Origin of the sequence: Paenibacillus flagellatus (assembly GCF_003217775.1) — a bacterium.
Taxonomy (GTDB): Bacteria; Bacillota; Bacilli; order Paenibacillales; family NBRC-103111; genus Paenibacillus_AB; species Paenibacillus_AB flagellatus.
In genome coordinates this window covers 1-115,343 of sequence record NZ_QJVJ01000008.1, presented here as the reverse complement: position 1 = coordinate 115,343, position 115,343 = coordinate 1, and the positions used below count along the sequence as shown (strand labels likewise).

Here is a 115,343-nt window from a genome sequence, read left to right as displayed (position 1 = left end):
ACGTGGCCGCTGCCAACTGCAACGACTTTGCCTTCTTGCGGCTTTTCTTTTGCCGTGTCCGGCAATACGATGCCGCTAGCCGTAGTCTCCTCCTTGGCAATAGGTTCAATGACTACGCGATCACCCAACGGTTTGATCATGAGAAAACTGCCTCCTTTGAATAGTGATTGGTTTGTAGAGGGTTTGTTAGCACTCGAATGTGGTTAGTGCTAATAACAATTATTATCATAATCATTTCGCCCCCGGTTTGCAAGTGGTTTTGCGCCGATTCATAAAAATTTTAACCGCTGCCTCTCTTTTCCACGCCTCCTCTATCGTATCCATCGGCGGCTTTGCGTATGCGGAATGAAGACTTTTAGAAACGAAAGGCCATGCGCTTCTGCCTGCGGCCCGCGTCCCTGCAAAAATAACATTACACGGAGAGGCGCTGGTCAACCCCATCCGGAATCGAAGGGAAGCGATGTCCGTAAGCAGGTTCGGCCTGGCCATAAAAATAGACTCCGCATCTAACCGACACGGAGCCTGTTTCGTCTGCTTATGAAGTTCCGGCGTCGTTCGCCAGCTCCCCGAGCCACTGCTTCTCGTATTCCTGCTGCTTGCGATAGACTCGCGCCGAGAGCATGATGCTGATCTCGTACAACAGGATCATCGGGATCGCGACCAGAATGTCGGAGATGAAGTCCGGCGGCGTCACGAACGTCGCGACGATGACGAGCACCAGATAAGCGTACCGGCGAAGCTTTTTCAGCCGGAGCGGGTTCAAAATCCGCAGCTTCGTCAAAAACATGACGACGACCGGAAGCTCGAACAGCAGCGCCATCGGAAGCAAAATGTTGAACATGAACGAGAAATATTGGGCCGCTCCGTACGTTTCGGTCAAATCGAGACTTTGAGTGACGGAGGACGTGAAGTAGAAGGCCATCGGGAAAATGACGAAGTAAGCGAACGCCAGCCCGAGCAAAAACAGAAACACCGCCCCCGGAATATAGCGAAGCGTCGCCTTCTGCTCGTGCTCCAGAAGCCCCGGCTTGACGAACAGCCAAATCTGGGTGAGGGCGAACGGCAGCGTGACGACCAGCCCGATCGCGAAGGCAAACTGCATGTACAGCCGGATCGCATCCCACGGCGAGAACGTATTCAACGAAACGATGCTGGAAGCCGGCTCGGTATTCATCAAATAAACGATAATCGGCTTGGCCGCAAAAAATCCCCCGATCATGGCCAGCGCCAGCACGACGATTATCCAGATGAGACGTTTGCGCAGCTCGGTCAAATGCTCGACCAAGGAAGCCGCTTCTTCCTGCATCCTGTTCACCAACCTTACCGTTTAAAAATGCGGATTCGCGAATGCGCCCCGATACCGGGGTGCCGCGCTCATTCCGGCAGACGTTTGTCGGCGGCAGGAGCCGTTTGCGGTGCCGAAGGCTGCGCAGCCTGCGCGACCGGCGCGCCTTCCGCGGAAGCGCGGTATTCCGGCTTGCCGGCGTCCAGCTTCTGCGATTCCGTCGCACGCTGCACTTCCTTGCGGTCGGAGTCGTCCTCCATAATTTCTTTGGCCCCGTTCTTGAATTCGCGGAGCGTGCGGCCGAAGGCGCGGCCGAGCTCCGGCAGCTTGCTCGGTCCGAACAGCAGAAGCGCGACCAAAATGATCAAAATAAACCCCGTTGCACCGATATTGGGCATAATCGGTTCCTCCTTCAATATGGTTGTTCCGCTTGCGTTACCCCCGGTCGGCGAACAAGCCGCCGTAGCCGAGCTCGGTTATATCCGACCGCTCGATCGCGATGCCGGCGCACAGGCGCGGCAGCAGCACGTCGAACACCGTAAACGGATCGTGCATGACGCTTCCCGGCAATCCGAGAATCGGAACGTCACCCAAATAAGCGACGAGAAGCATGGAGCCCGGAAGCATCGGCGTGCCGTGGCTGACGATGCGGGCGCCGGCTTGCTTGATCGCTCCGGGCGTGCGATCGTCGGGATCGACGGACATGCCGCCCGTCACCAGAATAAGATCGACCCCGCTTGCCAAAAAATAGTCGATCTCCCGGACGATGTCGCCGCTGTCGTCCTTGCAAAACCGCTGCTCGGCGACGGAGGAACCGAGCGCCTCCAGCTTCGCCCGGACGACGGGGCCGAACTTGTCCTCGACCAACCCATTATACACCTCGCTGCCGGTCGTGATGACCCCCGCGTGCAGTGTTCGAAAAGGTGTCACGGATATGGGGCCTTCTCCCATATGCGCGTCGCGCCACCGTTCGGCCGCCCGCTCGACCGCTTCGACTTTGCTCTTCGCGACCAACAGCGGGATGACGCGGGTTCCGGCCAGCGATTGACCGGGAGAGACGACCGTATTCGTCGGCAGCGTCGCCATCGCGAGCTGCTCGATACCGTTCAGCTCGTCGACGAACGACTTGTCGACCCGGGCCAAGCCGCGGATCGCCGACTTCAGCATCACTTTTCCTTCGCTCGGCTCGGTCGTCGTCACATTGGAGCCGCACGCCGCGCGGGCCATCCGGATGGCGGCGTCGTTCTCGTGCAAATCGTCTTCGCCGAGCTCGAGCACATAGATGTGCTCTTTGCCGATCCGCTTCAGCTCGGAGATATCTTCCTCGCGGATGACGTGTCCTTTGCGGAACAGCCTCCCCTTGAACTCGCCCGGGACGATCCGGGTCAAATCGTGGGCGAGCGCGAGTCCGACCGCCTCCTCGACCTTCACTTCGCGAAGTACGCTGGTACGGCTCATGGCGAACCGCCTCCGCCTTTGCCCCGCAGCATCGTCAGCGCCACCGGCAGCTGGTCCATGACGGCGGCCAAGCATTCGTGCACGCCCTTCGGATCGCCGGGCAAATTGAGCAGCAGCGTCTGGCCGCGAATGCCGCTTACGCCGCGGGTCAGCATGCCGAGCCCGGTTCGCTGCATCAGGGCCGCCCGCATCGCCTCGGCGAAGCCGGGCGCCTGACGGTCGATCACTTCGAGCGTCGCTTCCGGCGTCACGTCCCGCGGGCCCATCCCGATGCCCCCGGTCGTCAAGATCAGATCGGCTTTGTAATAATCGGTCATTTCGATAAGCGAAGCCATAATTTCGTCCGTCTCGTCGGGCACGATCCGGTATTCGACGATATCTCCCTGCAGCTCTTCCTCCACGAGTTCGCGAATCACCTGTGCACTGGTGTCTTCCCGTTCGCCGCGAGAGCCTAGATCGCTTGCCGTTAAGAGGCCAACTTTCCAGCGCATCAGCTTATCCCCTCCTTGTCTCGAATCGGAAGCTCGGCTTACGGCCGGTCGGCGCGGCGCGTGTAGTCGCCGCTCTTGCCGCCCGTCTTGGACAGGAGCTCGGTCGGCCCGATGCTCATCCCTTTCTCAAGCGCCTTGCACATGTCGTACACGGTCAGCGCCGCCGCCGATACGGCCGTGAGCGCCTCCATCTCAACGCCGGTCGGTCCGGTCGTCTTGACGGTCGCTTCGATGTACAGCTCCCCCTCGCCGTCGTCGGAAAACCGGATATCGACGCCCGACAGCGGCAGCGGATGGCACATCGGAATCCATTCCGACGTCTTCTTGGCCGCCATAATGCCGGCGACCTGCGCCACGGCGAGCACGTCGCCCTTGCCCATGCGGCCTTCCTTGATGGCGGCCAGCGTCGTCGGGAGCATCGAGACGGTCGTCCGGGCGACCGCTTCGCGTTTCGTCTCCGCTTTTCCGGTCACGTCCACCATGCGGGCGCGGCCTTCCGTGTTGAAGTGGGTGAGTCCGGAATGCTCGTTCATCAGGTCCCTCCTCCCGTCCGTCGTTAGGAATATCGCGGCGCCGGTTCGCTTCTGCGGGCGATTGCGCCGAACGGCTCCGCGCCGTCGTCATGCGGATAGTTCTTGTTCTTTTCGACGCGCGGGCGGGGATGTCCTTTTTTGGAACGGCAAAAAGGTTGTTAAAAAGATGTGAACTGCCGGCGGTCGGTCACGACGGCGTCAATCCGGAAATCGTGGTCGTCCATCGGCACGTCCGGCACGATCTGCGCGTCGAATGCGACGGCCAGCTTGAAAGGCTCCCGCTCGCCGGCCGCCCGGCATCGGCGGACGAAGGCGTCGTAGTAGCCTCCGCCGTATCCGAGCCGTCCGCCTTTCGCATCGAAGGCGAGTCCCGGCACGAGCATGGCGTCGAGCTCCGACAGCCGCTCGAGCGCCGGCGCCGACATGGACGGCTCGCGGATGCCCCAGGCGCCCGCCTCCAAGTCGTCCAAGCTTTGTATAAGATGAAGCGACATCCACTTCCGGTCGCGGATCGTTTTGGGGACGACGACGCGTCCTCCGCACTCCCAGCACCATCGCATGACCGGCGTGACGTCGGCTTCGGTTCGAAAAGGCACGTAGCTGAACAGCGTAAACGGGCGGTCCCCGGCCTCGGCCCTCATCCGCTCGAGCATTCGGATCGCCGCCCTGCACGCGCTTCGCGACATCGCCGCCCGCTCCTCCGCGGGAATCGACGACCGGATCGCTTCCATCCGTTTGCGCAAGTCCGTCTTGCTCGCGTGTACAGTCATTCTTTCGTCCATCCTTCCGTTTCACCCCCAGTGTACCATACAATCCGCGGGAATAAAAAGAAGAAAGGGCGCGGTTCGGACCGTATGGTTTCAAGGAAACTGTCATTTTACAAAGTCGCGCCCCATCGGTAAACTGGACTTGAACGAACGAACTTACCGGAGGAAGACAACGATGCTTCTGCAAGTGAACGGACTGACCAAACATTACGGCACGACGACGGTGCTGTCGAATATATCGCTGCAAATTCAGGAACGCGACCGGATCGGGCTCGTCGGCGTGAACGGCGCAGGCAAATCGACGCTGCTCAAAATCATAGCGGACGAAATGTCCGCCGACGCGGGCGACATTTACCGGGCGAAGGAAACGCGCATCGGCTATCTTGCGCAAAACAGCGGACTCCAATCGGAACGCTCCATCTGGGACGAAATGATGGGCGTATTCGCGCATCTTCTGGAGACGGAGCAAGAGCTGCGGGAGCTGGAGGCGCGCATGGCCGACCCGTCCCTCGCGGAGGATGCGAAGGCGTACGAGGACGTCCTGCACCGCTATGCCGTCAAATCCGACGCGTTCCGCGAGCAGGGCGGCTACGGAATCGAGGCGCGCGTGCGCAGCATTCTCCACGGCATGGGCTTCGGCGCGTTCGACCCGGCCACCGCGATCCGCACGCTGAGCGGCGGCCAAAAGACGCGGCTCGCGCTCGCGAAGCTGCTGCTGCAGGAGCCCGATCTGCTCATGCTCGACGAGCCGACCAACTATCTCGACATCCAGACGCTGACGTGGCTGGAAGATTATTTGCGGGGCTATTCGGGCGCCGTGCTGGTCGTCTCCCACGACCGGTATTTTCTCGATGCGATGGCGAACGTCATCTACGAAATCGAACGGACGCGCTGCAAGCGCTATACCGGCAACTACTCGCGCTACATGGAGCTGAAAGCCGCCGAGTACGAAATCGAGCTGAAGCACTACGAGAAGCAGCAGGAGGAGATCGCGCGGATGGAGGATTTCGTCCGGCGCAACATCGTCCGCGCTTCGACGACGAAGCGGGCGCAAAGCCGGCGCAAGGCGCTAGAGAAGATGGACCGGCTGGATAAGCCGTCTGGCGAGCTAAAGAAGGCGGCGTTCCGCTTCGAGACGGAGCGGCAAACCGGCAAGGACGTGCTGAGCGCGCGGCATCTTGCAGCGTCGTACGACGGAACGCGCAAGCTGTTCCAAGGCGTCTCCTTCGAGCTGAAGCGAGGCGACATGGCCGCCCTGATCGGCCCGAACGGCATCGGCAAATCGACGCTGCTCAAAATATTGACCGGCCAAAAGCAGCCGGACGCCGGCACGTTCGAATGGGGCTCGAACGTCGTCATCGGCTATTACGACCAGGAGCAGCAAGGACTGAATCCGAACCATACGGTTCTGGAGGAGCTGTGGAACGATTACCCGCATCTCGAGGAGGTGCGCATCCGCACCGTGCTCGGCAGCTTCCTGTTCAGCGGCGAGGACGTGCTGAAGAAGGTCGGGTCGCTCAGCGGCGGCGAAAAAGCCCGCGTCTCGCTGGCCAAGCTGATGCTGAAGCAGGCGAACGTGCTTATTTTGGACGAGCCGACGAACCACCTGGACTTGTTCAGCAAGGAAGTGCTCGAGGCGGCGCTGCTCGACTACGAAGGGACGCTGCTGTTCATTTCCCACGACCGGTATTTCCTGAACAAGATGGCCGACCGGATGCTGGAGCTGCACCCCGGCGGCATCGACGATTACCTCGGCAACTACGACGACTATCTCGAGAAAAAACGCGAGCTCGCCGCCTTCGAGGAGGAGCGGCTTGCGGAAGCCGCAGCCGGCGGCAGGCCGGTCAAGGCGGGCGGCGCAAGCTCCGGAGCGGCTCCGGCCGGCGCGTCCGGCCCGCCGGGTGCGGCTTCATCGGCCGCTGAGCCGGAAGGCGGCGGCAAGCCGCGGGATTACGAGGCGGAGAAGCAGCAAAAGCGCGAGGAGCGCAACCGCCAGCGCAAGCTCGAGCAGGTGGAGCAGGCGATCTCCGCGCTGGAAACCGAAACGGCCGCGCTCGAGGCCGAGCTGATCAAGCCCGAAATATTCAACGACTACGTCGCCGTCCAGAAAGTGAACGCCGACATCGAGCGCAAGAAGGCCGAGCTTGAGACGCTTTACGAGCAATGGGAGGAGCTGTCCTCCTGAATGCGCAGGAGCAGCATCGGCACGGCCGCGTACACGATCATCGTCGCCGCGGCGACGATGCCGGAGTCGTTGAAGGCAAGCGCCGCGACGGCGCCGACGGCGATGGCGATGAAGCCGCTCATGTAGTGCGGGTACCGCTTCTCCCATCGCCGGAACACGCCCCGCGGACGGACGACGGCGAACGCCATGACGAGCAGCCCCGCGGCGAGCACCTTCGTCCAGGCGGACACGCCGATCAAGTGCAGGTTCATCTGCAGCTTGCGGACGATCATCGCTGCGATCAGGTCGGAACGGCCGCCGGCGAGCAGCGACATGGCGCGGCCGATGTGGCTCGTGCCGGCGGAGCCGGCCGGGACGGCGGCGTTCAGCAGCCACAGCGCGCCGAAGGCGGCGGCGACGAGCGCCGCGCTTAGCAGCGCGAGCCGTGCCGGGCCGCGCCCGCGGAAGGCGCCCGGGGCGAAGCTGCGCAGCCACGCGAGCCCGAAGGCGACGGCCGCCGTGACGGCGCCGCCCGCGTTCGTGCCGAGCCGCGGCGCGGCGAGGTACAGCGCGGCGGCGACGAACGCGGCGGCGGCCAGCGCGGCCGCGAGCCGCGACGAGCGGCGGCGGCGCCCGTACGCCGCCACGCGCGAGAGCGGCGGCCCTGCCGCCGGCTCGGGCGCCGGCCCCGGCGGGGCCCCGCCGTCGGCGGGCGCGCCGCCGGCCGCGGCGCGGGCCGGGCGCCGGGCGCGCTCGAGCGCGGCGGCGAGCGCGAACGTGGCTGCGCCGACGAGGACGCCCATATATTCGTTGCCCATTCCGTAATAACGGGCACCGATAATGGGGTCGTACCCGAGCGCCGACCGCTTCATTCCTTCGCCGCCGAACGCCCCGTCCGCCAGCAGCGCGAGCGCCGTCGCGCCGCTCAGCAGCCCGGCCGCGGCCAGCGCGGACCGGTCGTACGAGAATATCGCCGCGATGAGCGCCGCACCCGCGACGAACAGCAGCGCCTGCCCTTCCCCGGGCAGCGGCCGCACCGCATTGAGCCAGCCTACCGCAAGCAGCGCGGCGGGAGCGGCCAGCAGCGCCAGCAGCGGCGCTTCGATCCACCGCAGCGCCCTCCGATGCCATCCTCCCCACACGGCCAGCAAGGCCACGAGCAAAGCGAACGCTTCCGCCGATACGAACGGAATCAGGATGCGCGGACGGATCCGGTACACCTCCCGGATCGTACCCAGCTCGCGCCGCAAGTACTCCCATGCATCGGCGCGGCTCTCGACCGCGAGCGGACGCCCGATCATCTCGTCAGGCGCCGGGATGCCGAAGGCGTCCAGCAGCGTAGGCGCGAAGTCGGACGCGGTGACGATTCCGTCCCGCCGCGTGCTCGGCGACAGAAGCAGCCCGCCTCCGCCGCCGGCCGTCGCCGGGCCGGTATAGACGATCGGCGCGAGCGGCATCTTCCGGCTCGCCGCCTCCGATCCGGCGTACGGGGACAGCAGCCAGAGGGCGTCCTCCCCGCGCCTGCGCTCCAGCAGCATGCCGAGCAGCTCGTCCAGTTCGCCCAGCGTCCGCCGCTTCATCCGTTCCGCCTGCGAGGCCTCATAGCGGGGCTTTTCGGTCTGCAGCCGGTACAAATCGCCCCACTCCAGCAGCACCACCGACGTCCCCGAGGCAACGGCCTCCTCCCAGGAACGGATCATGTCGCCGATATTCGTCTTGACAGCCGAAGGCTTCGAGGGGTCGGCGATGAGCAAGCCGTCGCCGACGCGTCCGCGCGGCACCCGGCCTTCGGCGTCCATCAGCATAAGCGGCGCAAACCGCTTGCGGTCGTCCGCCGTATCGCTGTTGCCGTACACGCCGGCGGCGATGCCGGCCTGACGCAGCCGTTCGCCGAGCAGCCCCGGCTGCGCCCGGAACGCGCGGTTCGCGTTGCGCCTCGCGATCGCCGCGATATCCGGCACGAGGACATCGGCTCCGCCCGGCTCCCGTCCCGTCCGATTCCGATACAGGTCGGCGGCCGATACGCCCGTCTTCCCGTCGGTTTCCCCGGCGTCGCGCGCGACGTAGTCCGAGCCGCTGATGGCCGGCGCCCCCGCTCCCAGCGTGACGTAGCCGTCCTCGAGCCCCTTCTCCGGCGTACGGACGTTCATCGCCCCGATCGCGCCTTCCCGCAGCAGCCGCCGCAAGTGCGGCATGACGTCCAGCGTCTCCTCGCTCCAATCCAAAAACGACCACCCCGGGACGGAGACGATCGTGACACGCCCTTCGCTCGCATTCGACCGTTTTGAACGGTTTTGTGTCGTCAACGCATACTCGCCGGGATCGGAGGAACAAACGTTCGCCAACCCGACCGCCGCTATCCCGATCGCTACCCCGAGACATACAATGCGCCGCAGCAAGGCGGCACGCTTGGAGAACTTCACTGTGATGGCCTCCGTCTTGAAAAAAACCTGCTTCGGATAGGATGGCCAATCTTGTCGTTTTTTACCGCGGTTGTTGATACATTCGGGGATATCCACAACCTTATCCACAGTGGTCGCAAGAGCGAAACGGCGAACCGGCGTGAATCTTGTCGAACCTCGACACCGTTATTCACATTATCCACAGCACCCTTCCGATGCTTATTCCGGAAGTCGGATACGCCATCCGACACGTCTGCGACCGGTTTCGTCGAGCGGACAAGCGACGTTATTCATCGGGGAATCGGCCACCGCTGCCAACCGGCAATGGGCGTGCCCTCACCGATCGAACCGCCTGCGGACCGCCAACCGATATCCACAGCGTTATCCACAATCCACAAACGGATAAAACGGCGCCGCAACGCTATCCACAGCTTATTCCCGCTTTGTTATCCACATTACCCACAGATCGTTCTGGAAAACTTATTCGACTTTCACCTTTTCCGCACATCCGCCCGGGGCTTGCTTTCGGGAACGTTGTACACAATATGCACAGGGGGTGTGGATAAGAATATCCACACCCCCCGTTTCACCACTCAGCCGGCACTTTCCCGGTTTTCCACATTCTCGTTCGAAGCGGCATCCGCCGCCTCGTCGGACGCGCGTCCTTCCCGCACCGACTGGTTGCAAGCCGCCATGCACGCTCTCGCAACGGCGACGACGACGTCGCGGTCGATCGCGGTCCCTTGGAACAACTTTCCGCCCACCTCGATTTCCACCGCCGCTTCGGCGTTCGCCTGCTCGCCGTGCGCCATCGACTGCAGCTCCAAATCGACGAATTCCAGCTCGAACGGCATCGCCTGCTTGATACAGCGGATAAGCGCCTCGATCGAGCCCTCCGCAATCGCCGAGTACGCCGCCTCTTTGCCGGTTTCGTGATCCTTCACCGTCACCGATGCGACCCGGTTTTTCAAGCTGCTGACGACCACCTGCACGTCGACGAGCGTAAACCGCTCCAGCGACCGGTTCACCGTGCTGCCGACCAGACGGATCAGCTGCTCGTCGGTAACCCGTTTCTGCTCGTCGGCCGTCTCCTTGAACCGGACGAACAGCTCCTCCAGCTGCTGCTCGGTCAGCTCGATGCCCAATTCGCCGACGCGGTGCTTGATCGCATGGCGTCCCGAGTGCTTGCCCAAAATGATCATGTTGCGCGGAATCCCCATCTGCTCGGGGTCCATAATTTCGAACGTGCTGCGGTTTTTCAGCATGCCGTCCTGATGAATGCCCGACTCGTGCTGAAACGCGTTGCGCCCGACGATCGGCTTGTTGTAGGCGATCGGAAAATGCATATGGCGGCTCATCATCCGCGACGTTTCGTAAATATGCCCGATGTTGACGGACGTCTCCACGCCGAGCGACTGCTTGCGCGTCTCGATCGCCATGACGAGCTCCTCGAGCGAGCAGTTGCCGGCCCGCTCGCCGACGCCGTTGATCGTGACCTCGACCTGAGTCGCGCCCGCCTGGACGGCGGCCAAGCTGTTCGCCACGGCCATGCCCAAATCGTTATGGCAGTGCGTGCTGTATTCGACGGTATCGCCGCCGCGCACCTGCTCGCGCACCCGCTTGAACAGTCTTCCGTACTCCTCCGGCAGCGCGTAGCCGAGCGTATCCGGAATGTTGATCACCGTGGCGCCTTCGGCGATGACCGCTTCCACCAGCTCGAACAGAAACTCCTCGCCCGTCCGGGACGCGTCCATCGGAGAAAATTCGATCCGGTCGACGAAACGCTTGCCGTAGGCGACCATTTCGCGGGCGATCTGGATGACCTGCTCGCGCGATTTGCGCAGCTGATGCTCGAGCAAAATTTGCGACGACGAGATGAAAATGTGCAGCCGGCGCAGCTCCGCATCGCGGGTCGCCTGTACGGCCGCGTCGATGTCCGCTTTCATCGCCCGGGCGAAGCCGACGATTTCGACGCCGGTGCCGTGCAGGTCGCGGGATATTTGCTGCACCGCGGCGAAATCGCCGGGGCTCGAGATCGGGAAGCCCGGCTCCAGCACGTCGACGCCCAGCTTCGCCAGCTGGCGCGCCAGTACGATTTTTTGCTCCGGCTGCAGCGTGGCCCCGGGGGACTGCTCGCCGTCGCGCAGCGTCGTGTCGAAAATTTTGATTTTTTTCCTATCGGATATCGTCATGGGAAATCCCTCCGTCAAATGGTATGTTGGTCGGCGCTTCGATACGCCTTCGATTGCGGGGGACGCCAAAAAGCCCGTCGTCCCCCCATGCAGGAGACGACGGGCTTCGATCCCCGTCGCGGTACCACTCCGCTTGGTCCGGCTTGCGCCGAACCCACCTCGTGCGCGCCACCGCAAGCGCCGCGATCCGCAATGCCTGCCGGCTTACATGCCGGTCGGGCTTGACTGTTGGATGCGACGGCTCTGGAATGCCGCGCGGCCCTATATCGGGGGCCATTCCGGCGGACGTACGGTTCAAGCGTGCATGCGGCGCTTGCTTTCCGTCCCGCTGCTCCCGGGCGAGTTCGGTTCCGTCTTCGGCTGCGTCGCACCTACCCGCAGCTCTCTGTCATCGAAGGTTCGGACTCCTACTACTCCCGTTCATGGCGTTCATATCGTATAAGGTTGTTCTCGGAACGATACCGGACCGGAAATACAAAAGCCCGTCGTCTCGTAAGAGACGACGGGCTGATCCGTCGCGGTACCACTCTCGTTGGTTCGGCCGTCTTGCGACGGACGTCGAACCCGCTCCACCATGCGAGGAAACCGATTGGCCGCCGTCGCATGAACCCGATGACGGGGGTTACCCGTCGAAACGTAAGGCTTGCCGCCGAATCGGCACCGGCGCCTTTCGGCCGATGGTTCGGGCAAACGTTCCGTTCCGCCGCTCCCGGGCGAGCTTCAGGATGACATTCGGCTGCGTCGCACCAACCCGCAGCTCTCTGGTCGAATGGTTCTCCCTACTGTTCCCGTTCGTCGCGTTTTTCAGATATTGGTTACGATTATAGTATGCGGAAGCCGCATTGTCAATGCACGGATTCGAAAAACGGATCCTTCACCGACCAGCCTCCGAGCGAGAGCAGCGGCTCCGCCTTCAGATCGAGCGGCGACGTCTCGCCCCTGTCCCACTTCAGAAAGGCGGCGGCCGCGATCATCGCCGCATTGTCGGTGCATAGCGACAACGGCGGCGCGAGCAGCGGCAGCCCTTCGCGTCCGCACCGGTCGGCGAGCGCCTCGCGCAAGCCTTTATTGGCCGCGACGCCGCCGGCCAGCAGTAGCTGCTTCGCGCCGAATTCCTTCGACGCGCGGATCGCCTTCTCGACAAGCACCTCCACGACGGAGTCCTGGAATCCTTTGGAGATGCGCACCGGATGGATGACGTCCCCGCGCATTTTCGCCTGGTTCAGGATGGCCAGCACCGCCGACTTCAAGCCGCTGAAGCTGAAGTCGTATGAATCCGGCTCCAGCCAGACGCGCGGCATCGGCACGCCTTCGTCCGCCTCGTGCGCCAGCCGGTCGACGTGCGGCCCGCCCGGATACGGCAGCCCCATCGCGCGGGCGACTTTGTCGTACGCCTCGCCGGCGGCGTCGTCCCGCGTCTGGCCGATGACGCGGAACACGCCCGGAGCCGGCACATGCACGAGCTCGGTATGCCCGCCCGAGACGACGAGCGCCATCAGCGGATAGTCGAGCTCGTGGACGAGCCGGTTCGCGTAAATGTGTCCGGCGATATGATGGACGCCGATCAGCGGAATTTGCAGCGAGCAGGCGAGCGCCTTCGCCGCCACGACGCCGACGAGCAGCGAGCCGACGAGCCCCGGCCCTTGCGTGACCGCAATCGCGGACAGGTCGGACAGCCGGACGTTCGCCGCGCGTACCGCCTCGTCGAGAATGAGCGTGATGCTCTCCACGTGTTTGCGCGAGGCGATCTCGGGGACGACGCCGCCGAACCGCTTGTGCGTCTCGATCTGGCTCGAGACGACGTTCGACCGGATGATCGTCCCGTTCTCCACGACCGCCGCCGACGTCTCGTCGCAGCTCGTCTCCACGGCCAGGATCAGCCCCGGCCGCGATGGTGTCTTTTCGTTACGTTGCGTCGGCATTCGTCTCCCGCTCTCCTTCCTCGGCGATGCGGCGCAAATGCGCCCACATGATGATCGCGTCTTCCCCGTTGTCCGTATAATACCCCTTGCGCAGCCCGGCCGGGATAAAGCCGAGCTTCGCGTACAGCCGCTGCGCGACGACGTTCGACACGCGCACCTCGAGCGTCATCCGCTCCGCCCCGAGGAACATGGCGGCCGACTGCATCTGCACGAGCAGCCGCTCGCCCAGCTTCCTGCCGCGGTACGGCGCTCTCACCGCGATATTCGTAATATGCGCCTCGTCCATGATGAGCCACATGCCGGCATAACCGGCGATTTCCCCGTCCAGCTCCATGACGAGGTAATGGGCGAAATGGTTGTTCGTCAGCTCGTTCTGAAACGCTCCGGCCGACCATGGCGTCGGGAACGCCTCCCGCTCGATCTCGCATATCGTCTCGATGTCGTCGAGACGCATGGAGCGGAACTGCGGCGCCTCGCCCCCGACCCGCTCAGCATGCTCCAAACGGCTCGCCTCCCCGCTGTTCCTTTTGCAGCAGCTTCACTTCCGCCTCGGCCAGCTGCGTATAGTTCGGCACGATGCCGTGCGGATCGTCATGCTCGCCCCGATCCAGCCGCCGCCACGCCAGCTCGGCGATTTGCGCCGCACGGATCTCGCCCTCGCGCACGTCGGCCGCCCCGGCAAGCTCCGGATGGCGGGCGAGCCACGCCCGGATCGTATCGCCGAAGCCGGCCGTCTCGCCGACGAACGCGATCCGGTCGGGCCCGCGGCCGTCTCGTCGTCCGCTCTCCGCCTTGGCGCTCAGCTCCTCGAGCCAGTCCGCCGCGAGACGGATGCCGTCCGGCTCGATCGTCCGCCAGCCGTCCCGCTCCGAGGCGTACACGCCGCAAAACGCCTGACCGCGGCGCGCGTCCAGCAAGGGAACGAACCAGCGGGAGGCGGACGTATCCGCCCCCTCGGTCGCGTTGCGCTCCGCGTCGCCGAGCGCAAGCGCCTCCAGCCCGGACACCCCGACGACCGGGATGCCGAGCGACCAGGCGAACGTTTTCGCCACGGTGACTCCGATGCGCACCCCGGTATACGAGCCCGGGCCGGTGCCGACGGCGACGGCGTCGAGATCGGACGGCGCGACGCCCGCCTCCTTCAGCATCGCCTCGATTTCCGGCAGCAGCTTGATCGAATGATTGCGCTCCGCCCGGGAGCTCCGCTCGGCGACGATGCGTCCGCCCGACGCCAGCGCCACGGTCAGCGCGGCCGTCGACGTATCGATCGCGAGCAGCCTGCCGGTCCGCGCGTTCCGTTCCTCGTTTGTTTCCCGTTGTTCCGTCGTCATGATAGCGTCCCGTTCTCCTTCAATTGCGCGCACCACCGCTCGTAGAGGCCGCCGTGCGGCGTCAGCTCGAATCGCCGTACCCGCTCCCCCGCATGTCCGATCCGGATTTCGAGATGATCCGGCGGCAGAAGGGTCCGAATGCGCTCGGCCCACTCCACGATCGTCACCCCGTCGCCGAAAAAGTAATCGTCGAGCCCGAGCTCGTCCGCTTCCTCCTCCGACAGGCGGTACACGTCCATATGATAAAAAGGGAGACGTTCTCCCTCGTACTCCTTAATGATCGTGAACGTCGGGCTGTTCACGACGCCGGGCACGCCGAGCGCCCGCGCGACGGACTGCGAAAACCGCGTCTTGCCGGCTCCGAGGTCGCCGTCCAGGGCGACGACCGTGCCCGCTTCCATCCGGACGGCCAGCGCTTCCGCCAGCCTCGCCGTATCGTCTTCTCCGTTCGAAACGTACGTGTAGGATCGTACCGTGGCCGCCTCCCCCTTTCACGCAAAATGATTGTAGCCGTTCTTCGCGAGCGGTACCTCCGCTCCCCCGGGCTCGCGGACAATCGTCACGGCGGCGCCGTCCTCGGCCGCTGCGGCCGAAACTTGGCCGACGAACCAGATGCGCCTGCCGGCCCGCTCGAACGCTGCGGCCAGCTCCTCCGCACGATCCCGCCGCACCGTGCCGACGAGCTCGAAGTCCTCGCCGCCGTACAGCGCCCATTCGAGCGGATCGGCGCCGACCGACGCGGCGTACTCGCTCAGCTCGTCCGCCAGCGGGATGCTCGCGCCGTCGAGCGCGATCCGGACGCCGGACGCCTCGGCGATTTCGCGCGCCTCGCTCGCCAGCCCGTCGCTGACGTCGTTCAGCGCGCCGCAGACGCCGGGCTCGGCCGCGGCCAGCAGCCGCGCCGCGTCGAAGCGCGGCTCCGGGCGCCGGTGGGCGCGGACGAGCGGCTGCAGCGGCTCGGGCAGCCGCTCGATCGGCCCGGCGCGTTCGCCGCGCGCGAGCAGCGCGTGCAGGCCGGCGGCCGACCCGCCGAGCGGGCCGGTGACGAACACCGCGTCGCCGGGCTCGGCCGCGGAGCGCAGCAGCGAACGGCCGTCCGCCGCTTCGCCGATGACCGTGACGGTCACGGTCAAGCCGGCCGGCGACGATGTCGTATCGCCGCCGACGACGGCGACGCCGTATCGGTCCGCGCACGCGTACAAGCCGTCATACAGCTCTCGCAGCTCGTCGGCCGTCCACGACTGCGGCGGCACGGTCAGCGCGACGAGCGCCCACCGAGGCTCCGCGCCCATCGCCGCGAGATCGCTCAGCGCCGCCGCCATCGCCTTGTAGCCGATGTCGTCGCTTCGCATCGTCTCCGGCTTGAAATGGACCGTCTCGACCATCGTGTCGCACGAGACGACGAGCTCCCGGCCGGAGGACGGCCGCAGAACGGCGGCATCGTCGCCGATGCCCATCTTGACGCCGGAGGCGGCCGGCGCCGCGCCCCGGTCCGAACGGGGACGGTTGAGCCTTCGGATCAGCGCGAATTCGTCCATGCCGATGCCTTTCACGTATTCCGCCTCCCCTTTCAACTTGTCCTTATTATATCGGTCCCGCCGGAGCACCGCAACAACGGGGTCTGCCGCATGTCGCGCCGGTCTTACGCGCGCTCCGTTATTTTTCGAAATGCCGGGCCGAACCGTCATTTGACAATGCCAAGGTCGTCAAATTGCGATAAAATACGAGTGAAAGAGAAACGAAACGGCAGCTTTTGTCGTATCGTATGGTAGAGACAGGCAGGACAAGCCGTGCGCGAAAGGAGGCCGAGAAGACGATGGCTATTCGGAAAGAAACGGATCGGTTTCATAAGGGGACAAGGTCGGCCGTGTCTCTGCGCGCGGCCGGATATACGATTGCGGCCGCCGTCCTGCTGCTCGGAGCGGATCCGGACGAGGCTCATGCCGGCGTGGTGGACCGGGTGAAAAGCTTCATCGAGCTTCCCGGCCAAGTGGACGAGCTGAAGGAGCAGTACGATACGACGAAACGGCAGCTGGAGGACGCGACGAAGCAGCTCGAGGACGTCTCCCGGCAATCCCGGGACACGATCGAGCAGTACCGTCAGACCGAGCAGCGGCTGCGGGAGGAGAACGAGCGGCTAGCCCGGCAAAACGAACAGCTGGCGCAGGCGGTGAACGGCCTGCAGGATGCGGAGAAGCAGCGCGCGGCCCGATCGCGCCGCACGTGGCTGCTCGTCTGGACGGCCGCCGGCCTCGTCGGGCTTTATTTCGTGACGGCCCGGCTGTTCCGGCTGGCGCTTCGCAGCAAAAGCCACCACACCTCGAGGGGGCGCTGACCAAGATGGATATCCGTACCGATTCCGCAGCAGGCGGAGGCGCCCTTTCCTCCACGGCGGAGCTGCATTTGGCGGAGGGAGAAGCCGTTCACGTGCTGCATCCGCAGCAAATTGCGGCATTCCGCGGGGAATCGGCGCGGCGGGAAGACAAGCTGATGAACCTGCAAGGCATGTACCGCAAAAAGAAGCTGATCCGCTCGAAGCTGTCCGGGCCGTCCTCCGTGCTGCTTTCGCTCCCCGGAGGCTATACGCTCCACAGCCTGAAGCTCGGCGGCAACGAGGATTTGCTGTTCGAATTCCGCCACCTGCTGTACTATACGGAGGGCGTTCGGATGCAAAGCGTCATGCAAAGCTTCAAAAACGTCATCGCGACGAAGGACGTCATGCGGATGAAATTTGCCGGGGACGGCGCGATCGGCCTGATCGCCGCCGGTCCGCTGTACGAGTGGAAGCTCGATCCCGTCACGCCCTCCTACATCGACGCGCGGGCGCTGATCGCCTATCCGCACAACGCCAGGCTGGAGCTGAGCGTGTACGGCAACCATTTGGCCAGCCAGCATATGAATTACCAGTGGAAAATGACCGGGGAAGGCAGCGCGCTGCTGCAGACGGGACGGCCGGACGCCCGGCTCGAGCAGTTCGTCGGGCAGGACGGCTTGCTGAAGCGGCTGCTGCGCGAAATCGTGCCGTTCGGCGGCGTTTGGTTCAAATAAGGATAAACAACGAAAGCCCCGGACTCCGGCACGCGGAGACGCGGGGCTTTTTGTCGTTTTCCGTTTACGGCTGCTTGGCCGGACAAGCCGGGGCTACTCCGTCGCAATGCCCGAGGCTTGCTCCTGCAGCTCGGTAATGGGCACGTTTTTGGATACGCGCGGATCGTTCTCGGGGTGAATCGTCGCCACTCCGCTGTACTTGTCCACGCTGTCGATCCAAACCGATTCGCCCTGCCATTTCACTTCGATTTTGTCCTTCGACAACAAAATATGCTGTGCACGATCGTAATCCATTTTTCCGCATCGCTCCTCTCTATTGCGTTCTCGATGTACTTGAGGGGACCGTCACGACAAGTTCGATTCGTCGTCGCCCATCGTATCCACCGTCGTCTCCTCGATCAAACCGTTATGCATCGTAACGGTACCGCCTCCGAGCCCTTCGTTGATCATCCGGTCGATGTCCATGAAGTAATCGTCCCGGCCCTCGTGGTCGGGTTCGTTGTGCATCCGCTCGACCAATCCGCTCCCTCCTTTCGTCCGATCTTTCGTTTAGCGTGCCCAATTCGAAAGGGCGCATACGACAAGCCCGCCGGGCATAGGCTAGAAGAATGGCGCCTGCAGGTGTAGAACGGCGGCGATTGGACCACACTGGAACGTAAGAACGCAGCTTGCCGCTCCCGCTTGCAGGCCATTTCGATTCGTCGGACCCGGTACGCTTCCGAGCCGTGCCGCGTCGATCGTCAAAGGAGGAAACCAAGGCGATGCATACCGTATGGAAAGGCGCCATCAGCTTCGGCCTCGTGCACGTGCCCGTAAAAATGTTCTCCGCCACCGAAGACAAGGACATCTCGATGAAGTATATCCACAAAGCTTGCGGGACGCCGCTGTCTTACGTCCGCACGTGCCAGCATTGCGAGCAGTCGGTGGAATGGGAGCAGATCGCGCGCGGCTACGAGTACGAGCCCGGCCGGTTCGTCCTGTTCGAGAAGGAGGAGCTCGACTCGCTGTCGGAGGCGAACAAGGAGATCAAGATTTTGGACTTCGTCGACTTGACCGAGATCGATCCGATTTATTTTCAGAAAACGTACTATCTGTCCCCCGGCGAAACCGGCTCCAACGCCTACAGCCTGCTGCTCGAGGCGATGCGCCAGACGGGCAAGATCGGCATCGCCAAAGTGTCGATCCGCTCCAAAAGCAGCTTGGCCGCCATCCGCATCATCGGGGACTGCATCGCGATGGAGACGATTTTTTACCCGGACGAAATCCGCTCGATCTCGCAGGTTCCGAACCTGCCCGAAAATCCGCAAGTGAACGACAAGGAGCTGACGATGGCGAAAATGCTCATCGAGCAGCTGTCGACGCCGTTCGAGCCGGGCAAATACAAGGACGATTACCGCGACAAGGTGATGGACATGATCCAGCACAAAATCGCGGGCGAAGACGTCAAGGTGGCGCCGGAGGCGCCGAAGGCGAACGTCATCGACTTGATGGCCGCCCTGCAGGCGAGCCTCGAGGCGGCGAAGCCGGCGAGCGTCCCGACGGAAGCGGCCGAACCCGCGGCGGCCCCGAAGGCGAAGGGCAAGAAAAAAGCGAAAGAAACGGTGTCATGATCGGCGGCTTCGCGCCGCATGGTCCGATCGCGGCCTCCTCCCGCCGGGAAGAGGCTTTTTTGCGCTATCGGAGGAAATCCGTTACGTACGTTTTGCCGAAACCGGGGAATACTGTTGATTGGGAAGCAACTATTCGATTGGGGCGGGTGGCGGCGTGGAGTTGAAACCGATCGTTCCGTTCGAGCCGGTCCGCGCGGAGCAGGCGCCGACGGGGCCGAATTGGGTGGCGCAAATCAAATGGGACGGCGTCCGGATGCTGGCATACGGCGACGGACCGGAGACCCGCCTATGGAACCGGAGAGGGAACGAGCGTACGATGCAGTATCCGGAATTCGCGGACGTCCGCCGGTACTGCAACGCGTCGTCGGTCATCCTCGACGGGGAGATGATCGCCCTCGACAGCGCCGGAAAACCGTCGTTTCACGAAATCATGAAGCGGGACCGGCTGCGCACCGAAAGCAAAATCGCTCAGGCGATCTCCCGGGTGCCGGTAACGTATATGATCTTCGACGTCGTCTATTGCAACGGGGAGTGGGCTACCGGGATGCCGCTCGGCGAGCGCCAACGGCTGCTGGAACGGATCGTCGTCCCCGGCGAACGGGTACAGCTCGTGCGCAACGTAACCGATCCGAACGCGCTGCTCGGCGTCATGCGAAGCCACCGGATGGAGGGCATCGTGTGCAAAGATTTGACGAGCGGCTACGCTCTGGACGGCAAAGACGACCGGTGGCGGAAAATCAAGCTGTTTCGCGACATGTACGCGGTCGTCGGCGGCGTCACGTACCGGGACAAACTCGTCAATGCGCTGCTGCTCGGCTTGTACGACCCCGGCGGCACGCTGTACTATATCGGCCACGCCGGTACGGGGAAGTTGACGCAGGCCGACTGGAGGCGCCTGACGGAGCGCGTGCAGCCGATGCGCATCGGCGACCGGCCGTTCGCCAACGTCCCCGAGCGGAACAAGGACGCGGTCTGGATTCGGCCGGAACTGGTCGTGAAGGTGCAATTTCTGGAATGGACGCCGGACGGCATCATGCGTCATCCGAGCATCCAGACTTTCGCGGAAGGCGCCGATCCGGTGCAAGTGTGCACGTTCGGTCAAGATTGACGAAGGAGGAACCGTTATGGCGACCGCCGTGAAAGGCTCGGTGACCGTGGACGGCCACGAGATTACGATTACGAATCCGGAGAAGGTGCTGTGGCCGGAGCGGAACATTACGAAGCTGACGTATCTCGAAAAGCTGCTCGGGCTCGCCCCGTATTTGCTGAAATATTGCCGCGACCGCCACTTGACGACGATCCGGTTTCCGAACGGCGTTCACGGCAAATCGTTTTATCAAAAAAACGCCCCCGAGCCGCTTCCCCCTTTCGTCCGGGTCGCTCCGCTCGACGGCGTCAATTACGTGCACCTCGACTCGATTCCGACGCTGCTCTGGCTCGGCAATCTCGCCTGCCTGGAGTTCCACCCTTCGTTCCACCGGATCGGCTCGACGCTCCCGGCCGAATGGCTGATCGACATCGATCCGTCGCTCGAGGTGGAGCCGCGCATCATGAAGGCGGTTCATCTGATCGGCGAAGCGCTGGACCGGATGAACATCCGCGCCGTCCCGAAAACGTCCGGCGCCACGGGCGTGCAGCTGTACGTCCCGCTGGCGAAGCCGTATACGTTCGAGCAGCTGCGCAAAATCGGTCATTTCCTGGGCCGGTACTTGACCCAGCAATACCCGAAGCTGTTCACGATCGAACGGCTGAAGAAAAACCGCGGCGATTTGATCTACGTCGATTATTTGCAGCATTGGTACGGCAAGACGCTGTCGAGCCCGTACACGCCGCGCGCCCGAGAGGCCGCGTCCGTGTCGGCGCCGCTCGAATGGAGCGAGGTCGAAGCGAACGTCGACCCGCGCGACTTCAACCTGCTCAACATGGAGGAGCGGCTGCGCGCGAAGGGCGATTTGATCGAGCGGACGCCTCCGCAGTCGCTCGATCACGTCCTGTCTTTTATCGGCGGGGCGTAAGCGCCTCGCCTCCTTCGGATTTTCGGTTGCCCTGCGAACAGGTGTGCGCTATATTGAAAATATAGCCATTTTCCCCCGGCAGGAGGGAACCGGCATCATCAAGCGCCACCGGATCGAAGGCCCTCCCGACCTAGTCGTCGAAATTTTGTCGCCCAGCACGAGCCGCAACGATAAAGTGTGCAAAAAACGCAACTACGAACGGTTCGGCGTACCCGAGTATTGGGTGGTCGATCCGGTTCACCGGTTCATCGACCAATTCGACGCCGAGGACGGCAAATACGCGTTATACGGCACGTACAGCGCCGGCGGCTTGCTGAACTCTCCCCGTTTCTCCTGCATGAACGTTCATATGGACGAGCTGTTCGCCCGCTTGCTTCCCGACGACTGATCCCGTACCGTCCCAAGCAAGTTCCAATCGCGCTGCCGCCAGGCAGCCAGCTGTGCAAAAAGGGCAGCCCTTCGGCCGTTTTGCGACCTTTAGGACAGCCCCCGCCGGCGTATGGGCGGACTAAGCTCAGTCCGCCGTCTTCTTCAAGCTTTCCAGCTCCGCCGTCACCCGCTCGATCATCAAGACGAACGACGACAATTCCTTCGAGCTCGTCGCCTGCGTCCGGGCATGCGCGGCCGTCTGCTCCGACTCGGTGCGGACCCGATCCAGCATCGAGCCGATCGTCTTCAGCCTGCCCTCGATCTGGACAAGCGCCTCCTTCGAGCGGGACGCCAGCTTGCGCACCTCGTTCGCCACCACCCCGAAGCCCCGCCCGTGCTCGCCGGCCCTCGCCGCCTCGATCGCCGCGTTCAGCCCGAGCAAGTGCGTCTGGTCGGAAAGCTCCTCCATCAGCTCGCCCATATCGTGGATATGCGCGATTTCGCCGGTCAGCTGCTGGACGAGCTCGTTGGCGTGTTCCTGCGATTTGGCGGTACGGTCCGCCGTCTCCGCGACCGCTTGGCTGCTCTCCCCGAGCTCGACCATCATCGAAGCGAGCTCTTGGACGGCCGTGGCGACCGACGCCAGCAGCCGGTTCTGCTCGTCGACGAGCCGCTCGACCTTCGCCTTTTCGTCCCGCTCGTACGCCTCGAGCACGAGCTGGGAATCGAGATTGAACATTTTCGATACGGCCGAGACGATGTTCGGCCATCGGTCCGGTACGACCCGTTCAAAGTGGGCGGACGCCAAATCCAAATAATGCATATACGTCCCCAAATACCAATCGGTCGTCAAGCCGATCCGCGAATGGACTTCGCCCACCACGATCCGCCGGCGAATGTATTCCTCGTCCAGCGTTCCGGACGCGAGCGAGACGAAATACCACCGCTGCGTCTCCTTGAGCCGTTCCAGCGTGCTGTACTTGCGAATGATGGCAAGCAGCTCCGGCTGCTCCGTAATCCGTTCGTACAATTCGTCGACCAGCACGTCGACGATCTGCTCGAACTGCGGCTTGTACGCGTGCAGCAGCTCGACGTCCTTATCGGTCAGCCCGATATAATCCACTTGTTTCCGGCGTTCCCCGTCCAATCGAATCATAAGATGCTCCCCCCAGAAGACCGGTATTGTCGTTTGACTCGCCCGGCAATGCGACATAATTCGACAAACATCCAACAAATCCTGTCCGTACGGACGAACGGCCGCACCCCCCGCCGGCTCCTCTCAAAACAAAGGCGCCAGCAGCCGCGCGGCCGCTTCCTTCACCCGCTGGAGCTTCGACCGCCGTTCGAATTCGGCCAAATCGATCTCCTTGCTATTCTTCATATCCGTCACGAAATCCTGCTCCACCCGCTGGATCGTATCGCGGTCGAACAGAACGGCCATAATCTCGAAATTGCTGAAAAAGCTTCGCATATCCATATTCGCGGTGCCGACCGTCGCCAGCATCTTATCGATGATAAGCGTCTTCGCGTGAATGAATCCTTTCTGGTATTGGAAAAAGCGGACCCCCGCCTGCATAAGCTCCTGCACGTACGACATCGACGCCCAATGGACGATTCTCGCGTCCGGGACGCCGGGCAAAATGATCCGGACGTCCACGCCGCTCAGCGCGGCCGTCTTGAGCGCCATGGCGATGCTCGGATCGGGAATGAAGTAGGGTGTCGTAATGAATATGCGGCTGTGGGCCACGGCCATCGCCCCGAAGAACACTTCCTGTACCGAGTCCCACGGCGCGTCGGGTCCGCTCGCGATCAGCTGCACCGTCTCCTCGCCCTCGCATTCGTGCTCCGGAAAGTAGACCGAGTCGACGAGCGGCTTGCCGCTCGAAAACGCCCAATCCGTCGCGAACGTATGCTGCAGGAAATAGACGCTGTCGCCTTCAAGCCGAATATGCGTATCGCGCCAATAGCCGAGCTTCGGGTCGGACCCCAAATATTCGTCGCCCACGTTAATGCCGCCCAAAAAGCCGATCTTGCCGTCGACGACGACGATTTTGCGATGGTTGCGGTAATTGATCCGCTTGTCGAACAGCGCGATCAACGGCGGCAGAAAGACGTGCACCTCGACGCCGGCCCGCTTCAGCTCGTCCACGTACGCCCGGCCGAGCTTGTAGCTGCCGACGCCGTCGTACAGCAGCCGCACCTCCACGCCTTCCCGCGCCTTGCGCATCATCGTCCGCTGAAACCGTTTGCCGATCTCGTCGTCGCGAATGATGTAATATTCGACGTGAATGAACCGGCTCGCCTGCTCCATCGCCTCGAGAATGGCCTCGTACGTCGACTCGGCGTCGTTATAGACGTTCACCCGGTTGCAGGGCATCATCGGCGCCCCCGGCATGTTGCTCAGCAGCCCGATCAGCCGGTGCTCCCGGTAAATGTCGCACCGGTGGATCGCGTCGCCGGGATCGGCCTTGCTCGCCTTCATCCGGAGAGCGCGGCGGATTTCCTCGACGACCCGCCGGTTTTTGCGCCGCATTTTTTTTCGCTGCGTATATTCTTTAGCCAAAAAATAGTACATGATGAAGCCGATAATCGGAAGAACGAACAAGATCGAAAGCCACGCCACCGCCTTGGCCGGGTTGCGGAATTCCAGCACCAAGATCGTGGCGGTTTGAAAAACGAACAGCCCGAGCACCAGCCCTAGCCACAACATGGGGTCACCTCCTCGGACATCCGCGCTTGAAGCGGCCGACGACGCGCGTCGCCGCACTTTCTAGCATGCGCCGACGCGTTTGCCGCTATTCGCCAAACGGACCAAGACGTTCCGCGCGCCCCCTTCTCCCGCGCTCGCGGATCCGCCACATGCCGATCGCCATGACGGCCGTTGCGATCAGGCTGCCTTCCGCGCCGAATTGGCCTCCCGACCAAAGCGCGGGGCCGGACGTCTCCAGCTCGAGCAGCGAGGCGACCGGCGTGCCGGACACCTCGAAGCCGAACACGTTGCCCTGCACGAAGTTCCACGTCCAATGCAGGCCGATCGGAAACCAGAGCGAGCCCGTCGTTTCCCGGCATAGGCCGAGCAGCAGCCCCGCGGCGAAAATATTGAGGAGCGGCAGCGGATGCGCCAGTGCGCCGGGATTCGCCGCATGAAGCAGCGCGAAGAAGAGCGACGAGCAGACGACCGCGGCGGCCGGCCCGAACCGGTGCCGGATAACGCCTTGCACGTAGCCGCGGCTGAACAGCTCCTCGTTCAGCGCGACGAGCGCGAACAAACCGAGGAAGGCGGCGAGGTCGCCCCAGACCGCCGCATCGAGCCGGACGGCTCGCACCTCCGCCGCGCCGGTCGCCAGCATGACGAGAAAAATCGCCGTCATCAAGACGATGCCGAAGCCGGCTCCCTTCAGCAGCTCGCGCACCGCGTTCCGATCGCTCCAGCCGACGGACCAACGCGCTTTCCGCTCGAACAGGGCGTAGAGGAGCGGCACCGCGCCGATAAAGCCGATCGCCTGCGCGACCATCGAGCCGTAGACGAAGATCGGATCGTTCAGCAGTCGATCGAGCGAAGTCAAGTCGTAGCCGTCTCCGGCCCGCACGAGCCCGGCGATCGCGACGACCGGAATCATCGCTGCCAGCGTCAGGACGAAGGCCAGCACGAAGGCCAGCGCGATTTTGCCCGCCGCCCCCAGCGCCCGTTTCGTCATGTTCATCGCGTCCGCCCCCTTTCTTTTCCAAACCTTTTCCCATTGTACACATTCGCCGCCGGGCACGCTACCGCCGCACGAAAAAGCTCCTCCCCGGCCGGGAAGGAGCTTGATGGCGCCCGCGGTCCGTCAGGCGGCCACGTCGCGCTTGTTGAAGATGAGCCACGAGCAGACGTTGAACGCGACGAAGTAGACGAGCAGGACGCCGATCGAGAACGGCAGCGTCATCCCTTCCATCATCGCTTGCCCCTCGATATAGGGTGTCAGGTTCGTGTTCGCGAACAAAAAATATTTCCCCCAGCTGAACCGGCTCAGCATCATGGCGATCCCCGAGCCGGCGAACATCAGGAACATCGAGATGCCGATCGACAGCGAGCTGCTGCGGAACACCGTCGAGATCATGAACGCGAGCGTCACCGTCATGATCAGCTCGACGCATTGCAGCCCGAACGTGCCGAGCACGTGCAGCAGCATGCTCGATTCGACGACCGCACCCGACGCGTCCACGTACAGGTACGGGTGTCCCACGCCGCCGAAGCCGTAGAGGAAGGCGTTCGCCGCGAACGCGCTGCCGAACAGGAAGACGAGCAGCAGCAGCGAGAACAGGAGCGTCGCGACGTATTTGGACAGCAATATTTTGGAACGGCTGGCCGGCCGGATGAGCAGCAGCTTGATCGTCCCCCACGTGAACTCGCCGGCGACAATCTCCCCTGCGACAATAACCGTGAAAATGGTGACGAGCGCAATCAGGCTCGAGGCGTTCAGAACGCCGCTCCACAACGTCCGATCCCCGGGCGGGATGTCGTGCGCCAGCCGGTATTCCTGCAGCTGAATGCGCTTCTCCATCTCCCGCTTGACGGAATCCATTCCGACGTCCGCCATGCTCTGCTTGTCCTGCTCGATCGATTGGGCGACCTCCGCCCGCCAATCGGCGCCCGGTTGAGGCTTGGCCCCCAGCTTGTACACCAGGATCGCGGCGGTGACGGATATGCCGACGAGCAGCGCGACGAGTATCCATGTCCGGAGGCGCCGGTATATTTTCATATTTTCGTTGGTGATCAAGTTAAGCAATGGAATCCCTCCCCGTCATCTCCAGGAATTGATCCTCCAGCGTCTTCGTGCTGGCGCGGATGCCGTAGACGGCGACGCCCGCCTGCACGAGCCCGGCGTTGACCCGCGCGATCGTTGCCCGGTCCATCGGCGCTTCGACCGCTCCCGACAGCGCGACCGCTTCGCCGTCGACAAGGCCGGCCACGACGTCCCGCGCCGTTTCCGGATCGTTCACTTCGAAGCGGACGGTTTGCCGCTCGTCGCCGGCGACGATATCCTTGAGCGTGCGGACGTCGACCAGCTTGCCGTTCTGGATAATGGCGACCCGGTCGCACATCAGCTCCATCTCGGACAGCAGATGGCTCGACACGATGACCGCGATGCCTTCCTCCGCGGCCAGCCGGCGCAAATAATCGCGCAGCTCGCGAATGCCGGCGGGATCGAGGCCGTTCGTCGGCTCGTCCAGGATGAGCAGCTTCGGCGAATGAAGCAGCGCCTGCGCCACGCCGAGCCGCTGTCGCATGCCGAGCGAGTACGTGCGCACTTTGTCGCGGATCCGCTTCTCGAGTCCGACGAGCTCGATGACGTCCCGGATCCGGTGCTTCGTCACCCCCGGCACCATTCGCGCGTAATGGACGAGATTGTCGTAGCCGGACAAAAATTTGTACATCTCCGGATTTTCCACGATCGCGCCGACGTGGCGGATCGCCTGCTCGAACTGCGTGCGGACGCTCGCCCCGCCTATCGTAATTTCGCCCTCGGTCAAGGACATCAGCCCGACCATCATCCGGATCGTCGTCGTTTTGCCGGCTCCGTTCGGCCCGAGAAAGCCGAACACTTCGCCCGGCGGCACGTCGAACGTCAGCCCGTCGACGATCGTCTTGCTCCCGATCCGCTTCGTAACGTTGCGCAGCTTGACGATCGGTTCGTTGCCCATCGCACATTCCTCCCTGGTCGATTTTCGCTTGTTCTACCATAACCTCCGGAAGTCACGGAAGGTTAGTGAAGGCGGTCATATGATCGGTCATGCGGCGAATGACCGGCCGACACTACCCGCGGAATGAGGAATTGGGGTACAATGATACGAAACGGTATTATCATCGCGCGATCGGGCGCCCGCGGCGCGCTCGCATAAGGAGTGATGCCCGCATGTTCGTCGAACGAAGGCCTTGGCATTGGATCGAATGGATGCTGTTCATCATCTACACGCTGTGGTTCGCCCTCGGGCTCGCCTATTTGTTTTTCAAGCCGGACATCTTCGGCGACATTCCGTTTTTCACGATGCTTATCGCGCTGTTGGCGACGTATGTAATCCCGCTCGCCTTCTGGCGTCCGGGCTACGTGAACACGGCGATGTTCCCGGTTGCGGTATTCGCGACAGCCGGGAGCTTGCAGACGTATTTGACCGCACATCTGCAGGAGGAGGCCAGCATTATTCTCCTGCCTGCGCTGCTCGTCGGCTTCTTGTCCTGGCGCCGGACGATGCCGTTCACCGTGCCCGCGTTCGTCCTGCTGTTCCCCGTCTTAACCGCGTTCATCGTCAAAGAGTTCCACCTGATCGCCTTCTTCGGACGGCTCGTCGACTATTCGCTGCTGTTCGGGCTCGGGGTGGCGCTGCGGCGCATGCTGGCGACGAACTTGCGGATGCAGAAAGTGCTGGACGAGAACGAGACGCTGTACGGCCTCATCCGGGAGCAAAATCAAGTGCTGGAGCAGTACGCGAGCCAGATCGAGCAAATTACGCTGCTCGAGGAGCGCAACCGGCTCGCCGTCGAGCTGCACGACACGGTCGGGCATACGTTCACGTCGGTCATCATGGGGATGGACGCCGTCTCGTACTTGATCGAATCGGCGCCGCACAAGGCGAAGGAGAAGCTGGGCGTGCTCCGCGACGTGACGCGGAACGGCTTGGAGGAAATTCGCCGCAGCATCCATCAAATATCGCCGCAGGAGGACGAGGGCGGCCTTGCCGACCGGCTGTCCCGGCTCGTCGAGGAGTTCGAGACGCATACGGGAACGCGCGTCTCGTTCCGGGCGTCCGGCCCGCCGCTCGACGTGGCGAAGCAGACGAAGCTGACGCTCGTCCGCTGTCTGCAGGAGTCGCTTACGAACGCGAAGCGTCATGGGCTGGCGAATACGATAGCGGTATCGCTGCTGTTCGAGCGCGAGCGGCTGATTCTGCAGGTGCAGGACGACGGGAAAGGGACGAACGAGCTGAACCGCGGCTTCGGCTTGCGGGGGATGGAGCAGCGTCTCGCATCGATGCAGGGCTCGCTTCGCATCGTCTCCCGCGCCGGGGAAGGCACGATCGTCGTCTGCGAAGTTCCGATCGCGCCGAAAGGAGAATCGTCATGAAAGACATCAAGCTGCTGCTCGTCGACGACCAAGACTTGATCCGCGAAAGCTTGCACATCGTGCTCGATATGGATCCCGAAATCGAGGTCGTCGGACTGGCGGAGAACGGGCGGGCCGCGGTGGCGCTAGCCGAATCGGCTTCGCCGAACGTCATTCTCATGGACGTGCGCATGCCGGAAATGGACGGCGTCCAAGCGACCCGCGAAATCAAGCGGCGATGGCCGGATATGCGGGTCATCATCCTGACCACGTTCCAGGAAATCGATTATGTCGTCGACGCGCTGGGCGCTGGGGCGGAAGGGTATTTGCTGAAGGCGATTCATCCGAAGGAGCTGGCCGAGGGGATCAAATGGGTGCATCGCGGCGGTACGCTCATCCCGCAGGACATCGCGAAAATGCTCATCGAGCAGGTGCGGCAAGGCAACGGAGCTCCGACGGCGGGCGGTGCGGGGGAACGGGGCCGGGAGTCGGCCGCCGGCTCCAAGCCCGACGGTTACGGCTTGAGCGAGCGGGAGCTGCAGGTGCTGCACTGTTTGTCCGACGGCTTGTCGAACCGGGAAATCGCCGAGAAGCTGTTTTTGTCGGAAGGAACGGTCAAAAATTACATTTCGAACGTATACGCGAAAATGGACGTGCGCGACCGCATTCAAGCGGCCCGCAAGGCGCAGGACGAAGGAATGCTCTAATCGGGGTGCGAGGCTCCTTGGGCGGAAATCGCCGCGTCCATCCGCCCCTCCCCTCCCCGTGCATGCAGGATCGCGATCGCGGACCTCCCGTCGCTTAAGCGGCTTTGTTTCTGCCCAGCCGTCCGCGCTCTCCCCCCGCTGCGTCGAATGCAGTATAATAAGAAGGATCGAAGCCTTTGACGGACGAATGAAATGCAATCGCTTTCATATAGATGGGAAGGGTAAGGGGGGATCCGCTTGAACGTGTCTCACAGCTTGCGGTCGCGCAAATATTTGTTCAACATCCTGCTGTCCGTATCGATTCTGCTCGTCGTCACGCTGACCGGGGCGACCGTGACGCTTTACTACCACACGGAGAAAACGGTGCTGTCGATCCAGAAGGCGGCTAACGAGAAAATGCTGGCCCAAACGGTTTACAGCATCGATTCGACGAACGAGCTCGTCAAAAATGCGGCGATCTCGGCGTATTTCGATCCCGATATCGCCGAATTGATGAACGCCGACATTACGCGGACGTACGATCTGTACCAACGCATCATGGCGCTCGAGCGAATCGCCAAGGCGTTTCCGTTCCTGCATTCGGTCACCGTCTACAACAAGACGAACGGCTGCTATTACTCCTACTCCCCCAACGCCATATGGCCCTGCACGGACGAAGGAGTCAACGGAACGATCGACCGGTACGTTCGCGAGCATCCCGACATTCCGAAGCTGAAGCTCCTTCCCGTATCGCTTCGCGCCGCTTCGGACGGCCGCAGCGAAATCGACTTCTTCTCGTACTTCCTGTTCGGACCTACGACAGGGGAGAAAGGCAAGCCCGGCTCGGTCATCGTCAACGTCAAGCCGGACTGGCTGTTCGCCCAGCTCGAAACGATCGCCCGGCTGAACGACGGCGGCAGCGGGCGGCTCCTGCTCGTAAACGGCGACGGCAGCATGTACGACCCGGAGGCGAAGCGCTGGCTCGCCCCCGACGGCTTGAGCCGCCAAGTGAAGGAGCGGATGGCGCGCTCGGGCGCGACGGCGCAGCTGTTCGTCAGCGGCACCGGCGAAAGCAAGGCGATCGTGTCGTACATGGCGTCCCGGGCGAACGACTGGGTCGTGCTCAGCGTGCAGCCGTACGGCCAACTGTTTCGCGACATTATGCGGATGCGGGGGCTGTCGTTCGGCTTGATCGGCCTGTTCATCGTCCTCTCGCTGGCCGGTTCCGTCATTATATCGTTCAAGCTGTATCGGCCGATCGAGACGCTGCTGCGGACGATACGCGGTCATGTGCGCGAGCCGGTGCCGGCCGGGGGCGGCGGCAAGGACGAGCTGGCGTTCATCTCCGGCGCCTTCCAGGCGACGGTCGGGCGGATGCAGGAGCTGGTGACGGAGCAGCAGGCGCAAGGGCGTCTCGTCCAGTCGTATTTGCTGAAGAAATGGATCGCCGACAGCGAGAGCCTGACCCCGCTCGACTTTCTCGAAATCGAGGAGCAGTGCGACTTCCGCTTGCCGGAGGGCTCCCGTCTGCAGGTCGCGCTGCTGCAGATCGACAACTACCGGGAGTTCGCGAGCCGGGTCGACGAGCGCGACCGCCACGCCTACAAGTTCGCCGTCGGCAACATCGCCGGCGAAATGCTGTCCGGCTTGCGCCGGACGGCCGTCATCGACATGAGCCACGACCATCTCGTCGCGCTCATGCGGATCGACCCGGGCGAGCCGGGCGACGCCCAGGACGACGCGCTTCCGGACGCGCTCGCCGAACGGCTTCGGGCGATTCAGCAAGCGGTATCGCGCTATTACCGCATTTCGCTCAGCGCGGCGCTGAGCGCCCCCTGCGACCGTTACCGCGACGTCAGCCGCTCGTACGGACAGGCGCTGGAGCTGGGGAAGTACCGGCTCATCTTCGGCCGCGGCGCGCTCATTACCCCGCAATCGGTCGAGCGCAACGAGCGCTCCGGCCCATACGAGCCCGCGCCCGCCCTCGAGAAGAAGCTGGCCGAATCGATCAAGAGCGGCCGCCGGGAGGCGGCGCTCGAGGCGATCGACGAATGGTTCGCCGGCATCGCCGGTCTGCGGAGCGATCAGATGGTGTTCGGCTTGTTTCACCTATCCGCGCATTTGAGCCGAACGTTCGGCGAGCTGAACGCGAGCCGGGTGCAGCAGCTCCGCTACGACGCCCAGCACGCCGCGCAGCGTCTCGCCGCCGCCGAATCGCTCGACGAAGCGAGGCGGTTCGTCCGGGAGACGGTCGGCGGGCTGCTGGACGAAAGCAAGACGACGACGGCCGAGCTGACGCACCGGCTCATCGTCGACACCGTCAAGCAGATGGTCGACGCGCGCTACCCCGACCCCGGTCTGTGCCTGCAGCAGATCGCTTCCGCCGTCCGGCTGTCGCCCGCCCATGCGAGCAAGCTGTTCAAGCAGCATGCCGGGCTGTCGATCCCGGAATATATTACCGAAGTCCGGCTGCGCCACGCGCTTCGCCTGCTCGCCGACGAGCATTACAGCGTCAACGCCGTCATGGAGAAGGTCGGCTTCGAGAATCAAAGCTACTTCTTCCGTCTGTTCAAGAAAAAATTCGGCTCCACACCGAAGGAATACCGGATGAAAAACGCGCTCCAATAATGGCTGCGGCGGCGGACTTTCGCGGCTCCATCCGCCGACGGCGCGGGTGCTGTACAGCGATTCGGCAAAAGTACAGTGCCCCTTGTCGACCGTTTCGACGAAAGTACAGTTTCGCGGCGCGCTTCCTTTATGTCATGCTCGGTACGAACTACCGACAAAGGAGGGTCCAGGCATGAAACCGAACGCATCGAAGTGGAAGCGTCTCGCCGTTCCGGTCGCCGGCAGCCTGGCGGTCGCGATGCTGGCGAGCGGGTGCGGCGGCGGAGCCGCGGACGAAGGCAAGACGCCCGCCGCCGGCAATCCGCCGGCCGGAAGCGAGCAACAGGCGGGCGCGGCCAAGGAGAAGGTGACGCTGAGCTGGTTCGTCACCGGCGGCGCCAATACGAATTTGCCCAAGGACGACTTCGTCCTGAAGACGATCCAGGACAAATTCAACGTCGAGCTGAAGCTGCAGTTTCTGCAGGCCGGAACGGACTACGACAACAAGATCAACGTCATTCTGGCCGGCGGCGAAGCGCCGGATATGTTCCTCGCCACGGGGCAGGCGTCGCAAAAGTTCGCGAAGGACGGCCTGCTCGCCGATATGACGCCGTTCGTCAGCCCGAAGACGATGCCGAACTACTTCAAGTACTGGTTCAACGAGAAAAGCTTGAAGGCGTACGAGGTGGAGAAAGGCTTTTGGCGGGCGCCGGTGCCGTACGCGACGCGCAGCTACCGGTCGTACTACGTGCGGAAGGACTGGCTCGACAAGCTCGGGTTGAGCGTGCCCGTCACGTACGAGGATACGCTGAACGTCATGCGGGCGTTCACGAACAACGATCCGGACGGCAACGGCAAGAAGGATACGTACGGGTTCGCCGCTTCCGGCAACGGCAAGCAGCTGTCGTACGATTTCCCCCAATGGCTGAAGCACGGGCTGATCGGGGCGAGCATGCTGGAGGGCGACCGGTTCGTCGACACGCAGACCGACTTGAGGCTGACGGGCGTATTCGACGACGTCGTCGCCATGATGAAGGAAGGCATTGTCGATCCGGACTGGTTTTTGAACAAGGGCACGCAGCATCTCGACAAGGCGATCCAAGGAAAGGTCGGCATCGTCCTGTCCGACGAGAAGTTCGCGCTCGACAGCGTCCCGAACAGCTACCAGAACAAGGCGAAGGGCATCGATCCGAAGGCGGACTGGGTGCCGTTCCACCCGTTCAAGGATACGGGCATCTGGACCGAAAACGTACCCGGCTCGCCGTTCCTGTTCTCGAGCGCGACGGCGGCCAAGTCGCCGGAGAAAATCAGGCGCAGCGTCGAGATTCTCGACTATCTCGCCAGCCCGGAAGGGTATTTGCTCACCCATTACGGCCTCGAAGGCAAGCATTATACGAAAAACGGCAGCACGATCACGCTGAACAAGGCGGCGATCAAAACCGATATCGTCGACAACGGAGACTTCCTGAACATTTGGAACTTCTTCTCTCGCGTCAACGAGCCGGAGCGCGTCGGCCTGAACGTCGTCGACCCGGACGTAACCGACCGCGACCGCCGCATTCTGGAGACGATCAAATCCTATACATACATCCCGTCGATCCAGATCAGCACCGCGCCGCCGGCCGGCGTCAACATCGGCGACTTCCGCAACAAAAGCTACGAATATTTCGCCAAGCTGCTGTTCGAGGAGAAATCCGGCGCCAATTGGCCGAAATACCGCGAAGAGCTCATGACGAAATACCGCGGGAAGGAAACGTTCGACTTCTACGCGCAGCAAGTGAGCCAAGCGCTCGGCAAAACGTACGTATTCCAGTAAAGGCGTTTTCGATTCGTCGTCCGCAAACGAACCGAGCGTGGCATGGCTATCCCATCCCCATCCCATGGCGGCCGGTGCGACGAAACGCGAAAAAGACTTCCATGCCGGCTGCACGCCGGATGGAAGTCTTTTTTTCAGCCTGCGGTGACGGCCGGCGGCTCCGGCGGCCCCTCCCGCTCCCGAACCGGGACGAGACCGTACCGCTCCCACGCCCGGCTGCGCCAGCGAAATACCATGACGATCGAGCGGATCCATTCGTCCGCCGCGATGGCGAGCCATATGCCCGCAAGCCCCATATCGAGCCGGAAGACGAGCAAATAGCCGAGCGGCAGGCTGATGCCGACCATCGAGATCAAGCCGATGTACACGGGAAACTTCGCGTCCCCCGCCGCCCGAAGCGAATTGATGACGACCAGGTTGCACGTGCGCCCCGTCTCGAGCAGCAGGCCGAGGACGATCACCTGCGCCCCCAGACGGATGATATCCGGGTTGTCGGTGAACAGGCCGAGCAGCGGCTTGCGGAAGGCGATGACGATCAAGTCGATGGCGACCGTCGCGATCATCGCCCATTTCACGCTGACCCATACCCGTCCGTACGCCTCGTCCGTACGCCTCGCTCCGACGAGCCTTCCCGTTATGATGGCCGTTCCCATTCCGACCGCCGCGCTGAACAAGTAGACGTACGTCGAAATGTTCGAAGCATATTGGCGGGAGGCGAGCGCCTCCGCCCCGAGGAACGTGGCGTAGAAGAAAAAGACGAGCTGGCACGAATGGTACAATATTTGCTCGAACGCGGACGGGATGCCGATTCTCAAAATGCCGCGTATATGGGTGACGGACAGCTTGACGTAGTGCGCCGCTTGAATCCGCACCTCCATGACGCGATACATGAGCCAGAAAAACACGGCCATGCAGAGCAGCCGGCTGGCGACCGTAGAGATCGCCGCCCCCTTCACGCCCAGCTCGGGCAGCCCCCAATGGCCGAAAATGAGCAAATAGTTGCCGATGACGTGCACGACGTTCATGCCGAGCGAGACGAGCATCGTTTCTTTCGTAAACCCGTGCGTCCGTACGATGGCGGCCGCGATATTAATGAGCGCCTGCAGGAAGATGCCTCCGCCCACGATGGCGAGATACGTCTCGGCGTGCGCCAAAATGTCGCCGTGCAAGTTCATCGCCCGCAGCATCGCCCCTCCGCCCAGGAGGAACAGCAGGCTCAAGGCGAGGCCGACGAGCGCGTTCAAGGCGACCGCGGTCGCCGATATGCGCGACGCCTCGTACAGCATCCGCGAGCCCAAATACTGGGCGATGACGATCGCCGCGCCGTTGCCGATCACTTCCAATATAAGGATCGCGACCGAGACGATCTGGTTCGCCGCCCCGACCGCCGATACCGCGTCGTCCGATACCCGGCTGAGCATGAACGTGTCGACGCTGCCCATCAGCATGAACAGCAGCAGCTCGAGGAAGATGGGCCATGTGAGCGAAACCAGGCGGAACGATTGCTTTTCCATGATGTCACCTATTTCGAACCCCGATTGCCGGGATACAAGATTCAGACGATAGCATAGCATATCCGGGTTCGTCTTGCCTAATGGAAAAAAGAGAAACGCAGCCCGTCCCGGACTACGCTTGCCCGTAACCGGAAGCGAGCCCGCTTCCGTACAAGCTCAGCAGCTCGCGTACCCGGACCGTCTCGCCGACGACGATCAGCGCGGGATTGTCCAGCTTCATCGACTCCGCCAGCTTCTGTACGTTGGCGAGCGTCCCGGTGACGATCCGCTCGCTCGGCGACGTCCCGCGCTCGATCAGCGCGACCGGCGTCGAGCCCGGCTTGCCGTGCTTCAGAAGCTCGTCGCGGATCGAGCCGAGACGACCGACTCCCATGTAGATGACAAGGGTGTCCGCGCCATGGGCAAGCAAATCCCAACGGACGTCCGCCTCCTCCCCGTGACGGCGGCTTCCGGTGACGACGGCGAACGAGGCCGCGACACCCCGGTGCGTAAGCGGGATGCCGGCGGACGCCGCCGCCCCGATCGCGGACGTGATGCCGGGCACGACCTCGTACGGGATGCCGCGGGCCGCCAGCGCGAGCGCCTCTTCCCCGCCGCGTCCGAAGACGAACGGATCGCCGCCCTTCAGCCGGACGACCGTATTGCCTTCGAGCGCGTACCGGATCAGCGCATCGTGGATCGCCTCCTGCGTCATCGCATGCCGCCCCGGCGCTTTGCCGCAATCGACCAGCACGGCTTCCGGCCTCGCGTACGCGAGCAGCTCCGCGCCGACGAGCCGGTCGTACAGGATGACGTCGGCGGATCGGATCCGACGCATCGCCTTGACGGTAATGAGCTCGGGGTCACCCGGTCCGGCTCCGACGATATGCACGATCCCCGCCGCCGCTCTCATGCGCTTTTCTCCGTCGATCTCGGCTCCAAACCGCCTCCCGCAGCCGGACGATTCGGCGACAGGACGATTCCTTTTTGCGAGAAGTAAAAGAGGAGCCCGGTGAACAGCACGCCGCCGACGAAGTTGCCGATCAGCACCGGCAGCTGGTTCCACAGCCACCAGTCGCCCGCGCTCACGTTCGCGCCCAGCATCATGCCGGCGGGGATGACGAACAGGTTGACGACGGCATGCTCGAACCCCTGCGCGAAGAACGTTAAAATCGGCAGCCACATGGCGACGATTTTGCCCGTCGCGGAAGCCGAGGTGAACGCCATGACCGCTCCAAGCGTCACCATCCAGTTGCACAGCACAGCCTTGACGAAGACGAGCATCAAGCCGCCGAGCCCCATCTGCTTGTAAGCGATCGTCTTCGCCTCGGCCGTCTGAACGAGCATCTGCGCGAGCGGAGCTCCCGCATCCGTGCCCATCTTCGTGACGGTCAGCCCGTACAGCGCGGCATATGCCGCGCAGCCGAGCAGATGGCCGACGATGACCCAGCCGTAATTCGCCATCATCCGCGACGCCGACGTCCGCTTCTCCAGTACGGACAACGGGATGAGCGCGAAGCTGCCGGTCACGAGCTCGAGACCGAGCAGCACGATCATGACGAACCCGACCGGGAAGACGAGCGCGCCCACGAGCGGCACCTTCGTCTGGACCGAAGCCGTATAGGCGAGCGTCGTGGCGCATGCCAATATCGCCCCCGCCATCGCGCCGCGCACGATCATTTGCGACGTCGCAAGCTTCGCCTTGGCGGCCCCCGCCTCGATCATCCCTTGCAGCACTTCGGCCGGTTTCACGTAATTCATCTCGAGTTCCTCCTTTATCCCACCCTGACATAAATGAAGCCGTTCTCGTCGTCGATCTCGACCGGGTACGTCGTCACACAGCCTTCGTCCGGCTCCTGAACGCGGCCGCTCGCCAAATCGATCCGCCAATCGTGAAGCGGACAATGAACCGCCGTGCCGCACACCATCCCTTCCGACAGCAGGCCGCCCTTGTGGGGGCAGCGGTTCTCGACGGCCAGCACCTTCCCGTCGGACAGCCGGAAGACGGCGATTTCCGTCTCCCGGACGCGCACCTTGCGCGAGCCCTTCGCATCGATGTCGGTTACGGTGCCGACCAGCACTTTGTCGCTATTGACCATGGCGCTTCTCCCCCTTGCGTGTTATACCGTCTGCGGCTCGGACAGCGGCTCGAAGTTTTTGCGGAGCTCCTCGCTGCCGATAATGTCTTTCCACGGATCGGTCGTCCGCCGCAGCGTCGTCTCGATCCGCTCCACGAGCGCGAGCCGGTCTTCCTTGCGCTCCAGCGCCTTCTTGACCGCATCGAGGCCGACCCGCTCGACCCATACGGACGTCCGCTCGTTCCAGTTCGCGTTCTCCCGGTAATATTGAAGGAACGACCCCGCCCATTCGACGACCTCGTCCTCCGTCTTCACCGTGCACAACAGATCGGTCGCGCGGACGTGGACGCCGCCGTTGCCGCCGACATGCAGCTCCCAGCCGCCGTCGATCGCCACGACGCCGAAATCTTTGATCGTCGCCTCCGCGCAGTTGCGGGGACAGCCCGATACGGCCAGCTTCACCTTCGCGGGCGTGTTCAGCCGCTCGAACGTCTTCTCGAGCCGGATGCCCATCGCGATCGAGTCCTGCGTCCCGAACCGGCAAAACGTCGAGCCGACGCACGTCTTCACCGTCCGAAGCGCCTTGCCGTAGGCGTAGCCGGAAGGCATGTCGAGCTCCGCCCACATGGCGGGCAAATCTTCCTTCTTCACGCCGAGTAGATCGATTCGCTGGCCGCCCGTAATTTTCACCATCGGCACGTCGTACTTCTCGGCGACCTCGGCGATCTTCTTCAGCTCCGAAGGCGAGGTGACCCCGCCGTAGATGCGCGGAACGACGGAATACGTGCCGTCCTTCTGAATGTTGGCATGGTAGCGCTCGTTGGCGAAGCGGGACTCCTTCTCGTCGACGTACTCCTCCGGCCACAGCATGCCCAGGTAGTAGTTAAGAGCCGGACGGCATTTGGAGCAGCCCTCCTCCTGCCGCCAGCCGAGCACGTGCATCGTCTCCTTGACCGTCTTCAGCCCCATCCGTCCGATCTCGGCGACGATCTCGTCCCGGCCGAGCGGCGTGCAGCCGCAAATCCCTTCCTTGACCGGTGCGGCGGCCGCGTCTCCGGCATACAGGCCGAGCAGCCCTTCGACGAGCGGCTTGCAGCCGCCGCACGAGCCGGACGCTTTCGTGCACGCCTTGATGTCGCCGACCGTCGCACAGCCCTTCGATCGGATCGCCTCGGCGATCGCGCTCTTCGAAACGCCGTTGCAGCCGCAGACGATCTCGTCGTCGGCCATGGCCGCCAGCCGGGCGGCGGGGGAGGTGCCGCCCGCCTTGTCGAACGAAAGACCGAGCAGCAGCTCCTTCTCCTTGCCGGCGACCGACTCGCCGCTTCGAATGAGCGAGAACAGCTTCGCCCCGTCGCTCGTATCGCCGAACAGGACGGCGCCTACGAGCTTGTCGCCGGCGAGGACGATTTTTTTGTACACGCCGTCCACTTCGTCCTGGTAGCGGAGCGAACGCGTACCCGGCGGCTCGTCGTACTGTCCGCCGGAGAAGACGTCGACGCCCGACACCTTCAGCTTCGTCGACGTGACGGAGCCTTTGTAGCCGTCCGTCGCGACGCCGGCCAGCCGCTTCGCGAGCACGGCTCCTTGCTCGTACAGCGGGGCGACCAGGCCGTAGGCGATGCCGCGATGCTCGGCGCATTCGCCGACCGCGTACACGCCGGGGACGCTCGTCTCCATGAAATCGTCGACGACGATGCCGCGGTTCACTTCGATGCCGGCCGCTTTCGCCAGACCGACGTTCGGCCGGATGCCGACCGCCATGACGACGAGATCGGCTTCGATCTCGCTGCCGTCGGCGAAGCGCAGCCCTTTCACCCGTTTTTTGCCGACGATCGCTTCGGTCTGCTTGCGAAGCAGAAACGTCATGCCCTGCGCCTCGAGCTCGCGCTGCAGCATCTTCGCCGCCGTCTCGTCGAGCTGGCGCTCCATCAAGTAGTGATGGATATGGATGACGGATACGTCCATACCGAGGTGCAGCAGCCCTCTGGCCGCCTCGAGGCCGAGCAGCCCGCCGCCGATGACGGCCGCCTTCTTGTACGTCTTGGACGCCTCCAGCATCGTCTCGCAATCCTTGATGTCCCGAAATGCGATGACGCCTTGTTTGTCCGCGCCCGGCAAAGGCAGCATGAACGGGTCGGAGCCGGTGGCGATGACGAGCGCGTCGTATTCCGCCTCGACGCCGCGATCGGAGACGACTTTGCGGCCGCGCGTATCGATTTTCACGACCGTGTGGCCGGCATGCAGCCGGATCCCGTTCTCCCTGTACCAATCCCAGTCGTTCAGGACGATATCCTTCATATCCGCTCCGCCCGCCAGTACGGACGACAGCATGATCCGGTTGTAGTTCGGATGCGGCTCCGCGCCGAATATCGTAATGTCGTAGGCGTCCGGAGCGAGCTTCCTCACATGCTCGACGGCGCGCACCCCCGCCATGCCGTTGCCGATCAGGACCAATTTGCGGCGTTCGTTCATCGTCACGTTCCCCTTTCGTTCAATTCGTGTGTTGGTTTGCGCAAACGTAAAAAAGCCCGTCTTCGCCCGCGGGACACCAAAGTTCCCGTACGAAGCGAAGGCAGGCTACGTTGCCGCTTCTCACCGAATACACCGTTGTATTCGGGAAGTGAAGTTGTTATCCTCACTATATAGGACGCCCTCGGATCATGTCAATATAGTTGACGCAAAAACAAGGAATTTTCTTTATATCGACACGAAGGACGGTTTTGTGTTATATAATTTTACATATAACATGACCCGCCGTATCCATCCGACCTTTTTGCGATAACGAAAGAAAGGAGCGTCCCTCATGCGCTCATTGCTCGTGATTCATAACCGGGCGGCGGAGCCGGAACGTCAGGCGGTCTCCGCCTCCCCCAAGCCGGCGCCGCCCGAAACGCTGCTCCGCGCGTACGGCTATGCCGTCGCCCGCGCAACCGACGAAGCGGAGGCGGCGAAGCGGATCGCGGAAGCCGACGCCGCCATTTTGCACATCCCCGTCTCGGACATACCGGCCTGGGCCTCCCTGCTGCTCAAGCGGAAAATCGTCCCGCTGCTCTGGTGGTGCAGCGAAGCGACGGCCGCTTCGTCGCTCGAGGCGTGCGAGGACAACGTGCCGATCGACGGCGTCCTGACGGCATCGATGAAAGAAAGAGAGCTGCATTGGGCGCTCCACTTCGGAGCCAAGCAATGCTTCGAGCGGCAGCAATGGCACAACGAGCGGGCGCAGCTGCTGTCCCGCATCGAGGAGCGCAAATGGATCGACATGGCCAAGGGCATCTTATGCGACATGAAACGGATCACGGAATCGGAAGCTTACGATATTCTCCGCAAGCAGGCGATGAACGAACGGAAGCGCATCGTGGACGTCGCCGCCTCGATCGTCAAGGTGTACCAGCTGCTGCAGGAGCAAAAACAGAAAGGGGCGAAACGATGATTCATTTGCTGAAGGAGGTCGCGCGCGGAAAGCGCGGCGCCCGCGACTTGTCGTACGAGGAGGGGCTCGAGGCCGCCGAATCGATATGGGGGCTTACGGCGACGCCCGCCCAGATCGGGGCGTTCTTCATCGCGGAGCGGATCAAGATGGAAAGTGTGGACGAGCTCGAGGCGTTCGTGACCGTCTGCCGGCGGTACGCGCATCGCGAGTCGGTTCAGGAAGGCTTGGACTGCGCCGGGCCGTACGACGGAAGAAAGTCGTCCTTCTTCGCCACGTATGCGACCGCGTTCCTGCTCGCCGCCGCCGGACTGCCGGTGACGCTGCACGGGACGGCCTCTCTCCCGCCGAAATGGGGTACGACGCTTCACGACGTGCTGGCGGCATCGGGCATCGATGCCGGGAAGCTGTCGCGGGATCGATCGATCCGGATCGCCCGCGAGACCGGCGTGCTTTACGTGCCCGCCGAGCAATGGTGTCCCCCGCTCGCCCGGCTGCGTCCGATCCGCGAGGAGCTCGGCATGCGCACCGTGCTCAACACGGCGGAGAAGCTGGCCGATTACGCCCATTCGCCGTACTTGGCGTTCGGCGTGTACCACAATACGGTGTTCGACCGGCTGGCAAGGCTGCTCGTCAAGCTCGGCTATCGGAAAGCGCTGATCGTGCAAGGGCCGGAAGGCTCCGAAGACTTGTTCATCGATCGTCCGACGCGGACGTATACGGTCGAGAACGGGGAATTCGCCCTTCATGTGATCGATCCGGAATCGTACGGCTTGGACGCACCGCTGCCGGAAACGGATTGGACGCCCGCCGAGCAGGTGCGGACGACGGAGGCCGTGCTGCGCGGCGAATCGGATGCGGCCTTCTACAATCAGGTGCTGCTGAACGGAGCGGTGCGGCTCCGCTTGGCGGAACGGGCGAAATCGGTCGAGGAGGCGCTGTACGCGTGCAAGTCGCTGCTCGACAACGGCGATGCCTGGTCACTCTACGTCCGATGGCGGGACGCCATGCAGACGGAGGAGGAGACGGTCGGCAGCGGCAGCGGCGGATCGGCACCCTGAATCGACCGGCCCGCCGGCATCTCTCCATTCGGAAACGGCTTCGCTTCGGCCTGCCCCGGCTCTTCGACGGCCCGGGGCTTTTCGCCGTTCGAACAACGCGACACCCTTCGAACAAATCCGGCGTAGGCTCCCGCTCCCCGATATGGTATGGTTGTGGTATAAACCGGCAAAAAGGAGCGTGACCTCACATGCAACCGACGGACATTCGCCGCCTGGCGGAAAACGTGAAACGCAACATCGGCCGCGTCATCGTCGGCAAGGAAGACGTTATCGATCAGCTGCTGATCGCTTTGATCGCTTCGGGCCACGTTCTGCTCGAGGACGTGCCCGGCACGGGCAAAACGATGCTGGCGAAAGCGATGGCCAAGTCGCTGCGCTGCACTTGCAAGCGCATACAGTTTACGCCGGATCTGCTCCCCTCCGATCTGAGCGGCATTAACTATTACAACCAGAAGGAGGGCGAGTTCCAGTTCCGGCCGGGGCCCGTCTTCACGAACATTTTGCTCGCGGACGAGATCAACCGAGCCACGCCTCGGACGCAGTCTAGCCTGCTCGAATGCATGGAGGAGCGGCAGGTGAGCATCGACGGGGAGACCCGTTCGCTAAGCCGGCCGTTCATGGTCATCGCGACGCAAAATCCGGTCGAGAACCAAGGGACGTTCCCGCTGCCCGAAGCGCAGCTCGACCGGTTTCTGTTGAAAGTGCGGATGGGGTACCCGTCCCTCGAGCAGGGCGTGGACATCCTGAAACGGTTCAAGCAGGACAATCCGCTCGACGCGCTCGAAAGCGTCGCCGACGCGGAGGAGCTCGTCGCCGCCCAGCGGGCGTACTCGCAGGTGGCCGTCCACGACGACCTGCTCGAATATATGGTGCGGCTCGTCGAGCGGACGCGCAGCCATCCCGACGTCGCGCTCGGCGTCAGCCCGCGCGGCAGCCAGTCGCTGCTGAAGGCGGTGCAGGTGCACGCCATCCTGCAAGGACGCGACTACGTCCTGCCGGACGACGTCAAGGCGATGGCAAAGCCGGTGCTCGCCCACCGGCTGCTGCCGAAGCATGCGACGCGGCTTAAGGAGGACGCGGCCGAATCGATCGTCGACCAGCTGCTGCGCGAGACGCCGGTGCCGGCGGAAGCCGTCGCGCGGCGAGGGTAGCCGCGCATGAGCGTCCATTGGCTGCTTCTCGTCGCCGCGCTCGTCGTCTTTTTGCAGGGGAAGGCGTATCAACGGTGGGGACTTCGCCATGTCGGCTACCGGCGGTACTTCGACGTACCCGCCTGTTATCAAGGCGAGGAGGTGCAGCTCGTCGAAGTCATCTCCAACCGGAAGGCGATGCCGCTTCCTTGGCTGCGCCTCGAATCGCTCATGCAGGCCGGGCTCCGGTTCCGCAGCCAGTCCAACCTGGACATTTCGAGCGGCGAGCTGTTCCAGAACCATAAAAGCTTATTCAGTCTCATGCCGTACACGCGCATCACGCGCAAGCACCGGGTGCTGTGCGCAAGGCGGGGCTGCTACGATTTGCAGACGGCGACGATGACGAGCGGCGACCTGCTCGGCGTGTTCGTCACGTACAAGACGCTCCAGTTCGACCGGCAGACGCGGCTGCTCGTCTACCCGGAGCCGATCCCGATCGAGGATGTGCCTCTCCCGTCCCACAGCTGGCAGGGCGACGTGTCGGTGCGGCGCTGGATCGTCGACGATCCGTTCCGGATCGCGGGCGTGCGCGAGTACCGGTACGGCGACACGATGAACGCGATCAACTGGAGCGCGACGGCGCGGGCCGGCCGGCTGCAGGTGCACCAGCGCGATTTTACGGCCGATCACCGGATCATGATTTATGTCAATTTCGAGATGACGGAGACCATGTGGGGGGCGGTGACGAATCCGGAACGCGTGGAGAAAGCGATCGCCTACGCCGCCTCGCTAGCCCGCTACTGCCTCTCGCGCGGCATCGATACCGGCTTCGGCTGCAACGGCGCCGTCATCGACCGGCCGAAGGAGCAGGTCCGGGTCGCTCCGTCCGGGGGCGACGCCCATCTGACCGACCTGCTCGAGACGATGGCGATGCTCGTCATCGAACGGAGCGTCGGGTTCGCCGAATTTCTCGAAGCCGATCTGCAGCGGGGCGTCTCCAGCACCGATTTCATCGTATTCACCTCTTACGTCAGCGACAAGATGGAACGGCACATCGAGCGGCTGCGCCATACGGGCAATGCGGTGGAGATCGTCCTGATGACCGACGAGCCGAACCGTTCCGCCGCCGAAGACCGGTCCTCCGGGCTTGAACGCGACGACGCGGCGGCATCGAAAGGAGCGTGACGATCGGCATGCGTCATGGGCAACGAATCGCCGCCGCCTGGCTGCAGGGGCTGGCCGAAATGTTATTCGCGTTTCCGGTCCTGGCCGCCGTCTATATCGCCGTACCCGGCTGGACGCTGTCCGCTCCGCTCTGGCTCGCCGCCCTGTCGCTGGCGTACGCGCTCGGCTACGCGTTCCATCGCGCTTTTCCGGCCGTCCGCCATTGGCAGTCCGTCCTGGCCGCCGTCGCCGTACCCGCGCTGGGCGCTTGGCTCATGGCCGGCTCGGCCGTCGCCGTTGGCGCGAACTTCGCACTGGCGCTGGTCGCCTGGGTGCGCGGACGGCAAAATCGGCTGTACGGCTGGGACCGTTCGTTCGTCCCCGGCATCGCGTGGATCGGGATGATCGGCTATTTCCTGGCGTCGTTCTTCTACCCCCGCTTCGACGTCACCGCTCCGTTCGCGCCTTGGGTGACCGGCTTCGGCATCGGGGCGCTGGCGCTGGCGCTGTACCGGACGAACGGCTCGACGCTGGACAAAGAATCGCTCAGCACCGACGCGGCGAGCAAGCCGCGCCTTTCCGGCGAGACGAAATGGCGCAACCGGGCGCTCGTGTTCGCGCTGTTCGCGCTCATCCTGGCGCTCGCCGCGTTCCGCACGATCGCGTCCGCCGTCAAGGAAGCGGCGCTGTTCGTATTCGGCGGCGTCTACGCCTTGCTGCTCCAGCTGTTCAATCTGTTCGGTTCGGGTCCGGTCGGGCCCGAACCGGCATCGCCGCCGCCGCAGGACCTCGGTCCTCTATTCGAGCCGGCGAAGCCGTCCGCATTCGCGAAAGTTATGGAGAACATCATGTACGGGGCGGTCATCGTCCTGCTCGCGGCCGCCGCGATCGCGCTGCTGTACGTCGGGGGCAAGTACGTCCGCCGCTGGCTGAAACGGTTGATGGGCTGGTACGGGGAACGGCTCGAGAGCGGCCTTGAAGCGGGGTATTTGGACGAGAAGCAGTCGCTCATGGACGGGCGGGAATGGGCGCGCGAGCGCGCCGAGGCGTGGAAGCGCCGGTTCGCGGACTTGTTCCGCAAGGAGCCCGGCTGGGACGACTTGGCCGACAACCGCGAGCGGGTGCGCCATGCGTACCGCCGGCTGCTGCTCGGGCGAATGGCCGGCGGGTACGCGCACGACGAGGCGCGGACGCCGCGCGAGACCGGCCGCGAGCTCGAGCGGCGCACCCCGCTCGGGCCGGACGAGGCGGCCGCGCTGCGGCTGTACGAGGACGCCCGCTACGGCGGCAAAGCCGTATCCGACGAGCAGGCGGCGGCGGTGAAGCCGCTGTTCCGCTCGGGCGGGGGCAAGCGCGGGTAGGCGCGTCGCCCATACGACAAACCGCCGGGTAACCTCGCGTCCCCGGCGGCTCCGATCTTCGACGACGGCAAAAAGCTCCCGCCAATCGCCGATGTACCGGCGATGGCGGGAGCTTTTCTTCGCGTCCTTGCGTCTTTGCGTCATGCGGATCGGTCAGCCGTTCGATTGTTCCGTCCGCCGGCTCAGCAGCACCTGGACGAGCGCCGCCGCGATCGACAGCGCCGCGCAGATGATATTGACCTCCTGCGGGCTGAGCGTCTTCCAGAAGACGACCGCGTGGATGAGCTGACCCGTGGGGGTCAGCACCAGCCACAAAAACAAACAGGCCGCGATCAGCAGCGGTTGCAACAGCTTGACCCATTTGCGCGGCCGTCCCCGTTTCTCCGTGCCGTTCATAGGTTTCGTCTCCACTCCGTTATCCTCCCGTGATTCCTTCGTTATTGGCGCGGAACCGGCGGTTCCATTCCCTCTTGTCCGATGGCTCCGTCAGGAGCTATTTTTCTCTCTATTTCGTTGCGATAAACAGGGGGGCGAGCTTGTCCTCAAGCGCTCGCTCCAAGTAAGGCGTAATTCCGAGCGTCCCGGCGAATGCGCGGTACGCGGCGGCCAGCGCGGCCGTCTCCGCGCCGTCCGGCCCGCGGCGTTCCTTGACGGCGCGGATGAGGATGTTTTTCGGCGTATGCTCCATGTCGATGAACTCCAGCAGCTGCGTCTTGTAGCCGACCAGCTCGAGCAGCTGCGCCCGCGCCGCGTCGGTGGCGAGCGAGGCGAACCGCTCCTTGAGAATGCCGTGCTTGAGCAGCGGCGAGAGCGCGTCGCTGCGCACCTGCCCGAACAGCTCGTGCTGGCAGCACGGCACCGACAGGATGACGCCGGCGTCCCACCGGACCGCCTTCTCCAGCGCGGCGTCCGTCGCCGTATCGCAGGCGTGCAGCGTTACGACCATATCGACGGCGCCGTGCTCGTCGTAGCGGCTGATGTCGCCGACGAGGAAGCGGAGCCGCTCGTAACGGAGCGTTTGCGCCAGCGCGCCGCAGTGGGCGATGACGTCCTCCTTCAGGTCGAGGCCGACCGCCTCGATGTCGAGCTTGCGGACGTCATGCAAGTAATGGTACAGCGCGAACGTCAAATACGACTTGCCGCAGCCGAAGTCGACGATCCGGATCGTCCGGTTTTGCGGCAAATAGGCGACGATGTCGTCGATCATTTCGAGAAACCGGTTGATTTGCCGGAACTTGTCGTATTTCGCCGCGAGCACCTTGCCCTGCGCGTTCATGACGCCGAGCTCGACGAGAAACGGGACGGGCGTCCCCTCCTCGAGCAGGTACCGCTTCTTGCGGTTGTGCGACAGCTCGACGGTCGTCTTCGTCGCCCGCTTTTTCAATACGGTCGCTTCGCCTTTCTTGTTGAACAGGATATGGTAGTCGGCGCCGCCGGTTTGCAGCAGCGCTTGCTTGTAATGGGCGAGCAGCAGCTCCTCCGCGCGGGCGGCGGTCCTCTCCGGCTCGACGTTCTCGTGCAGCACCTTCGTGCCGGTATAATGGGCGAATTGATAATGCAGGCCGTTCTTCAGCATGACCGGCTTGATCTTCACCTTGTCGGCCGTCGCCCCGCTTCCTTTCTTCGGCTGGCTGAGCACCGCCTGCGTCCACGTTCCGGCGGCGATCGTCTCCCGCAGCAATTCCGATACATCCATACACGAATCCCCCAAAAGTGACGTAAACGTTCGAACCTCATGCCGCGTACTTTTCGGGGAACCCCCGAGCCCCGTTCTCCGAAAGCAACGCGATGCTTCCTTTCGGGACCATTATACTGCATCGGGGGACGCAAACGGAAATCGGACGCTAACGGTCCGTTCCGGCGGAAGGCTCCGCTTCGACGACGACACTGCCGTACAGCCGGCCGCCGACGAACGCCATCAGCCGCCACAACCCCGGCTCCGGAAGCGTCAGCATGGCCGGAACCGCGGCATCCGCGCCGTTCAGGGCGGAGCCCGTATCGGGAGCGGCGAACAGCTCTTCGATTCGGCTCGTTCCTTGCCGCACCGCCCGGATCGTCAGCTCGCCCCGCAGCTCGTCGGGCCTGCCCCAGAAGTGCCACATATACTTGTTCGCCCGGCCCGCCCGAAAGCCCGCGTCGATGAAGCCAAGCCTCCCCTGCACGCCGCGAAGCTCGTACGCCCCTCCGCGAAACGTCGGGCTCACCTGCCACGGATGATCGGGAACGTCGAACGCAACGTCGCCGTACCGCTCCCCGTCCAAAAAGACGGTAAACGTCCACACCCCCGGCAAAGGAAGCGCGAAGCGGGTGGGGATGCGGGTAAAGCCGCCGTACGCTTGGCCGGCCTCGGACAGCTTCGTCTCCGCAAGCTCCTCCATCGTATATCCGGTGCCCCGGTGAACCGCTTCGATCCGGATCGTCCGGTCTTGCAGACTCTCGAACGGCTCGTATACATTCCACCAGCAGCCGGCCGGATTCCCCGCGGTGTAGTCGCCGCCCGGAAACGCCTCCACTAGTTTGACGTTTTTCGCCGTGTAAAGGTTTCGTGTCTCCCTTTCATTCCCATTTCCAATTCCGGCATTCGGCCCTTCGCGCCAGCCGGCCGGATCGGCGACGGCCACCAGCAGCAGGACGGCGGCGGCGCCGGCAGCGGCGTATCGTTTGATGCGGCGAAACCCGTTAACGCCTTCGCTGCCGCGACCGTGCAGCCTCCCGATGACGTGCCGCCGGTTATTCTCGCCGAACGACCCCGCAAAGGGCGAATGCCGCAAGCCGGCATACCAATCGGGCTTCGGTGCGGCCGCTTCGTTTCGATCGTTTTTTGACGTCATTCGCGATCCAACTCCTTTCTCGCCCGCTCCACCTTGGACCTCGCCCGGTGCAGCCGCGATTTGACGGTGCCCTCCGACACGCCGAGCAGCTCGGCCATCTCCCGATACGACAGTCCGTAGTGCGCCTCCAGCACGATCGCTTCCCGGTACCGGGCGGGGAGCGCGAGTACGATATCCCACAGCTCCCGTTCCGCCTGCCGCTCCATCACCGTCTCTTCCGCCGACCGGTGGGCACCCTTCGGCCCGAGCAGTCCCGCCAGCGTTACCTTCCGGACGAACGCGCTGCGCCGATAATTCAAGGCCGTTCGCCGCGTAATGGCGAGCAGCCACGTCTTCACGGAGCTTTCTCCCCGAAACGAAGCGAGATGAAGATACGCTTTCCAGAACACGTCCTGGGCGATCTCGTCGGCCGCATCATCCCGTCCGGCCAAAACCCGCGCATACCTCCATACTTCGTCGCCGTATGCGCTCATGAGGTCGTTCAAGAGCGATTCCGGATCCCCGCTCCGAATGACGTGCCGCATGTACTCGTGATCCAAACGCATTCACCTCTATTCGTTAGACACCTCCCGTGCCGCAAATGTTCCCGCTCCGGTCCAATATGCCGTCCACGGCCGCGTATGCGTTTCCAATACTTACAGCTTAAAAAGAGAGGGCGGTTTCTTATACACTTGAACTACATCCGGTACATAAGGAGTTGACCCCCAGTGAAAAAAGCATTTGCTCTACTTACCGGCGTCATGCTCGGATTTTCGCTCGTCGCTTCGTCCGCCGAGGCGGCTGCGTACACGGTGCAGCCCGGCGATACGCTGTGGAAAATCGCCACGGCGAACAAGCTTACCGTTCAGGATTTGATGAAGCTGAACCCGAACGTTTCGACGATGCTGTATCCGGGACAGACGCTGCAGGTGCCGGACGAGAAAAACGTTTACATCGTCCAGCCGAACGACGTCTATTGGAAAATCGCCGTCAAGGTCGGCGTTCCGCTGTCCGTGCTCATGCGCGCCAATCCGCAAATCGCGAACCCGAACGTGCTGAACCCGGGAGACAGCATCCGCATCCCCGAGAAGCCTTCCGCTTATGGGAACGGCGCGTTTCCGCTGAAGCCGAACACGTACAAGCCGTACGTGAACAATTACGCCGAGGCGAGAACGTGGAGCCCGACGGGAGCCGAAATCCGCGCCCACGAAGGGGTCGATATTTTCGCGGACAAAGGAGTGCCGGTGTACAGCGCCGCGGACGGCACGGTCATCAATATCGGCTGGAACCAGTACGGCGGATGGCGGCTGACCGTCAAAACCGACGATTCCACCGCCTTCTATTACGCCCATATGTCCGGCTATGCCGGCGGCATGAAGATGGGCGCCTCGATCAAGAAGGGCCAGCTGATCGGATATGTCGGCAATACCGGCTACGGCCCGGAAGGGACGGAAGGGCAATTTTTGCCGCACCTGCACTTCAGCATTTACAAAACCGACGTATCCCCGTGGAAAACGATCGACCCGTTCCCGTATTTGTCTTGGTGGGAGCTCCAGCAATAATACGTGGCGAACGAAAAGGAAGCCTGCACGCCGATCCGGGCGACGCAGGCTTCCTTTTTATCGGTTGGGAGCGGCTAATTGGCGCAAAAGCCTCGCTCTCGCTCGGCCGTCAAAGCGGCGCGCGATCGGAGCGCAAATCGAGCCATTCCAGCTCGTCGCGCGACAGCTCGATCGCGAGTGCCGCCGCGCTGGAGCGCAGCTCCTCCGGGCTTTGCGGCCCGACGAGCGCGCAAGCCGGGAACGGCTGGCACAGCACGTACGCGCACGCGATCTGGATCGGCGTCGCGCCCTTCCGCTCCGCGAGCTCGCGGGAGCGGCGAAGCCGTTCCCAGTTCGCGTCGCTGTAGTAGACGCGAACCGCCTCCTTGTCGTCGGTCTTCTCCGGGGAGAACCGCCCGGAGAAGAAGCCGCCCGCCTGCGACGACCAGGACAAGAGCGGCATTTGCACCCGCTCGTGCCAGTCGCAGGCCGCCTCGTCGGCGGAGACGCAGCCCTCCCAGCGCGGCTCGTTCGGCTTCGCCAAGCTCAAGTTCGGGCTGCTGAACGAGAAGCCGACGAGCCCGTGGGCGGCCGCATACTCGTTCGCCTCCTGCAGCCGCTGGTGCGTCCAGTTGGACGCCCCGATCGCCCGGATGCGCCCCGCGTCGATATGCGCGTTCAGCGCCTCGACGATTCCGCCTACGGGCTGCGTCGGATCGTCCCGGTGCAGCGCGTACAGATCGATGTAATCGGTGCGCAGCCGCTCCAGGCTTTCCTCCAAATCTTGCGCGATGTGCGCCGCCGTCACCCGGGGACCGTCCCGGTTATGATGCGCACCCTTGGTCAGAATAAGCACCCGGTCGCGATTGTTCCGGCTTTCCATCCATAGCCCGAGCGCCCTCTCGCTGTTGCCCCCGCCGTAAATATGCGCCGTGTCGATCGCGTTGCCTCCCATGTCCGTGAAGGCGTCGAGGATCGGTCCGATCTTGTCCATGATGTCCGGCTTGTAATAATCCGTTCCGAGCACCAGCTTGGAGCAGGGCATCCCCGCTCCCGCAATGTCGATGTATTTCATCATCGCCCATTCTCCTTCCGTCGGTTACAATTCGACGCGAACCCGTTCTCTCGCCGATTTCAGCACCGCGTCGACGACCCGCATGTTGGCGACGGCGTCGTCCGGCGCGAACCGCTGCGGCTCTCCTCTCATGACGGCGGCGAAATCGTCCGCCTGCAGCGCGTACTGGTTCACGTCGTCCGCCGGCTCCTCGCGGCGCCCCGCCGCCCTCGTCTCCACGATAAAGCCGCCTTTGCCCGGCGGATGGACGAACGCATGCGGCACTTCGATCCGCCCTTCGGTCCCGAGCACCTCGAGCGTATTGCGGCCGGCCGCCCACATGGAGCAGTCGAACGTCAGCGACAAGCCGTCGCCGAATTCGACGAGACCCGACGCCATCATATCGACGCCGCCGTGGTCGGGGGAGAACAGCGCATTGGCCGTCGCGGCGATCGGCTCCCGTCCGAGCAAGTAGCGGGCCGCGCTGATCGGATAGCAGCCGACGTCGTAGACCGAGCCGCCGCCCCACTCCGCCTTGTAGCGAATGTTTTTCGAATCCCCGGCGTTATTGAACGAGAACACCCCGTGCATGCCGCGGATATCGCCGATTTCGCCGCTGCGGATAATATCCTTGATCCGATCGTACCGCGGATGGTACCGGTACATGAACGCCTCCGCCAGCACGACGCCCGCCTCGCGGCAAGCTAGCGCCATCTCCTCCGCCTCCGCGGCGTCGAGCGCGATCGGCTTCTCGCACAGCACGTGCTTGCCCGCCTGCGCGGCCCGGATCGTCCACGGCTTGTGCAGATGGTTCGGCAGCGGTATGTACACCGCATCGATTTCGGGGTCCGCCAGCAGCTCCTCGTAGCTCCCGTACGACTTCGGGATGCCTAGCTTCTCCGCGGTTTCCTTCGCCTTGGCCGCGTCGCGGCTCGCGATCGCCGCCACTTCCCCGGTACGGGACGCCCGAATGCCCGGTATTACCGAACGGACGGCGATGCCGGCACAGCCGAGCACGCCCCACCTTACGTTGCGTTCGCTCATCATGCTCCACTCTCCCAACATTTTTTACTCGAGTAAATATAAACGTTTTCGTATGCCCTGCCGCACGGCAGCCGTCGCGTTCCTTCGCCCGCTTCCCGGCGGCCCGCTCCGACGTTCGAACCCGGATGATTCATGCGGGTCCGAGCATCGAAGACTGGATGTAGCTCACAATTGTCATTATAAACGCGGGCCGTTAAAATAAAAATAATATTATTTTGCAATCCCTAACACGATATTGTCATCGGGAGTGACGCCGTCATGCAGCGCCAGCATCATTTGCCGACGTTGGCCGAGCCGCCCTACTTTTGCTTGCCGGAGTCGGTCGGCTGGTATTGGGACCACCCGGATCATACGGTGGACCGCGCCTACGGGGCGCTCGACAATTACAACATCCATCTGGTCACCGCCGGCAAAGGCTACGTCGAATACGAGGGGGAGACGTACACGCTGCTGCCCGGCGACGCCTTCTTCTACTTCCCGCTCATGCGTCAGCGCTATTACTCCAGCACCGACGACCCTTGGGAAGTGCGCTGGGTCCACTTTTACGGCTCGGCGAGGCTGGGCGAATATTTGTCCGAGCACGGGTTCCGGCGGACGCCGCTATGGACGGTCAAGTCGTGGAGAGAGCTCGTCCCTTTTTACGAGGAGCTGCTGGCGGAAGCGGAGACGCATTCGTTTCTGCATCTGGCCAGACTTTCTTCCTTGACGTACGCGATCTTGACCGAGTTTATGAGCCGGGCCGAGCCGTTCACTGGGGGCAAGGCTTCCGGCACGTCGGACCGGCTGGCGAAGCTGCTGCCGCTGATCCGCGCCCGCGCGCACGAGCCGTTCGAGCTCGACCGGTGGGCGGAGACGGCGGGCGTAAGCGCCTACTACTTCTGCAAGCTGTTCCGCAAGACGATGCAGATGTCTCCGCTCGAATTCGTCACGCTGTGCCGCCTCCAGCTCGCCAAGCAGCTGCTGCTGGAACGTACCGATTGGACCGTCAAACGGATCGCCGAGGAGGTCGGCTACCCGAACCCGAGCTACTTCAACAAACGGTTCATGGAACAGGAGAAGCTGACGCCGCTCGAATACCGGCGAATCCGGCTCGGACTGAAATGACCGCGGCCGCAGCCCCGGCCGACGGAAAAAGCCCGGCCGTCAAGGCCGGGCTTCCGTGTCGCTCGCGCGCAAGCCGGATCAAGCTTCCGGCGTAAACGTCCGCTTCGCCAGCTCCGCATCGAGCATATAGAAGGCGTTGCTGTCGTTATCGATGCGGCGCAGCTTCTGGATGATGCCGTCGAACGTCGCTTCCTCCTCCACCTGCTCGTCGATGAACCATTTCAGGAAGTTGATCGTCGCGTGCTCGCGTTCGTTCCAAGCCATATCGGACAAATCGTAGATGCGTCTCGTCACCGTCTGCTCGTGCTCGTACGCTTGCTCGAACGCATCCAGCAGTGAGCCGTATTCGTTGGACGGGTCCTTCATGCCGGACACGATCGCCCGTTTGCCGAGCGTATTGATGAAGTGAAAAATTTTCATGGCGTGAAACTTCTCTTCTTCGGCCTGCACGATGAAAAAGTTGGCAAACCCGTCGAAGCTTTCCGCCGAGCAATAGGCGGCCATCGCCAAATACACTTGGGACGAATAAAACTCGTAGTTCATCTGATCGTTCAGCTTGTCCAGCAACGCCTGGCTCAACATGGCGCAACACGTCTCCTCTTATCCGTAATTTGGCAATCGGCTTTCGCCGTCTTCATTATATCGGGATTATTCGCCCGGTTTCAACGTTCCCCGCCCCCGCTCGCCCCATTCCGACTTCGCTTTCCGAAAAATCGATGCCGAAATTTGCTCTTGACGGAACCGTCCGATATTTTTATAATAAAACCTATTAAAATAGTAGGAATTGCAAGCCATTTAAAGGGGATGTCAAGCATGCTTATCCAATCGAAACCCGCGCGCGCATGGGCTCTCGGCGCCGTCGCCGCCCTCATGCTCGTCGTATCCGCCTGCGGAGGAGCGAAGCCGAACGCATCGGGCGACGCCACGCAAGGCGCCGGCACGCAGGCGCCGGCGAAGAAGGAAGCGAAGGCGATCACGATCGGCTACTTGAACGTCATGGACGATGCGCAGGCGATGCTCGCCTACGACGCGAAGCTGTACGAGAAGCACGGACTGAACGTGAAGCTTCAGCCGTTCGAAAGCGGCACGGACCTGATCAAGGCAATGGTCGGCAACCAAGTCGACGCCGGCGTGCTCGGCTTTACGAACGCCGTGACGTGGGCCGCCAAGGGCGCGGGCCTGAAAGTCGTCGGCGGCGCGCAGCTCGGCTTCCACAGCATTCTCGTCCGCAACGATTCCGGCATCAAGACCGTCGAAGACTTGAAGGGCAAGAAGCTTGCTTCGCAAAAGCAAGGCAGCACGGCCGACATCGTGCTGAACGGCGTCACGCTCGCCCAAGCGAAGCTGACGAACAAGGATTTGCAAATGGTGTATGCGGAGCCCGCTCAGGCGATCCAATCGCTCGCGGGAGGCGCGGTCGACGCGGCGTTCGTGTTCGAGCCGTACGCGCGCATGGCCACCCTCACTTCGCCGGTGACGCAAATTTACGAAATCGGCAAAGTATGGCCGTTCCCGTGCATGGTCGTCATTACGACCGACGACATGCTGAAGAAGGACCGCGACGCGGTCAACCGGATGCTCGACGCGCAGAAGGAAGCGATCGAGATGCTGCAGAACGACCCGCAGAAGGCGGCCGACCTCATTACGCCGCGCTTCATCCAAGGCGAATCGTTCAAGACGCAAAACGGCGAAGTGAAAGCGACGTCCGTCATCAAGGATTCGATCCAGTCGCAGACGTTCAACTGGGAAATTACGCCCGACCAAATCAAGAGAATGCAGGAAATCGCCGATATTATGATTGCCCAAAAGGCGCTCGACAAACCGGTCAAGGTGGAAGACATCCTCGACCTGTCGTGGCAGCAGCAAGTCAAAAAATAATTTCAGCTATATAGAAGGAGACCGCGCGGTGAACTCGACATCCGATAAACCGAACCGGTCCGCGAAACCGAAAAGCGTCACCGTACGCAAAGTGCTGCCTTATCTCGCTGCGATAGGCAGCCTTCTTGCCTTATGGCAGGTATGGTCGTGGATCCTGAACAAACCGTTTCTGCTCCCCGGCGTGCCGGAAGTGTTCGAGCGTCTCGTCAAAAGCTTCGGCGACGCCGACTTCATGGCCGGCGTCAAGGACAGCCTGATCCGCCTCGCGCTCGGCTACCCGATCGCCTGCGCGCTCGGGGCCGTGCTCGGGCTGCTCGCGGGCATTTCCCGCAGCTTCGCCGTTTATTTGCGCAGCCTCATCTCGATCTTGCAATCGATACCGCCGATTACGTGGGTACCCTTCTTCGTGATCCTGCTCGGCTTCGGCAACGCGACGATCATTACCGTCATTACGATCGCAAGCTTCTTCCCGATGGCGCTGTCCATGCTGAACGCCACCGAGGGCGTCAACAAGACGCACCTCGAGCTGGCCCGCGTGCTCGGCGCTTCGAAGCGCCAGCAGCTGACCAAGGTGTTCGCGCCCGAATCGCTGCCGGCGTTCATTACCGGCGCTCAAGTCGCGTTCGGCAACGCGTGGCGTTCGCTCATCGCGGCCGAGATGGTCGGCGGCGCCACGTCCGGCCTCGGCTACTACTCCAACTGGCGCAGCGAAGTCGCCGACATGGGCGGCGTCATGCTGAGCATCATGGTCATCGGCACGATCGCCGCCGTGCTCGACCATTTCGTGCTCGAGAAGCTGAAGCGCCGCTTGCTCCGCTACCGGTACGTGATGGGAGGCGACCAATAATGCAGACGATCCGCATCGATAAGGTCAACAAGCGGTTCGGCCAGCTCGACGTGCTTTCCGATATCGACTTTACGATCGAGAAGGGCGAATTCGCCGCCATCGTCGGGCCGTCCGGCTGCGGCAAAAGCACCGTCCTGCGCATGATCGCCGGTCTCGAGACGCCGAGCGGCGGCCAAGTGCTGGCGAACGGCGAGCCGATCCGCAAGCCGGACCCGCAGCGCGTCCTCATTTTCCAGGAGCATGCGCTGTATCCGTGGCGCACCGTCGAGGACAACGTCGGCTTCGGCTTGGAGCTGGCCGGGGTCCCTCCGAAGGAACGACGCTATCGCGTCGACGAGGTGCTGGAGAAGGTCGGCCTTAGCGGCTTCCAAAAATATTTCCCGGCCCAGCTGTCGGGCGGCATGAAGCAGCGGGCGTCGATCGCCCGCGCACTCGTCATGAATCCCGAAGTGCTGCTGCTCGACGAGCCGTACGGGGCGCTGGACGCCATTACGCGGCTGACGATGCAGAACGAGCTGATCAAGCTGTGGCGCGGCACCGGCAAGACGGTGCTGCTCATCACCCACGATATCGACGAGGCCGTCTACTTGGCCGATACGATTTACGTCATGAGTCCCCGTCCGGGCCGGATCATCAAGAAGCTCCAGACGGACATGCCCCGTCCTCGCAACCGCAACAGCGCGGAGTTCGTCCGGCTGCGGCAGGAGATTATGGACAGTCTCGATATCGGGACGTACAACATCTGAATAAAAAGCGAAAGGAGCTCTTGTCCGCCCGATTCGGCGGGCGCGAGCTCCTTCGTTTTTTCAAAACCGGTGACCGCCGCTCCGTTACCTTGCAAAAAACGGCTTCTTGTCTCGCTTATACTTGTCCACGCGGGACAGCGTCGCCATCGGCTGCGTCGCCGCGGGCGACTCCCGGCCGGCACCGGCCGCCTCTTCCGCCAACCCCTTCGTTTCCGCTCCTGCAGCCGGCGCCGCCAGCGCCGCGGCCGCCTCCCGGAAGGCCAGCCGCTCCTCCAAGTCGGCGATCCGCCGTCTCAAGCCGGCGACCGTATCGTCCAGCCGGCCGATCCTCTCCTCCATCGCCTTCAGCCGCTCGGCCAACCGGCCGTCGTCCTCGGCGCGTCCCTCCTCCAGCCGTTTCAATTGCTCGGGGGACAGCAGCATGCTCAGCTCTTCCTTCGTCAGCAAAGGGTTGTTCAACGCCCGAATCTCCTTATAATGAAAACGAATATGTCCTACTCCAAGTTTTATCCGCCCGCCGCCAAAAGTCAATCCCCCTATTTTCCCACCGTCGCCCCATTTTTCCAATCGCCCGTTTTTGCGACCGATCGGGTTCGGCCGACGTATCGTAGGGTAGAAAAAAGCGAATACTCCGACAGGAAACATGAGGAAAGCGAGGCTTCATCCATGAACACCCCTACTTACGAAGAGACGGTTCGCGTCCGACTGACCGAATGGGAACGACGGCTGCTGAAGCCCCCGGGTCTGCTCGAGCGCACCTCCAAGACGATCTCGACGAAAATCAACGAGAAAATTCCGGCGAAGGTGCATGCCGCGATGACGACCGCCGTCAAGGGCATTTTCCGCACCGTCCTGTTCACGCTCGACTTTGTCCCGAACAGCTTGCCCCAGATCGGCCTGTCGCTCGAAGAAACGGACGAGAAGGCGCTCGCCCTCGTCAATACGTACAAAAAAATCGCGGCCGCCGAAGGAGCCGGAACCGGCGCGGGCGGCTTCGCCCTCGGCCTGGTCGACTTCCCCGCGCTGATCGCGATCAAGATGAAATGCTTGTTCGAGCTGGCGCATCTGTACGGGTATTCCACCCGGGATTATCGGGAGCGGCTGTTTTTGCTGTACGTGTTCCAGCTCGCTTTCTCCGGCCGCGAGCACAAATACGGCGTATACCGGGTCGTCCGCGAATGGGACGACATCGCCGCGCGATATCCTCCCGGCGAGAAGGCGCTCGAGTCGCTCGATTGGGAGAAGCTCCAGCAGGAATACCGCGACGCGATCGACTTCCGCAAAATGCTCCAGCTCGTGCCGGGCATCGGCGCCATCGTGGGCGCATGGGCCAACTACGGCTTGCTCGAGGAGCTGGGCGATACGGCCATTCACGCGTTCCGGCTCAGGCGGCTGAACGGTCGTCTCTGAGCTTCGCCTCGTAGACGGCGGAGCCCCGGCGATAGAACAAGACGGCGGTCAGCGTAATCGCCGCGATCGTGTTGAACATGACCGTCCCGCCATATTCCGCCAGCAGCAAGCCGCCCAGCCACGGGCCGACGAAGTGGCCGGCGTTCTGGAACGTTTGCGCCCCGAAATAGGCGCCGCGCAGCCGTTCCGGCGCGATCCGGTCGATCAGCACGCTGCCTGCCGGAAACGTCAAAATTTCGCCCAGCGTAAAGACGACCATCGCCGCGATCATCGCCGCCCAGCCGTTCGCGTACGCGAAGCCGACGTCGCCGAGCGCATACATCGCGGCGCCGAGCGCCAAGCTTTGCAGCGGGGGGCGACGCTCGGACCAGCGCGAAAGCGGCAGCTGCAGCGCGATGACGACGACGGCGTTGACCGACATGAGCACGGCGAACAACGCCGCTCCGTCGGCGAATCGCTGACCGGCCACCTGCGACAGCGTGACGGTCATCTGCGAATAGCCGACCGCGATGATCATGCTGCCGAGCAGGAAGTAGCGAAGCGCGGCGTCGCGGACGACGATGGTCCACGAAGCGCGCATCGTGACGGGCTCTCGGGCCTCCCCCTCGATGCGGCGGATGCCGAACCGGTTCAGCAGCGCATGAAGCGACGCGGCGTAGACGAAGTAGACAACCCCCGTCACGACAAAAGGAAGCCCGTCCGCGACGAGGCCGATATAGGCGCCGAGCAGCGGGCCGACCGCAACGCCGATATTGATCGCGGTATAGCGGAGCGAGAAGACCCGGTACCGCTTATCCTTTTCGGTCAAGTCGGCCATGAGCGCTTGCGAGACGGGCTCGTAGAACGAACGGCACAAGCCGTTCGCCATGCTGAGCAGCAGAAACGGCCAAAACCCTTCGGCGAACGCGAAGCCGATAAAGACGAAGCCCCAGCCGTACAGCGAGACGAGCATGACGGCTTTGCGTCCGATCCGGTCGGAGAGCGAGCCGCCGACGAAGCCGCCAAACGTGCCGGCGAGCGAGCCCGCTCCGATGGCGAGCCCGATCGCCGCCGGTCCGAGGTCCGTATGTCCGGTCAAATATATGGCGAGGAAAGGCAGGCTCATCGAGGCAGCGGCCCGCGCGAACACGGTGCCGAGCAGAAGCGACGAGACGACGGGATGGAAGGAGCTTAGCAGCAGACGAAGTCGGATCACGGTGATGCACTCCCAGCACGAAAGTAGAATGGTATCTATCATAGTCCGTTGCGGCGACGGTGACAAGACCGTTTGTTCGATTTGCGTTCGGAAACCGGATGCGCCCGTGCAACCAACGGGAAGAACCCCCGCCGGGCCATTGCGCCCGACGGGGGTTCTTCGCCATTCTTGTTCGGTTACCGGTTCTCGATCGCTCCGGTCAGTTGGAGCGCCCGCAGCAGCAGCACCGCCGCTTGCGCGCGGGTCGTCCGTCCCTGAGGCTCCAGCCGGTCGCCGTCCATGCCTTGGAGCAGCGCTTGGCTTACGCTCCAGGCGACGGCTTCCCGCGCCCATTCGGACACGTCCGTCCCGTCGCGGTAAGCGGCCAGCGGCTCGCCGGCAGCCGGCGCCTCGCCTTCCGCCGCTCCGCCGCGTACGGCGAGCGCGCGCATGAGCATGACCGCCGCTTCCTCGCGCGTCACCGGGTCGTTCGGCCGGAACCGGCCGTCCGCGCCTTCCACGAGGCCGAGGGCGGCCGCTGCGCCTACGGCTTCGTAGAACCAGTCTCCCGGCCTTACATCGGCAAACTCCGGCGCGCTCGGCGCGGAGGATGGTCCTCCTCTGCCTTCGAGCGAGCCGACGAGCAGCTTCGCGAATTCGGCGCGCGTAATGGCGCGATCCGGATCGAACAACCCGCCGCCGATGCCGTCGACCGCCTGCCGGCTGGCCAGCACTTCCACGTCGGAACGGCTCCAGTGCGCGTCCAGATCGGCGAACGACACGTCGTTCAGCAGGACGGCATAGACGCCCGGAACGTCGGTGTTCACCGAGATGCGTCCCGACGCCGCATCGACGATTCCGCCGACGTACGTCCAGCCGGACGGCTTCCCGTCATCCTGGCGATAGATGCCCAGCTTCCGCGGATCCGCGCTTCCGAGCTCGTTTTTCTCGTAAGCAAGCTCCAGCGCAACCGGCTTCCGGATCGCCAGCGTCTCTTTCTCCGTCAAGCTGTAGGCGATGCTGACCGGCTTCCACGTTCCGTCCTGCGGAACGGCCGGGCGGCCTTCCTTCGCCAAGGCAAGCTCCGCCGTACGATCGAACGCGTCGGCGGCCACTTGCAGCCGTACCGCTCCGTCGAAGGCGCGGAATTCGCCGCCTTCGCGTTCGACCTTGAACGTCTCGACGTCCTTGCCGGCCGGCTTGGGCGGCGTCGGCGCGGTTATCGGACCCGGGGACGGCGCTCCGCCGTTTCCGCCCGTACCGGATCCCCCGCCTCCGCCATTCCCATTCCCATTTCCATTGCCGCCCGCGCTCTTCGTTGCCGCTACGACGGCGACCGCCATCGATTCGTTTCCGGTTTTGTCCAGCGCGACGGCCGAGATCTCGTACTCCGTAGACGGAAGCACGCCCGCGATCGTGTAGGCCTGCGTCCCTTTCGCCACCGTTGCCGGGGGCGACTCTTCGGTATCTCCCTGCTTTCGCCAGGAGATCCGGATGCCGTTCAGATCGGCGTCGTCGGGATCTTTCCACGTCAGCCGAATCTCGTTCGTGCCGGGAACGGCCGTCAACGAACCGACTTGACGCGGACCGGACGTGTCCGCGACGGCGGCGTTCTTCAGCGTCGACTGGAAGATCGTCTGCGTTTCGGACGCGTTGCCTTGAGCGTCGTACGCCGCGATGCCGATCTCGTATTCGGTTCCCGGACACAAGTTCGGAATCGTCGCCCACTGCTTGCCTTTATCGACCGTAATCGTGCTGCAGGCCTGCTTCGATCCTTTCACTTTCCAGGACAGCTTCACTTTGCTGAAATCCGGATCGGACGGATCCTTCCACATGACGGAAATATTCGTTTGTGTCGCGGAGGAGACGATGTCGGTCACCTTGCCGGGACCTTTCGTATCCTTGGCCGTTACGGTAACGTCGGCGAAGTAGTCGTCGCCGAGCGGCACGCCCGCGTAGCTTTGCACCCATCCGTCGACGGCTACCCGTACGGACGATCCTACGGCGATCGGGGCCGCCGGCTCGAACCGCAGATGACGGGCTGCCGCACGTCCTTCATACGGCTTCTCGCCGACCGCCGAGACGGTCCCCGCGATATCGGTCCCGTACACGTTGTCGGTCACCGTAATCGTATTGGCATTGGCCGAATCCAGCGTGACATACCGGCTGAAGTAAAGGTCGATCGCCGTTCCTCCAGGCGCCGCTTCGACGGCCGTCACTTGCGGCGGCAATGTCGATACGAGCGGCACGTTCACGTCGAGATGCGGAGGCAGCACGATCAGCTCGTCGCTGTACGCCGTTCGGAAGCCTTCCTTCTCGAACATGACCTTCCATTTCCCTTCCGGCACGTCCCAGCCGTATTTGCCTTGTCGATCGGTCCAGAGCGGGTTTTGCTGGAGATACCATTCGGCGTCCCACGGCTTCCAGACGCTCTCCGCTTCGTCCCACTGGAGGACGGTCGCCTTGACGCCTTCCACGCGTTCGGACGGGTCGACCTCATAGACGTACCCGCTCGGATCGTAAATCCATTTCGGATCCGCCAGCGGAGTATCCTTTCGAACCGGTCCCGGATCGGTTTCCGGCGGATCTTCCGGAGGATCGTTTTCGTCGTCGTCCTTCTTGCACTCGCTGTCGTTCGCGATCATCGCCTTCATCTTGTCGATGCTCGCTCCGATCAAGCCGTCCATCACTTTGCCCGCAGCGTTGGTCAGCATGAACATGGCGACGGTGCCGAGACCGAACGTTTCCGGCCCGAGAGCTACGCCCGCGATCATCAGGACGGCTTTGGCGATTTCGTGCGCCATCGCCTGGTTTTTCAAATCCTCCGCCCAGTCGCGGTAATAGTTGAATCTGCTCGGACTGCAGTCCGTAGCCGCGTCGATCAAATCGCCCAAGTCCTTCAACGATTCGTTGACTCCCAGTCCGTCGGCGAACGAGTAGACGGAATCGATCCCGGTCCACATCTTGCCCGCGCCGGACCACTTCATGGCCCCTTGGAACGACAGCTTGATGAACGTCCCGACGTTCGCGCCCTCCAGGACGGGCTCCTCTTCCGCCGCAGCCGGCGCAAACGGGTCCGTCCCTCCCAACGCGCGGAGCGCCTCCGCGATTCCCGCTTGGGAGGAGAACCGTTCTTCCGGAAAATAGCCGGTCATCTTGAACGAGAACGTGCCGTTCGACATCGAATGGCTGAAAGAAAAGCCGTAAACCGGGACGCCGTATTGATTCGCCCGCGAAACGTCGGCGCTCGACGGACTGTAGTTCGTCACCTTCTCCATCTTCACCTTGAAATCGGTCCCTACGGTCCCGCCCTGATAACCGAGCGAGCTTTGGAACGCGGCCGTTCGGACCGTACCCGCCGGCTCTCCTTCGATGACCGGAGGCGTAATCGTCACGTCTTTCATGGCGGGGGGCAGCCGGTCGCGGATTTCGTCCTCGTCCGGTACGCGGTCGGGCGTAACGGTACGGTCAGTCGTCGTATATTGGAGCGAGATCGGCCCCGGCTTCGGGTTGAACAGCGTAGCGGAGAAGCTGCCGTCGGCGTTCCGCACGGCCGGATGCCCTTGGCCCGCCATAACGAATCTCACTTGATCGACCCGGGATGCATTGATAAACTTAGCCGTCATGTAGAACGGGGCACCCGTTGCGACTACGTACGGAAACGTCGCTACGCCGTCGGCCGTGTCGATCGTAACCGTTCGCCCGTCCGGCTGGCGCATCGTGAATTCGGCCACTTCCGGGTAAGCGGAGTCGAAACGTACCCGCTTCTCCTGCGTGCTCCAACGGGTACCGGCCCGTTCGGCTTCCGCGCGGATCCGGTGCTCGGACTCGCCCTCTCCCGCGTTGAGCTTGATTTTCATCCGCCACGTTCCGTTCGGCGAAGCCGTCGTCGTGCCGAGAGGCAGGTCGCCGTCGTACAGCTGCACCTCGCTGCCGGCCGGTGCGGACCCCAGGACGGTCATCTCCGCGCGTCCCGTTCGCGACGGTATATCGAACCGGAGCGGATTCACGCTCACGACCGCCGTTCCGATCGGTTCGGGCTTCGCCGCACCGACCTGTACGAAAGCCGATACGCCCAGCATGCCGGACGTTTTGTCCGGGTCCGCTTGCAGCTTGTAGCTCGCCGCACCGGTCGTACCGGGTGCGACGGTTCCCACGTCGATGAGCAGGAAGCCGCCTGCCGTTCTCCAGCGGCCGGATTCGGCGGCTAGCGGCTCGCCGTTCAGGACGACGCTTCGCTCCAGCAAGTCGGTTCCTGCGGGAATCGCCAGCTTCAAGACGGTCGGAGCGGTCGCGCTCGCACCGGAATTGCGGTACTCGGCGCGAACGTCAATCGTTCCTCCGACCGTCAATTCCGATGGCGTGACGCGGATGCCGTTGCCTTCTTTGCCTCCGTAATGCGTTCCCGCCGGTTCGAAGCGGATCGTGCCCAAGTCGATCGATTGGCCTTCCGCAATCGTCAGAATATGCTCGGCGTACAATTCGGTAGAGCCGTTGGGCCGCCACTGCACGACATAGTTGCCCGGCTTCGGCACATTGAGTTCGACGTTGCCATAACTGACGTACTTTTGCTCAACCAGCTCCCGCCGGCCGTCCTCTTCTTCGTAAAATAGCTTAACCAGCGTGTAATACTCGAGCGTTCCTTTGATTTTCGTCCCGATCAGCCCGTAATGTTTCAGCTCGATGTCCACCGCGTTCGGGGCGGTCGGGCTGATCACGGTCGTGCCGCAGGCGGCCGTCATCCGCACTTGGGAGCCGTTGGCGCAAAAGCTTACCGTATCCCCGGGTCTCGCCTTGACGATAAACGGATTTTTCGACGCTGTACTCACCGCGAAGGAGGACCGGATCTGGAACATGGAGATGACCCGCCAATCGAGGTCCATCGGACCGCTGCGCGTACCGTCCTCGTTAATCGTATACAAGTTAACGGTTACCGGCCATTCCGCCGGGGTGTTGACTACAAGGTCCCGTTCATGGGCGCCGGGCTGCAGGTCCAGATCGATCGTCTCGAGTCCCCAGTCGGGAGCCGATACGGCGATTCTCGCCGCTCCCTCGTACAAGTCGAGCACGTAACCGCCGCTCCCGTCGACGATCCCGTTGAAGGAATATGACCGGCCGCTCAATCGTTGACTCCCGATCACCCGGGCGTCCTTCAACACGTTGCCCTTGCTGTCCAATATCCTCCCTCGCAACGAAACCCGTTCCCGTACCGGTACGGTCAGCGTCTCTTCGTTCAGTCCGACCTTGGACAACACGATCGATGTTGCCGCCTCCACATATTCGGGGACGCCTACGTCCACCTTCAACTGGTACGTTTCCCCCAAGCTTCCGTGGGCTAGAAGCTCGCCCGTATAGCCGTCGGCGTTCGTCCGGGATAGCGCCCGAATCGAGCCGTCCGTATCCTTGGCCATGACTTCGGCTCCTGCGAACGGTTCTCCGTTCGGCTTCAAAACCCGAACCCGCAGGCTGGACGGCAACCATAAGTCGATAGGCGCCGCATCGCCGATCCGTCCGGACGCGACGGAGAACGGCTCGGGCGGCAGCCTCAGCAGCGATTGGCCGTTACGGGAAAACAGGCTGATTTCGTAGTCGTCGGCCGGCGGCAGTCCGTCGATCGTATAGCTCGTTCCGGCTGCACTTAGGCGCACGCCCGTCGACACTTTGGCCGATTTGCTGACGACGGCAAGCTGCGCCTGATCAAGCAAATCGTGCCCCCCTTCAGGGACGTTGGCGAGCGGAATCCGAATCGAGCCCGCCACGGTCAGCGGTCCTTTCAACGCCTCCGCTTCGGAAGTCTCGCCTCCTGCGTTCAAGCGCACTTGAACGGATGCAATCTCCGTCATCCCTTCCGCAATGATGAACTTGCCCGCATATCGGCCCGGGGCCGCCGCATCTTCCGTCAGCGGCACCTCGATCGTCGCGGTTCCGCTCTCGGCGGCCGCCGCGTACGAAACGATCGCCTTGCCTTCGGCTCCCGCCGCGGCTCGGACGTTGATCGTCGCTTCCCTGCCGACGCTCACATATTTACGGTAATGGAGCGGCACTTGGACGCTCGCAAATTCGATCGAGCTTCCTCCCCTCGTCGTCACTTGCGCTTGCGTCGTGTAGTCCCGGACCGTGTCGTCCGGATAAACCGCTTTGACCGTGTACGTATAGGCGGTCCGCTTCTGCAATCCCGTATCGACGTAGGAGACCGCCGCCGGATTGTCGATGCGGATTTCGAACGGCTCCCCCGTCTGGACCTGCGTCCGGTACAGACGGAATCCTTTGAGCGAAATCGCCGGGTCGGCCGCCGGCCACGTCAGCCTCACGTCGCCGTTATCGAGCGCTTCCGCTTGAAGCGGTACGAGCTCGGAGCCCGCATCCGTCGTGACCGTCACCGTCGGACCTTCGCTCGTATTGCCGGCGGCGTCCGACGCCCGAACCCGGAACGTATACGATGTAGAGGGGCGCAAGCCTTCGACAGTCGCTTGAGTAACAGTACCCGGGACGGTCAGCTCCCCGCCTCCGTCGTACGAGATCCGGTACGACTGCACCGCCGTATTGTCCGTCGCGGCCGTCCAGCGGAGCGTCACCGCGTTCGCCCCGACGGCGTCCGCTTTCAGCTCGCTTCCCGTCGGCCACTGGGGCGGCTCGCGATCTTCCGTCCCCGGCACATGGACATAGAACAGATCGTCCTGCCCGTTCGTGTCGCCGGTGACGAGATTGGTCGAATCCGACCGGAACGAAATCCACGTCCCGTCGCCGTTCAGCGCCGGAGCATCGCCCCCGCCGTTGCCGGGCTGCCCGTCGTGGGTTACCAACACGCTTTCCTTCAAGCCGGAACCGACGTGATACAGCACAATATCCTTATAAATATCTTGGTTCCCTTCCGGTCCGCGGTCGACGTACTCCTGGTAGACGATCCGCTTGCCGTCCGCGCTGATGGCAGGAGCACCGACGTCCCCGAGCGGCGTTTCGGATACGGGAATCGTCCGTTTCTCCGATCGGTCGTACACGTACAAGCCGAATCGCTTCGTCTGTTCGTCGGGATTGAACAAGTACGCGACGTCGCCCTCGTCGCTCACCGACGAATACGAGGCGCGCGGCATTCCTTCCTCCGAATCGAAGCGGGACACCCATTCGAACGTGTTCTGATCCGTGTCGTACAAGTACAGGTCGGATCGATCGTTCGTATCGTCCGGATCGTACGCTTTATCCGTTACGAACGAAAGGTAACGTCCGTTGGCGCTCATGTCGACCAATTCCGGTTCGTAGCCTTCTTCTTCCTCGATGACGACTTTCGCGGTACCCGCAGCCGTATCGTACACATACAGCGGGTCCGTCGCCTCCGAGTAATTGCCCGTAAACGCGACTGTGGAGCCGTCCCGGCTGACGGATACGTTATCGAAGTCGCGGTAATCGTCGTCCGGGCTGATCCGCTTGAGCGACGTAGCGCCCGGATCGGCCTCGTCCATGACCCCGTCCCCGTCCGCATCCCGGTCGAACAGATAGACGGCCCACTGCTCGCGAAAAGGCGGATTGTCCACGAGGTTGCCCGCGTTGGACCGGAACGCCACGTACCGTCCGCTGCCGCTGACGACCGGGGCTTCGCTCATCCCGTTCGCGACTCCGCCTTCCGTCGAGCGGCTGATCAGCACGATGCGATCGGCCCCGCGATCGTACAGGAAGACGTCCGTATAGCCGTTCGAATCGTCCGCGACCACGTTGGTGGCCCAGGTCGAGAAGACATATGTGTTCCCGTCGTCGCTGACATCGGACGTTTCGCTGTAGTTGTTCGGCTGGCGTCCGGCCGGCGAGAACGGGAACCGTCCGATCTGCCGCCCCGGCACGCCGGAAACGGTTTGGACCGCGCCCTCCGTCGCGTTCCCGTCCTTGTCGACGCTTATCAATCGCACGTCATAGAACGTCCCGTTCACGATGCCGTCGATCCGGGCGTTTTGCCGTCCCGCCGGCACGATCGGAAGCTCCCGGAACGAAGCCGTCCCCGTCTTTCTCCATTGGACGACGATGCCGTCCAAGTCCGCATCCGACGGATCGGTCCAGGTGACGGATAACGATCCCGCTTGCGGGACAACGTTCCCTTGCGCCGCTGCAGGCGGTGTGTCGTCTCGCTCGATCCGGGTATGGACCTCCACCGCGACCGATTCCTCCCCAAAACGATACGAGTCGTTGCCGGGCACGATGCGGAACGTATAAGCCGTATTCGGCGTCAATCCATCTACGACGTAAGACGTCCCCCGTACGATCGCATACAGCCGTTCTCCCTCGTAAATGGCGTACAGCGGCACACCCTCGCCTGCGGCGGTCGCGGGCGTCCAGCTCAGTGCGGCGTAGGTCGCGCCGGTTTGAACGGCCTGCGCGGCGGCTCCGACGGGCCATGCCGGCGCTTCCGGCAAGGCGCGGCCCCTATCGGTGAAAAAGATATCCGCCGCGTTATCGTTACCGTTTTCCGGCGTTTCGGCCAAATTTCGCGCAGTCGTCGCGAAAGCCAGGAACGACCCGTTCCGCGACAAGACCGGACTTCGACTTGCCCCGTCCGCCGCCTCGCCGTCAGGGGAGACGGTAAGCAGGCGGTTTTGCGGAACGGAGACCGATCGATCGTATTCGTACAGCTCGCCGCGATCCCACTGCCTCCACTCGTACACGACGATTTGGCCGTCGGCGCTAATAACCGGTCGGCTTTTCTCGCCGGTATCGCCCGTTTCCGTCACCGGTCCGATCCGCTCGGTTCGTCCCGTCGTCCGGTCGTACAGCTCGACATGGCCGACTTGCAGCGATTCGTCCCCGAACGCGGGACCTCTCGTGACGAAGGCGAGCGTCCGGCCGTCGGCGCTGATCGACGGACCGAAGCTCGGCGACGCCGTCTTGCTGACGAGCTCCGTCGTGCCGAGCAGACGGTCGTAGACGTAGACGTCGCTCTCCGCATCCCTGTCATCCGCGGTCAGCTTCGCCTTGCTGTCGAAGGCGACGTACCGGCCGTCGGGCGTAATCGCGACCGCGCTGAAGTCCGGGCTCAAGTAATCGTGATTCGTCAGTCTCGTCGCAAGCCCGGTGCGCAAATCTTTCACGAACACATCCGGATAGCCGTTCGCGTCTTCCTCGACGCCGTTCGGCTGCTCGGAAGAAAACGCGACGATCTGTCCGTTCGCGCTCATCGCGTATGTCGGACCGTTCTCGGTCGCCCCCTCCGCAAATCCCCCGTCCGCCACTTTGCGAATCGAATCGGACGAACGATCATATATGTACAAGTTCGTTCCCCATTCGCCCGTCTCGGTCAAATTGGCCGCCTTCGAGGCGAACAGTACGCGCTCGCCGTCCGGCGCGATCGTCGGCGCGAAGCTGTCGCCGTCCGCTTCGCCTTTGAATGGCGTCAGCGAAAGCCGGGTCGCCGATCCTTCGACCCGATCGAACAGGAAAATGTCCCGGAACCCGTTATAGTCTCCGGACACGAGTCTCCTGGAATTGGAATCGAACGCGACGTACCGGCCGTCTTCGCTGACCGAGGGCGTGCCGCTGTCGCCCGTATTGGCGAGTCCGCCTATCGCATTGCTTATTTTTTCGAACCCGGTTGCCGCCAACAGCCGGACGGCTTTGCCCGGCTTCGGCGCCGCCGTACGACCGGTCATAAACCGCTGCAGCGCCCGGTCGATCGTCCAGCGCTCGCCGGGCTGCTCATACAGGGCGGCTCGCACCTGCTCGGCCTTGGCGTCCGGCTTCGCCGCCCACATCAAAGCGGCCGCCGCCGTGACGAAAGGCGCCGCCGAGGAGGTGCCGGATCGGCTTCCGTAATCGCCGCCCGGCATCGCGCCGTCGATCTGCTCGCCCGGCGCCTCGATGTCCGCTCCGCTGTTGGACAAGCCCAGCCGCTCGCCCGTCAAATCGAGAGCGCCGACGGAGACGACTTCTTCGAAGGCGGCCGGATAATAGGGAGGAAGCGCGGAGGCGGCGTCTCCCGCTACCGGCAAACCGTCGTTACCGGCCGCCGCGACGAGCAGAACCCCTTGCGCCTGCGCGTCGGTGACGGCGGCCTTCAGCTCCGCCGCCGCCTCGGACCCGGACAAGTCCAGCCGTTCCCCGAGACTGAGATGAATCGCCTTCACCCGCTCGCCTTGCGGACCGATCCACCCGGCCGCATAGCGGATCGCCGCGGCGATGTCGGACGCCTTGCCTTTCGTATCCGGTCCGAGCGCCTTGATCGGCAAAAGACGGACCGGCGCGGGACCGACGGCCCCCGCGATGCCGACGCCGTTGCCGTAGACGGCGGCCAGCACGCTCGCCACGTGCGTCCCGTGGCCGGACGGCGAGTCGTCGCTCGCGTCGTTCGGGTCGGCGCCCGCGATCGCGTTATGGCCGGGAAGCAGCCGTCCGGCCAAATCGGGGTGCGCCGCATCGACGCCGGTATCGATAACCGCGATGACGACGGGCTGCCGCTGCTGCTGCTGGGGGCCCGAGCCGTCCCCGTAGGTCGCTTCGGACACCGTCCGCCAAGCCGATTCGGCATCCAGCACATCCAGCGCCCATTGCCCGTTCCTGCGCGGATCGGGAATGTAGGCCATACCCGTACCACGGTCGTCCAGCAGCGCGAGCTGCACCTCGTGGTGCTGCCCATCCGTCGTAAGGGTATTCGGCGTTGCCTGGATGTCGCCTTCTGCGGGAAACGCCAGAACGTCCCGCCAATCCGGCGGAGCCGCGGCGGCTTGTATCGCCGGAACCAACGTTCCGCTCAGCATGGTGGCAGCCAGCAGCGCGCTGCCCCATCGTCGTTTTCTTTTATTCACTCCAATCCCTCCGTCCTTTCTATATGATACGATTCGACGTTAAAACACTATTTGTCGATACAAATCGTATCCGAATTGTTATTATAGCGCATGTTTCGATTTTTGCATAAGCTTTTTTTCCTATTTTCGGAAGACCGTCAGGTAAAAATAGGGCGGGCGGTTTCCCCTATTCATGCGGACCGTTTTCCGCTATGCTGGAAAAGGAACTATCGACAGAGAGGATTGCGGACAACTTGGCGAAACTGTATTTCCGGTACGGGGCGATGAACAGCGGCAAATCGATCGAGGTGCTTCGCACCGCCCACAACTACGAAGAGCAAGGCAAACGGGTGCTGCTGTTCACCCCCGCGATCGACGACCGGTACGGCGTAGGCGCGGTCACGTCGCGGATCGGCATTCAGAAGGAAGCGGTCGTCATCACGGCCAGTCTCGATATGTACAAGCTCGCGGAGCGCGAGCGGCCGAACTGCATTTTGGTCGACGAGGCGCAGTTTTTGAACGAAACGCAGGTGAAGGCGCTGTGCGACATCGTCGACGAGTTGAACATCCCGGTTATCGCCTACGGGCTGCGGGCCGATTTTCGCGGCAAGCTGTTCGAGGGCAGCTATCATCTGCTCGCGCTGGCGGACAAGATCGAGGAAGTGAAGACGGTATGCTGGAGCTGCCAGCGCAAGGCGACGATGAACATGCGCTGCAAGGACGGCGTCCCCGTCTTCGAAGGCGAGCAAATTATGATCGGCGGCAACGAAAGCTATTTGCCGGTATGCCGTAAATGCTACTCGCAGGCTCGCAAGAAGGCCAAGGCGGCCGGCGGGGAGTAACGGGATGGCTGCCGATTGCCGGAGGGCGACGGGGTGCGGGGCGAGGCGGTCGAGGGTGAGGCGCTTCTCCTCCCCGCTTTCTCGCGTCAGGCGGTAACGGCCGGGGCCAAGGAGCCGCGTCAGCCTTCCCGGTGCCGCAGCCGCGAATCAGGTACAAATGTACGCGATTACGGTATGCTGGGCGTTTTCCCCATTCCCGATCGCAGCCGCTGCACGGAACGATCACTTCCGATACATAAGCCGTATCCGCTAGGAGGCGAGCTCCTCATGCCCGATTTGCACCGCATGTACCGCCCGATTCAGCCGCCCGACGCCGGACGGGCCGCCGCCGCATACCGCGAGGCGTTCCCTTCCCCCGCGCTCGCGCCTTTCGTCGCCTGCTTTTGGACGATGGAAGAGACGGTCGGCGCCATTCACCGGGTCGTGCCGGACGGCTGCATGGACATGCTGTTCGAATGGCGGCCGGACCGACCGGACGTCCGCCGGTCGATATGCGGCGCGTTCGACCGTCCGTTCGACGCCGCGTCCGCCGCGGCGGGCCGCCGGTATTTCGGCATCCGCTTTTTCCCGGGAGGGCTGTACCGGCTGTTCCGCGTCCCCTCGGCCGAATTCACCGACCGGCTCGTCCCGCTGGACGACGTCGCCGGCGCGCAAGGCCGTCTGCTGGCGGAGCGGCTGTCCGAGTGCGGCACCTTCGCCGAACGGGTCGCGGCGGCCGAGCGCTTCCTGCTGGACGCCTTGCGTCGCGGAACGCTTCCCGAGACGGATGCCGCCTTCGGCAACGCCCTGTACGAGCTGTTCCGTTCGGAGGGCGCCGCGCCGATCGCCGAGCTGGCCCGGTCCAGCGGCGTCGGCGAGCGGGCGCTGAACCGGCTGTTCGGCAGATGGACCGGTCTCGCTCCGAAGACGTTCGCCCGGATCGTCCGCTTCCAGCTCGTTTTGTCCGGGCTCGAGCGCGGATTCGGTCCGGACGATTGGGCCGGCGCGGCGGCGCGGTACGGCTTTGCCGACCAGGCGCATCTCATCCGCGATTTCCGCTCGCTGTACGGCGACTCCCCCGCGGCGGCCGGGCGCTCCCTCGTCCGGCGGTGAAGGCTGTCCGATTTGTTCAATACGGCGTCCGATTCAGGTGATAGGCTGGAGTCGTTCGGACCGTGAATCGAAGGAGGGATCGAGATGGAACCCGAACGGATCCGTTCGTTCGAGCAAGCGGGCGATCTCGTCCGCCGCTGCGGCATCCTGCCCCTGTCGGGGTTCATCCCCGACCATCCGTCGTTGGATGCGGCGACCGAGCCTTCCGCCTGGCACACCGGAACGGAAGCCGACCCTTGGCTTTGGCGGGTCCGGCTGGCAAGGGAAGGCGTGGCCGCATACGGCCGATTCGTCGCCAAAAAACCGGCGTTTCTCGCCGCCGAGCTGTTCCCGCTATTCGCCAGGGCGGTCGCGCCGGCCAAGCCGGTCGAGCGGCGGTATGCCGACGGCGAGCTGTCCCGGGCCGCCTGGCGCGTATATGAAGCGATCGAGGCGGAGCCGGGCATCGAAGCGCGGGCGCTGCGGCGGTCGGCGGGCATGACGGCGAAGACGGACAAATGCGAATTCGACAAAGCGTTGATCGAGCTGCAGGAATCGTTCGATATCGTCATCCGGGGAACGGAAGAGGTCCGCGGTGAGCAAGGCGGCAAAACCGGCTGGAACGGCACGTGTTATACGCCCGCCTCGCAATGGATGGCGGAGCACGGCCTGCCGGAGTGCGGCACCCTTTCCCGCGAAGATGCCGCAGCGAGCTTGCTGGCCCGGCTGGAGCCGATGGCAAGCGGAAAAGCGCTCGCCTTTTTGCGCAACAAATGGGGATTGTGAATCGATTCGAAAGCGAGGTTGATACGATGAATCACGTATCCGCGATACGCAGCCACCTGCTGCACGAATTGGAGCACGGCGTCGCGACGACGCGCCGCTTGCTCGAGCTGATCAAGCCGGAGCAATGGGACTACCGGCCGCGCGACAATATGCGCAGCCTACTGGAGGTGGCGCACCACCTCGTGACGATTCCGGGAAGCGACCTGGCCATTATGCAGGAAAAAGGAATGGACGACGTCAAGCGCGTCGAAGCCGAAGTGAGCGGCATTCGCGACCCGCTGCAGTTGGCCGCCGTCATGGAGCGGCTGTACGGGGAAATGAAAACGTACTTCGAATCGCTCCCCGACGACGAGTTCGTGAGCAGGGAGACGAAGGCGTTTTACGCGGAGCGTCCGGCGGCGCAGGCCAGGTGGCTGATCGAGACGACCACCCACGTCTACCACCACCGCTCGCAGCTGTACAGCTACATGAAGCAGCTCGGCCACGACATCCAGTTTTTCATCCTGTATTGATTGGTGCTCATTCGTCCTTGCCGACGAATAAAAGCTCCAGCCGTTCGCTTGCCTCCGCTTCGTCCTCCAGCATCGACCAATACGCCTTCAGCTCCTCCCGGACCGCTTCCAGCTCCTCCGTACCGAGCTGCAAGTCCGAGTACAGCTTGCAGCGGTCCCACCACGCGGACCCATCCGGGTCCCGGGAGGGGCGATTTCCCTCCAGCTCTTGACGGACGGCCATCGCTCCGGGGTGGGCGGGCAGCGTAAGCGTCCTCCGGCGCAGTTCGGTCTGCCACGCCTCCCCGCACAAGTACCGGACGAACGACCGCGCCGCCTCCGGCCAAGCCGCCTGCCGAACGACCGCAAGCCCGGTCGCGAGCAGCAAAGTCGCATCCGTGCGCAGTGCCGGAAGCGGAGTCACGCCGTAATCGAGATTCGTCCCGCTCAACCGGTTCAAGCCGTAATAGGTGGTCATGATCATCGATGTCCGCTCTTCCCGAAACCATCGCTCCACGTCCGCGTCGTTTTCCGTCCACAGCCGAACGGACGACTCTTGGGACCGGACGAGATCGCGGGCGACGCGCAGGCTTTCCCAGAACGCCGGATTTTCCGACGCGCGCCGGCCGTTCTCGGTACCGAAGCGGAACCCGTTCTGCAGCAAAAACACCGGCCATCGGTTGACCGACTGCATATGCGCGGCGAACGGGCAGACCCCCGACCGTTTGGCCAGCGTCCGAGCCGATTTGAGCAGCGTATACCAGGTCCAGCCCTCCTCCGGCTCCTTCAACGAGCTTGCCGCGAAATGCTCCCGGTTATAGCAAAGCACGACCGGAGAGTGAACGTACGGCGCCGCGGCCATTCTCCCTTGCGGCGTCCGGAACGGCTCCGCCAGCAGCGCGTTCGCATAATCCGTCGGAGGCGCATTGGCGAGCAGCGGCAGCGCCGGATCGCGCTCCCGCATCTTCAGCGCGTCCCAAGCGGTCAGCGCAATGACGTCCGCCATGCAGTGCTCGGCGTAATCGAGCGGGAACGGCGTCGGCATCAGCTTGACGGCGATCCCGGGGTGAGCCGCCTCGAACGCCGCGGCCGCCCGCTCCATCATCGCCTCCTCCCGCAATGACGGGTAATACGCAACCCGTACAAGGACGCGGTCGCGTTCCGCGGCGCCGGCCGCTCGCGAACCGTCCGCCATCGTCCCGGAGCCGCGTTCCCGGCCGGCTTCTCTCCCGCGGACCGCCTCCGCTTGTCCGAAGTCGCCTCGCCCAAGATTGGTCGCGTCATTCCCGTTCCCGGTATCCCCCGCCGTCTCCGACGATTCCGTTCCCGCGCCCGGCTCGGGCCGGTCGACCCGGTTGCCGACCCGGCGAATTTTGACGATCAGCCCTTCCCCGACGAGCCGGTCCAGCGCCTTCCGTACCGATTCCTTGCTTAAGCCGTACCTACGCCCCAGTTCCACCTCCGAGGGCAAATAGTCGCCGTGCTGCAGGCGTCCCTCCCGAATATCGGAGCGCAGCCTGTCCAGCAATCGCCGTATTTTCGCATCAAATTCGCTTCGGCTGGGCCTTGCCATCGTCTTCCCCCGCTCCCGTCTGTCATTACTTGGATTATAGCACAGTTCTTCCTTCGCACGACAATTTATTAGGCTACATCTAGGATATATTTTTTTCTTGGCACCCCTCCGTAAAATACGTTGACAGCGGTTTCACATCGGTGTAGGCTTATTTATATCGTTTACATATCGCCTAGAACTTGAGCGTAAGCAGCTAAGCGATTCATTTTCATGAAAGCGTTCCAATCGACAAAGGAGGAATGAAGATGACTTGGAAAAAAGCCGCCTCCGTTCTGCTATGCGCGGCACTGGCGATCCCCGCCGTGTCCGTTCCGGCACGGGCCGAGGAAATCGTCGACTATGAGCCGATTCCGGTCGTTAACGGCGGATTCGAGCAGTCGAACGACTCGCTGCCCGGCTGGACCGTCGTCCCCGCCATGCCGTCGGCCGGACTCGAAGCGGCGGTGTCGCAGGACCAGGCGTTCGCCGGCACGAACAGCGTCAAAATCGTCGACAACAGCCCGAAATCGCTCGAGGTATCGAGCGGGCTTATTCCCGTAACCGCGGGCAAGACTTACCGCCTCACGGCCAAAGTATACGTGACGGGCAAAAGCATCCGGGGCTATCTCCGCTTCAAAAAAGGCGGAAGCGGCACCGATTTGTCCGGCGGCCTGAACACCCAGCTGATCAGCATCCTGTCCGCGAACAACGGCTGGCAGACGCTCACGATCGAGGCGAAGGCGCCGGAGGGGGCGGAATTCGCGCAAGCCTCGTTCTACATGGGAGCGGCGGGAACCGGGACGTCGGCCTACGTGGATGAGGTCCGGCTCGAGCTCAAAACCGTCGCCGTCGTCAATCCGTTGGAGCTTCCGTTCGATCCTCCCGTCGTCGTCGGAGACGCGGTTCGGACCGCCTTGTCCCAATCCGCCGCCTACGGAGTCGGGCCCGACGGCCGGGTCGAGCAGTACGTGACCACCGTAGGGACACCGGTCGCCTTTCACACGGTCGACGCCGTGACCGGCGAGCTTCTGTTTTCCGAGCCGCTCCCGGGGTCGGACACGATCTGGGGACTGACGCCGGCGTCCGACGGCAACGTCTATTTCAGCACGAACGGCGAGCTGTACCGGTACGCGGTCGCCGAACGGCGCATCGAGGCGCTCGGCCAAAACCCTTCCAACAAGCAGGTATTCGATCTGAAGGCGAGCCGGGACGGCAAGCTGTACGGCGCCACATACTCGAATACGAATATGGGCCGCGTCTTCGAATACGACATCGCCTCGGGGACGTTCCGCGATCTGGGCGTCATGAAGGCCGGGCAGCAATACGCGCGCGGGCTCGGCGTAACCGACGACAGCGTCTACGTCGGAATCGGGACGACCGCCCATCTGATGCGGTACGACCGGCGTACCGGGGAAGTGACGGAAATCGATATTCCCGGCGTTTCCGGCTTGTCCGGGACGCTTTCCGAGGTCGCCGTGTACGGGGGCAAGCTGCTCGTCTATGCGGGCGCGAAGCTGCATGTGCTGGACGAACGCACGCACGCTTTTATTCGGACGATCGATTTTCAATCGAAGGTATCGCCGCCTTCCCCCCATAACCCGAACTGGATTTATTACAAGCTGCAGGGCGAGCTGTACCGCTACGATCTCGCGGCCGATGCCGTCATCCAAGTCGAGGGCGTTCCGGAGCTGCCCGACGACACGGCCGTCAAAGCGCACGCTTGGGTGACGCCGACGACCGGCACTTTTGCCGGGAAGACGGTTTTGGCCGGAATGGCCGCCTTCGGCGAGTCGTTCCTGTACGACCCGATCGCCAACGTCTACGAGGAGCATATGGCGAACGTACCGCCGTCCCCCGCCACCGTGAACGCGCTGGAGGCGAACGGCGACTACTTGTACGTCGGCGGCTACCAGCGTGGCATGAGCGTGTACGATACGAAAACCGGACAGTTCGTCCACAACAACCAATCGTTCCACCAGCCGGAAGGCATCGGCTTCCTGAACGGCGTCGCCTACTTCGGCACGTACAGCGGCGCGAGAATGTACCGGCTGGATATGTCCAAGCCGCTGGAATACCGTGAGCTGGAATGGGCCAACCCGGGGCTGGCCGCGGACATCGGGCACGAACAGGATCGCCCGTTCGCGATGACGAGCGGCGACGGGCGGCTGTTTATCGGCACGTTCCCTACGTACGGCCAGCTGGGAGGCGCCCTGACGATACTGCGGGAGACGGCGGCGGCCGACGGCACCGGCATCGCGGTCGAACACGAGACGTTCCGCCATCTGGTGCCCAACCAAAGCGTGTTCGGTCTCGCCTACCGGAACGGTAAAGTGTATGGCGGTACGTCCCGCGTCGGTGGCCTGGGGGTCGATCCGACGGAAGCCGAAGCGAAAATGTTCGTGTTCGACACGACCGCGAAGCGGCTGGCCGTGCAGCCGTTCACGCCGGCCATCCCTCGTCTGACGGGGCCGATCAACGTCATCGGCGAGCTGTCGATCGGACCGGACGGCTTGCTCTGGGGCATCGCCGACGGCACCGTGACGAAGGCGGACGGCACGGTCGATCATTACGACGCCGCCCTGTTCGCCATGAATCCGGATACGCTGCAAATCGTCAAAAGCAAAATCATCGCGCAATCGCCGTTCAACACGAGCAAATATCGGCCGTACTACTTGCGCTGGGGCCCGGACGGACTGCTCTATACGACGATCGGACGAAAGCTGTTCGCCGTCGATCCCGCCGACCTTCGCGCCAAGCAAGTCGTCGAAGGAACGGTCAACCTGATGACGGTCGGACCGGACGGAAGCTTGTACTACGTCGTCGGCTCCAAGCTGCATAAAATACCGGTCAAAATCGACCGGGTCGTCGCCGGCGCGTCCAATACCTCACTCCATATCGGCGAAGCGTCGCCGCTGTCCGCCGCCGTTTGGCTCGTCAACGGCAAGCAGGCGGCGTGGGACGGCGCGGCGGTCCGCTATACGTCCAGCGCCCCCGGCGTCGCCGCCGTCGAGAACGGCGAGCTGAAGGCGGTATCGGCCGGCACGGCCGCGATTCGCGCCGTCGTCGTCATGGACGGCCGAACGGTCGAGTCCGCGCCGGTCGAGGTGCGCGTCTATCCGGACCGTTTCGCCGACGTGCTCTATAATCCGGGCGGCAAGCTGAAGGGCGAATTGAAGCTTGATTCGCCGCCGACCGCCTCCCCGGTTACCGTCGAGGTGCACGGACCGGAAGGCTTGCTCGCCTCGCAAACCGTCGCCTCGAGCACGTACGGCAGCGGAACGTATGCGTACGCCTTCTCGTTCAAGCCTTCGGAGCTGGACCCGAAAACCGTGAACACGATTCAACTGAAAGCGTATTTGAACGGGGAGCTGTACAGCTTATCCCCGTGGATTCGCCAAACCGCGCCGGGGAACGGCCACATTCCCCCGGGACGGGAGTAGCGACCGGGTCACCCAACTATTGGAAAATGTTTAATATCGTGAAACATTCCCCTCCCTTCTTCCGTATAAAACGGTAACTTGGGAAACGGAGGGAACGCGCTCATGAAACACGACACCGAGCGAACCGCCGCCTCGCGATCGAGCCAAGCGCTCGTCGGACTGTTCGTCGCCGCCGCTCTGTCGGCGACGGCCGCCGGATGCGCTCCGCGCTCGAATGCGGTGCCGGGCCAGTCGTACACGACCTACACCGGCTCCGGCGGCTCGACGCCGGGCATGTCGACCGCCCCGCCGTCCGGCGGCACCGGCGGCTCCGACACGTATTGCCCGGACCGGGACACCGACTGGGAATGCGACGACGGAAGCGGCAGCATCGACCGATCCTCCGCGGCCGCCTACTACCATAACGGAGTCGGCTACTACTCGCGTTCGTCCGGCGTGTCGAGCGGGGCGCGGGCGGTGCCGCCGACGCCGCCCGCCTCCGGCGGCGCCGCAACCGAGACGAAGCCGGCTTCCCCCGCGCAGACGCCGCCGACGACCAGCTCGCGCACCGGGTCGTTCACGACCGGCGGCAGCGGTTCCGTCGGCACGCCGGCCGGCAGCGCAAGCGCGGGCAATGCCGGCAGCCCGACCGCCGGCGGAACGGCGGGCGGCGCAAGCGCAAGCACGTCCGGCAGCGGCACCGGGACGGCCGCCGGCTCCGGCAAGGCGAGCGCCGGCACGTCGTCCGGCTCGTCCGGAAGCTCCTCCGGCTCCGTATCCGGAAGCTCGTCCGGCTCCACCGGCGGCTCCTTCAGCTCCGGCGGCGGCTCGTCGTCGTCGTCGTACAGTGGCATCGGCAGCTCGAGCCCGAGCTCGTCCGGGGGCTGAGCGCGAAGTCCGCCTTCGCGACGAAACGCCCGATAGGCTCCTCGCGGGATCTTGATCCCGCGAATGGGCCGATCGGGCGTTTTGGCCGTTGCCGCACGATTATTTCAACAGCATCAATCCTTCGAACTGGACGTCGAAGTCGACGGTCGTCCCGTCCGCGCTCACGCTGTATGCACGCACCTGGAGCCTGTCGCCGTCCGCCTTCGGCGTGTCCAGCCCGAGCGTCCCGTACGAGTCGTCGGCGAGCGGCGTAACCGTAAGCGCCGTGCCGTTCCACGACAGTTTGTACAGAACCGTGGCTCGGGCGTCGGCGTGATCCCTCGTCGCGGTGACGTAGAGCAGCCCTTCCGCCCCTTTGCCGAGCGGGAAGGCGTCGAGCCACGGCGTATACTGCCCGGCGACCGTGCCGCTCATCGCCGCCGCCCGGCTCTTCAGCGGCATCGCCGCCTTGTAGCCGGCACCGTAGCCGATATCGCCGGCCGTATTGCCGTGGAACGAATTGCCCGCGATATGCCATGCCGAGCCGCTGCCGTCGATATACATCCCGTAGCCGCCGTTGTCCCGGCTAATATTGCTCGTTACCTTCAGGTTCGGCAGCGAGCCGACGAGATGGACGCCGTGTCCCGTATTGGACGTGGCGACATTGTCCGAGATGACGACGTCCGACGCGCCTTGTCCGCTCGCCTTGATCCCGCCCCCGCTGCGCGTCACCGTGTTGCCCGTCACCGCCGTATTCGTCGCCTGCGTGTCCGTGCTGTACTCGAGGTGGATGCCGTAATCGTGCGCCCGGTCGATCGTATTGCCGGAAATCGTAATATAATCGCCGTCGATGACGTAGATGCCGGAATTGAGCTGCACGTCCGGGCTGTTCCCGACGCCGTTGATCACGTTGCCGACGATCGAAATATGCTTCGCCTCGTCCTCGATATGGATCGCTTCGTAGCGCGCATCGACGATGACGTTGCCCGTAATCGACACGTGCGTGGCGCCCGCGATGCCGATGCCGAAGCCGCCGGTCGCCTCCGCTCCGGGATACGACGGCACGCGGATGTAGTTGTTCGCCACGATGATGTTCGACCCCGCCGTATACGCCGCACCGGGATGATTCAGCTCGACCGCGTCGCTGTAGATGTCGAGGAAGGCGTTGCCGATAATGCGGACGTCCTCGATGTCCGTCGCCATGAAGTTGGTCAGCACGCCGTAGTTGACTCCCTCGAACCGGTTGCCCTCGACCAGAATATGCCGGACGCCGGTGCTGTTCGCGTTCACCGCCTGCGCCCACCGCCCGGTAAACGTGCTGCCGACGATACGCACGTGGCCCGAGTCCGCGCCGAGATCGATGCCGATCGAGCCGCTCGTCTTGTTGTTCTCGATCCACAGCCCGTCGAATTCGATGTTTCGCTGCCCGGCGCCAACGGCGAAGACGGCGTAGTCGGCCGCGTTCTTCTTCGCGATTTTCGCCTGGTCGCCGACCAGCTTCGTGTTGGACGATACGAGCAAGTCCTTATCCGTCACATACGTGCCTTTCGGGAAATAGACCGTGCCGCCGCCCGCGGCCGCCGCCGCGTCCAAAGCCCGCTGGATCGCCGCCGTATCGGCCGTCGCCCCGTCTCCCTTCGCCCCGTAAGCCGTGTCCTTCACGTTGATGACGTTCATGATTCCCGCCGCAGCGTGTCCGCCTTTTTTCCCTTGTCCGGCCCGTTCCGCCATCCTGTCCGCCTCGTCGCTCTTGGCCAGCGCCGTTCCCGCCGGCAGCGCAAGCGCGATGGCCAGCGCGAGCAGAGTAAACCGCATTCCCGTTCTCCGCATCATTCCATTCCTCCTTATCGTTATCGCGATCGTGTCTGACCGGATGTCATTGCCGGCTTGGCCCTCTGGTCGCGGGCCGCATCACCTCCTCCGTCGCCGGCTGCGCTCGGGCTCATTCCTTGACCGCCCCCACGACGATCCCTTTGACGAAATACTTTTGCAAAAACGGGTAAACAAGCAGCACCGGCAGCGAGCCGATCAAAATTTGCGACGCCCGCACCGTCCGGTCGGATATGTTCTCGATTGCTTGGGGGTTGCTCGCCAGCTTCGTAAAATCGACCTGCACGATAATCGTCTGCAGCAGCGTCGACAGCGGCCAATCCGACGGCTTCGACAAGTAGATCATCCCGTCGAACCAAGCGTTCCAGTGGGACACGATATGGAACAGCGTCAGCGTGGCGAGCGACGGCAGCGACACCGGCAAATAAATGCGGACGAGCGTCGCGACCTGCCCGGCCCCGTCGATGAACGCCGCCTCCTCCAGCTCCTTCGGCACGCCGCGGAAAAAATTGAGCAGCAGGATGACGTTGAACACCGTCACCAGCCCGGGCAGGATGAGCGCCCAAAACGAGTTGATCAGCCCGAGCTTCGACATGATGACGTACGACGGTACGAGGCCGCCGCTGAACAGCATCGTGACGATGAAATACCACGTGTAGACGGTGCGTCCGCGCAAAACGGCGTTATCCTTGGACAGCGGATAAGCGGTCATGATCGTGACCAGCATCCCGAGCGCCGTACCGGCGACGACCCGCTTCACGGATACGCCGAAGGCGGTCAGGAAGTGGTCGTTGCCGAACGTCTTCGCGTACGCGTCCCAGTTGAAATCGACCGGCCAAAAGACGACGACATTGGCGCTCGCCGCCGCCTTGCCGCTGAAGGAGACGGCCAGAATGTGCAGCAGCGGAAGGACGCAGGCGACGGCGAGCACGGCGAGCAGCGCCAGGTTGAACGCGTTGAACAGACGGTACCCTTTCGTTTTGTAATACATGGCGTCGACGCTCCTAGAAAATGCGGTAGTTGGCGAACCGGTAAGCGAGCCGGTACGAGACGGCGATGAGCAGCAGCCCGACGACCGACTTGAACAAGCCGACGGCGGTGGCGAAGCTGAAATCGCCGGACAGCAGGCCGACCCGGTACACGTACGTGTCGATGATGTCGCCCTTCTCGAAGACGAGCGGGTTGTACAGGTTGAAGATTTGATCGAACCCGGCGTTCAAAATGTTGCCGAGCGACAGCGTCGCCACGACGACGGTAATCGGCGTAATGGCGGGAATCGTCACGTACAGCGTCTGCTTCCACCGGTTCGCGCCGTCGATCTCCGCCGCCTCGTAGAGCGCCGGATTGACGCCCGCGAGCGACGCGAGGAACAGGATCGTACCGAAGCCGAACTCCTTCCAGACGTCGGTCAGAACGACGGTCGCCCGGAACCAGTCGCCGTCGCCGAGAAAAAACACGGGCTCGATGCCGAACAGCGCGGTCAACGTCCGGTTGACGATTCCTTTCAGCGACAGCAGGTCGATCATGATGCCGGCGAGAATGACCCACGACAGAAAGTGGGGCAAGTAGACGAGCGTCTGAACCGTCCGCTTGAACCGGACCCGGCGAACCTCGTTCAGCAGCAGGGCGAAGACAAGCGGCGCGAGCAGGTTGGCGACCAGCTTCATCGCGGAGATGATCAGCGTGTTCCAGATGACGCGCGTGCTGTCCTCCTGCGAAAACAAATACTCGAAATGGGCGAATCCGACCCACGGCGAACGCCAAAACCCGTACCACGGCTTATAGTCCTGAAATGCGATAACCAGGCCGAACATCGGCAAGTAAGCGAATACGAACGTCAGCGCGACGGCCGGCGCCAGCATCGCATGCAGCGGCCACATCCGCTTCAGATGCCGCAGCATCGTTCCTCCCCCTTTCCGAGCCGGGGGTCGGCGGGAGAGGAATCGCTCCCCCTCCGCCTCCCCGGCTCCGGTTATTTGCCGCCGACCGATTTGTACCAGTCGTTGACCTCTTTCGTGACGGCTTCGCCGCCCGAGGTGCGCCACTTCTCCACGAACTTGTCGAACTCGTCGAGCGGCGCGCGGCCGTAAATGATTTTCGTGAACGTGTCCATCTCGAGCTTTTGCAGCATTTCGCCTTTCGACCGCATCGTCTCGGTTGCTCCCCCGATGAACAGGTCTTCATAGGCGGTATCTTTGGCGGCGTATACCATCATGGCGTTGGCGACGACGCTTTTGCAGCAATCGTAGTTGCCCCGGTCGACCGCGTTGGCGGGCTGCTCCCCCGGCTTCAGCTTGCTCAGCCTCGTAAACGAATCGATATTGCGCGACGGATCGTTCGGCGTCTCGGGAATGAGCGTCGCCTTGTACACGTCGAACGGCCCGCCAGGTATTTTGTCCGGCTCCTTCGTCACTTTGCCGTCGACGATCGCGTAATCGTACCCCTCCATGAAGCCGTTCTCCATGTCCGAGCCCGGCGTTCCCGACGAAAACTCGAGCAGCTTGTTGAAGTAGTGGAACGCGGCGTCCGGATGCTTGTAATTTTTGTTGATCAAAAAGGCGTGCGTGGCGAGGCTGAGCGTGTAGTGACCGGTTTTGCCGTCAGGGCCGACGGGAAGCGGGTAGGCGGTCATCGAGGCGCCCGGCACGTTTTTGGCCAAATCGCCGATCGGCCAAGTGGCGCCCCAGAACGGAGCCGGGAGAATGCCCGCCTTGCCGGATACGGCCAGCTCCGACGCCTTCGTGACGTCGTGCAGCGTCGCCTCCTTGTCGATGTACCCTTTCTCGATCCATTCCTTCACCTTGGCGAGCGCCGGCTTCATCTCCGGCTGCACCGATCCGTATTGGAGCCCGCCGTTTTTCGCCTTCGTCCAGACGGCGGGGGTGGCGCCGTACGCGCCGAATATCCAGCTGCCGTCGGCCAGCCAATTGTTGAAGTTGAGCGTGTTGCCGGTGTTTTGCAGCGAAAGCGCTATACCGACCGTATCTTTTTTGCCGTTGCCGTCCGGATCTTGGTTGACGAAGGCGTCCATGATCGTCTCCAAGTCGGCGATCGTCTTCGGCGGCTGCAGGTTCAGCTTCTTCATCCAGTCGTCGCGGATGTAGAGCAGGCTGTCGGTGTTGTGCGCCAGCTGCATGATCGGCAGCCCGTACCGCTTGTTGTTTTTGCTGACCAGATTCCACGCCTGCGGATACTGCTGCATGATCCGCTTCAGCTCGCCGGAAGCGTATTGGTCGAACGCCTGGGTAATGTCCATGAATTGCCCGGAATCGATCAAATTTTGCAGCAGGTTTTTGCTCGCCGTATCGTTCGCCCAGACGTGCAGGACGTCCGGCATCGGCTCGTTCGCCGACAGCGACAGCCGCAGCTTGTTCGCGCAGGCGCCGCTCTCGTGGGGCGCGCTCCAGACGTATTTGACCTCGATGCCGAGCTTCTCCTTCGCCCAGCGCAGCGCGACGTTGTTCTCGAACGTCTCGCCGTTTTTGTACTTCAGATCGCTCGTGCAGCCGATCGTCGTCATCGTCACCGGCGGGTTGAACTTGCCTCCTTCGAACGGCGCGGTATGCCCGTTATAGTTCGCCGCCGCCTCGGGCGCTTTGCTCCCGTCGTCGCCGGAGCCGCCGTCCTTCGAATCGCCGCATGCCGCCAGCACGGTGCCTAGGGCGAGCGCGAGCGCCACCGTCCCGGCAACCCGCTTATGCGCGTGTTTCCCCAACTTCCATTCCCCCGTTTCTCGGCTTCTCGAATTGGATACGCTTTCAAGTATAGGGCGGAGCCCTCCTTTCGTCATGAAACAACGATTGGGCGATATGTCGCTGTCGTTGGATGTTGGCGGAGAGTCGGCCTTTCGGCAGTCCGGCGCCCCCGGTCCTAGGGTCCATTTCCATAGTGCACCGGCTTTCGGGTTCAGCGGTACGTGTCCCGGAATTCCTTCGGGGTCATTCCCTCCTGCTCTTGGAACAGCTTGACGAAATAGCTGGCGGACTGGTAGCCCGTCCGTTCGGCGATTTCGTATATTTTCATGTCCGTGTCGAGCAGCAGCCGTTTCGCCTCCAGCATCCGCCGTCTCGTCACGAACTCGGTAAACGGCATGCCAGCCTCCCGCTTGAACAGGACGCTGAAGTAGCTGACGTTCAGGTGGACCGCCTGCGCCGCGTCCTTCGCGGTAAGCGGCTCCGCGAGACGCTCCTCCGCGTACCGGACCGCCTCGCGGATCAGCGGGTTGGCGATCTCGTTCCGGCCGCCGCCGAACAGCTCCGGATAAGCCTCCATCCGCTTCCGCCGGGTCGTCCCGAGCCGCAGCTCCTCGGCGCGGCGCAATCCTTCCTCGACCTCGCCGATCAGCCGGCTCTCGTCGATCGGCTTGAGCAAGTAGCTGATCGCGCCGAGCGAGACGGCGGTCCGCGCATATTCGAACTCCGCGTGTCCGGTCAGCAAAATCGCTGCGACGCCGTCGCCCGCCTCCCGCAGCTTTCGGATCAGCTCCAGCCCGTCCATGCGCGGCATCCGGATGTCGGTGATGAGCAGGTCGCAGCCGTCTTTCCTTTCCCGCAGCCGCTCCCACGCTTCCAAGCCGTCCTCCGCCACGATAATGTCGCATTGTCCTTTGGCCCATCGGGTCAACGTCCGAAACAGCCCGTTGCGGGTCAAGCTTTCGTCGTCGACGATCATGATGCTGCACGTCCGGTTCATGACGAGCCTCCCTTCGGAATGTTCAATTCGACGACCGTTCCTTGGCCGGCCCTGCTGCGGATCGTCATGGCGTCGTCCGTACCGTAATACAGCTGAAGCCGGCGGCGGATGTTCGACAAGCCGATGCCCGCGCCTCCGCCGGGAGAGGTCGACGGCCTCCCTCGCAAGTCGGCTTCGAGCCTCTCCCACCCTTCCTCGTCGATGCCGCTTCCGTCGTCCTCGACGCGAATGACGATCGACCGTCCGTCCGCGGACGGGCGGATCGTCAAGCCGATGACGCCGCGCCCTTTTTGCGGCTCGATGCCGTGCCGGATCGCATTCTCGATCAGCGGCTGGATAAGCAGCTTCGGGAGAGGGAGCTTGAGCGATTCAGGAGCGATGTCGCATTCCCACCCGATCCGGTCCCCGAGACGCATCGCCATCAGCGTCATGTACAGCTCGGCATGGCGCACCTCGTCCGCCACCGTCACCCAATCGTCCGCGCCGGGGCTTTTAACGGTATACCGGAACAGCTCGGACAAGGCGATGACGTTGGCGGCCAGCCCGTCCTCGTCCTTTTCCTTCAACATCCAGTAAAACGCCTCCAGCGTATTGAACAGAAAATGCGGATGGATTTGCGCCTGCAGCGCTTTGACCTCGGCTTGGCTTTGCAGCAGCTCTTTTTCGTACACGGTCGAGATCAGCTCCCGGATTTGCTCCACCATCCGGTTGTAGGTCGAATTGAGCTCGTTCATCTCCCGGTTGTAGTACACGGCCGGATTCGGCCTCGGCACGCGGCCGGGTGCGCTTCGCATCGCCCGGATCAGCTTGCGGACGGGCCTCGCGATCATCGTCGACAAGCCGTGCGTCAGCAGGACGAGCAGTGCCGTGCCGATCAGTCCGGCCCACAGCAGCGCGTCCCGGACGACGTACACGCCTTCCGCGAGCCGGTCAAGCGGCGTCAGGACGACAAGCGTCCAGTTCGTCGTACGGGACGTTATCCGGAACGGCACATAGGTCGTACCGTCGATTCGGACCGGCTCGGTCGCGGCGCTCGCCTGGCCGGCCGATAGCGGAAGCGCGGCGCGGTTGGAGGCGATCGCTTCTCCTTTGCCGTCCAGCCAGTAGACGATGCTGCCCTCGATGCCCGGAAACGACGGCTTGACGATCGGCAGCCCGAGCTTGCCGACACGGACGAGCAAATAGCCGCCGCTCGCATACTTATCGTTCTCCAGCCGGATTTGCCGGATGGCCAGAAGGCTGCCGCTGTCCGCGGGATCGAGCCCGAGCCAGACCAGCTCGCCGGGCTTGCCGTCGGCCGCGGCCGACCATTCCGGATCGAGCCGCTCCGTCGGAGCCGGCTTCACGGGGTAGACCGCTTCGTCGCCGGCGTACAGATCGATCGAAACGATCGAGGCCGCGTACGACCGCAGCTCCTCGAGGACGAGCTTGGCCGATATTTTGTGATCGACGTCGATCCCGCCCTGCGGCGCCTCCCGCTTGATCGCCGACAGCAGCTCCTGCAGCCGCGGATCGACCGCGATTTGGAACGTGACCGTGTCCACTTGGCCGAGCAGGGCGTCGAGCGAGTCGTTCGCCTGCAGGGCGACTTGGCGGACGTAGCGATCGGTGCTGTCGCGGATCAGCAGCGAGATGCGGGAGTAGGCGATCGAGCCGGTGACGAGCAGCACGGCCAGCAGCACGAGCAGCGTCCCGAGCAAAATTTGCGTGCGAAACTTCGACGCTTGGACGAAGGCGAACAGGCGACGCATCGGCACGGCCATCCTCCTTTCAATAGGGGTAGCGCTGGTTTCATTATAGGCCGCGGGATTGGCGGATTTCCTTTAAAAATCGGCCGAAAATCTGTAATTATTCGGATGGCGAGGGCTCACCGTTCGGGTTATCATATCGCGGAACAGCAAAAAGCCGCCTCGATCCCTAAGGATCAATGCGGCCGCGCAGGGAGGAAAACGAGTCGGTCGTTTCGAATAGGCGGGAAGACGGGCAGATTGCGCTGAATGAATTTTCGAGCGAAGCGGCCTATGGGGACGCTGTTCGTAGAGAACAAGCCAACGATCTGAATTCGGAGTGGTTCGATCATGACCGCTGGAAACGAGAGAAAGGGAGAGTGTTGGCCGAAATCCGGAACCGGTTCGGCTTGTCGCCGATCGCCAGCCCTTTTCGCTACCTGCAGACCATTCGGTTAGAACGAAATTTACAAGCGGCTGTCATGACCGAGGACACGATCGGGATCGTGCGGCTTCCGCCGGATATTCCCCGCGGCAACGAGGCGCTCCTGGCCTCGATCCGGAACTTGCAGCATGCGGCCTGCTCCGACAGAACCGTCGTTGAGCGGCATGCCGGCGAGCTTGTTCGATTGGGGAGGACCTACGAGGCCGACTGTTTAAGGGCTCGATTACTAAACGAAACGGCGCGGCCCCGAGCGGTTTACATGAAACGGATCAAGCCCGATTTCCCATGTTCAATGCGACACGGCGTTCATTTCCCCCTCCTGTATTTTTGCGGAGAGGTGCCCGTTATTTTCTTGAACAGTGTGCAGAAATACCGCTCGTTGCCGATGCCCACCGCCTCGCCGAGCTCCAGGTTGGTCCAGTTCCGCTCGGGCAGAAGCTCGATCGCCCGTTCGATCCGCTTCCGGTTGACGTAATCGGTAAAGCCTTCGCCCGCTTCCTTCTTGAACAAGACGCTGAAGTAGGAAGCGTTCAGGCTCACGTATTCGGCCACTTCCTGCAGCGTCAGCCGATCGGCCAGACGCTCGCGAATGTACGCCTTCGCCTTGCGGATCTCCGTCCGGCACGGAGGTTCCTCCCCCCCTTGTCCCCTCGCTTCCGCCGAACGACAAGATGCGATCCATGCGGCCAGCTCGTGCAAATCTCCGATCTCGTCGGCCGGCATCGCCGCGGCGACCGTTCGGGCTTCCGAGCGAAGCAGCCATTCCCGCACTTCGGCAAGCAGCGCCGCCTTCGATACCGGGCCGGAACGATGCAGCTCCTCCTGCAAGCCTCGCGCGAATGCGGCGGCCTCCTCCCCGGTGGACGGTACCGTGATGCCGTTCAGCCATTCGCGGAGCCGCTTATCGGGTATCGCCGGAGAAGGCGGAACCCGACGCGCCGGCGTAATGACCGACTCCCTGCCCCGGAAGAAGCTCTCCTCCAGCGCCTCGTCCGCCTCCCGGCACGCGGCAAGCAGCGAATCCCAGCCGCCGGTCGGCTTGCTGAACGCGACCGAAACGGAAAGCTTCAAATATTGCTTGATGCTGCGGACAAGCAGCGCCCCCAGCTCGCGAAAGGTCGACTCGAGCTTCGCGCTGCTGACCGCCGCTCGCCAGGTGATGACTCCGATGAAACGGTCGTGCTCCAGCTCGCAGGCGAACCCTTCGCCGTACTTTCGCAGGTGCTCCTCCACAATATTCAGCACCGCATACCGCAGCGTCCGCTGGTCGACCCGGCTGTACGTCGCGTGGAACGTACGGGCGTCGTCCAGCTTCGCCATCATGCAGCCGTACGACTGCGGATTGAACGAGAGCATCAGCTCGTCCCGGCGCAGCTCCATCGAACGGGGACGCAGCTCGCCCCGGAGCAGCTCGCCCATCACCTGCTTCCGCAGCAGGTGAATGTTGCCCTGCACCGACATGTTCAGCTGCTGCAGCCTCGTCGCCTTCTCCCGGTAGCTGCGCACGAGAGACTCGGCCTTCTCCAGCGCCGCCAGCAGGTTGGCGTCGCTTAACGGCACTTTGACGATATAATCGAGCACATTCATCGCAATCGCCCGCTGGGCGTATTGGAAGTCCGGATAAGCGCTCAGAACGATGAAGGCCGTATGCGGCAGCCGGGCTTTCAGCCGCTCGATCATCTCGATGCCGTCCATCCCCGGCATGACGATATCCGTTATGACGATGTCGGGCGCCGTCTCGAGCGCAAGATCGATCCCCTGCTCCGCAGACCGGGCCGTACCCGCCAATCGAAACCGGGAAAGCGGCGGCGACAGCTTGCGGAAAAACTTTTCCATCCGCTGCAAAATGAGCGTCTCATCGTCCACGACCACGCATCGTATCGAATTCATGGCAACGCTCCTTTACCGAGAAGAGAGGATACCGGCTTGAGATCGCGAACGGGCACGAGCGGAAACCGGGCCTGGACGGACGTTCCTTTGCCGGGCTCGCTCCGGATGTCCAGCCCGTACGCTTCCCCGTAATACAGCTGAATCCGCTTATGAATGTTGTAAAGGCCGATCCGCCTGCGCGAAGCGCGGCCGCCCGAGGAACCGGCATCGGGCTGCAGCAGCCCCCGCACCTTGTCCGCCGGCATGCCGATCCCGTCGTCGGCGACCTCGATGACGACCGCATCCTCCCCGCGATACACCGAGATGCGGATCGGCCCTTGAATCGTCCCTCCGGCGTAACCGTGAAACAGGCTGTTCTCCACGATCGGCTGCAGCATCATCCGGAACAGCGGGTAATCGATCAATTCCGGGTCGGCCGTCAGCACCAGCTCGAACGCCTGTCCGTACCGGATATTCTGGATATAGAGATAGTGGCGGACGTTGTCGAATTCGTCCTGCAGGCGGACCGCCTCCGACGCGTCGGCGATCCCGTATTCCAGAATCGATACAAGCGACGCGATGATCGGGTCGACCTCCTCGTAGCGCTCGAGCTCGACCACGTTGCCGATCGTGCCAAGCGTATTGTACAGAAAATGCGGATTGATCTGCGACTGCAGCACCTGAATTTCCAGCTTGCGCTTCATCTCGCGGCTCTCGCCGAGATGGTCGATCAGCTCGCGGATCTGGCCCAGCATGCTGTCGAACGTATCCGCCAGCTCCCCGAACTCGTCGTTGCGCCGCGAATTGACGGTCGCCCGCAAATCGCCCGCCTTGACGAGCCTCATCTTGCGCATCAGCGCCTGCACCGGCTTGCGGATATACCGGGCGACGAGCAAGGCGACGGCCGCGCTCATCAGGAGGCCGGCCGCCGTCAGCCCGACGAAATACGTTTCCAGCGCCCGCTTCGTCGTCCGGAAGCGGGTTTCGTCCAGGATCATGTAGACGGTCCAGTTGAATTTGCCCATCGACCTCTTCATGACCGTGAACGGATGTCCCGACGAATCGAAGGCCGTCAGCACCGTTTCGTTGGATGCGGCCAAATCCTCCGAGCGGAGGGTCCCCAGCGTGAACAACCCTTCCGTCCCCGTTTCCGACAAATATGACGAGCTGCCCGACACCCGCATGCCTTTGGACGATACGATGCCGATTTTGAGCGAATCCGTTCGGCCAAGCTGGGACAGGCGCTCTTCGAGCGCCTGCAAATCGAGATCGAGCGCGGCGACCGCCGGCTCGCCGGACCATTGGACCTTGCGCGACAACGTGACGGTCCAGCCGGAATATGCCGAACGGTACGGTTCGCTGATGACCTGGGACGCCGGGTGGGCCAGAGCTTGCCGGTAGACGGGCTCGCGCTCGGGCAGCGGGTCGGTGAACACTTTGCCCAGCGGGCTGCCCCCCACCGTCGTCAAATCCGGCTTGATCAGGTACGCGTTCGTAATATAGCCGATATTGTAGCCGTAGACGCGGTCAAGCTGCGATTGCGCATCCTGCGGGCTTCCGGTCCACGAATCGGCGGGGGTGCTCAAGTTCATCAGCGTATTTTGCATGGAGACGAAATACACGTCGAGGTAGTGCCCCACCTTGTCGAGCAGCTGGTTCGCATAGTAGAATTCGTTCTTCCGCAGCTCGTCTTCGATATAGCGATAGGATAGAAAGCCGATCGTAAGCACCGTGGCGAGCACGAATACGAAGCAGATCGCGAACAGCTTGATCGTCACGCTTCCCGGCTTTCGAACCATTCCGCCTCACCTCGTCCGAGCTTCTCTGCCATGATCATACCACAGTTGCGGGGCTACCGGATGATCCCTTGCTCCTTCAGCTGCCGCGTCACCTTCTCCAGCTGCTCCCCGGCTTTGAACTTGGCGTTCAGCGTGCCCACGAATTCCTCCCACTTGGCGAGCGGCTCTTTGCCCGTCATGAATTTGAGCAGCATCTCGTTCCAATATTTCTCGCGGTCTTGGGCGAGCACGTCGTTCGGGTCGAGCACGATGTACGGCATGACGTTGTTCGGCTTCAAATATTTCCGGTTGATGGCGTGATACTCGACGGTTTTCGGATTTTTGAAGTTGAAATAAATGTCGTCGTTCGCTCTACGGGGGAACCGGTAATGCCCGAGCCATTCGTAATTTTTGGACTGTACCGAATCGAGCGCGATCATCTCCGGCTTGCCGTTCGTTTCTTTCCAAGTGACGTCCTTGATTCCGTACACGATCGTCTTGTAAGCCTCCTTGTCCGTGTACATATATTGCAGCAGGTCGACGATGCGCTGAACTTTGCCCGGATCGCCGGCCGCTTTTTTCGAGACCGCCCATTGGGCGTTCTGGAAGACGTCGTACGAATTGATCTGGTCGCCGTGCGGCCCCTTCATCGGCGGAATGACGATCCAGTCCGGCACCTCGCCGATCGTCTCCTTCATCTTCTGCTGCGCCCCCGGCTCCATGCTGCGCCAATCGGTGACGACGACGCCGCTGCGGCCTTTGAACAGCTTATCCTGCACCTGAGGGACCGTGTTCAACGTCACCCAGTCCGGGTCCACCACTTTCTCCGACAGAAGCTTGTTCGCGTAGGCGACCGCTTCCTTCATCCGGGGATCCAGGTTATGGCTGACGAGCTTGTTGTCCACGACATCGAAATTGCCCGGATTGACGCCGAACATCCAAAACATCTGGTCCCATCCCAGGTTGGCCAACGTTCCTTCCTTGGTGATGCCGGGCGCAAAGCCGTACGTGTCGTTCTTGCCGTTGCGGTCCGGGTCGTTGAAGGTGAACGCTTTCATGACCTCGAACAGCTCCTCCGGCGTCGTCGGCACCTTCAGGTTCAAGCTGTTCAGCCAGTCGTTGCGAATCCATAGCCCGTTGATCCCCGCCACGCCCTCCGTCCCGGGAATGCCGATCGTCTTGCCCTTGTAGCGCATCGGCTCCCAGCGGGACGGGCCGAAATGCTGGACGAGCGCGGGCGCGTTCTTCAAGTAATCGTCCAGCTCGGCCGTCACGCCCTGCTCGTAATACTTCACCGACGTCGTCCGGTTGCCGAAATAGATCAGATCCGGCACCTCGCCCGAGGCGATCAGCGTGTTCAGCTTGGCCGACGCCTGCTCCGGCACGATCATCATCTCGAGATCGATGTTCATCGCCTTCTCGATCATTTGACGGACCGGATCCTGTTCGCGCGGCAATACCGGAGCGTTCGGATTGAACGTAGCCAGGTTGTACATCGTGATTTTGTATGTCTTGTCTTTGCCCGAATCCGGGCTCGCCGTCGGGCTCGAGCCCGTTCCGCCCGACGGCGGCTCCTTCGGTTCCGTGCTCCCGCAGGCTGCGGCGGTTCCGGCGAGCGTAATCGCGGCCATTGCCGTCAAGATCGTTTTGCGAATAAGCATGGGACGCCCCTCCTTGTGATTTGCCTGTCTGTGCATGACGAAACGCATGCGTGTGCCGTTACCCTTTGACCGACCCGAGCAGCACCCCCTTCGTAAAGTGCTTTTGCAGAAACGGATAGACGCACAGGATCGGTACCGTGGCGACGACGACGGCCGCCATCTGGATCGACAGCGGGTTGACCGCATCGATCGATTCGGGATTGTCCGCCGACAGATTGGCCGCTCCGAGCAATATGCCGCGGAGCACGACCTGCAGCGGGAATTTCGACGGATCGTTGATGTACAGGATGGCGTCGAAGAAGCTGTTCCAGTGGCCGACCGCGTAAAACAGGCCCAGCGTCGCGATGATCGGCGCGGACAGCGGCAGCACGATCCGCCCGATCATCGTCAGCTCGCCCGCCCCGTCGATGCGGGCCGCCTCCTCGATCCCTTCGGGAAGCTGCTCGAAAAATCCTTTCATGATCAGCATGTTGTACGCGCTCAGAAGCCCGGGAATGATCAGCGCCCACACGCTGTTCAGCAGCCCGAGGCTTTTCACCAGCAAGAAATGCGGGATCATCCCTCCGCTGAACAGCATCGTAAAGATGATGTACAGCAGGAACACGTTCCGTCCAGGCAGCGACTTGCGCGCCAGCGGGTACGCGGTAGCCGTCGTGAAGAGCAGGTTCAGAACCGTCCCGACGACGGTGACGAACAGCGTCACCTGATAAGCCCGGGTGATCAGCGTCCCGGAGAAAATTTGCTCGTAAGCACTCAGCACCGGATGCTCGGGGATGAGCACGATGCCCCGCCTGATCGCTTCCCCCGCGGTCGTAAACGACAGGCTCGCCACGTAGAAGAACGGAAATACGCAGCAGGCGGCGAGCAGCGCCAGCAGCAGCATGATGACCGCTTGCGTCCCTTTCTCTTTCGCCGTCATTCGCTTCATCGCACGTCCCCCCTTACCAGATTTGGCCGTCGAACTTCTTGGCGATCCGGTTCGCGGCGAGTATGAGCACGAGACCGATCAACGACTTTTGCAGGCCGACGGCCGTCGCCAGACCGAACTGCATCTGCTGCAGGCCGATCCGGTACACCCAAGTGTCGATGATGTCCGCCTTTTCCTGATTGAACACGTTCGCCATCATGAACACCTGGTCGAAGCCGACGTCCAAAATATGGCTCAGCCGCAAAATCAGAATGAGAATGATGACGCTGCGTATGCCGGGAAGCGTGATGTGCCACAGCTGGCGCCATTTGGAAGCGCCGTCGACGGTCGCCGCCTCGTACAGGCTCGGGTCGATTCCCGCCAGCGCCGCCAAGTACAGGATCGCCCCCCAGCCGACGTCCTTCCAAATATCGGTCGACACGAGAATCGTCCGGATCCACGACGGCTCGGTTAGGAACGAAACCGGGTCCATGCCGAGCTCCATCAGAACAAGGTTGACCAATCCGCTTCCCGGCGACAAGAGCGCGGTGAGCAGCCCGTACATGATCACCCACGAGATGAAGTGGGGCAAGTATGTGACGGTCTGCACCACCCGCTTGAACCACATGAGGCGGACTTCGTTCAGCAGCAGAGCCAGGACGATCGGCGCGGGAAAGCCGAATACGAGCTTGTAGAGCGAGATCGTGATCGTGTTGGCCAAAATTTGCTTGTAGTAGACGCCCTCGAAAAACAACCGGAAATTGTCGAGTCCGACCCAAGGGCTTCCCCAGATGCCCTGCATCAAATTGTAGTTTTTGAACGCGATGACGACGCCGGCCATCGGCACGTACTTGAACAGCGTAAAGTAGACGAGTCCCGGCAAGAGCAGCGCGTACATCATCCGGTACTGCTTCAGATTGCGCCGCAGCCGCCATAGCGGACGGACCGCAGCCGCGTCCGGGGGAACCTGCGGCCGTCCGCTGAGGGAGTCCGTTGCTTCCATAGGTCGAAGTCTCCTTCTCTTGTGTGGTGATGCCAGTATAACAAGAGCCGGAAGCCGATATTTCCCCGATCTATGGCAATTGCTCCAAAAAATTTGGAGTTTTGCTTATCCGCGCTCCTAATGCGGAACCCTCACCGTCGTTTCGGCTGTCCGAACGTTCCCGGCGAGATCCCGGGCTTCGTATACGATCGTATACTTGCGGCCGTCTCCCCGGCCGGACCGTTCCGCCCGCAGGGTGAAGTCCGTATCCGCCGAGCCGAATTCGGCTTCGCCGACGTCGTCGCTCGTCCCGCCGTCCCCGGTGCCGTCGTCCGGCTCGTCGCTCGCGATCGAGACAAGCCGGTAGTCCAGCAGCCCGGATAAAGAATCGGCGGCGCGGACGTCGACATGAATCGGCACCGGCTTATGGTTCGGCGGGCGCAGCACGCCGGGGTCGGCCGACACGATCAGCTCGGGGGCGGTTCGGTCGATCCGGACCCGGACCGTCTTGCGCTCCTCGCGGTTGCCCTTGCGGTCGATGCTGTAGTAGCCGATGTCGTACTCCCCGTCGGAGTCGAGCACGAACGGGGCGGTGTACGGGACCTCGTCGCCCCCGTTTACGCTGTACACCGTCTGCGCCACGCCCGATCCGCGATCCGCGGAGGCGAGCGCGACCGTCACCGGCCCGCTGTGCCAGCCGTTCGTCGGCGCAGAGGCGCCGTCGATCTCGATGGACGTGACGGGCGGGGCTCCGTCCAGAGGAGCGATCGTGCGCACCGGCGACTGCTGGACCGCACCGGCCAGGTCGGTTACGCTTACCCGGTACGAGAACGTCCGGCTCGAGTCGGGCACGCGGATCGAGAAAGCGAACGGATAAGCCTCCGTCTCCGTCTTGTGCCACTCCCCTTCGCCGATCCGCCATTCCAGCTCGGCCTTGCGAATCCGGTCCGGCATGAACTGCGTATACACGTAAGCGACGTATTCGGCGGGATTCAGCTGCAGCACCATGCCCCGGCCGAATTCCGGGGTCGGCCCCGTCTCGGCCACCGTGCCGCCGAGCGGCTCCGAGACGAGACGATCCGTCGCGACGTCGGCGAAGCCGGGCTTCGTCACGTCGGGCGCATCGATCGCGAAGGCGATCAAGCCTCGCGCCGGAATGACGACGGACAGCTTGCCGTCCGATACGATCGCGGTGCCGGCATTCCCCGCCGCATCGTATACCGTTGCCGTTCCGCCGAAGCCCGGCACGCCGCCGGTCACCTCATCGCCGAGCCGCACCTCGACCTCGATGTCGGCGCCGGATTCGTTCATCAGCGCCGCCGCGAAGCGTCCGTCCTTGCGCGCCGCCACCCAGTCGGCCTGAATGCTGTTCACGGACAACAGCCCCGGCTTCATCCACAACCACATGTCGGACTCGCCGAACAGCCTGCCCGGCGCGAAGCCGTAATGCTTGTTGTTGAAATAGGCGTACCCTTGCTCCCGGACGGCCGGGAAATCGATTTGCCCGTCCGACCGTTTCTGCGCCTGCGCCATCAGGAAATCGACGGTCAAGCCGATCATGGCCGGGATATGGTGGTAGTAAATGTTCGTGAAATCCGGTCCGACGTACGGGTAGTCGGCTTTCATCGGATGCGTCATGTTCTGGTTGTAATAATAGCCGGGGTAGTTCGCGAACCGGCCGATGATCGCGTTGCGCGCGTAGGCTTCGTACAGCGGGTCGCCCGTATGCAGGGAGAGGCGCATCAGATCCGGCGCCCAGTTGGACATCATGATGTTGCCGGAACGGGAAAACGTGCTTCGCTGCTCGAGCCCGAGGCCGACGCGCGACAGCTGCCAGGCCGGGACCGTTTCGTCCCGAAGCAGCGGCATGTTGTCCGGATACCCCAGCCGGATCTTGGCGTCCCCCCTCCAATACCCGTCGAAGCTCTGGGACATAACGGCGCGATCGGGCAGGTCGGCCGCCCGGACGGTGACGTCTCCGGACGCGACGGACGGCTGCGTCCAAACCGAGGTCATCCAGCGATGCGCCCCTTCCCGGGCCGCGTCCAGGTACTTCCGTTCCTTGGTCACCTCGTACAAATCCAGAAGTCCTTGCCAATACGGCGCGTAGGAGATATTGATGAACGACTCGTGCGCGGGAATGCGCGTATCCGGCGTCTCCAGCCTCTCCGCGATATACCGGTCCGCCCCCGCGATCGCCTCCGCCAAATACGCCGAATCCTTCGTGTACGTATACAGCATCAAGTACTCGTGCCACCGGGGCACGCCGTCGTTGGCGTAGGCGTTCTGGTGCCGGACGCCCCCGTCCATCCCGATTTGCCGCAGCAGCGGCACCTGCCCCTTCGTCATGAAGTACGCGCCGCCGAACACGCTCGTGCCGAACCCGCTCACCGGACTGCCTACCGGCGACAGCTTCCCCTTCAGATCGAGAATCCCTCCGTGCGGCCCGGTCGCCGAGAAGTGAAGGCTGCCGTGCGTCAGCAAATATTCCAGCGTCGGGATCGTCCTCCGCTCGTAGACGTCGGGATCTTCCGTAAGCAGGTACGACTGAAGATGCGAGAGCGGCGAGCCTTGGGATGCGACGTTTCTTCCCTCCATGTTGTAATGCGCCTTCGCCTTGTCGTCCCATCCGCCGAACGTATCGTCCATCGCCAGCTCCTGCATGTTGAACAGCGCCTCGGTCAACGAGACGTTCACGTTGCTCCGGTAATCCGTCAGCCCGAACACGTCGGTAACCACGTGCCGGTACGCTTCGAACCACTCCCCCGGACGCGTGACCGGCCTGTACCGGAACTCGAACGATTGTCCGGCGGACAGCGACGCCTCCGGGGAACCGAACAGCGGCGCGAACAGCCCCGGCAGCACGCCGCCTTCCGTTCCGCGGATCGACAGGCCGAACCTGGAATTGTCTCCGTACGCCCAACGGTTCGGAATTTCGGCCGGATCGGCGACGACCCCGAAGCTGGCCCGCCCCCGCTCGCCGTTTGCCGGAAGCGTGACCAGACTAAGCGGCGTCGAGGCGTACTGCTCGGTCACGAGGGTGAACTCGTCGGGCAGCCTCTTGCTGACGATTTGGAACGGCAGCAGCATAAAATCGGTGTCCGCCACCGGCTTCTCCGGTGCGTTGAACATGCCCAGGCTGTACGATCCGGGGCGTTTGGCCGTAAGCCTCGTCGTCACGACCGGATCGGCGCCGCCGTCCGGGATCGTCCAGGTCGCGGCGAACCGGACGTCGTCGCGTTCCGCCGTCAGCCGGACGGTCTTCGCGTCGACCGTCTCCAGACTCGTCGGAATGAGCCAAGATGTCGAGCCGTTCGGCTGGTTAATCAGCAAATAATGAAGGTCCAGCACATTGAACGGTTTCTCCGCCTGTTCCTCGGTATACAGCAGCAAGTAGCCGTACGGATCGGTGCGGTCGTCCTGCTTCACCCATGCGCCTCCCGACGGCGAACGCAGATACGTTTCCTTCTGAATAACCGGCCCGTTCGCGGTCGGCACCTCGTAAAACGCTACGCGAACGTCGCCGTTCTCGATGAACGCCGTCCGGATCGGCTCGGCATCCGTTCGAGCCCATTCCGGGTATCGGAGGGCGGCCCGAGCCTTCTTGCTTATCGTGTCGACCCGCAATGCTTCCTCCAGCGTATCCGGCGGTACGAAGTCGAGGTCGTCCGTTACGAACATTCCGTCCAGCCGCGGATAAAATCCGGACGTGTCGACCAGCTCCAGGCGGTGCCGGCCCGCCGTCAGCTCCACCGTTCCGGCATCCTCCCAGGCGAAGCCCTCCTTGCCGTGGTCGCCGAACACCTCGTTCAGCAGCCGGCCGTCGACGCCGACGCGGAAGAAGCGCGTACCCGGCTGGTTCGTCGCGTAATCGCGGGCTCTCGCCCAGATTCGGTACGTGCCTCCGCGCTCCAACTCGATGTCGACGCGGGCCGGCAATGCGGCGGCGGGGTCCTTTTCCGGCAGACCGATCATAATCTTCGGCGAGATGGAGCCGGGCGAGGTGCTGTACGTCCAAGTGCCGGGCCGCATTTGAAAATGCTCCGGCCGGATGAAATCGTACCGCCTCGTCGCGTCCGGCTCCGTCCGGAAGTCGAATCGGAATCCGCCGTACAACGGCGTTCCGCTCTCGTTCTTCACCGTTTCGCCCACTTCGACCGTGTAGGACGTTTGGGCTCGCAGTCCGCCCGCCGGAAGCATGGTGTAAGCGGTTCCATTTTGGTTGACGGAATAGGTCGCCGCGACGACCGTACCGCTTGCCGTTTCCTTCAGCACGATATTCGACGGCGTCAGCGTACGGATGTCCATCGGACGATCGAACGCAACGACGACTTCGGTGCCGACGGGCGCCGACTTCGTATCAGCCGGCACGGTCAGCGAGGCGATCGTCTCCAGCTTGCGGAAACGGACGGCATCCGCCCGGATCGGCAGCCCTTGGGTTACCTGCGTAATTCGGACGTATTGATCCGGCCCTGCGGCGAAATCGAAATCGCCGAGATCGACCCACCCGCTCGTACCGGTCTGGTAGTTCAGCACGGTCGTCTCCGTCTTGCCGTTATGCCGAATGTCCACCTTGGCCTTCGGCTCGGCATTCGCATGGACGACCTTATACACGGATACCCGGTACCGGCCTTCGCTCGCGAGAGTCGGGCTCCATTGGGCATAAACCCCGGGAGCGGACGAATACGGGTAGCGCGTGGTCGTATGGTTGTACCCCTGCAGCTGGCTGGTCGTCCAGTTGCCGTCCGCCGACTCGGCGTATCCCGGCTGACCGTTGTCGATGATGATATCGGCATCGGCCGTCGCCGCTTGCGCCCGGGCGGAACCCGTCCCCATCGGCCAAGGCGCGAGGCCGGCCGCGAGCACGATCGCCAGGAGCAGCATCGAAAGCTTCCTCTTCATCCTTCCATCCCCTCATCCCGTCAAGTAGGGTGCACCCCATCTACATTACAACACAATCGGGACCTCGCGTTCCTCACGTAATCTTTGAAAATCGTTCAATTTATTTGGAAACGGTGGAGCGTTCGAGGAACGAAAAAAACCGCAGATCGCGACGCGACCTGCGGCCTCCCTCCTACAGCGAATCAAAACATGAGCTTGCTCTCGATAAACGACTTCAGCTCCGCGATCGGCAGACGCGTCTGCTCCATCGTATCGCGGTCGCGAACGGTCACTTGGCCGTCCTGCTCCGACTCGAAGTCGTACGTGATGCAGAACGGCGTGCCGATCTCGTCGTGGCGGCGGTACCGCTTGCCGATCGAGCCGGTCTCGTCGTAGTCGACCATGAAATGCTTCGCCAAGTCGGCGAACACCTTGCCGGCGCCGTCGGACAGCTTCTTCGACAGCGGGAAGACGGCCGCCTTGAACGGCGCGAGCGCCGGATGCAGATGCAGCACCGTGCGGCTGTCGTCGCCCTCGAGCTGCTGCTCCTCGAACGCGTCGATCAGGAACGCCAGCGTCACCCGGTCGGCGCCGAGCGACGGCTCGATGCAGTATGGCACGTACCGCTCGTTCGTCTCCTGGTCGATGTAGTGGAAATCTTCGCCGGAATGCTCCATATGCTGCTTCAAATCGTAGTCGGTGCGGTCCGCGATGCCCCACAGCTCGCCCCAGCCGAACGGGAATTTGAACTCGATGTCGGTCGTGGCGTTGCTGTAGTGGGACAGCTCGTCTTCGGAATGGTCCCGCAGCCGGATGTGCTCCTCGTTCAAGCCGAGCGACTTGAGCCATTCGAAGCAGAACGAACGCCAATACTCGAACCATTTCATATCTTCGCCCGGCTTGCAGAAAAATTCAAGCTCCATCTGCTCGAACTCGCGCGTCCGGAACGTGAAGTTGCCCGGCGTAATTTCGTTGCGGAAGCTTTTGCCGATTTGGCCGATGCCGAACGGCATTTTTTTGCGCATCGTGCGCTGCACGTTTTTGAAGTTGACGAAGATGCCCTGCGCCGTCTCCGGACGCAAATAAATTTGGTTCGAGCTGGACTCCGTCACGCCTTGGAACGTCTTGAACATCAGGTTGAACTGGCGGATGTCGGTGAAGTCGCGGCTGCCGCAGTCCGGGCAAGCGATCGCGTGCTCTTCGATGAGCGCCCGCATCTGGTCGAACGACAAGCCGTCGACGACCATCTCGATGCCTTTCTCGGACAGCGCGTTCTCGATCAGCTTATCCGCGCGGTGGCGCGCCTTGCACTGCTTGCAGTCGATCATCGGGTCGTTGAAGTTGCCGACGTGGCCGGAGGCGACCCACGCCTGCGGGTTCATCAGGATGGCCGCGTCCAGGCCGACGTTGTACGGCGATTCCTGGATGAACTTTTTCCACCACGCCCGCTTGATGTTGTTTTTCAGCTCGACGCCGAGCGGACCGTAGTCCCACGTGTTCGCCAAGCCGCCGTACACTTCCGAGCCCGGGAACACGAAGCCCCGGTGCTTCGCCAGCGCTACGATTTGATCCATGTTGACACTCATCTTCGTTCACTCCTTGACTAGTTTGGATTGGTGCGCCATGTCGAGGAGCATAGTAAAAAGCTCTCTCCCACGGCATAAAGGAACTATGCCTAGGGACGAGAGCTTGGTTGGCAGCGCCCGCGGTTCCACCCTAGTTGACGCGCTTAGCCGGATGCACGAAGCCGTGCGTGCCGGCACGATCGGTAAGCCGATCGCGCGTCCCCTTTCTTCGGTCGCGGCTCCGGACCGCCTTTTCCCCGCTACTTCCCCCGGGCTTTCACCGTCCCCGGGTCGCTTGTACGAAAGTGGCTGCGGGTACTATTCTTCCTTCACGGCCGCATGTATGCTTTGCTCCTCATTGTACCCAAGTTGCGCGAAAAAATCAATCGAGGCGGTCGCCGCGATCCGATCGGGAGATTGTCCGAGCGCCCAAACCCGTGTATAATACAACATATGTATAATACACCAATTCACGAAAGGCGGTCTGTCTATGCCCCCCTTCCTGCTTGCGGAGCTGCGCGATTCGGTGCAGCTGTTCATTCGCCGGTTCGGCTTGCTCGAGCAAACCGTGACGCCTTGCGGCTACGCGTTGTCGCTGTCGCAAGTGTTCGCGCTGCAGGAGCTTGAAACGGCGCGAGCGCTATCGGTCACCGAGCTCGCGGACCGGCTGAAGCTCGAAAGAAGCTCCGTCAGCCGCTTGGCCGACGGCCTCGTGAAAGCCGGCTTCGTCGACAGACAAGTAAACGAAACGAACCGCCGCGAAGTCCGCCTCACCTTGACCGACAAAGGCGTCCGCACGATCGGCAACGTCCGCCGCCAGTCGATCGGTTACTACGAATCGGTCATCGGCCATTTGACCGACGACGACAAGCGCCGCATCGCCGACGGCTTTCGGCTGTTCGCGGAGGCGCTGGAGCGCCGCGATGCCGGAAAGGACGTGCACCCGTGAAATATTCGTCATTCCGCCAATCGGTCGCCTCCATCCTTTCGCTCCTGCTCGCCGTCGTCGTTTCCTCGCACCATTGGCTGCACATGGCGCTTCTGTACACGCTAGGAGGGTCGATGGCCTCGATGGCGCAATTTTTGTGGCTGCGGCGGTTCATGATCGTCGTCGTATTGGCCATGACCGGTTTTACGCTGTACCGCTTCTTTCGCCGCCATCGGAGCCACGCCGGCTCGCACCGAAGGGGAGCCGCACTCCCGCTCGCGCTGCATCTCGCTTCCGCCGCGCTCTCGATCGGTTTCGTCGTCTACACGCTGCTGACGTTCGGATGGTAACGGCCTACGCCGGCCGCACTGGGCAAGCAAAGGGAACTGGCCTCGAACGGCAAGCCCCCTTTGCTTATTCCGGCAAGTGCGATATCGCCGCCGGCGCTACCCGTTCATCGGCGTGTAAAAGTTTTGCGTGTAGTACACGTGCATTTTGCCGCCGAAATAGACGCCGACGCCGAGCCGCGTCTCCGGACCGAGCAAGCTTTCGCGGTGGCCCGTGTGCGAATTGAGCCAGCCCGCATGGGCGTAGATCGCGTTCGGCTGACCGGCGGCGATGTTCTCGGCGCCCGAGCGGTAGTCGATCCCGTCCGCTTCGTACCGGTCGGCCAGCCGTTCTCCCGTCGGGCTTTTGTGGTCGAAGTATCCTTTGACGCCCATATCCTCGCTATGCTTGCGCGCCGTACCGGCCACCGCGTCGTCCCAGACGAACGGCTTGAGTCCCCGCTTCACTCTCGCGGCGTTGGCGAGATCGAATGTCTCCCGCTCGAACGCGATCCGCAGCGCTTCGCTCGGCGTGCCGTAATAGTCCGTTTTCGCTTCCTCCGCCTCCTTGGAGACGATCTGGATCGCTTCCAGCGCGTCGTTCTCGTGCGTGTCGTAGAAAAAGGTGACGTAGCCGCCGTCGAGTTCGTACACGCCTTCCTCTTCGCCCGGATTGTTCAGCATGTAGCGGGTGAACCCTTTCGTAATCGAATCGAGCGGTCGGCCGAACGTCTTGACGATATCCGCCGACGAGGCGCTCGGGGATACTCCGGGCTTGTCGGACGCCCATCTCGTCGAGTTCGTATACAAGGCGACCACTTTCCCGCCGGAAATGCCGATTTGCGCGTAGCTGGCGTAATCTTGGTTATAAACGTACCATTCGAACCCGTACTCGCTCGCATCCTTGCGGGCCGGCGTACCCAGCTTCGACTGCACCGACTCGGCGGAATCGCCGAGCGATACGCCGCGTACCGCAAACGCCCGCGCAGGGGCGGGAATTCCTTTCAGGACGAGATGTTTATCCGCCAGGTTGCGGATGAACTGGAGCGCTTCCGCGCGGGTCGGCCGGTCGTCGACGCCGAAGCCTTCCACGGTGGCGGACGTTTTCCCGGTCGCCAGCCCCCGCTCCAGCAAGTAGCGGACGGCCCCCGCCGTATCGAGGTCCTGCCCTTGCGACGCGGCCAGCACCCGCGCCACTTGTCCGCGCGAGTAGGGGGCGTCCGCATGAGCCGGGTCGACCGGCCAGCGCAGCTCGGAGGCGTAGGCGTAATAGCCCGCATACCACGCCGCGTCGGCACCCGCCGCAGGGATCGCGTCGCCCGCGAACGCGCGAAGCAGCATCGCCAAAAACTGCGCCTCGCTGACCGTCTTGTCCGGCTGGAACGTGCCGTCGGCAAAGCCGTCGACGATCCCCTTCGAGACGGCCCAATCGATCGTCGCCTTCCCCCAATGGGACGCGACGTCCGTGAAGCCGGACGTCGAGGCGGATGCCGAAGCCGCCATCGCCGCACGGCTCCCTCCCGCCGGGACCCACGAGCCGCCGACGAGCAGCGCCGGGACGAGCAGCGCCGAGACTCCCCATGTCCCCAACCGTTTCCAACCGTTCTTTCTCATCATCCATCTCCTCCTTCTGGTTGCCGTCCCAACGACTTCGACACGGAAGGCGCCGGTTCCTGTTTTTTTGCGGGAGGCGGGAGGGAATTTGAGCCGGTTCGCGCAAACGGAAAAAGGCCGCCCGGAGCTTTCGCGCTCTCCGAGCGGTCTTGAACGTTGTCGGCCGGGACTCGTCAACGGGAGCCCGGTACCGGAACCGGCGCGTTCAGCCGGTACAGCTTCGTGCCGTAGCAATTGAAGTAGACGGTGCCGTCCGGCGTCCGCGCCGCGGTCGAGACGTGCCCCGGCAGCGGACCGGCCGCCTCGGCCGTCATCGTCGCGGTATCGATCCAATAGAGCGTCTTCTCCCCGAACGCCGCGATCCGGCCCGATCCGGCCGCGAGCAGGCAGCCGCACCGTTCGCCGAGCCCGATCCGGCCGACGAAAGCCGTCGACGCCGGGTCGAACGCGGCGATGTCCGTGCCGACGCATACCCAGACTCGCGAATCGGCGGCCAGCGCGAAGCCGGGACGCTCCCCCGGCTCGAACCGGTGCAGATACGTCACGCGGCCTTCCGACGGCTCCCAGACGGCGAAATGACACGGCTCGTCGCGCGCCGCGAGGCCGTTGCCGCCGGTATCCGTCGTGAAGTACAGCCGCTCGCCGTCGGCCGCCAAGCCGCACAGCTGCTGGCCCGGCACCGGGTCGTACCACGAGGCGACCTCCTTCGTCGCCGGGTCGATGCGCGACAAGCCGCCGCCGTAGACGCCGTACTTGGCCGCCCAGCCGGTCCATATGCCGCCGTCCGGCCCGACGACCGTCTTCGCCCGCGGCCGGATCAGCTCCGGCCCGACGGAACGCAGCGTCCGCGGGTTGACGTTGCCGTATGGGTCCCACGGCTCATCCGGCCGGTAGACGATATGGTCGCCGCCGGCGTAGGCGGCCATGAACAGCTCGCCGCCGACGAACGCCATGCCGTACACCTCGCCGCCCGCATCGCAGACGGCGCCGGAGTTCCAAGACGAGCCGTCCCGCGGGTCGTAGCGGAAGATCGTCTGCCCGAAGCCGCTCGACCCCCACAGGACGCCGTCGCCGTCGGCGATGACCGTATGGATGCGCGTCGCCGGAGCCGGAACCGGGATCGGCCGGAACACCGGCTCGTCGGCGCCCGGACGAAGGACGAAATAGTCCTGCCCCTTCACGCCCGCCCGGGAGCCGTCCCGCAGCCGGACGAACCGGACGCGAAGCCGGCCGCGGACGACCGTCTCCTTCTCCTCGAGCGTAAGCTCCCACTCGTCGGCCGCCGCCCCCTCAACCGGCTGCAGCGTATTCGCGTCATAGAAGCGCAGGCTGCCGTCCGCTTCGGTGCAGACGAACGACTCGTTCGCCGCCCTGATCGTCTCGCCGGACGAACCGAACGGCTCGAACGTCTCCGCCGCGATATTCCACGCCCGCAGGAACGGCTCGTCGAACCCGCCGTCGACGAGAATGCGGCCGGGGACGCCGCCGTAGACGTTGCGGCTGTACAAGTTTTTCGCGTTGTCCGACACTCGCCCGACGCTCGTCAGCTCATGCTTGCCCGGGTCGTACCGGAGCAGCGCGCAGCCGGGATACGTCCCGCCGTATACCATGCCGTCCGATCCGAGCGCGAAGTTCCAGATGTACGTCTCCGAATCGATGCGCAGCGGCTCCGCCCATTCCCTCGTGCGCAAGTCCAGGCTGTGCAGGTAGCCGTAGTCGGGACACGTCCCGACGAGCAGCCGGTCGCCGAGCGCAAGAAGCGCCCACGCCCCGGAATCGCCGGGCAGCGGAATCGACTCGCCTTCCCCGCTTTCCGTATCGACGAACACGAGATTGCCGACGGAGCCGGCGGCGAAGTTGGACAGGACGAGCTTCTCCCGCCCGTCCTTCGGGTCGAGGAGCGGCGTCACGCCGAGAATGCAAAAGTTGCGGCACGGCTCCGCCGCTTCCGTATAGATCGTTTCCCCGATTCGGGTTTCCATCGGCTTTCCTCCTTATGGCCGTCCGCGGTCCGCGGGGGACAAACGACGGGTCCCTCACCCTTTGACGGCGCCCACGAACTGGCCGTGGATGAAATATTTTTGCACGAACGGATAAATGACGATAATCGGCAGAATGGTGACCATAAGCGCCGCCATCTTCAAATTTTCGGGATGGATGATCTGCTGGCCGAGCGGGTTCAGCGTCTCGTCCTCGAGCCGGGCGTTGTTCAAAATTTCCCGCAGCTGAAACTGCAGCGTCCACATCGACTTCTCCTTGATGTACAGCAGAACGCCGAACCATTGATTCCAATGCGCCACCGCGCTGAATATGACGAACGCCATCGTCATCGGCAGCACGAGCGGCAGCACGATGCGGAACAGGAGGCGGAATTCGCCCGCGCCGTCGATTTCGGCCGACTCGAGCAGCTCCTTGGGCAGCTGGTCGATCATGTTTTTGTAGACGATGATGTAGAACGGGCTGACAAGCCCCGGCAGGATCAGCGCCCAATACGTGTTGCCGAGCCCCAGGTTCATCACGTTCAAGTACGTCGGGATGAGACCGCCGCTGAAAAACATCGTGATCAAAATGTACGTCATCGCCGCGCCCCGGCCGACGAACAGCTTGTGCGACAGCGCGTACGCCGCGCAGAGCGAGACGATGACCGACAGCACCGTATTGATGACGGTAAGCCCCGCCGTGTTTACGAACGAGCGCAGAAACGTATAGTTTCCGGCGATTTTGATATACGAATCGAGCTGGAATTCGATCGGCCACAGCCCGACCTTGCCGGACAGCACCCCGTGGTAGCTGCTGAGCGAGATGGCGATCGCGTTGATGAAGGGCACCAGAATGGAAATGCAGAATACGACGAAAAACGTGTAATTGAACAATTGGAAGACGATTCGCGACGGCGACAAATAGCGATGCATCCAGGTCCCTCCTTTCTTAGTACATGCCGAGCCCGGTCAGCCGCTTGGACAGCCGGTTCGACCCGACGAGCAGGAGGAAGCCGAGGACGCTCTGCGTGAGGCCGATCGCCGTCGTCAAGCTGTATTGGGACTGCTCGAGGCCGAGCCGGTACACATACGTGCTGATGACGTCGGATACGTCGTAGACGAGCGGATTCTGCATCAGGAAAATCCGGTCGAAGTCGATGCTGAACAGATGCGCGAGCCGAAGCAGGAACAGGAGCGTAATCATCGGCACCATATGCGGCAGCGTAATGTGGATCACCTGCCGCCACCGGTTCGCCCCGTCGATCCAGGCCGCCTCGTACAAGCTGCTGTCGATGCCGGCGATGACCGCGAAGTATAGAATCGCCGACCAGCCGACGCCTTTCCAGATGTCCGCGAATACGAGGATGCCGCGGAACAGCCCGGGCTCCGTCATGAAAAAGATCGGGTCGACGCCGAATACGCCGAGGAACCGGTTGAACAGCCCCGTCTCGGGAGACAGGAACGAATAGAACACCCCGGACACCACGATCCAGGACAAAAAATGCGGCAAGTACGAAATCGTCTGCATGACGCGCTTGAACGTCCGCTGATACAGCTCGTTCGCCAGCAGCGCGAAGACGATCGGGGACGTAAACCCGAACAGCAGGTCGTAAAAGTTCAGGATGAGCGTGTTTTTGAACACGGACCAGAACTTGTCGTCGTTCAAAAAATAACGGAAGTTCTCGAAGCCGACCCAGTCGCTGCCCATAATGCCTTTGTAAATCGAATAGTCCTTGAACGCGATAATGATCCCGTACAACGGGACGTAGTTGAACAAAAACAGCAAAACGGCGGTCGGCGCAAACAGCACATAAAGCGAGACGAGCGTCTTGACCCTCACCTTCCGGCGTTTCGGCTTCACCGGAACGGGAACGGGAGCGTCGGCCAGCGCGGCGGATTCGTTCAAACGATCGGCACCTCCTTGGATGAATGTTCCCTATATCCGTCCGCTCCCGGAGCGGGTGCGCCGGGAGCGGACTCGGGGAGCGGCGGTCAAGCTGCGCGGGCTTTGCGGCGCCGGGAACCGCCCGACGCGGCGCGGCGCGGTTTACCAGTCGACCATTTTGTAGCCGAGGCTGCGCAGCTTTTCTTTGTTGGCGTCGATATATTTCTGCATCGGGTCGTACTTGAGCGCGCGGTACTTCTGCTCCCAGGCTTTGACCTCCTGATCGAACTGCTCCATCGAGATGCGGGCCATAATCGCCTCGGTCGTAAATTTGTTGATCGCCTGCATCATTTCCGAGTTTTTCTTGAGCACGTCGTCCGGCTCCGCATACATCGGCAGCGAACCCAAGCCGACCTTCTCCGCTTCTTTCTGCAGCACGGTCATGCTGTCCTTGATTTTCGTGAACAGCGGGTTGCCGATTTGCAGCTCATAGAGCGCCTGCTGCGCATCCTGGCCGTCCGTGAAGCCGAACAGAAACGCGAGGTGTCTCGCCCACGTCCGTTCCTTCGCGCCGAGCTTCTCCGGAATCGGCACCTTCTTGCCGTCCTTGACGGTGTACGTCTCGCCTTCCTTGCCCCAGAAAATCGTCTCCTTCAGTTCGTCCGCAGCGAACGCCTCGATAACGTCCCACGCCCGGTCTTTGTCCTTGGCCGACGCGGAGATGTACAGGCCGTGCGTCTGAATCGGGTTGCCGAGCCCGACCGTGGCGTACTTCTGATCCTTCAGCACGGACGGATATTTCGTCAGCGGCGGCGCGAACATGTACACGTATTTCTTCTGCACGTCCGTGCCGGTCGTCATGATCGACGCTTGGCCGGGCAAAATTTGATCGGCGCTGTTCCACTGGAACAGCACGTTGTTGTTGGCCCATTTCGTAAACCATTTCGTCGAATCCGTCGTCGCGAACTCTTTGTCGAACAGCCCTTCCGCATAAAGCGAGCGCATCAGCTCCACGGCGGCCCGATATTCCGGCAGCACGACGTTCGGCGTTACTTTGCCGCCCTGAATCCGGTAGCCGTACGGATTCGCCCCGTACAGGTTGAAGAAGACGGCGCCGCCGTAGGCGAACAGCTGGTCGCCGACGATCCGGGTCGACATCGGGATCGAGTCCGGCTCGGCCTTCTTGATTTTGCGCAGCAGGTCGACCCATTCCTCGACCGTACCCGGCCATTTGCCGCCGTTGTACTTCTCGACGAGATCGTAGCGGGCGTAAATGCCGCCGCCCTGCGGGCCTTTGTCGTAGGCCATCGGGATGCGCCAATATTTGCCGCTTACCGGGTCTTTCGCCAGCTCCATCATTTGCGGGGTGACGACCTTCTGCACGATCGGAGACTTGTCGTAATACGGCTTCAAGTCGATGAACGCGCCGTCTCGGGCCGCCTTGTACGTCGGATCGGGGTAGTTCGTGTGGAGAATGTCCGGCAGCTTCCCGGAGGAGAGCAGCAGATTGAACTTCGTCTGGAAATCTTTGTACGGCGGAACCTCGACCTTCAAATCGACGTTGGCAATCTTCTCGACGATGTTAATATACGGGTTGTTGCTCGGGTCGGTCGTGTCGAGCGGGTAATGCTCGAGACCGGAGTTGTTGTAGAACATGGACAGCTCGATCTTTTCCTTCGCCTTCGGATTGTCGCCCCCGGACGGCGCCTGCCCCTCTCCCGGATTTTTGCTTCCGCCGCCGGAGCATGCCGATACGACCATGCCGGCCAACGCCATGACGGCGATCGCCGACATCCACTTTCGGTTCGTTTTGCTCATTCGATCTGATCCCCTTTCCGTTCGTTTCGCTTCGTGCGGGATACCCCGTACGGGTGGCGCGATGCGCGCTCGCTCTTTTGTGAAGCGCTTTCAATTTTCCGGCGATCGGCTGCACACCCGCTTCCTTTGCCCCGACCCCGAACGCCTTCCCATAGGTGTATACGACATGTATATGACGATTACTCGTCTTTAGTCATTGTAAGTAATTTGAAAACGCTCCCGATAGACAATACCGAACTTCCCGGTGGTCATTTTTTGACTTGAAGTTGTCTTGAACTTGTCTCCCTTTTTAACCGGAACCGGTTTTCATGATTTTGCCGGTTTTGGGCATAGTAACAGGTGCGACCGGCGAATGGAATTTCGCGTCAACCGCACAGAACGAGCAAGGAGGATACCGATGAGCGAGAACGACCGCATGGAGCCGATGTCCGGCGAGCCCGTCGAAGTCGGCGGCGTTTATTCGAACGAATGGGGACGCGAGGAATATTTCCGCAAGGGCGACGTCTTCCCAGCCGACCCGCAGCTCGGCAGCACGGCTTGGAAGCTCGTCCGCTTCGACGTCGACAGCATCACGGGCGAAACCGAGCACGCCCATCTGAACTTGGCCGACAAAAACGCCCAAACCGGCCACAGCTCGCCGCGCGGCCACGTGGACCGCGGGGATAAATGAAAAATCCCGTCCGAAAGGGCGGGATTTTTTGTGTGCTTTTCTTCATGCAGCGGCTTACCGCTGGCTGGCCAAGTAATCGGCGAGCTGATCGAACGTGCCGCCGAAGCCTTGCTGGACCATCGGAGCCATGGCGTCGAACGCGGCTTGCTCCTCTTCCGTCGGGTTCAGCGGGCCGCCCTGCAAGGTCAGAACGGTTTTATCGCCGGATGGTTCCAATGTCAAAATATTGATGATCTCGAGCGGCCAGTTCGGATTAAACGGCGCCCGAATCGTATTCCCCTTCTCGTCCGAGAACGACTGGACGTACACGAGCTTTTCCGGGGCGTTCACCTCTTGGTAGACGAACTTTCCCCACATGGCCATGCTGCCGTCGGGCGACTTTTGGCAGCCGAGGAACATGCCGCCGGGGCGGACGTCCATTTGGACGACCTCGAGCGAGAACCCTTTCGGCCCCCACCATTTCCCGAAGTGCTCCGGGTTCGTCCATACCTGGAATACCAATTCGCGCGGGGCGTCGAAGACGCGGGTCAAAAGCAGTCCTTGGCGTTGTTCCTGTTTTTCGGTCATGATTCATCCTCCTTGGATGGAAAAGGAAACGGCAGCGTTCCCTTTTGCAGTTCTCTCAAATAATCGGCAAGGTGATCGAACCGCGCTTCCCATAAGCCGCGGAACGACTCCAGCCAATCGTCGATTTCCTTCAGAGGCTCCGGCCGAAGCCGGTAAATGCGCCGGTTCGCCTCGGGGCGCATATCGACGATGCCGGCCTCGTGCAGCACCTTCAGATGCTTCGACGCTTGCGGCTGACGGAGACCGAGCCGATCGGCGACCTCGCCAACCGTCAAGGGACCGTCTCGCAGCAATTCCACAATCAGCAATCGGTTGGGTTCGGCCAAGGCGCTCAGTGCAACGGTATTCATCTCTTCCTCCCCCTTCCGATCGATTCCGTTTACAGCGTACTGGAAGCCTGCTTCAGCAGTTGGGCCAGCAGCTCGTAATCGGGCGAATCGCCTTCGCGTATTTTCAGCCATTTCCGTTCGGCCGGTCCCTCGAAGCTCTTCGGCACTTCGAGACCGGTCGCATTCATGATCATGAACGCCAAGGCATCCTTCGAGGGAGAGATGACGGCCGCATAATGCCCGTTTTTCAAAAAGTGCGGCTTCTTGTACTGGATGCGTTCCTCCGCTCCGGGTATCGTCTCGTGGACCATTTGCCGGAGCTTCTCTCCGACTTCGGCTTGCCAAGCCGGAAGGTTCTCGATAAAGGACGTGACTTCCTGGTTCATACCATTCATAGGCCCCTTTCCTGAAAATACTGGAAACCCAATCCGTGTTCTCGGGCATTGCGGTCGCCCGCCCTTCGCTTGCCCTTCATTGTTTTCCAGTTCATGTCTATAATATACCCAATAATGAATATTCCTGTCAAGGAATATTTATGGATTTGTGATGACTCGGAGAAAAAGAAAAAAGCCCGCCGACAAGACTTTCGCCTTCCTATGTATCGGGCGAAGCGCGGGCCCATCGAATATAAAAAGGGACGCCGACGCACGCAGCCGGTGTCCCTGTACATTTCGCATCTCCGGCAACGAACCGTCATCGGTGCCGCCGTCTCACTTCCAGACCAGTCCCCACGCGAGCGCCGCCGCTCCCGCTCCCGCGAAAGCCAATCCGGCCGCCGCCGCGCCGAACCGTCTCCACGCCCGATCGACGGCGGAGCCTTCCGACTCCTTCCCGCCCGCCGCCACTTTCCAATGGTTCCGGGCGATCCGCTCCACCCGCTCCCGCTCGAATTCGTACAGCCACTCCGCTTCATGGTGGTTCATCATCTCGATCACTCCGTTTCGTTTCTTCTGCTTCTATTGTATCTCGTCAAAAGGGGATAAAAAGAGTATAATCAACGCAAAAGACTTCCCCTTTTTTTCACAAATCGACGTCGCGGGGTGATCGGGATGATTCATCTTTCCCAGCAATACTTGCTGCTGCACCGCTCCTTTTCCCCTTTTGCCGACCGGGAGCCGATTCCGGTGACCCTCGAGGATATCGCACGGAAGCTGTACTGCACGGAACGGAACGCGAAGCTCGTCGTCCGCAAGATGGCCGAGCAAGGCTGGATCGACTGGACGCCCGGGCGCGGCCGCGGCAACCGGTCGGCGCTCGCCTTCCTCGTCGACCGTGAGCGGATGCTGATGGACAACGCGCGGCATATGGCGCAGCGGGGGGACGTGCCGGAGGCGCTCGAGCTGATCCGCCAATACGGCGAAGGCACGTCGGCGAAGGAACGGTTCGGGGAATGGCTGTCCGCCTACTTCGGCTACAAGGAGGAGCGGACGGAGCGGAACGCGGTCGAGGTTCTCCGGTTCCCCGTCACGCAATCGTTCTACTCGCTCGACCCGATCGTGACGTATTCCGCGCTCGATCTGCACATCATCAATCAGCTGTTCGACACGCTCGTCTGCTTCGACCGGCATTCGGGCACGTTCCTCCCCCGGCTCGCCCACCATTGGGAGACGGACGGGACGAACCGGACGTGGACGTTTTATTTGCGCAAAGGCGTATCGTTCCATCACGGGCGCGAGCTGACCGCGGACGACGCGGCGTATACGTTCGAGCGGCTGCGCCGGGAGGACGGGACTTCCCGGTACCGGTGGATGTTCGACGGCATCGAACGGATCGAGGCGGTCAACAGGCGGACGCTCCGGATCAGGCTGAAAACGCCGAACCATCTGTTCCTGCGGTTCGTCAGCAATCCGTGCGCCTCGGTCGTGCCGCGGGACGTATGCGAGGAGAAGGAGGAACGGTTCGGCCGGGAGCCGGTCGGGACGGGACCGTTCCAGCTGACGGTCAATCAGCCGAACCGGTGCGTGCTGGAGGCGTTTCCGACCTACTTTTTCGGGAGGGCGCATTTGGACCGGGTGGAGATCATCGTCGTGCCGGAGGATTGCGAGACATTCCTCGAGCCGCGGTGGAACCAGGTCGTCCGCCACAACGAAACGCTCGCCGGTCTGCACCAGCCGAATTGGCGGAAGAAGGAAACGCTCCTCTCCGGCAGCAGCCTGCTGACGTTCAATCTGAACCGGGACGGCCCCCAGCGCAGCCTCGCCTTCCGTCACGCGCTTCATCATTTGGCGGATCGCGGCCGCATGGTCGAGGAGCTCGGCGGCAACCGGATGTACCCGGCCCGCGGCTTCGATCCGGCTCCAGACCCGTCCAAGGACGACCCGGCCTACGACCCCGAGCTCGCGAGGGAGCTGCTGCGGCAGTCGGGCTACGCCGGGGAGACGTTCCGTCTGCTGTCGAGCGACAAGCATTCCCCCGACGCCTACTGGCTGCAGAGAAGGTGCCGCGAGTTCGGCATCAACATCGTCGTCGACGTGCGGCCGTGGCTGACGCTGCTCGACTCGGACGATCTGTCCCGGGCGGACGGCATGCTGAATCAGCTCGTGCTGGACGAGGACGAAGTATCGCGGATCGAAAATTTCAGGGCGGAAAAAAGCTTCATCCGCCTGTATATGGCCGATTCGATGAAGGCGAAGTGCGACCGGACGATCGCGGCCGTCTTCGGGGAGCCTTCGGAAGCGAAGCGGAAAGCGATGCTGGACGACTTGGAGCGGTTTCAAAACGAGGAGCGGACGCTTCTGTTCCTGCTGCACAAAAAACTGAGCACCTCCCTCCACCCTTCGGTGAAGGGCGTCCAGTTCAACACGCTCGGCTGGATCGACTTCCGGCACATTTGGTTTCAGCACGATGCGGGTCCGGAAGCCGGAGAAGCCGCGGCGGCGGTCGACAATCCGGCATAAGACGGCGAAGGCCTCGGCGATGACGGGACGGGTACGGATGGATGGGGGAAAACGGCAGGACATTCGCTCGGAGTCGGCGGCTGGGCAGCGGACGGAAGCGCGGAGCGGGTCGGCGGAAAAGAAACGCGGGATTTCAGCCCGCCCGGTAGACGATCCGGCTAAAGGCGTCCGTCACGTCCGGATCGTACAGCCGGCCCCGGCAGCGCGTCAGCTCGGCGAGCGCCTCCTCGCGGGTGCGGGGGCGGTTGTAGCCCCGGTCGACCGTCATGGCGTCGAAGCTGTCGACGACGCGCAGCAGCTTCACCCGAACGTTCAGCATCGCCCCCGGCACGCCGTAATAGCCGCTGCCGTCGACGTTTTCATGATGATACACGATCATCTCGCTGTCGACCGGACCGACGGATTCCGCGAGACGGATCAAGGCGTCGCCGCGGCGGCAATGGCTTCTCATCGCGTCCCATTCCTCGGGCAGAAGCGATCCGGGCTTGTCCAGCACGGCAAGCGGCACCTCCAGCTTGCCGATGTCGTGGAGTAGCGCCGACCGGAGGACGACGTCCCGTTCCGCCGGCGGAAGGCCGAGCTCGGCCGCCAGCTCCCAGGCATACCCCGCCACGCGGATCGTATGCTCGTACGTTTGGCGATGATACCTCAGCATGCGCCGCAGCAGCGAAGAAGACGAATCCTCCGCGGCGAACCGGCGAACCGAGCAAAAGGCGAATGGGCGATCCTTCCCGATTTTGGCGCTCAACCGAGCACGCTCCCGTCCAGTCGATTCCGGGTTTCTCTCACGATGCCTCTTCATTATGCGCCGCTTGTCCGAAAACGAACATCACCGTTTCCTCTTATTTCCTTCCCGAAGACGTTAGGAAGATGCTCCTATTCGAAAAAATGCGATGGAAAAACCGATAGGAATAGAGGGGAACGGCAACGGCAAAAAGACCGTCTCCGCGAGGGGCTACCCCTAAGGCAGCCGACTGATATGCTCCCCTTAAAGTAGTCAGGTGAAATAATAAAACCTGCTGCTATAAGGGGAGTTTTTTTCATGCGCCAAAAATGGAGTGCACAACAGAAGCTAGCGGTGATACAAGAAGCCGACGAGATG

At 62.8% G+C, this 115,343-nt stretch carries 91 protein-coding genes, 1 pseudogene and 1 other annotated feature (1 of these 93 running past the window's edge); of the genes and pseudogenes, 32 read left to right on the top strand and 60 right to left on the bottom strand.

The window, feature by feature from the left end; genetic code table 11:
* The 7 genes from groES to DLM86_RS18095 all read right to left on the bottom strand — a co-directional run.
* Positions 1-140: the 5' end (the start) of a co-chaperone GroES gene (gene groES, locus DLM86_RS18125; RefSeq protein WP_110841473.1), read on the bottom strand. Its footprint begins 142 nt before the window's first position; 140 of the gene's 282 nt are visible here — the first part of the coding sequence; it begins with the start codon at positions 138-140; the stop codon falls past the left edge of the window.
* Positions 141-535: 395 nt separating this feature from the next.
* Positions 536-1,306, bottom strand: a complete 771-nt coding sequence (gene tatC, locus DLM86_RS18120) for a twin-arginine translocase subunit TatC (protein WP_110841472.1) — start codon at positions 1,304-1,306, stop codon at positions 536-538.
* 68 nt (positions 1,307-1,374) lie between these two features.
* Positions 1,375-1,683 carry a twin-arginine translocase TatA/TatE family subunit gene (locus tag DLM86_RS18115; protein WP_110841471.1) on the bottom strand — a complete coding sequence of 103 codons (309 nt, stop codon included), beginning with the start codon at positions 1,681-1,683 and terminating at the stop codon, positions 1,375-1,377.
* A gap of 37 nt (positions 1,684-1,720) precedes the next feature.
* Positions 1,721-2,743, bottom strand: coding sequence for a molybdopterin-binding protein (locus tag DLM86_RS18110; RefSeq protein WP_110841470.1), 1,023 nt, complete (start codon positions 2,741-2,743; stop codon positions 1,721-1,723).
* Positions 2,740-3,234: a MogA/MoaB family molybdenum cofactor biosynthesis protein gene (locus DLM86_RS18105; RefSeq protein ID WP_110841469.1), complete on the bottom strand. Its 495-nt coding sequence runs from the start codon at positions 3,232-3,234 to the stop codon at positions 2,740-2,742. The genes DLM86_RS18110 and DLM86_RS18105 overlap by 4 nt, the downstream gene beginning before the upstream one ends.
* 38 nt (positions 3,235-3,272) lie before the next feature.
* A complete protein-coding gene (gene moaC / locus DLM86_RS18100) occupies positions 3,273-3,767 on the bottom strand; it encodes a cyclic pyranopterin monophosphate synthase MoaC (RefSeq protein WP_110841468.1) in 495 nt (164 codons plus the stop codon).
* Between the two features lie 158 nt (positions 3,768-3,925).
* The gene (locus tag DLM86_RS18095; protein WP_110841467.1) at positions 3,926-4,537 is read right to left on the bottom strand and encodes a 5-formyltetrahydrofolate cyclo-ligase; all 612 of its coding nucleotides are present in this window, start codon (positions 4,535-4,537) and stop codon (positions 3,926-3,928) included.
* A gap of 172 nt (positions 4,538-4,709) precedes the next feature.
* Here DLM86_RS18095 and DLM86_RS18090 point away from each other — a divergent pair, with 172 nt between their 5' ends.
* Entirely contained in the window at positions 4,710-6,719 is a 2,010-nt protein-coding gene (locus tag DLM86_RS18090; protein ID WP_110841466.1) for an ABC-F family ATP-binding cassette domain-containing protein, read from the top strand.
* On the opposite strand, the gene DLM86_RS18085 is transcribed toward DLM86_RS18090, so the two are convergent.
* The 7 genes and pseudogenes from DLM86_RS18085 to thiL form a co-directional block, all read right to left on the bottom strand.
* Positions 6,689-9,121 carry a hypothetical protein gene (locus DLM86_RS18085; protein WP_110841465.1) on the bottom strand — a complete coding sequence of 811 codons (2,433 nt, stop codon included), beginning with the start codon at positions 9,119-9,121 and terminating at the stop codon, positions 6,689-6,691. The genes DLM86_RS18090 and DLM86_RS18085 overlap by 31 nt on opposite strands.
* 572 nt (positions 9,122-9,693) lie before the next feature.
* Positions 9,694-11,292 (bottom strand): 2-isopropylmalate synthase, encoded by a 1,599-nt coding sequence (locus DLM86_RS18080; RefSeq protein WP_110841464.1) that lies wholly within the window; start codon positions 11,290-11,292, stop codon positions 9,694-9,696.
* Positions 11,293-11,784: 492 nt separating this feature from the next.
* Positions 11,785-12,097, bottom strand: a binding site (T-box leader).
* 40 nt (positions 12,098-12,137) lie between these two features.
* Complete coding sequence (tsaD, locus tag DLM86_RS18075; RefSeq protein ID WP_110841463.1) at positions 12,138-13,214, bottom strand: tRNA (adenosine(37)-N6)-threonylcarbamoyltransferase complex transferase subunit TsaD; 1,077 nt, start codon at positions 13,212-13,214, stop codon at positions 12,138-12,140.
* On the bottom strand, positions 13,198-13,668 hold the full coding sequence (gene rimI / locus DLM86_RS18070) for a ribosomal protein S18-alanine N-acetyltransferase (protein ID WP_110841726.1): 471 nt from the start codon (positions 13,666-13,668) through the stop codon (positions 13,198-13,200). The genes tsaD and rimI overlap by 17 nt, the downstream gene beginning before the upstream one ends.
* 34 nt (positions 13,669-13,702) lie before the next feature.
* A complete protein-coding gene (gene tsaB, locus DLM86_RS18065) occupies positions 13,703-14,545 on the bottom strand; it encodes a tRNA (adenosine(37)-N6)-threonylcarbamoyltransferase complex dimerization subunit type 1 TsaB (RefSeq protein ID WP_110841462.1) in 843 nt (280 codons plus the stop codon).
* Positions 14,542-15,012: pseudogene (gene tsaE / locus DLM86_RS18060) on the bottom strand (tRNA (adenosine(37)-N6)-threonylcarbamoyltransferase complex ATPase subunit type 1 TsaE); the annotation flags it as partial. The pseudogene tsaE and the gene tsaB, both read right to left, overlap by 4 nt.
* A gap of 24 nt (positions 15,013-15,036) precedes the next feature.
* A complete protein-coding gene (gene thiL, locus DLM86_RS18055; protein WP_245954699.1) occupies positions 15,037-16,098 on the bottom strand; it encodes a thiamine-phosphate kinase in 1,062 nt (353 codons plus the stop codon).
* Positions 16,099-16,361: 263 nt separating this feature from the next.
* Here thiL and DLM86_RS18050 point away from each other — a divergent pair, with 263 nt between their 5' ends.
* Both DLM86_RS18050 and DLM86_RS18045 read left to right on the top strand, forming a co-directional pair.
* Positions 16,362-16,880 carry a hypothetical protein gene (locus DLM86_RS18050; RefSeq protein ID WP_110841460.1) on the top strand — a complete coding sequence of 173 codons (519 nt, stop codon included), beginning with the start codon at positions 16,362-16,364 and terminating at the stop codon, positions 16,878-16,880.
* A 5-nt stretch (positions 16,881-16,885) separates the two neighbouring features.
* Positions 16,886-17,593 (top strand): AIM24 family protein, encoded by a 708-nt coding sequence (locus DLM86_RS18045; protein ID WP_110841459.1) that lies wholly within the window; start codon positions 16,886-16,888, stop codon positions 17,591-17,593.
* Positions 17,594-17,686: 93 nt separating this feature from the next.
* Here DLM86_RS18045 and DLM86_RS18040 read toward each other — a convergent pair whose 3' ends face one another.
* Both DLM86_RS18040 and DLM86_RS32120 read right to left on the bottom strand, forming a co-directional pair.
* Positions 17,687-17,887, bottom strand: a complete 201-nt coding sequence (locus tag DLM86_RS18040; RefSeq protein ID WP_110841458.1) for an H-type small acid-soluble spore protein — start codon at positions 17,885-17,887, stop codon at positions 17,687-17,689.
* A 51-nt stretch (positions 17,888-17,938) separates the two neighbouring features.
* Complete coding sequence (locus DLM86_RS32120; protein WP_158289541.1) at positions 17,939-18,112, bottom strand: hypothetical protein; 174 nt, start codon at positions 18,110-18,112, stop codon at positions 17,939-17,941.
* A gap of 242 nt (positions 18,113-18,354) precedes the next feature.
* Between DLM86_RS32120 and ku the strand changes: the two genes are divergently transcribed.
* The 4 genes from ku (at position 18,355) to DLM86_RS18020 (ending at position 21,606) form a co-directional block, all read left to right on the top strand.
* Positions 18,355-19,203, top strand: a complete 849-nt coding sequence (ku, locus tag DLM86_RS18035; protein ID WP_110841457.1) for a non-homologous end joining protein Ku — start codon at positions 18,355-18,357, stop codon at positions 19,201-19,203.
* A gap of 154 nt (positions 19,204-19,357) precedes the next feature.
* Complete coding sequence (locus DLM86_RS18030) at positions 19,358-20,311, top strand: ATP-dependent DNA ligase (protein ID WP_110841724.1); 954 nt, start codon at positions 19,358-19,360, stop codon at positions 20,309-20,311.
* 16 nt (positions 20,312-20,327) lie between these two features.
* The gene (locus DLM86_RS18025) at positions 20,328-21,218 is read left to right on the top strand and encodes a DNA polymerase domain-containing protein (protein WP_110841456.1); all 891 of its coding nucleotides are present in this window, start codon (positions 20,328-20,330) and stop codon (positions 21,216-21,218) included.
* 43 nt (positions 21,219-21,261) lie between these two features.
* Positions 21,262-21,606 (top strand): Uma2 family endonuclease, encoded by a 345-nt coding sequence (locus tag DLM86_RS18020; protein WP_211326551.1) that lies wholly within the window; start codon positions 21,262-21,264, stop codon positions 21,604-21,606.
* Between the two features lie 126 nt (positions 21,607-21,732).
* On the opposite strand, the gene DLM86_RS18015 is transcribed toward DLM86_RS18020, so the two are convergent.
* The 5 genes from DLM86_RS18015 to DLM86_RS17995 all read right to left on the bottom strand — a co-directional run bounded on the left by DLM86_RS18015 (position 21,733) and on the right by DLM86_RS17995 (position 27,272).
* The gene (locus DLM86_RS18015) at positions 21,733-22,743 is read right to left on the bottom strand and encodes a globin-coupled sensor protein (protein ID WP_110841454.1); all 1,011 of its coding nucleotides are present in this window, start codon (positions 22,741-22,743) and stop codon (positions 21,733-21,735) included.
* Between the two features lie 123 nt (positions 22,744-22,866).
* Positions 22,867-24,297 (bottom strand): cardiolipin synthase, encoded by a 1,431-nt coding sequence (gene cls, locus DLM86_RS18010; protein ID WP_110841453.1) that lies wholly within the window; start codon positions 24,295-24,297, stop codon positions 22,867-22,869.
* 85 nt (positions 24,298-24,382) lie between these two features.
* A complete protein-coding gene (locus DLM86_RS18005; protein ID WP_110841452.1) occupies positions 24,383-25,291 on the bottom strand; it encodes a CPBP family intramembrane glutamic endopeptidase in 909 nt (302 codons plus the stop codon).
* 123 nt (positions 25,292-25,414) lie between these two features.
* Positions 25,415-26,356 (bottom strand): ABC transporter permease, encoded by a 942-nt coding sequence (locus DLM86_RS18000; protein ID WP_110841451.1) that lies wholly within the window; start codon positions 26,354-26,356, stop codon positions 25,415-25,417.
* The gene (locus tag DLM86_RS17995; protein WP_110841450.1) at positions 26,349-27,272 is read right to left on the bottom strand and encodes an ABC transporter ATP-binding protein; all 924 of its coding nucleotides are present in this window, start codon (positions 27,270-27,272) and stop codon (positions 26,349-26,351) included. Before DLM86_RS17995 ends, DLM86_RS18000 begins: the two co-directional genes overlap by 8 nt.
* A gap of 212 nt (positions 27,273-27,484) precedes the next feature.
* On the opposite strand from DLM86_RS17995, the gene DLM86_RS17990 reads away from it, so the two are divergent.
* From DLM86_RS17990 to DLM86_RS17975, 4 genes are all read left to right on the top strand, one after another.
* Complete coding sequence (locus DLM86_RS17990; RefSeq protein WP_158289540.1) at positions 27,485-28,690, top strand: sensor histidine kinase; 1,206 nt, start codon at positions 27,485-27,487, stop codon at positions 28,688-28,690.
* Positions 28,687-29,376, top strand: a complete 690-nt coding sequence (locus tag DLM86_RS17985) for a response regulator transcription factor (RefSeq protein ID WP_110841448.1) — start codon at positions 28,687-28,689, stop codon at positions 29,374-29,376. Before DLM86_RS17990 ends, DLM86_RS17985 begins: the two co-directional genes overlap by 4 nt.
* Positions 29,377-29,619: 243 nt before the next feature.
* A complete protein-coding gene (locus DLM86_RS17980; protein ID WP_245954722.1) occupies positions 29,620-31,983 on the top strand; it encodes a helix-turn-helix domain-containing protein in 2,364 nt (787 codons plus the stop codon).
* 172 nt (positions 31,984-32,155) lie between these two features.
* A complete protein-coding gene (locus DLM86_RS17975; protein ID WP_110841446.1) occupies positions 32,156-33,778 on the top strand; it encodes an extracellular solute-binding protein in 1,623 nt (540 codons plus the stop codon).
* 134 nt (positions 33,779-33,912) lie between these two features.
* Here the strand turns inward: DLM86_RS17975 and DLM86_RS17970 are convergent, their stop codons facing one another.
* The 5 genes from DLM86_RS17970 to nirB form a co-directional block, all read right to left on the bottom strand.
* On the bottom strand, positions 33,913-35,292 hold the full coding sequence (locus DLM86_RS17970) for an MATE family efflux transporter (RefSeq protein WP_110841445.1): 1,380 nt from the start codon (positions 35,290-35,292) through the stop codon (positions 33,913-33,915).
* Between the two features lie 112 nt (positions 35,293-35,404).
* A complete protein-coding gene (cobA, locus tag DLM86_RS17965) occupies positions 35,405-36,184 on the bottom strand; it encodes a uroporphyrinogen-III C-methyltransferase (RefSeq protein WP_110841444.1) in 780 nt (259 codons plus the stop codon).
* Complete coding sequence (locus DLM86_RS17960) at positions 36,181-37,032, bottom strand: formate/nitrite transporter family protein (protein WP_110841443.1); 852 nt, start codon at positions 37,030-37,032, stop codon at positions 36,181-36,183. The genes cobA and DLM86_RS17960 overlap by 4 nt, the downstream gene beginning before the upstream one ends.
* Positions 37,033-37,046: 14 nt before the next feature.
* A complete protein-coding gene (gene nirD / locus DLM86_RS17955) occupies positions 37,047-37,370 on the bottom strand; it encodes a nitrite reductase small subunit NirD (protein ID WP_110841442.1) in 324 nt (107 codons plus the stop codon).
* A 21-nt stretch (positions 37,371-37,391) separates the two neighbouring features.
* A complete protein-coding gene (nirB, locus tag DLM86_RS17950) occupies positions 37,392-39,824 on the bottom strand; it encodes a nitrite reductase large subunit NirB (protein WP_110841441.1) in 2,433 nt (810 codons plus the stop codon).
* A 331-nt stretch (positions 39,825-40,155) separates the two neighbouring features.
* Between nirB and DLM86_RS17945 the strand changes: the two genes are divergently transcribed.
* The 5 genes from DLM86_RS17945 to DLM86_RS17925 all read left to right on the top strand — a co-directional run bounded on the left by DLM86_RS17945 (position 40,156) and on the right by DLM86_RS17925 (position 45,495).
* Positions 40,156-40,782 (top strand): ANTAR domain-containing response regulator, encoded by a 627-nt coding sequence (locus DLM86_RS17945; protein WP_110841440.1) that lies wholly within the window; start codon positions 40,156-40,158, stop codon positions 40,780-40,782.
* A complete protein-coding gene (locus tag DLM86_RS17940; protein WP_110841439.1) occupies positions 40,779-41,840 on the top strand; it encodes an anthranilate phosphoribosyltransferase in 1,062 nt (353 codons plus the stop codon). Before DLM86_RS17945 ends, DLM86_RS17940 begins: the two co-directional genes overlap by 4 nt.
* 188 nt (positions 41,841-42,028) lie before the next feature.
* Entirely contained in the window at positions 42,029-42,991 is a 963-nt protein-coding gene (locus DLM86_RS17935) for an AAA family ATPase (RefSeq protein WP_110841438.1), read from the top strand.
* Positions 42,992-42,997: 6 nt separating this feature from the next.
* On the top strand, positions 42,998-44,155 hold the full coding sequence (locus tag DLM86_RS17930; protein ID WP_110841437.1) for a DUF58 domain-containing protein: 1,158 nt from the start codon (positions 42,998-43,000) through the stop codon (positions 44,153-44,155).
* Between the two features lie 254 nt (positions 44,156-44,409).
* A complete protein-coding gene (locus DLM86_RS17925; RefSeq protein ID WP_425453984.1) occupies positions 44,410-45,495 on the top strand; it encodes a DUF4129 domain-containing protein in 1,086 nt (361 codons plus the stop codon).
* Between the two features lie 153 nt (positions 45,496-45,648).
* Here the strand turns inward: DLM86_RS17925 and DLM86_RS17920 are convergent, their stop codons facing one another.
* The 4 genes from DLM86_RS17920 to DLM86_RS17905 form a co-directional block, all read right to left on the bottom strand.
* On the bottom strand, positions 45,649-45,906 hold the full coding sequence (locus tag DLM86_RS17920; RefSeq protein WP_146250241.1) for a hypothetical protein: 258 nt from the start codon (positions 45,904-45,906) through the stop codon (positions 45,649-45,651).
* Positions 45,907-46,000: 94 nt separating this feature from the next.
* Positions 46,001-47,191 carry a class I SAM-dependent methyltransferase gene (locus DLM86_RS17915; RefSeq protein ID WP_110841434.1) on the bottom strand — a complete coding sequence of 397 codons (1,191 nt, stop codon included), beginning with the start codon at positions 47,189-47,191 and terminating at the stop codon, positions 46,001-46,003.
* A 148-nt stretch (positions 47,192-47,339) separates the two neighbouring features.
* A complete protein-coding gene (locus tag DLM86_RS17910) occupies positions 47,340-48,326 on the bottom strand; it encodes a DUF4871 domain-containing protein (RefSeq protein WP_110841433.1) in 987 nt (328 codons plus the stop codon).
* On the bottom strand, positions 48,323-48,865 hold the full coding sequence (locus DLM86_RS17905) for an RNA polymerase sigma factor (protein WP_245954698.1): 543 nt from the start codon (positions 48,863-48,865) through the stop codon (positions 48,323-48,325). Before DLM86_RS17905 ends, DLM86_RS17910 begins: the two co-directional genes overlap by 4 nt.
* Before the next feature lie 168 nt (positions 48,866-49,033).
* Between DLM86_RS17905 and DLM86_RS17900 the strand changes: the two genes are divergently transcribed.
* Complete coding sequence (locus DLM86_RS17900; protein ID WP_110841431.1) at positions 49,034-49,867, top strand: LysM peptidoglycan-binding domain-containing protein; 834 nt, start codon at positions 49,034-49,036, stop codon at positions 49,865-49,867.
* Between the two features lie 109 nt (positions 49,868-49,976).
* On the opposite strand, the gene DLM86_RS17895 is transcribed toward DLM86_RS17900, so the two are convergent.
* Together DLM86_RS17895 and DLM86_RS17890 are read right to left on the bottom strand one after the other, a co-directional pair.
* Complete coding sequence (locus DLM86_RS17895) at positions 49,977-50,921, bottom strand: aldo/keto reductase (protein ID WP_110841723.1); 945 nt, start codon at positions 50,919-50,921, stop codon at positions 49,977-49,979.
* Between the two features lie 24 nt (positions 50,922-50,945).
* A complete protein-coding gene (locus DLM86_RS17890; RefSeq protein ID WP_110841722.1) occupies positions 50,946-51,944 on the bottom strand; it encodes a Gfo/Idh/MocA family protein in 999 nt (332 codons plus the stop codon).
* Positions 51,945-52,202: 258 nt separating this feature from the next.
* Here DLM86_RS17890 and DLM86_RS17885 point away from each other — a divergent pair, with 258 nt between their 5' ends.
* Positions 52,203-53,048: a helix-turn-helix transcriptional regulator gene (locus DLM86_RS17885; RefSeq protein WP_110841430.1), complete on the top strand. Its 846-nt coding sequence runs from the start codon at positions 52,203-52,205 to the stop codon at positions 53,046-53,048.
* A gap of 78 nt (positions 53,049-53,126) precedes the next feature.
* Here the strand turns inward: DLM86_RS17885 and DLM86_RS17880 are convergent, their stop codons facing one another.
* On the bottom strand, positions 53,127-53,630 hold the full coding sequence (locus DLM86_RS17880; RefSeq protein WP_110841429.1) for a ferritin: 504 nt from the start codon (positions 53,628-53,630) through the stop codon (positions 53,127-53,129).
* A 231-nt stretch (positions 53,631-53,861) separates the two neighbouring features.
* Between DLM86_RS17880 and DLM86_RS17875 the strand changes: the two genes are divergently transcribed.
* From DLM86_RS17875 to DLM86_RS17865, 3 genes are read left to right on the top strand one after another with little or no spacing between them, the layout of a single operon-like run.
* Positions 53,862-54,926, top strand: a complete 1,065-nt coding sequence (locus DLM86_RS17875) for an ABC transporter substrate-binding protein (protein ID WP_110841428.1) — start codon at positions 53,862-53,864, stop codon at positions 54,924-54,926.
* 28 nt (positions 54,927-54,954) lie between these two features.
* Positions 54,955-55,773: an ABC transporter permease gene (locus DLM86_RS17870; protein ID WP_245954697.1), complete on the top strand. Its 819-nt coding sequence runs from the start codon at positions 54,955-54,957 to the stop codon at positions 55,771-55,773.
* Positions 55,773-56,519: an ABC transporter ATP-binding protein gene (locus DLM86_RS17865; protein ID WP_110841427.1), complete on the top strand. Its 747-nt coding sequence runs from the start codon at positions 55,773-55,775 to the stop codon at positions 56,517-56,519. The genes DLM86_RS17870 and DLM86_RS17865 overlap by 1 nt, the downstream gene beginning before the upstream one ends.
* Before the next feature lie 84 nt (positions 56,520-56,603).
* Here the strand turns inward: DLM86_RS17865 and DLM86_RS17860 are convergent, their stop codons facing one another.
* Positions 56,604-56,978, bottom strand: a complete 375-nt coding sequence (locus tag DLM86_RS17860) for a hypothetical protein (protein WP_110841426.1) — start codon at positions 56,976-56,978, stop codon at positions 56,604-56,606.
* A 207-nt stretch (positions 56,979-57,185) separates the two neighbouring features.
* Here DLM86_RS17860 and DLM86_RS17855 point away from each other — a divergent pair, with 207 nt between their 5' ends.
* Positions 57,186-57,929, top strand: a complete 744-nt coding sequence (locus DLM86_RS17855; RefSeq protein ID WP_110841425.1) for an EcsC family protein — start codon at positions 57,186-57,188, stop codon at positions 57,927-57,929.
* Here DLM86_RS17855 and DLM86_RS17850 read toward each other — a convergent pair.
* A complete protein-coding gene (locus tag DLM86_RS17850) occupies positions 57,904-59,124 on the bottom strand; it encodes an MDR family MFS transporter (protein WP_245954696.1) in 1,221 nt (406 codons plus the stop codon). The genes DLM86_RS17855 and DLM86_RS17850 overlap by 26 nt on opposite strands.
* Positions 59,125-59,300: 176 nt before the next feature.
* Complete coding sequence (locus DLM86_RS17845) at positions 59,301-69,884, bottom strand: fibronectin type III domain-containing protein (protein ID WP_110841423.1); 10,584 nt, start codon at positions 69,882-69,884, stop codon at positions 59,301-59,303.
* A 233-nt stretch (positions 69,885-70,117) separates the two neighbouring features.
* On the opposite strand from DLM86_RS17845, the gene DLM86_RS17840 reads away from it, so the two are divergent.
* The 4 genes from DLM86_RS17840 (at position 70,118) to DLM86_RS17825 (ending at position 73,074) form a co-directional block, all read left to right on the top strand.
* Entirely contained in the window at positions 70,118-70,705 is a 588-nt protein-coding gene (locus tag DLM86_RS17840; protein WP_110841422.1) for a thymidine kinase, read from the top strand.
* Between the two features lie 267 nt (positions 70,706-70,972).
* A complete protein-coding gene (locus tag DLM86_RS17835) occupies positions 70,973-71,797 on the top strand; it encodes a DUF6597 domain-containing transcriptional factor (protein WP_158289539.1) in 825 nt (274 codons plus the stop codon).
* Between the two features lie 84 nt (positions 71,798-71,881).
* Entirely contained in the window at positions 71,882-72,562 is a 681-nt protein-coding gene (locus tag DLM86_RS17830; protein ID WP_110841420.1) for an AlkZ-related protein, read from the top strand.
* A gap of 26 nt (positions 72,563-72,588) precedes the next feature.
* Positions 72,589-73,074: a DinB family protein gene (locus DLM86_RS17825; protein WP_110841419.1), complete on the top strand. Its 486-nt coding sequence runs from the start codon at positions 72,589-72,591 to the stop codon at positions 73,072-73,074.
* A gap of 7 nt (positions 73,075-73,081) precedes the next feature.
* Here DLM86_RS17825 and DLM86_RS17820 read toward each other — a convergent pair whose 3' ends face one another.
* Positions 73,082-74,626, bottom strand: coding sequence for an extracellular solute-binding protein (locus DLM86_RS17820; protein WP_110841418.1), 1,545 nt, complete (start codon positions 74,624-74,626; stop codon positions 73,082-73,084).
* A gap of 245 nt (positions 74,627-74,871) precedes the next feature.
* On the opposite strand from DLM86_RS17820, the gene DLM86_RS17815 reads away from it, so the two are divergent.
* Both DLM86_RS17815 and DLM86_RS31760 read left to right on the top strand, forming a co-directional pair.
* On the top strand, positions 74,872-78,045 hold the full coding sequence (locus tag DLM86_RS17815) for a hypothetical protein (RefSeq protein ID WP_110841417.1): 3,174 nt from the start codon (positions 74,872-74,874) through the stop codon (positions 78,043-78,045).
* Between the two features lie 102 nt (positions 78,046-78,147).
* Positions 78,148-78,912: a hypothetical protein gene (locus tag DLM86_RS31760; RefSeq protein WP_146250239.1), complete on the top strand. Its 765-nt coding sequence runs from the start codon at positions 78,148-78,150 to the stop codon at positions 78,910-78,912.
* 99 nt (positions 78,913-79,011) lie between these two features.
* Here the strand turns inward: DLM86_RS31760 and DLM86_RS17805 are convergent, their stop codons facing one another.
* The 13 genes from DLM86_RS17805 to DLM86_RS17745 form a co-directional block, all read right to left on the bottom strand.
* The gene (locus DLM86_RS17805) at positions 79,012-80,724 is read right to left on the bottom strand and encodes a right-handed parallel beta-helix repeat-containing protein (RefSeq protein ID WP_110841415.1); all 1,713 of its coding nucleotides are present in this window, start codon (positions 80,722-80,724) and stop codon (positions 79,012-79,014) included.
* 109 nt (positions 80,725-80,833) lie between these two features.
* Positions 80,834-81,712, bottom strand: coding sequence for a carbohydrate ABC transporter permease (locus DLM86_RS17800; protein WP_110841414.1), 879 nt, complete (start codon positions 81,710-81,712; stop codon positions 80,834-80,836).
* 13 nt (positions 81,713-81,725) lie between these two features.
* Positions 81,726-82,622: an ABC transporter permease gene (locus DLM86_RS17795; protein ID WP_110841413.1), complete on the bottom strand. Its 897-nt coding sequence runs from the start codon at positions 82,620-82,622 to the stop codon at positions 81,726-81,728.
* Positions 82,623-82,693: 71 nt separating this feature from the next.
* Positions 82,694-84,436 carry an extracellular solute-binding protein gene (locus DLM86_RS17790; protein WP_110841412.1) on the bottom strand — a complete coding sequence of 581 codons (1,743 nt, stop codon included), beginning with the start codon at positions 84,434-84,436 and terminating at the stop codon, positions 82,694-82,696.
* Positions 84,437-84,627: 191 nt separating this feature from the next.
* The gene (locus DLM86_RS17785; RefSeq protein WP_110841411.1) at positions 84,628-85,413 is read right to left on the bottom strand and encodes a response regulator transcription factor; all 786 of its coding nucleotides are present in this window, start codon (positions 85,411-85,413) and stop codon (positions 84,628-84,630) included.
* A complete protein-coding gene (locus DLM86_RS17780) occupies positions 85,410-87,164 on the bottom strand; it encodes a cache domain-containing sensor histidine kinase (RefSeq protein ID WP_245954721.1) in 1,755 nt (584 codons plus the stop codon). The genes DLM86_RS17785 and DLM86_RS17780 overlap by 4 nt, the downstream gene beginning before the upstream one ends.
* A 727-nt stretch (positions 87,165-87,891) precedes the next feature.
* Positions 87,892-89,475, bottom strand: coding sequence for a response regulator transcription factor (locus DLM86_RS17775; protein WP_110841409.1), 1,584 nt, complete (start codon positions 89,473-89,475; stop codon positions 87,892-87,894).
* On the bottom strand, positions 89,472-91,253 hold the full coding sequence (locus DLM86_RS17770) for a cache domain-containing sensor histidine kinase (protein WP_110841408.1): 1,782 nt from the start codon (positions 91,251-91,253) through the stop codon (positions 89,472-89,474). Before DLM86_RS17770 ends, DLM86_RS17775 begins: the two co-directional genes overlap by 4 nt.
* 53 nt (positions 91,254-91,306) lie before the next feature.
* Positions 91,307-92,893 (bottom strand): extracellular solute-binding protein, encoded by a 1,587-nt coding sequence (locus DLM86_RS17765; protein WP_158289537.1) that lies wholly within the window; start codon positions 92,891-92,893, stop codon positions 91,307-91,309.
* A gap of 58 nt (positions 92,894-92,951) precedes the next feature.
* Complete coding sequence (locus tag DLM86_RS17760) at positions 92,952-93,821, bottom strand: carbohydrate ABC transporter permease (RefSeq protein ID WP_110841406.1); 870 nt, start codon at positions 93,819-93,821, stop codon at positions 92,952-92,954.
* Positions 93,822-93,834: 13 nt separating this feature from the next.
* Positions 93,835-94,803, bottom strand: coding sequence for an ABC transporter permease (locus tag DLM86_RS17755; protein WP_110841405.1), 969 nt, complete (start codon positions 94,801-94,803; stop codon positions 93,835-93,837).
* A gap of 117 nt (positions 94,804-94,920) precedes the next feature.
* A complete protein-coding gene (locus tag DLM86_RS17750) occupies positions 94,921-99,684 on the bottom strand; it encodes a golvesin C-terminal-like domain-containing protein (protein ID WP_110841404.1) in 4,764 nt (1,587 codons plus the stop codon).
* 182 nt (positions 99,685-99,866) lie between these two features.
* Positions 99,867-101,249, bottom strand: a complete 1,383-nt coding sequence (locus DLM86_RS17745) for a glycine--tRNA ligase (RefSeq protein ID WP_110841403.1) — start codon at positions 101,247-101,249, stop codon at positions 99,867-99,869.
* A 469-nt stretch (positions 101,250-101,718) separates the two neighbouring features.
* Here DLM86_RS17745 and DLM86_RS17740 point away from each other — a divergent pair, with 469 nt between their 5' ends.
* Both DLM86_RS17740 and DLM86_RS17735 read left to right on the top strand, forming a co-directional pair.
* Positions 101,719-102,177, top strand: coding sequence for a MarR family winged helix-turn-helix transcriptional regulator (locus DLM86_RS17740; RefSeq protein ID WP_110841402.1), 459 nt, complete (start codon positions 101,719-101,721; stop codon positions 102,175-102,177).
* Complete coding sequence (locus tag DLM86_RS17735; RefSeq protein ID WP_110841401.1) at positions 102,174-102,506, top strand: hypothetical protein; 333 nt, start codon at positions 102,174-102,176, stop codon at positions 102,504-102,506. Before DLM86_RS17740 ends, DLM86_RS17735 begins: the two co-directional genes overlap by 4 nt.
* 96 nt (positions 102,507-102,602) lie before the next feature.
* Here the strand turns inward: DLM86_RS17735 and DLM86_RS17730 are convergent, their stop codons facing one another.
* The 5 genes from DLM86_RS17730 to DLM86_RS17710 all read right to left on the bottom strand — a co-directional run bounded on the left by DLM86_RS17730 (position 102,603) and on the right by DLM86_RS17710 (position 109,778).
* Positions 102,603-104,096: a CAP-associated domain-containing protein gene (locus DLM86_RS17730; RefSeq protein ID WP_110841720.1), complete on the bottom strand. Its 1,494-nt coding sequence runs from the start codon at positions 104,094-104,096 to the stop codon at positions 102,603-102,605.
* A 173-nt stretch (positions 104,097-104,269) separates the two neighbouring features.
* Positions 104,270-106,078 carry an NHL repeat-containing protein gene (locus DLM86_RS17725; protein WP_110841400.1) on the bottom strand — a complete coding sequence of 603 codons (1,809 nt, stop codon included), beginning with the start codon at positions 106,076-106,078 and terminating at the stop codon, positions 104,270-104,272.
* Positions 106,079-106,132: 54 nt separating this feature from the next.
* On the bottom strand, positions 106,133-107,008 hold the full coding sequence (locus tag DLM86_RS17720) for a carbohydrate ABC transporter permease (protein ID WP_110841399.1): 876 nt from the start codon (positions 107,006-107,008) through the stop codon (positions 106,133-106,135).
* A 16-nt stretch (positions 107,009-107,024) separates the two neighbouring features.
* Positions 107,025-107,981, bottom strand: coding sequence for an ABC transporter permease (locus tag DLM86_RS17715; protein ID WP_110841398.1), 957 nt, complete (start codon positions 107,979-107,981; stop codon positions 107,025-107,027).
* Between the two features lie 141 nt (positions 107,982-108,122).
* Positions 108,123-109,778, bottom strand: coding sequence for a type 2 periplasmic-binding domain-containing protein (locus tag DLM86_RS17710; RefSeq protein WP_110841397.1), 1,656 nt, complete (start codon positions 109,776-109,778; stop codon positions 108,123-108,125).
* Between the two features lie 397 nt (positions 109,779-110,175).
* On the opposite strand from DLM86_RS17710, the gene DLM86_RS17705 reads away from it, so the two are divergent.
* Entirely contained in the window at positions 110,176-110,448 is a 273-nt protein-coding gene (locus tag DLM86_RS17705; RefSeq protein ID WP_110841396.1) for a transposase, read from the top strand.
* 54 nt (positions 110,449-110,502) lie between these two features.
* Here the strand turns inward: DLM86_RS17705 and DLM86_RS17700 are convergent, their stop codons facing one another.
* The 4 genes from DLM86_RS17700 to DLM86_RS17685 form a co-directional block, all read right to left on the bottom strand.
* Positions 110,503-111,015: an SRPBCC family protein gene (locus tag DLM86_RS17700; protein ID WP_110841395.1), complete on the bottom strand. Its 513-nt coding sequence runs from the start codon at positions 111,013-111,015 to the stop codon at positions 110,503-110,505.
* On the bottom strand, positions 111,012-111,365 hold the full coding sequence (locus DLM86_RS17695) for an ArsR/SmtB family transcription factor (RefSeq protein ID WP_110841394.1): 354 nt from the start codon (positions 111,363-111,365) through the stop codon (positions 111,012-111,014). Before DLM86_RS17695 ends, DLM86_RS17700 begins: the two co-directional genes overlap by 4 nt.
* Before the next feature lie 29 nt (positions 111,366-111,394).
* A complete protein-coding gene (locus DLM86_RS17690) occupies positions 111,395-111,730 on the bottom strand; it encodes a DUF1801 domain-containing protein (protein WP_110841393.1) in 336 nt (111 codons plus the stop codon).
* Between the two features lie 324 nt (positions 111,731-112,054).
* Entirely contained in the window at positions 112,055-112,270 is a 216-nt protein-coding gene (locus tag DLM86_RS17685; protein ID WP_110841392.1) for a hypothetical protein, read from the bottom strand.
* A gap of 123 nt (positions 112,271-112,393) precedes the next feature.
* On the opposite strand from DLM86_RS17685, the gene DLM86_RS17680 reads away from it, so the two are divergent.
* Complete coding sequence (locus DLM86_RS17680) at positions 112,394-114,241, top strand: ABC transporter substrate-binding protein (RefSeq protein WP_110841391.1); 1,848 nt, start codon at positions 112,394-112,396, stop codon at positions 114,239-114,241.
* Positions 114,242-114,374: 133 nt separating this feature from the next.
* Here DLM86_RS17680 and DLM86_RS17675 read toward each other — a convergent pair whose 3' ends face one another.
* On the bottom strand, positions 114,375-114,989 hold the full coding sequence (locus tag DLM86_RS17675; RefSeq protein WP_158289536.1) for an HD-GYP domain-containing protein: 615 nt from the start codon (positions 114,987-114,989) through the stop codon (positions 114,375-114,377).
* Between the last annotated feature and the right edge of the window lie 354 nt (positions 114,990-115,343).

Excerpts from the sequence above, each read along its gene's own strand:
- DLM86_RS17800 (WP_110841414.1), bottom strand. The coding sequence starts at position 81,712 with ATGTATTACAAAACGAAAGGGTACCGTCTGTTCAACGCGTTCAACCTG.
- DLM86_RS17775 (WP_110841409.1), bottom strand. The coding sequence starts at position 89,475 with ATGAATTCGATACGATGCGTGGTCGTGGACGATGAGACGCTCATTTTG.
- nirB (WP_110841441.1), bottom strand. The coding sequence starts at position 39,824 with ATGAACGAACGCCGCAAATTGGTCCTGATCGGCAACGGCATGGCGGGG.
- DLM86_RS17895 (WP_110841723.1), bottom strand. The coding sequence starts at position 50,921 with ATGAAATACATCGACATTGCGGGAGCGGGGATGCCCTGCTCCAAGCTG.
- DLM86_RS17705 (WP_110841396.1), top strand. The coding sequence starts at position 110,176 with ATGAGCGAGAACGACCGCATGGAGCCGATGTCCGGCGAGCCCGTCGAA.
- DLM86_RS17730 (WP_110841720.1), bottom strand. The coding sequence starts at position 104,096 with ATGAGAAAGAACGGTTGGAAACGGTTGGGGACATGGGGAGTCTCGGCG.
- DLM86_RS17780 (WP_245954721.1), bottom strand. The coding sequence starts at position 87,164 with ATGCGTCGCCTGTTCGCCTTCGTCCAAGCGTCGAAGTTTCGCACGCAA.
- DLM86_RS17940 (WP_110841439.1), top strand. The coding sequence starts at position 40,779 with ATGATTCATTTGCTGAAGGAGGTCGCGCGCGGAAAGCGCGGCGCCCGC.
- DLM86_RS17865 (WP_110841427.1), top strand. The coding sequence starts at position 55,773 with ATGCAGACGATCCGCATCGATAAGGTCAACAAGCGGTTCGGCCAGCTC.
- DLM86_RS17970 (WP_110841445.1), bottom strand. The coding sequence starts at position 35,292 with ATGGAAAAGCAATCGTTCCGCCTGGTTTCGCTCACATGGCCCATCTTC.
- DLM86_RS17750 (WP_110841404.1), bottom strand. The coding sequence starts at position 99,684 with ATGAAGAGGAAGCTTTCGATGCTGCTCCTGGCGATCGTGCTCGCGGCC.
- DLM86_RS17975 (WP_110841446.1), top strand. The coding sequence starts at position 32,156 with ATGAAACCGAACGCATCGAAGTGGAAGCGTCTCGCCGTTCCGGTCGCC.
- DLM86_RS17770 (WP_110841408.1), bottom strand. The coding sequence starts at position 91,253 with ATGGTTCGAAAGCCGGGAAGCGTGACGATCAAGCTGTTCGCGATCTGC.
- DLM86_RS17765 (WP_158289537.1), bottom strand. The coding sequence starts at position 92,893 with ATGCTTATTCGCAAAACGATCTTGACGGCAATGGCCGCGATTACGCTC.
- DLM86_RS17760 (WP_110841406.1), bottom strand. The coding sequence starts at position 93,821 with ATGAAGCGAATGACGGCGAAAGAGAAAGGGACGCAAGCGGTCATCATG.
- DLM86_RS17910 (WP_110841433.1), bottom strand. The coding sequence starts at position 48,326 with ATGACGTCAAAAAACGATCGAAACGAAGCGGCCGCACCGAAGCCCGAT.
- DLM86_RS17990 (WP_158289540.1), top strand. The coding sequence starts at position 27,485 with ATGTTCGTCGAACGAAGGCCTTGGCATTGGATCGAATGGATGCTGTTC.
- DLM86_RS17890 (WP_110841722.1), bottom strand. The coding sequence starts at position 51,944 with ATGAGCGAACGCAACGTAAGGTGGGGCGTGCTCGGCTGTGCCGGCATC.
- DLM86_RS18105 (WP_110841469.1), bottom strand. The coding sequence starts at position 3,234 with ATGCGCTGGAAAGTTGGCCTCTTAACGGCAAGCGATCTAGGCTCTCGC.
- DLM86_RS17795 (WP_110841413.1), bottom strand. The coding sequence starts at position 82,622 with ATGCTGCGGCATCTGAAGCGGATGTGGCCGCTGCATGCGATGCTGGCG.
- DLM86_RS18025 (WP_110841456.1), top strand. The coding sequence starts at position 20,328 with ATGGCGACCGCCGTGAAAGGCTCGGTGACCGTGGACGGCCACGAGATT.
- rimI (WP_110841726.1), bottom strand. The coding sequence starts at position 13,668 with ATGCGTCTCGACGACATCGAGACGATATGCGAGATCGAGCGGGAGGCG.
- DLM86_RS17835 (WP_158289539.1), top strand. The coding sequence starts at position 70,973 with ATGCCCGATTTGCACCGCATGTACCGCCCGATTCAGCCGCCCGACGCC.
- DLM86_RS17740 (WP_110841402.1), top strand. The coding sequence starts at position 101,719 with ATGCCCCCCTTCCTGCTTGCGGAGCTGCGCGATTCGGTGCAGCTGTTC.
- DLM86_RS17690 (WP_110841393.1), bottom strand. The coding sequence starts at position 111,730 with ATGAACCAGGAAGTCACGTCCTTTATCGAGAACCTTCCGGCTTGGCAA.
- DLM86_RS31760 (WP_146250239.1), top strand. The coding sequence starts at position 78,148 with ATGAAACACGACACCGAGCGAACCGCCGCCTCGCGATCGAGCCAAGCG.
- DLM86_RS18015 (WP_110841454.1), bottom strand. The coding sequence starts at position 22,743 with ATGATTCGATTGGACGGGGAACGCCGGAAACAAGTGGATTATATCGGG.
- tsaD (WP_110841463.1), bottom strand. The coding sequence starts at position 13,214 with ATGCCGACGCAACGTAACGAAAAGACACCATCGCGGCCGGGGCTGATC.
- DLM86_RS17855 (WP_110841425.1), top strand. The coding sequence starts at position 57,186 with ATGAACACCCCTACTTACGAAGAGACGGTTCGCGTCCGACTGACCGAA.
- cls (WP_110841453.1), bottom strand. The coding sequence starts at position 24,297 with ATGTTGTGGCTAGGGCTGGTGCTCGGGCTGTTCGTTTTTCAAACCGCC.
- DLM86_RS17785 (WP_110841411.1), bottom strand. The coding sequence starts at position 85,413 with ATGAACCGGACGTGCAGCATCATGATCGTCGACGACGAAAGCTTGACC.
- DLM86_RS17685 (WP_110841392.1), bottom strand. The coding sequence starts at position 112,270 with ATGATGAACCACCATGAAGCGGAGTGGCTGTACGAATTCGAGCGGGAG.
- DLM86_RS17875 (WP_110841428.1), top strand. The coding sequence starts at position 53,862 with ATGCTTATCCAATCGAAACCCGCGCGCGCATGGGCTCTCGGCGCCGTC.
- DLM86_RS17960 (WP_110841443.1), bottom strand. The coding sequence starts at position 37,032 with ATGAATTACGTGAAACCGGCCGAAGTGCTGCAAGGGATGATCGAGGCG.
- DLM86_RS17820 (WP_110841418.1), bottom strand. The coding sequence starts at position 74,626 with ATGGCAAGGCCCAGCCGAAGCGAATTTGATGCGAAAATACGGCGATTG.
- DLM86_RS17885 (WP_110841430.1), top strand. The coding sequence starts at position 52,203 with ATGCAGCGCCAGCATCATTTGCCGACGTTGGCCGAGCCGCCCTACTTT.
- DLM86_RS17720 (WP_110841399.1), bottom strand. The coding sequence starts at position 107,008 with ATGCATCGCTATTTGTCGCCGTCGCGAATCGTCTTCCAATTGTTCAAT.
- DLM86_RS17995 (WP_110841450.1), bottom strand. The coding sequence starts at position 27,272 with ATGGGCAACGAACCGATCGTCAAGCTGCGCAACGTTACGAAGCGGATC.
- DLM86_RS18095 (WP_110841467.1), bottom strand. The coding sequence starts at position 4,537 with ATGACTGTACACGCGAGCAAGACGGACTTGCGCAAACGGATGGAAGCG.
- tsaB (WP_110841462.1), bottom strand. The coding sequence starts at position 14,545 with ATGACGACGGAACAACGGGAAACAAACGAGGAACGGAACGCGCGGACC.
- DLM86_RS17915 (WP_110841434.1), bottom strand. The coding sequence starts at position 47,191 with ATGGATGTATCGGAATTGCTGCGGGAGACGATCGCCGCCGGAACGTGG.
- DLM86_RS18050 (WP_110841460.1), top strand. The coding sequence starts at position 16,362 with ATGGCTATTCGGAAAGAAACGGATCGGTTTCATAAGGGGACAAGGTCG.
- DLM86_RS17695 (WP_110841394.1), bottom strand. The coding sequence starts at position 111,365 with ATGAATACCGTTGCACTGAGCGCCTTGGCCGAACCCAACCGATTGCTG.
- cobA (WP_110841444.1), bottom strand. The coding sequence starts at position 36,184 with ATGAGAGCGGCGGCGGGGATCGTGCATATCGTCGGAGCCGGACCGGGT.
- nirD (WP_110841442.1), bottom strand. The coding sequence starts at position 37,370 with ATGGTCAATAGCGACAAAGTGCTGGTCGGCACCGTAACCGACATCGAT.
- DLM86_RS17745 (WP_110841403.1), bottom strand. The coding sequence starts at position 101,249 with ATGAGTGTCAACATGGATCAAATCGTAGCGCTGGCGAAGCACCGGGGC.
- DLM86_RS17925 (WP_425453984.1), top strand. The coding sequence starts at position 44,410 with ATGGCCGGCTCGGCCGTCGCCGTTGGCGCGAACTTCGCACTGGCGCTG.
- DLM86_RS18110 (WP_110841470.1), bottom strand. The coding sequence starts at position 2,743 with ATGAGCCGTACCAGCGTACTTCGCGAAGTGAAGGTCGAGGAGGCGGTC.
- tatC (WP_110841472.1), bottom strand. The coding sequence starts at position 1,306 with ATGCAGGAAGAAGCGGCTTCCTTGGTCGAGCATTTGACCGAGCTGCGC.
- DLM86_RS17755 (WP_110841405.1), bottom strand. The coding sequence starts at position 94,803 with ATGGAAGCAACGGACTCCCTCAGCGGACGGCCGCAGGTTCCCCCGGAC.
- DLM86_RS18040 (WP_110841458.1), bottom strand. The coding sequence starts at position 17,887 with ATGGATTACGATCGTGCACAGCATATTTTGTTGTCGAAGGACAAAATC.
- DLM86_RS17725 (WP_110841400.1), bottom strand. The coding sequence starts at position 106,078 with ATGGAAACCCGAATCGGGGAAACGATCTATACGGAAGCGGCGGAGCCG.
- DLM86_RS17945 (WP_110841440.1), top strand. The coding sequence starts at position 40,156 with ATGCGCTCATTGCTCGTGATTCATAACCGGGCGGCGGAGCCGGAACGT.
- DLM86_RS17930 (WP_110841437.1), top strand. The coding sequence starts at position 42,998 with ATGAGCGTCCATTGGCTGCTTCTCGTCGCCGCGCTCGTCGTCTTTTTG.
- moaC (WP_110841468.1), bottom strand. The coding sequence starts at position 3,767 with ATGAACGAGCATTCCGGACTCACCCACTTCAACACGGAAGGCCGCGCC.
- DLM86_RS17710 (WP_110841397.1), bottom strand. The coding sequence starts at position 109,778 with ATGAGCAAAACGAACCGAAAGTGGATGTCGGCGATCGCCGTCATGGCG.
- ku (WP_110841457.1), top strand. The coding sequence starts at position 18,355 with ATGCATACCGTATGGAAAGGCGCCATCAGCTTCGGCCTCGTGCACGTG.
- DLM86_RS17680 (WP_110841391.1), top strand. The coding sequence starts at position 112,394 with ATGATTCATCTTTCCCAGCAATACTTGCTGCTGCACCGCTCCTTTTCC.
- DLM86_RS17985 (WP_110841448.1), top strand. The coding sequence starts at position 28,687 with ATGAAAGACATCAAGCTGCTGCTCGTCGACGACCAAGACTTGATCCGC.
- DLM86_RS17700 (WP_110841395.1), bottom strand. The coding sequence starts at position 111,015 with ATGACCGAAAAACAGGAACAACGCCAAGGACTGCTTTTGACCCGCGTC.
- DLM86_RS17880 (WP_110841429.1), bottom strand. The coding sequence starts at position 53,630 with ATGTTGAGCCAGGCGTTGCTGGACAAGCTGAACGATCAGATGAACTAC.
- DLM86_RS17830 (WP_110841420.1), top strand. The coding sequence starts at position 71,882 with ATGGAACCCGAACGGATCCGTTCGTTCGAGCAAGCGGGCGATCTCGTC.
- DLM86_RS18045 (WP_110841459.1), top strand. The coding sequence starts at position 16,886 with ATGGATATCCGTACCGATTCCGCAGCAGGCGGAGGCGCCCTTTCCTCC.
- DLM86_RS18005 (WP_110841452.1), bottom strand. The coding sequence starts at position 25,291 with ATGAACATGACGAAACGGGCGCTGGGGGCGGCGGGCAAAATCGCGCTG.
- DLM86_RS17825 (WP_110841419.1), top strand. The coding sequence starts at position 72,589 with ATGAATCACGTATCCGCGATACGCAGCCACCTGCTGCACGAATTGGAG.
- DLM86_RS17805 (WP_110841415.1), bottom strand. The coding sequence starts at position 80,724 with ATGATGCGGAGAACGGGAATGCGGTTTACTCTGCTCGCGCTGGCCATC.
- DLM86_RS18080 (WP_110841464.1), bottom strand. The coding sequence starts at position 11,292 with ATGACGATATCCGATAGGAAAAAAATCAAAATTTTCGACACGACGCTG.
- DLM86_RS17815 (WP_110841417.1), top strand. The coding sequence starts at position 74,872 with ATGACTTGGAAAAAAGCCGCCTCCGTTCTGCTATGCGCGGCACTGGCG.
- DLM86_RS17935 (WP_110841438.1), top strand. The coding sequence starts at position 42,029 with ATGCAACCGACGGACATTCGCCGCCTGGCGGAAAACGTGAAACGCAAC.
- DLM86_RS18115 (WP_110841471.1), bottom strand. The coding sequence starts at position 1,683 with ATGCCCAATATCGGTGCAACGGGGTTTATTTTGATCATTTTGGTCGCG.
- DLM86_RS18090 (WP_110841466.1), top strand. The coding sequence starts at position 4,710 with ATGCTTCTGCAAGTGAACGGACTGACCAAACATTACGGCACGACGACG.